The following is a 112,798-nucleotide window of genomic DNA, read 5'->3' as shown; positions in this document are numbered from 1 at the left end:
GGTGCGGCAGTCGGTCGTTCGGCTGGACGACGCGTGGCAGGGCGGTTCGGCCGACGGATTCGTCGCGTACATGGAGGGATTCGCCAAGAGCGGGAATTCCCTGACCGACGCGTTGACCGCGGCGGCCGGTGATCTGGAGGCCGCGGCAGCGGCGTTGGAATCGGCGAAAACGTCGGTCGAGCGCATTTGCGAGAACCTGCTCGGCCGGGTGCGGCAGTTGCGCCGGCAGGCTCAAGGCATGCCTCAGGAGGACGTCGACTCCGCCATCCGGGGCATGTGCCAGGAGGCGGCGGGCGACGCCCAGCCCGTGATCGACCAGGCCGAGCAGGCGTTGAGCGCGGCGCTGGCGGCGTTGAACGGCCGGGCCGGCGCGATCACGCCCGCGTTCTCGACCATGGCTGACCCGGACACGCAACCGTTCACGCCCGCTCCGGGCAAGGCGATCGAGTGGACGCCCTCGCCCGAGCCGCCGCCGTCAGACGGCCGGACCGCCCCGTCGTCCACCTCGCCGCAGCCCACCGACCAGTCGCAGCAGGGTTCCTCCTCAGGTTCGGGTTCGGGTTCCGGTGGTGGGAGTGGCGGAGGTGGCGGCGGCATGGGCGGTCTCGGGCCCAGTGGTGGCCCGCCGTCGAGCGGCCCGCCGCCCGGCAACGTCGAGGAGTGGATCCGCGAGGCGATCCGGATCCTGCAGGCCAACGGCATCCCGGTCACCGAGGACAACATCGACGAGATCTGGACGATCATCGAGAAGGAGTCCGGCGGCAACCCGCACGCCCTCAACGACTGGGACTCCAACGCCGCCAAGGGCACGCCCTCGAAGGGCCTGATGCAGTGCATCGACCCGACGTTCCAGGCGCACAAGCTGCCCGGCCACGACGACATCTGGAACCCGGTCGACAACATCATCGCCGGGGTCCGCTACACCTTCTCGCGCTACGGCGGCTTCGACGGCCACCCCGGCCTGAAGTCGATGGCGGGTGGAGGCGGCTACCAAGGCTACTGACGGCAGGGCTGCTGACGGCACGACGCCGACGCCAGGACTTGCGGACACTCGGCGCTACGAGTGGCCGGGCCTGGGGAAGGCGGCGGGGTTGGTGGGTGGCGGTGGCGGTGACCTGCGGGATCGTGCCGGGGGTCGATTAGCCTGGCCGGCATGCTTGGTGTTGCCGCGCGTGCCGATGTGCCTCCCTTCCACGTCATGGAGGTGCTGTCCGCCGCCGCACGGCGACAGCGGGTCGTAGGGGACGTCGTGTCGTTGGCGGCCGGACAGCCGTCCAGTCCGGCGCCCGCGCCCGTGCTGGAGGCCGCTCACCGGGCCCTGCGCGAGCAGACGCTGGGCTACACCGAGCAGCTCGGGATCGTGGAGCTGCGCGAAGCCCTCGCCGGCCACTACGCCCGGCAGTACGGGCTGGCGGTCTCGGCGGACGACGTCGTGGTCACCACCGGCTCGTCCGGCGGCTTCCTGCTGGCGTTCCTCGCCGCGTTCGAAGCAGGCGACCGGGTCGCGTTGGCCCGCCCCGGCTACCCCGCCTACCGCAACATCCTCACCGCGCTGGGGTGCGAGGTCGTCGAGCTGGCCTGCGGCCCGGAGACGCGGTTCCAGCCCACCGTGGAGATGCTGGCCGACGCCGGTCCGCTCGACGGGCTCGTGGTGGCCAGCCCGGCGAACCCGACCGGCACCGTGCTGTCCCCCGCCGAACTGGCCGCCCTGTCGGCCTGGTGCGCCGAGCAAGACGTGCGGCTCGTCAGCGACGAGATCTACCACGGCATCAGCTACGGCACGCCCCTCGCCTGCGCGTGGCAGACCTCCCGTGGCTCCATTGTGGTCAACTCCTTCTCCAAGGCGTTCGCCATGACCGGCTGGCGGTTGGGGTGGATGCTGCTGCCGCCCGACGTGCGCCGGGCGGTGGACCGGTTGACGGGCAACTTCACGCTCTGCCCGCCCGCGCTGGCCCAGCACGCGGCCGTCGCCGCGTTCGAGCCCGAGTCGTACGCGCAGACCGAGCGCCTGGTCGAGGGGTACCGCCTCAACCGGGACGTGCTGCTCAAGGGCCTGGCCGACCTCGGCATCGACAAGGTGGCCCCGGCCGACGGCGCCTTCTACGCCTACGCCGACGTCTCCCACCTCACCGACGACTCGATGGACTTCTGCCGCCGCCTGCTGGACGACACGGGGGTCGCGATCGTGCCGGGCGTCGACTTCGACCCCGTGCGCGGGCACGCGTTCATCCGCCTGTCCTTCGCCGGGGCCGCCCCCGACATCGAGGAGGCGTTGCGGCGGCTCGGCGCTTGGTTGTCATCACCATGACGACATTTCTACTCCTGATCGGGACCGGAGTGGGGAACTGATCGGGAGGTTCAGTCGTTCGGGTGGCATGGTCCGGATAATCCTGTGGCTGCTCGCGGCCTGGCTCGTGATCACCGTGCTCGGCGCCGTGATCGAGGGCGTCTTCTGGCTCGCGGTGATCGGTGGCGTGCTCTTCCTGGGCACCGCCGCGTACGGCGCCATCAAGAGCGGCAAGCGCCCGAAGGGCATCAAGGGGCCCTGAACGGCACCGAAACCTGCCCGATCGTCCCCACGAGCTGGAAAAACGCCGAGCCGGCCCGCACCATGGGTCGGTGTTCGAGACCGATGAACGACGCCTCGCCCAGTGGGAGCGCCGCGCCGAATGGCCGCTGACGGGCCTGGCCGTGCTCTTCGTGGTGGTCTACGCCTGGCAGGTCCTCGACGGCCGCTCGACCCCCGGCGTGCACGCCGTGCTGGAGGTCGTCCTCTGGCTGATCTGGCTGGTCTTCGCGGTGGACTACGCCGTGCGCCTCAAGCTCGCCGTCGACAAGCGCAGATTCGTCGTCACCCACCTGTTCGACCTGCTCGCGGTCCTGCTGCCGATGATCCGCCAGCTGCGCGTGCTCCGGCTGATCAGCGTCCTCAAGGTGCTCAACAAGCGGTTCGCGGGCAAGTTCCGGCAACGCGTCGGCGTCTACGCCGCGGGCGTCACCTTCCTGGTCGGCCTGTGCGCCTCGCTGGCGGTGCTGGACGCGGAACGCCACCACCCGGACGCCTCCATCACCACGTTCGGCGACGCCACGTGGTGGACGCTCACCACGATCTCCACCGTCGGCTACGGCGACCGCTACCCCGTCACCTGGGAGGGACGCCTGGTCGCCGCACTGCTGATGATCGGCGGCATCGCGCTGCTGGGTGTCATCACCGGCACGATCGCGTCCTGGCTGGTCGAACGGCTCAGCGGGGTCGAGGACTCGGTGGCCGAGGCCGAGCAGGCGACGGCGGCCGAACTCCGCCTGGTCCGCGAGGAGCTGGCCGAACTGCGCGCCGAACTGCGCGCGGCGAGGGCCGAAAGGACCCTGAGCCCGGAGAACGGCTAAGCCCCGAGCACCTGCCGCGCGTGCCCGGGCCCCTGCCACAGCACGCCCTGGAGCCCGGCCGCGACCGCGCCCTCCACGTTCGCCCGCCGGTCGTCGAAGAACACGCAGTCCTCGGGCCGCGCCCCGATCCGCTCCGCCAACGCGGCGAAGATCCGCGGGTCCGGCTTGGCCACGCCGAGGTCACCGGAGAACACCAGGTGCCGGAAGTGCCTGGTCCACGGCTCCCGCTCGGCGGTCCGCGCGAACGACACGGGCGCGTTCGACAGCAGCGCCAACGGCACGCCCGCCGACGCCAGCTCCGCCAGCAGCTCCACCACGCCGGGCTCGGCCCGCAGCCACCCGCGCACGTCCACCTCGGTCAGCCGACCGGCCAGCGCCTCGTCCACCGGCACGCCGACGGAGGCGCCGACCGCGCGCCAGTACTCCAGGTCGGGCTGACCGGCGTCGTAGGCGTGCCGCACGGCCCAGTACGCGCGCGAGAAGTCCTCGACGGACACCCCGAGCAGCTCTGCCAGCGCGGGCAGCTCCCGGGTCGGCTCGCTGATCACCTCGCCGTAGTCGAACACCGCCCAGCGCACGTCAGCTCGCCGACCCGATCCGGCGCAACGCCTCGGCCACGTCGTCCGCGTTCACGTCGCGGTGCAGCACGAACCGCACCTTGCCCGCCATCGGCCCGGCGAACACGCCCAAGTGCCGCAGTCCGGTCAACGTCACCTCCAGGTCCGGCACGCCCGCCAGCACGATGTTGGTCTCCGGCTCGTCGACCTGCCAGCCGAGCTCCACCAGTCCCTGCGCCAACGTGCGGGCGTTCGCGTGGTCGTGTGCGAGGTCGTCGACGCGCCCCAGCCCGACCAGCCCCGCGGCGGCCAGCACGCCACCCTGCCGCACACCGCCGCCGAGCATCTTGCGCACCCGCCGCGCCTCCGCGACGAACGACGTCGACCCGGCCACCACCGACCCGACCGGCGCGCCGAGCCCCTTCGACAGGCACACCTGCACCGTGTCCACCCCGACCGTCAACGCCGCGGGCGGCAGCCCCAGCGCCACGGCCGCGTTCCACAGCCGCGCGCCGTCCAGGTGCACGCGCAGGCCGGTCTCCCGCGCCGCCGACACCAGCAACGCGTGCTCGTCGGGCTGCGTCACGGTCCCGCCGGCGGCGTTGTGCGTGTTCTCCAGGCACAAGAGCGTCGTGCGCAGCGTGTAGTACGGCCCGGACGTGCCCGCCGCCGCACGTACCGCATCGGGTGACGCCCGACCGGGCCCCGCGTCGCACTCCAACGGGTGCGGCATCCCACCCGCGATCCACGCCGCCGTGCCCAGCTCGTTGTCGAGCACGTGCGCGCCGCGCGGCGCGAGGAACCGGTCGCCGGGCCGCAGGTGCACGGTCAGCGCGATCAGGTTGCCCATCGACCCCGACGGCACCCACAGCGCCGCCTCCACGCCCAGCAGCTCCGCGACCCGTTCTTCGAGCAGGCGCATGGTCGGGTCGTGGTCCAGCACGTCGTCGGCGACCTCGGCGCCGGACATCGCCAGTCTCATGGCCTCGTCCGGCTGGGTGACGGTGTCGGAGCGGAAGTCGAGCGGCGAGAGCTGGGTCACGAATGGATCACATCACACCGGGCAAGCCCTGACCCAGTCGTGTCGGCGGTACCACGATGGGGGGTGACGCAGTCTCGGTGAACCGGCGTGCAACCGTTGGCGGCACCGGTTCCGTCCGGTAAGTGCAAGCACGACGAGCGGAGAGAGTCCGCGTGGATCAGCGCGACGAGCAGGAGTTCGCGGAGTACTTCGTGGCTCGCCGGGAGGCCGTGCGCCGAACGGCGTTCCTGCTCTGTGGTGACTGGCACCGGGCGGACGACTTCGCGCAGACCGCGTTCGTCGCGTTGCACCGCAGGTGGCGCAAGGTCCGGGACAAGCAGGCCCTGGACGCCTACGTCCGCCGGTCCCTGGTGCGCGCGGTGATCGACGAGTCGCGCCGGCCGTGGCGGCGGGAGCGCTTCGTGGACGAGGTCCCGGAGACGCCCTCGGGCGACGGCGAGGTGGCCGACTCGGTGGCGACGCGCGAGGCGCTGGTCGCGGGCTTGCGGCGGGTGCCGCCGAGGCAGCGGGCGGTGCTCGTGCTCAGGTTCCTGGAGGGCCTGGACGTCGCGGCGGCGGCCGAGGCGCTGGGGTGCTCCGAGGGCACGGTGAAGAGCCAGACCTCCAGGGGGCTGGAAGCCCTTCGCGAGGCGTTGGGCGACACGATCGAAGACTTGCGGCCGGCGTCGTGAGCGGGAGGAGGAGGTAGGTGGACGAGCAGAAGCTCGCTGAGCTGTTCCGCGACGCGGCCCGGGAAGTGCCGCCACCGTCCTTCGACGTGGCCGCGGTGCGGTCGGCCTCGGCGCGGGCGACCGCCCGGCGCAGGTCAGCCATCGCCGTCGGGTCCGCCGTGGCGCTCGTGCTCGTGTTCGGCGGCCTGGCCGTCACCGCGAACCTCTTGGGGACCACGAGCAGCGATACGTCCGCCGCGGGTTCCGCTGAGCACGCTTCGTCCCCTAACGTCACACCTTTCACCGCGGGCGAGCCGGACATGGTGCCGAAGGACGCGTCACCGGACCGCAGCGGTGGAAATCCGCCCGAGAGCATCCCCGATGACCCGTCTACGCAGGGGGACGAGCCATTGGGGAGCGCCGGTCGCACCGCGGCCGGCAGCGCCCAACGCGGGTGCGTTGAGGTGGACCGGGAGCTCGCCGTCGCCCTCGCCGACGAGCTCTCGGTCGCCAACGCCGACCAGGCGTCGCCCGCCGCGGCGGACTGCCCGACCGACGCGCGGGGCGCGAGCTTCCTCGTGCGCGACGGTGACGCCTACGGCACGGTGTCCGTGGTGCTGGCGCGGCCGGGTTCCTCGATGATGGCGACGTCCAGTGCGCAGGTGTACGCGCGCGTGACGACGGCCGACGGCAAGGAGCTGACCGTGCTGAGCCGGCCGGAGGAGGGCTCGACCACGGCGCCGTTCGCGGACGACCTGGCGAACCTCGCGGAACGGCTCGCGGCCCGGCGCTGAGTGGCGGAGAGCGGGATCACCGCCCCATTCTTGTACTCACGTACCACAAATTTGGTACGCTTGTGCCAGATTGGGAGGTGGTCGTCATGGCGTGGGCCGTGCTCATCGTGTCCGGCTTCTTCGAGGCGGGCTGGGCGGTCGCGCTGAAGCTGTCCGACGGCTTCAGCAGGCTGTGGTGGACCGTGGCGTTCGCGGTGTTCGCGACGATCAGCTTCGCGGGGCTGGCGTGGGCCATGAAGCAGCTGCCCGCCGGACCGGCCTACGCGGTGTGGACCGGGATCGGCGCGGCGCTCACCGCCGTGATCGGCATGATCTGGCTCGGCGACGGCGTCAGCACGGTCAAGCTGGTCTCCCTCGGCCTCATCGTCAGCGGCGTCATCGGCCTCAACCTGGCCGGCGGCGGGCACTAGTACCTTCCCTGCAATGACAGCCGCAACGCCGAAGGGCGAACGCCGGCGCCAGGCGCTGGTCGAAGCCGCCGCCGGCCTCCTGGTCGACGGCGGCTTCGACGCGATCCGGCACCGCGCCGTCGCCGAGCGCGCCGGCCTGCCGCTGGCCTCCACCACGTACTACTTCGACTCGCTCGACGAGCTGGTGACCGCGGCCCTGGAGTTCCAGGGCAACGCCGAGCTGGCCTACGGCAAGGCCAGGCTGGACGAGCTGGACCCGGCCGAGTGCGGCGGCGACGCGTTCGTCGAGCTGGTGCTCGACCTGCTGCTCGGGCCGTCCGGCAACCGCGACGCCGAAGCCGTGCTGCTGCGCTACGAACGCCTGGTCGCCACGGGCAGGCGGCCCTACCTGCGGCCGTTGATGCGCAGGATGTCCGGCGAGCTGCACTCCCTGCTGTTCGACATCTTCGCCCGGGCCGGTCAGCCGGTCAGCCGGGAACGCGTCGAAGAACTGATCGCGCTGGTCGACGGGGCCGTGGTGAACGCGCTCATCGAGATCAGCCCGGACCCCAGGGCGGCCGCTCGGCGGATGCTCGGCAAGGCGATGCAACCCCGCTGAACCCCGCCGCGTGGAAGAGGGTGGAGCGCGGAAGGGGACCGGATCGCATGCGCAAGGCCGAAGAGCAGGGCTTCCGTGAGTTCGCGGTGAGCCACGCCGCTTCGCTGCGGCGCACCGCGTACCTGTTCTGCGGCGACTGGCACACGGCCGAGGACCTGATGCAGGCCAGCCTGCTCAAGCTGTACCAGGCGTGGCCCCGGATCGAGTGGCGGGACAACGCCTCCGGGTACGCCCGCAAGGTGCTGCTGCGCACGTGGCTGGACGAGAAGCGCAGACCGTGGCGGCGGGCCGAGCAGCGGGACGGCGAGGTGCCCGACGTCGCCGACGCCGCGGCCGACCCGGAACGGGCGGGGGAGCAGTTGTGGGCGCGCGACCTGGTGCAGGCGGGGTTGCTGCGGGTGCCGCCGCGTCAGCGGGCCGTGCTGGTGCTGAGGTACTTCGAGGACCTGCCGGTGAGCGAGGTCGCGGTGGCGATGGGGTGCACCGAGGGCACGGTCAAGAGCCAGACGGCACGTGGGCTCTCGGCGCTGCGCGCGGCCGTGGAGGAACTGGAGCGAGGGGCGGTGGTGGCGTCATGAGCGAGGCAGACCTGCGGGAGGGTTTGCGGGCCGCGGTCGGCGACGAGCCGCCGTTGGACTTCGACGCCGACGAGCTGATCCGACGCGCCCAGCACGTGCGCAGGCGCCGTCGCGCGCTGGTGGCCGTGGCGGTGGCGACGCTCGCCCTCACCGGCACGGTGCTGGCCCTGCCCGGCGTGGTGGACCAGCGGCGGGGCGTCGACGCGGCGAGCGGGTCCGTGCTGACGACCACGGCGTCGCCGCCGGCGAGCCAGACCCCGGCTCCGGCCACGACACCGTCGTCCACGATCGAGAAGCCGCCCGCCACCACGTCCATGGCGGGCGCCAAGGCCTACCTCTCGGCGTACCTGAGCAAGAGGTTCCCCGAGGTCGCGCCCGCCGCGAAGGTGGTGTCGGCCGAGGTGGTCGACATCGGCTCAGGACACCTCTACGCGTTGCTGAGCTTCCACGACGGCGTGGGCGCCAGCAGGGTGATGGTGCGGCTCGCCCCGCCCTCGTCGGGGATGACCCAGGAGAGGTTCTGCGACGAAGCCGGGTGCGAGGGCCCGATCCGGCAAGGGGACGGCAGCACGGTGACGTCGTCCTGGCGGACGACCACCCTCCCGGACCCGAAGGGCGTCATGCACACCGTGGCGCACTTCCGCCTCGACGGCTCGGTGGTGGAGGTCCGCGCCTTCGGCTACCAGCCGCCCGCGGAGGGCGTGCTGCCGGAGAAGGTCGCGCTGACGTACGACCAGTTGGCGGCGCTGGCCACCGACCCGAGGGTGGAGCTGCTCTGACGCTCCCCGGCGTCCGGCCGCCCGTCCGGGCGAAATAAGCTGGTCACGTGACGGTCAAGCCCCGCATCGCCAATGTCCTCGCCGGTCGCTACGCCTCCACCGAGCTGGCCACCCTGTGGTCCGCCGAGCACAAGATCGTGCTGGAGCGGCGGCTGTGGCTCGCCGTGCTGAAGGCGCAGGCCGAGCTCGGCATCGACGTGCCCGCCGAGGCCGTCGCGGACTACGAGCGGGTGGTCGAGCAGGTCGACCTGGCGTCCATCGCCGAGCGCGAGCGCGTCACCCGGCACGACGTGAAGGCGCGCATCGAGGAGTTCAACGCGCTGGCCGGGCACGAGCACGTGCACAAGGGCATGACCTCGCGCGACCTCACCGAGAACGTCGAGCAGCTGCAGGTGCTGCGGTCGCTCGAGCACGTGCGCGGCAAGGCGGCGGCCGTGCTGGCGCGCCTCGCCCGCCGTGCCGCCGAGCACACCGACCTGGTGATGGCGGGCCGTTCGCACAACGTCGCCGCCCAGGCCACCACGCTCGGCAAGCGCTTCGCCACCGCCGCGGACGAGCTGCTGGCCGCGTTCCGCCGGCTGGACGAGCTGATCGCGCGCTACCCGCTGCGCGGCGTCAAGGGCCCGGTCGGCACCGCGCAGGACATGCTCGACCTGCTCGGCGGCGACCGGGACAAGCTGGTCGAGCTGGAGCGGAGCGTCGCGGGCCACCTGGGCTTCACGACCGTGCTGACCAGCGTCGGCCAGGTCTACCCGCGGTCGCTGGACTTCGACGTGCTGTCCACCCTCGTGCAGCTGGCCGCGGGACCGTCGTCGCTGGCCAAGACGATCCGGCTGATGGCGGGCCACGAGCTGGTCACCGAGGGCTTCAAGGCGGGCCAGGTCGGCTCCAGCGCGATGCCGCACAAGATGAACACCCGGTCGTGCGAGCGGGTCAACGGCTTCGCGGTCATCCTGCGCGGCTACCTGTCCATGGTCGGCGAGCTGGCGGGCGACCAGTGGAACGAGGGCGACGTGTCGTGCTCGGTGGTGCGCCGGGTCGCGCTGCCGGACGCGTTCTTCGCCTTCGACGGGCTGCTGGAGACGTTCATCACGGTGCTGGACGAGTTCGGCGCGTACCCGGCGGTCGTCGCCCGCGAGCTGGACCGCTACCTGCCGTTCCTGGGGACCACGAAGGTGCTGATGGCGGCGATCCGCGCGGGCGTCGGCCGGGAGACCGCGCACGAGGTCATCAAGGAGCACTCGGTCGCGGTGGCGCTGGCCATGCGCGAGCAGGGCCTGGCCGAGAACGACCTGCTGGACCGGTTCGCCGCCGACGACCGCCTGCCGCTGGACCGCGCCGCCCTGGACGGCCTGCTGGCCGACCGCCTGTCGTTCACCGGCGTGGCCGAGTACCAGGTCGCGGACGTGGTGCGGCAGGTCGAGGACGTGGTGGCGAAGTACCCGGCCGCCGCCGGCTACGTGCCCGAGCCGATCCTCTGACCCGCTCGGTCCCCTGACCGCTCGTCGCGACCAGGACCACCGCGCGACCTCGCTGCCGTCTGCGGAGCAGCGGCATTCAGGCCTTATCCCAGACCAGGCGGCCTCGGCGGGTGCGTTCGCACACCAGGTCGCGACCGGCCGGGTCGACCGCGGTCGCGCCCTCCTCGTCGCACGGGAAGCCCTCCAGGGCCACCTGGTCGAACCGGGGCGGGGTCGTCGTCGGCTCGGCCGTCGGCTTCGGCGGGGGCTGGACCTGCACCGGAGGCGGCGGCGGAGGTTCGGTCGTCGCGGCGACCGTCGGTGGTGGCGGCGGCGTGGTGGTGGTGGCCGCCGGGCGGACCGAGATGTTCGCGACCGCCGGGATCGAGGTCACCGGCGCCGAGCTGGACATCGTCGGGAGCACCACCGGCTCCGGACTCGCCGACGGCTTCGCGCACGCGCCGGTGAACAGCAGCAGGAGCAGCCCGCCGCTCGCCGCGACGGGCGCTGCAAACGCCTTCCGATGGACCACGCCAAGCAGAGTAGGGGTCACTCGTCCGATACCCCAAGTGGAGTCTCCCGACCGGCCTAGAGGCGGCCCGCCTCGATGATCCGCCGGAGGAACTGCCGGGTGCGCGGGTGCACGGGCTCGCCGAGCACCTGCTCGGGCGGTCCGGACTCGACCAGCCTGCCGCCGTCGAGGAACACCACGCGGTCGGCGACCTGCCGGGCGAACCCCATCTCGTGGGTCGCCATCAAGATCGTCCGACCACTGACGGCCAGCTCCCTGACCAGCGCCAACACCTCGCCGACGAGTTCCGGGTCCAACGCGCTGGTGATCTCGTCGAGCAGCAGCAGCCGCGGCGAGTAGGCCAACGCCCGCGCGATCGCCACCCGCTGCTGCTGCCCGCCGGACAGCCGCTCCGGGTAGCTGCGGGCGCGGTCACCGAGACCGACCCGTTCGAGCAGGTCGAGGGCGTTGCGCTCGGCCTCGTCGCGCGGCACGCCGTGCACCACGCGCGGCGCGAGGGTGACGTTGTCCAGCACGCTCATGTGCGGGAACAGGTTGAACGCCTGGAACACGATGCCCATGCCGCGCCGCGCCACGTCGGCGTCCACCCTCGGGTCGGACACGTCCAGGCCGTCGAGCAGCACCTGGCCGTCGTCCAGCTCCTCCAGCAGGTTCACGCACCGCAGCAGGGTCGACTTGCCCGACCCCGACGACCCGATCACGGTGACGACCTCGTGCTCGTGCACGTCGAGGCTGACCCCGTCCAGCACGACGTGGTCGCCGTACCGCTTCACGACGCCGCGCACGCTGAGCACCGGTTCGGTCATCGTCCCCCCTGACGGCGTTCCAGCCGGCGGCCCAACGCGTCGGCGAACCGCGCCGTCGGCGCCGCGAGCAGCACGAACAGCAGCCCCGCCACCACGTACGGGGTGAAGTTGAACGCCCGGGCCTGCTCGATCTGCGCCGCGCGCACCGCGTCCACCGCGCCGAGCACGGAGATCAGCCCGCAGTCCTTCTGCAGCGCCACGAAGTCGTTCAGCAGCGCGGGCATCACCCGCCGCACCGCCTGCGGCAGCACGACCAGCCGCAACGTCTTGCCCGGCCCCAGCCCGAGCGACCGGGCCGCCGCGACCTGCGACGGGTGGACCGATTCGATGCCCGCGCGGAACACCTCCGCCACGTACGCGGTGTACGCGAGCACGAGCGCCGCGCCGCCCAGCACGACGAAGTCGTTCGGCACGCCGGTCAGCCGCAACGCGGGCAGGCCGAACCCGACCAGGTACAGCAGGATGATCAGCGGCAGGCCGCGGAACAGGTCCACGTACACCGTCGCCAGCGCGCGCAGCGGGAACCACACCGGGCCGCGCAGCGTGCGCATCGCCGCCACGACCAGCGCCAGCACCAGGATCAGCACCCCGCACACCGCCAGCACGCGCAGGTTCAGCCAGAGCCCTTCGAGGATCGACGGCAGCGAGCGCCACGCGATCTCCACGTTGAAGAACGACTGCCGCACGCGTGGCCAGCCGGGCGCGCGGGCGACGGTGACCCCGACCGCGACGGCGAACACGGCGGTCGACAGCAGGGCGACCAGCGTTGACCGCCGCGAACGGGAACGCTTGTACGCCAAGCGCTCCCGTTGCAGCTCGCTCGTCACTTCAGCTCGGGTGCGGTGCCCGCGGACGACAGCCACTCCTGCTCGATCTTGGCCAGCGTGCCGTCGGCGCGCAGGTTCTCGACGGCCGTCGAGACGCACGGGGTGAGCGCGCTGCCCTTGTCCAGCACGATGCCGAACTGCTCGGGCTTGCCGTCGCCCGCCGGGATCTGGCCGACGATCAGCCCGTCCTCCAGCTCCGCGGACGTGATGTAGAACGCGGTCGGCAGGTCCACCACCAGCGCGTCGATCTGCCCGGCGCGCAACGCGGCCTTGGCGTCGTCGTTGGTGTTGTAGACCGCGACGTCCTGCTCCGGCTGCAGGCGCTGGGCGGCGTCGAAGCTCGTCGTGCCGACCTGCGCGCCGATCTTGACCTGCTTCAGCTCGGCCTGCGTCTTGACCGACGCGGCCTTGGACGAGTTCAGCGTGATCACGGCCTGGTCCACGTCGTAGTACGGCGCGGAGAAGTCGACGGCCTGCTTGCGCTCCTCGGTGATCGAGAACTCGTTCAGGTCCATGTCGTAGGTCTTGCGGCCGGGCTGGATGGCCGCGTTGAACGGCACCCGCGTCCACACCACGTCGGTCTTCGCGTAGCCGAGCTCGTCGGCCAGCGCGTAGGCGATGGCGGACTCGAAGCCCTTGCCGTTGGTCGGGTCGTCGTCCACGAACCACGGCTCGTACGCCGGCTGGTCCGTGCCGAACGTGATCTTGCCCTGGGTGAGGGTCGGCAGCTTGTCCTTCGTGCAGGCCACGCCGTCCACCTGGTTGGTCGGCGTCGCGGTCTCGTCCGCGGGGGCGCAGGCGACCGCGAGGACGGTGGTCACGGCGAGTATCAGTCCGGGTGCGCGCATGGGAGGAATCTTGCCGCAGGTGGGAAGGGCCGCCCATGAGCTGGGACAAGTACGCTTCGGCCGTGCCCAAGCTCGCTGACTACCGCCAGGTCGCCGCAGGCAAGGTCCGTCAGATCCACGAGGTGGACGACGACCTGCTGCTGTTCGTGGCGTCCGACCGGATCTCCGCCTTCGACCACGTGCTGACCACCCCGATCCCCGACAAGGGACGGGTGCTCACCGCGATGAGCGTGTTCTGGTTCGAGCGGTTCGCCGACCTGGCGCCCAACCACCTGGTGGCGTGGGACGACCCGCGCATCCCCGCCGAGGTGCGCGGCCGGGCGCTGCTCGTGCGCCGGCTGGACATGGTCCAGGTGGAGTGCGTGGCCCGCGGCTACCTCACCGGGTCGGGCATGGCCGAGTACCGGCAGACCGGGTCGGTGTGCGGCGTCGACCTGCCGTCCGGGCTGGTGGAGGCGTCGGAGCTGACGCCGCCGATCTTCACGCCGGCGACCAAGGCGGAACTCGGCGCGCACGATGAGAACGTGTCGTTCGCGCACGTCGAGGCGGAGGTGGGCGCCTCGCTGGCCGCCCGGCTGCGTGACGTCACGCTGGAGGTGTACGGCGCGGCGCGTGAGTTCGCCCGGTCGCGCGGCGTGATCCTGGCGGACACGAAGTTCGAGTTCGGGCTGGACCGGTCGGGCGCGCTGGTGCTCGGCGACGAGGTGCTGACGCCGGACTCGTCGCGGTACTGGCCGCTGGAGGGGTACGAGCCGGGGCGCGTGCAGCCGTCGTTCGACAAGCAGTACGTGCGCGACTGGCTGACCTCGCCCGCCTCCGGCTGGGACCGGGCGTCCGACACCCCGCCGCCACCGCTGCCCGACGACGTGGTCGCCGCCACCCGTTCGCGGTACGTCGACGCGTACGAGCGGATCACCGGTCGTTCGTTCGCGGACTGGCCCGGCGCGGAATAGTTCGCCGGCTCCGCATCCTGCCGTCACCTCGTCTTAGAGCGGGCGACACGCCGGTGCGGCGCACTGGGTGGCATGGTCGCCGAACTCGTGGTTTCGCTGTCCGGCATCGGGCCGAGCACGCTCGCCCGGTGCGCCGACCTCGCCGCCGAGCTCGACCGGCGGCGGGTGCCGTTGTCGCTGCTCCTCGCGCCGCGCAAGGCCGTGCCCGGTGAGGCGCTGAGCTGGGTGCGGCGTCGCGTGGCCGGCGGTGACGCGCTGGTCCTGCACGGTTTCGACCACCAGCCGGACCCGACGCGCCGGGCCGTGTCGCTGCGCCGCCGTGCCGAGTTCTCCGCGCTGCCCGCGCACGAGGCGGGGTTGCGGCTGGTCGCCGCGCGTGCCGCGGTGGCGCGGTTGGGGCTCGCGACGAACCTGTTCGCGCCGCCTGGCTGGCTCGCGTCACCGGGCACGGTGGTCGCACTGCGCCGGCACCGGTTCGCGGTGTGCGCCGACATGGCGGGCGTGCGCGACCTGCGCACCGGCGACGTCCGGGTGGGCCGGGTGCGGATGGTCGGCGAGCACTGGAGCTACCTGCTCGGCGTCGGCCGGGCGGCGCGGCGCGGCGGGCTCGTGCGGATCGGCGTCGACGCGGCGGACCTCGACCGGCTGGGGCCGCGCGAGGCGCTGCTGGAGGCCGTCGACCTGGCCCTGCACCACGGCGCGTCGCCCACGACCTACAGCTCGACCGCCTCGCCCCGGGGCAGCACGACGACCTCGACGCCGTCGGGCGCGGTGCCGACCAGGACGCGGTAGAAGACCTCGGTCTGCGCCAGGATCGCCTCGTGGATCGGGACGGCCTTGCGCGGGCCGACCTTCGCCAGGAAGTCCGCCGCGTCGGAGACCTTCATCCAGGGCGCGGCCGTGGGCAGGCCGAGGACGTCGACGCGCTGCTCGGGCACGGTCAGCGAGTCGCCGGGGTGGTAGAACGCGCCGTGGTCGACCAGGTAGCCGACGTTCACCGGCAGCTCGATCTGGTCGTGGATCACCTCGTGCGGCGCGTCGAGGACGCTGACGACCGTGCCGCCGAACTCCAGGGCGTCACCGGGCTTGACGATCTCGGCGCCCTCCAGGTCGAACGGGGCGACCAGGCGCGCGTCGGGGTTGGCCGCGCGGACACCGGCCAGCTTGCCGGGGTCGACGTGGTCGCGGTGCTCGTGCGTGACCAGGATCGCGTCGAGGCCGTCGACCACCTCGAAACCGGACGAGTAAACGCCGGGGTCGAACAGCAGCCGTGCCGCGCCGGTGTCGACCAGCAGGCACGAGTGCCCGAAGTGGGCGATCAGCATGAGCGCTCCTCTCATCCGGTCCCCGAGGAGAAGTTCTACTCCGGTCCGCGGCCGGTCGCTCAGCCCACGTCGTGCAGCAGCGCGTCCTCCACGTCCGGCGGCAGGCCCGCGCGTCGGCCGCGGTCCAGGCCGAGGGTCCGCTCGTACGCCAACGCGTCCACCGCCGTCTCGGCCGTGGGCCGGACCCGCAGCCCGGCGGCCAGCGCGGGGCCCGCGTCGCGGAACATCATCGCCCGGTGCGTCGGCGGCAGCCACAGCGGCAACGACCTCGGCCCCGTCCACGGCTCGACCCCGTGCCGCTGGAGGACGGGCTGGGGCACGCGGACGAGCACCGTGCCCGGCGGCGCGACGGCCCCCGCGATCTCGCCCAGGACCAGCGACAACGGGTTGGCCGGCCCGATCGCGTCGTAGGTGCCGGTGGTGCGGTGCTCGGCGGCGTCCACGATCCAGGCGGCGAGGTCGCGCACGTCGACGTGCTGCGCGGGCTGGTCGGGCGCGTCGGGCACGGCGACCCGGCCGCCCTGGGACAACCGGCCCGGCCAGTACCCGAACCGGTCGCTCGGGTCGCCGGGGCCGGTGATGAGGCCGGCGCGGACGATGAAGGCGCGGTCGCCGACGGCGTCGCGGACGGCGTGCTCACCGGCGACCTTGATCGCGCCGTAGCGGTCCGACGACATCGGGGCGTCCGGGTCGTCCTCCAGCGGGTCCAGGGTGGCCGTCGTGCCGGGGACGGAGTGGTCGGCGTAGACGGAGCAGCTGGAGACGAACGTCCAGTGGTCGGCGGTCACGGATCTCAACGCCCGGCGGACCCAGGTGACCGACATCTTGGCCACGTCCACCACGGCGTCGAAGTGCGCGCCTTCGAGCGGCCCCAGGTCGACGTCCCGGTCGACCGGCACGAGCACCGCGCCGTCGGGCACCCGACCGGACTCCCCGCGTGCCGCGCAGACCACCTCGTGCCCCCGCCGCACCGCTTCGGCGGCCGTCGCCTTGCTGAGGAACACCGTTCCGCCGAGCACCAGGATGCGCATGATCCCCACCCTGCGGTGCCACGCCCGCGCCCGCCACCACGTCCGCCCATAGCGAACGCCTCGGACTTGGCCGGAAAGTGGCGAAGCACGGCCGCCCGACCGTCCGGAGGGGACCGTGCTCACTTCCTCGGCCTATCGGCCTCGGCTGTTCTGCCTTAGCGAAGGAATGCGTCGGAATTCCAACTTAGCGCCGAGTGAATCGGCCCTGGAACTGGAGTCGATCCTGTCCCGGCTGGTGGATGACCTTCTCCACATCGGTGCTCGGCGACTCGTGCTCGACAGTCGGCGCGGGTGTGACTGGACGCGTCGTGTCGCCCCGGTGATCCGGCTCGATTGGCCTGAGAAAGCGCGAAGCACGGCCGCCGACCGTCCGGACGGGTGCCGTGCTCACTTCCTCGGCCTACGGGGCCTTGGCGAGATCAGGTTAGCAGGAGCCGGTCCCGAAACGCCGCATCACGATCGGGTGATTCGAGGTGAACGTGTGCTGCCCGCCACGTGCGAAGTTGATGAACACACAGGTCAGGTAGGCTCCGCGAGTACCGCCAGCCCTCCTAGCTTGGAGCAGCCTGTCGTGGCCCGAGTCGTCGTCGACGTCATGCCGAAGCCCGAAATCCTCGACCCGCAAGGACAGGCGGTGGCCAACGCGCTGCCCCGTCTCGGGTTCGACGGAATCACCAGTGTCCGCCAGGGCAAGCACTTCGAGCTGGAGGTCGCCGACGACGTCGACGACGCCACGCTCGCCAAGATCGCCGAGACATTCCTCGCCAACCCCGTGATCGAGGACTGGGTCGTGAGGCGGGTAGAGGCATGAGGGTCGGGGTCATCACGTTCCCCGGCACGCTGGACGACGTCGACGCCGAGCGCGCGGTCCGGTATGCGGGCGGGGAGGCGGTCAAGCTCTGGCACGCCGACCACGACCTGAAGGACGTCGACGCGGTCATCGTGCCCGGTGGGTTCTCCTACGGCGACTACCTGCGCTGCGGTGCGATCGCCCGGTTCGCCCCGGTCATGCAGGAAGTGGTCGACGCGGCGAAGAAGGGCATGCCGGTCCTCGGCATCTGCAACGGCTTCCAGATCCTGTGCGAGGCCCACCTGCTGCCCGGCGCGCTCATCCGCAACCACAAGCTGCACTTCGTGTGCCGCGACCAGTGGCTGAAGGTCGAGAACAACTCGACCGCCTGGACGTCCCGCTACGACCAGGGCGCCGAGATCCTCGTCCCGCTCAAGTCCGGCGAGGGCGGCTACCAGGCCGACCGGTCCACTCTGGACGAGCTGGAGGGCGAGGGCCGGGTGGTGTTCCGCTACGTCGGCGAGAACCCGAACGGCTCGCGCAACGACATCGCGGGCATCACCAGCGCCAACGGCCGGGTCGTCGGTCTGATGCCGCACCCCGAGCACGCGATCGACGCGCTCACCGGGCCGACCGACGACGGCCTCGGCATGTTCCTGTCCCTCGTCGATTCGGTGGTGAAGGCCTGATGACCGTCGACACCGTCAAGAACGCCGAGAACACGCCCGACCAGGAGCAGCCCTACAAGGAGCTGGGCCTGAAGGACGACGAGTACGCCCGCATCAAGGACATCCTGGGCCGCCGCCCCACGGACGCCGAGCTGGCCATGTACTCGGTGATGTGGAGCGAGCACTGCTCCTACAAGTCGTCCAAGGTGCACCTGAAGTACTTCTCCGAGACGACCACCGACGAGATGCGCGAGAAGATGCTCGCGGGCATCGGCGAGAACGCGGGCGTGGTCGACATCGGCGACGGCTGGGCGATCACGTTCAAGGCGGAGAGCCACAACCACCCGTCCTACGTCGAGCCGTACCAGGGCGCGGCGACGGGCGTCGGCGGCATCGTGCGCGACATCCTCGCGATGGGCGCGCGTCCGCTGGCCGTGATGGACCCGCTGCGGTTCGGTCCGGCCGACGCGCCGGACACCCGCCGCGTGCTGCCTGGCATCGTGGCCGGCGTCGGCGGCTACGGCAACTGCCTCGGCCTGCCCAACATCGGCGGCGAGGTCGTGTTCGACGCGACCTACGCGGGCAACCCGCTGGTCAACGCCCTGTGCGTGGGTGCGATGCGGGTCGAGGACCTGCACCTGGCGCACGCCTCGGGCACCGGCAACAAGGTCATCCTGTTCGGCGCCCGCACGGGCCTGGACGGCATCGGCGGCGTGTCGGTGCTGGCGAGCGAGACGTTCGACGACTCGGCGGGCGCGGGCAAGCGCAAGAAGCTGCCCAGCGTGCAGGTCGGCGACCCGTTCACCGAGAAGGTGCTGATCGAGTGCTGCCTGGAGCTGTTCGCCGAGCGCATCGTCGTCGGCATCCAGGACTTGGGCGGCGCGGGCCTGGCGTGCGCGACGTCGGAGCTGGCCAGCGCCGGTGACGGTGGCATGCGCGTCCACCTGGAGCGGGTGCCGCTGCGGGCCACGGGCATGACGCCGGCGGAGATCCTGTCCAGCGAGTCGCAGGAGCGCATGTGCGCGGTCGTGCGGCCGGAGGACCTGGACGCGTTCATGGCGGTCTGCGCGAAGTGGGACGTCATCGCGACCGAGATCGGCGAGGTCACCGAGGGCGACCGGCTGGTGATCACGTGGCACGACGAGGTCGTGCTGGACGTGCCGCCGCGCACGGTGGCGCACGAGGGCCCGGTGTACGACCGGCCGATCGTGCGCCCGGCCGACCAGGACGCGCTGCAGGCCGACCTGCCGGACCGGCTGCCCCGTCCCGCGCGGGACGACCTGCTGCCGTTGATCAAGAGCATGGCGGCGTCGCCGAACCTGGCGTCGAAGCGGTGGGTGACCCAGCAGTACGACCGGTACGTGCGCGGCGGCACGGTGCTCGCGCAGCCCGCCGACTCGGGCATGATCCGGATCGACGAGTCGACGAACCGGGGCGTGGCGCTGTCCACGGACTGCAACGGCCGCTACACCAAGCTGGACCCGTACGCGGGCGCCCAGTTGGCGCTGGCCGAGGCGTACCGGAACGTGGCCACCACGGGCGCGACGCCGGTCGCGGTCACGAACTGCCTGAACTTCGGCTCGCCGGAGGACCCGGCGGTGATGTGGCAGTTCGAGCAGGCCGTGAAGGGTCTCGCGGACGGGTGCGTCGAGCTGGGCATCCCGGTGACCGGCGGCAACGTCAGCTTCTACAACCAGACCGGTTCGACGGCGATCCTGCCGACGCCGGTGGTGGGCGTGCTCGGCGTGATCGACGACGTCCGCCGCCGCATCCCGACCGGCATCGGCGCGGAGGCGGGCGAGACGCTGCTGCTGCTCGGCGAGACGCGCGAGGAGTTCGGCGGCTCGGAGTGGGCGCACGTCGTGCACGGGCACCTGGGCGGCCTGCCGCCGAAGGTGGACCTGGCGCGGGAGAAGCTGCTGGGCGAGGTGCTGGTGGCCGGTTCGCGCGACGGCATGCTGTCCGCCGCGCACGACCTGTCCGACGGCGGCCTGGCGCAGGCGCTGGTGGAGACGTGCCTGATCGGCGAGGTCGGCGCACGGGTGTTCCTCGAGGGCGACCTGTTCACCGAGCTGTTCAGCGAGTCGACGGCCCGCGTGCTGGTGGCCGTGCCGCGCACGGAGGAGCTGCGCTTCACCGACATGTGCACGGCGCGCGGCCTGCCGTGGCGGAAGGTCGGCGTGGTGGACCCGGAGTCCGACGCGCTGGAGATCCAGGAGCTGGGCTCGCTGCCGCTGGCCGAGCTGCGCGAAGCCTGGGAGGGCACCCTCCCGGCGCTGTTCGACTAGAACGCACGAGCGGTACCGAGGTCGGCCGGGTGCACAGCGCACTCGGCCGACTTCCGCTTTGTGCGGCGTGAGAGCTGTGGAAGACGCGATCCGGTCACGATCAGTGAACCGTTCCGCCATCCGGTTGCCTGTTCTTCGGCTGATGGTGAGAGTCGGGCCCCTCACCATCACGGACAGCTACCACGGCACGAGGGCTGTCCGACGCGACCACAGCGGAGGACTCGCATGACCGACGACGCGCCTGCCGACAGACCCGGTGCCACCGAGCCGGAGAAAACCGCCGTGCCCGCCAAGCCGAAGCGGCGATTAACCCGACTGAGGCACCAGTGGGTGACCGCCGTGGGCACCGCGCTCGGCGGGGCGGGCACGGTGGCCGGGTTGATCTTCGCGTTCGGGCCGGCGCAGGCGCTGTCAGGCGGGTCCGACCACACGCTGACTCAGACGGTCGTCAGCACGGTGACCGAGACCGACACGGTGCAGGCCACCGCGAGCACGTCGCCCGGCGCCACGACGTCCGGCGCGCCGTCCGGATCGGGCAGCCCCGCCACGTCGCCCGGCGCCCCCTCGGCCACACCGCGTCCGCCGGTCGACGTCCCGATCACGACCACCGCCGCCGTTCCCCGGCCGGGGACGCCCGCGGGCCCGGGTGACCACGCCGTCCGCTTCTCCGGTGAGCTGGCGTTCGGCGACTTCAATCTCGACTACCAGCAGCCGCGCAACCTGCCGGAGCACAACGTCTACCGGATCCAGGAGTCGCGCCTCTACGCCGACGACCCGATCCTGCTGGTGGAGTGGCCGTCCGACGCGACGCCCGGCTACGGGGAGTGCGCGGAGAAGGTCTCCGCGGCCGGTAAGAGCGACGCCACCGGGCTGGTCGCCGGCAGTCACGTCTGCGGTCGGACGCCGGAAGGCCGGGTGTTCCGGATCGAGGTGCTCGGCATCGACGCCAACGTGATCAGGGGGCGGGTCACCGTGTGGGAGAAGTGAGTGGTCGGCCGGGGTGCGGAGACCCCGGCCGACCACCCTCGTGATCAGCCGTTGGCCAGTGCCTGGAGCCGGTCGTAGGCGCCGTTGAACAGGTTCTGGTCGATCGGCGACGACGAGTACTGCCAGAACGTGTAGAACGGCCACGCGTAGGGCAGGGTGCCGACGGTGGACGAGTAGCGCGCGACCCACAGCGGGTTGGTGGAGCTGAAGTCGCCGCTCACGCACTGGTTCCACCAGCTCGTGGACGTGTAGATGACCGGCCAGCGGCCGGTGCGGGCCTGGTAGCGGTCGCTGAACGACTTGATCCACGACGTCATGCTCGCCTTGGACAGCCCGTAGCACGTCGATCCGTAGGGGTTGTACTCCATGTCCAGCGCGCCGGGCAGGGTCTTGCCGTCCCGGGACCAGCCGCCGCCGTTGTTGACGAAGTAGTCGGCCTGGGTGGCGCCGGCGGAGCGGTCCGGCAGCGCGAAGTGGTACGCGCCGCGGATCATGCCGACGTTGTAGGACCCGTTGTACTGCTGGGCGAAGTACGGGTTGCGGTAGGTCGTGCTCTCGGTGGCCTTGACGTAGGCGAACCGCTTGCCCTGGCCCCACCAGTAGTTCCAGTCGACGTTGCCCTGGTGCCCGCTGACGTCGATGCCGTACACGACGGCCTGGGCGCTCGGGTCGGTCGGGATGACGACGCGCCGGTCGCCGCGGCCTTCGTGCTTGGCGATCTGCGAACCCATGGCGTGGTCTTCGACGACGGGCGCGGCCTGGGCGGTGTGGGTCGACCCGGGCGCGGCTAAGCCGAGCACGGCGAGTCCGACGGCGGTCAGGAGAGCGGTGGTGGTGCGTGCGAGGTTGTTCATGGGGGACTCCTCGAGCCAGTGCAGGGAGTTGACTCGTTGGGCAGTGTGCTGCACGGCTAACCAATTCACCAAGGTTTGTGTTAATTAGTCACGAAAACGGAGCAACGCCGACTACCCCAGAGCCACCCTGAGCAACTGCTCGTCGTTGCCGTTGAACAGGTTCTGGTCGCCGGGGAACAGCCCGGCCGCCTGCCACTGCCAGATCGTCTCGTAGTCCCACCCGTGCGGCAGGGGCCCGAGCACGTCGGCGTAGTGCGCCACCCACAGCGGGCTCGTGTCGCCGAACGTGTCCGCCTCGCCGACGCACCGGTTCCACCAGCTCGTGGACGTGTAGATGGCCGGGTGCCTGCCGGTCCGCTGGACGAAGCGGTCGCTGAACGCGCGCACCCACGCGCCCATCTCGGCCTGGCTCAGGCCGTAGCACGTGTCGCCGTACGGGTTGTACTCCAAGTCGACCGCGCCCGGCAGGGTCTTGCCGTCACGCGACCAGCCGCCGCCGTTGGACGCGAAGAAGTCGGCCTGCGCCGCGCCGTCCGACCGGTCCGGCAGCGCGAAGTGGTACGCGCCGCGGATCATGCCGACGGCGTAGGAGCCGTTGTACTGCTGGGCGAACTTCGGGTTGCGGTACCCGGTGCCCTCGGTCGCCTTGACGTAGGCGAACCGCGCCCCGTCCGCCCACGCCTTGGGCCAGTCCACGTCACCCTGGTGGCTGCTGACGTCCATGCCGGGCACGGAGCCCTCGGACCGCGGCCGGTGTCGCGCGGCGTGGTCCCCCGCCTCGTGCTTCGCGATCTGCGAGCCCGCGAAGTGGTCCGCGGAACCCTCGGGCAGCGCTTCGGCGACGGGCGCCGGCACGATCGCCAACGTGATCGTGAGGACACCCAGTCGGGTGATCAAGGTGCGCAGCCGGGTGTGCGTCGCCATCAACGCCCCCATTCGGTCGGCAGTGCTGGTACGTCCGGCCTAGATCGTCAGGCCGGACGTCCGCCGCCGCATCTGCAGGCGTCACCCGTCCAGGCGCTTCAACTCCTCGTCCGACAGCCGCAGGTGCACCGCGTCGGCCGAGTCGGCGATGCTCTCCGGCCGCGACGAGCCCGGGATCGGCACGACCTGCGGCGCCTTGGCGAGCATCCACGCCAGGCACACCTGCTGCGGGCTCACCCCGTGCGCGCGGCCGACCTCGGCGAACACGGCGAACCGCTCCCCGAGCCGACCGGCCGAGCCGATGCCGCCCAGCGGGCTCCACGGCAGGAACGCGATGTCCAGCTCGGCGCACAGCTCCAGCTCCGGTTCGCTGGACCGGAACGCGGGCGAGAACTGGTTCTGCACGCTCGCCAGCCGGCCGCCCAGGATCTCGTCGGCCTCCCGGATCTGCGCCGGGTCGAAGTTGGACACGCCGGCGAGCTTGATCTTGCCCGCCTCCAGCAGCTCGGCCAGCGCGCCGACGGACTCGGCGGTCGGCACCGCCGGGTCGGGCCGGTGGAACTGGTAGAGGTCGATCGCGTCCACGCCGAGCCGGCGCAACGACGCGTCGCACGCCGCCTTCAGGTACTCCGGCCGCCCGTCGAGCGCCCAGCCGCCGCCGGGGGTGCGGGTGTGGCCGCCCTTGGTGGCGACCAGGACGCCGTCGACGCCCTTCAGCGCCTCGGCGATCAGCTCCTCGTTGTGCCCGAAGTCGCTGTGGTCGGCCGAGTACGCGTCGGCCGTGTCGATCAGCGTGACGCCCTTGTCCACGGCGGCGCGGATCGTCGCGATCGACCGGGCGCGGTCGGGGCGGCCTTCGAGCGACATCGGCATCGCGCCCAGGCCGATGGCGCTGACCTCGACTCCTCCGATTCGGCGAGTCAGCATGGTTGGCATACCTCCGTGTGTCGCGGTTGTGCGTCTCCAGCTTGGGCGGTAGGCATTAAGCTGTCCAACAGAAGAAGCTGATGCCATTCAGCAGTACGGGTGATGAATCGTGGAACTGCGCCAGCTCGAGTACTTCGTGGCCGTGGCCGAGGAGTGCCACTTCACCCGTGCCGCCCGGCGCATGCACGTCGCCCAATCGGGTCTATCCGCGTCGATCCGGGCGCTGGAGGTCGAGCTGGGCGCGCCGCTGTTCGTGCGCAGCACCCGCCAGGTCGAGCTGACCCAGGCCGGACGCGCGCTGCTGGTCGAGGCACGGCGCGTGCTCGGCACGATCGACGCCGCGCGGGACGCGGTGGCCGCCGTGCAGGGGCTGCTGCGCGGCTCGCTGGCCGTCGGCAGCATCCAGTGCCTGCACGCCGTGCACCTGCCCGCGGTGCTGGCCCGGTTCCACGAGCTGCACCCCGGCGTCGAGCTGCGGCTGCGCCAGGCCGGCTCGGGCGAGCTGGTCGACCTGGTCCGCGCCGGCCGGCTGGACCTCGCGTTCGTCACCTCCGGCGGGGTGGGCGACGACCTGTCGGTGTCCACCCTGTCCAGCGAGCCGCTGGTGCTGGCGTGCGCGCCGGAGCTGCCGTTCGCCGAACGGGGGTCGGTGCGGCTCGCCGAGCTGGCCGGTCAGCCGTTCGTGGACTTCAACCCCGGCTGGGGCACGCGCGACGACGTGGACCGCGCGCTGGCCACCGCCGGCGTGGACCGGAAGGTCGCGGTCGAGGTCAACGACGTGCACTCGCTGCTGGACTTCGTCGGCTTCGGCCTCGGCGTGGCGCTGGTGCCCGCGTCGTTCGCGGCGAAGCAGACCCGCGCGCGGTTCGTGGAGCTGGTCGACGCGCCGACCGCCGAGACCGCCGTGGTCACCGCGCCGACGGTGAGCGCCGCCGCGTCAGTCCTGCTGGACATGGTCCTGGAGGCGGGCCGGGGCCTGCCCGTCGCCGGTTAGCGCCCAGCCGGCCGGGTCGTTGCGGAACGCGGTGCCCGCCCGCACTTCGAGCGCGCCGACCTGCGGTTGCGGCGGTTCCGGCGACACGTGCAGGAACGTGCCGACCCTGGCCCCGGTGACGTTGACCTCGCCCTTGAACGTGGTGTCCTGGAACGAGATGCCGCCGTCGAACTTCCCGTCCCGGACGTCCACCCGGCCGTGGAAGGTGGCGCCGGAGAACAACGCGGGCTTGACCAGCTCGACCTCCCGGAACGCGGTGATCCCGTAGAACTGGGCGCGCCGGGCGACCAGCCGGCCGAACCGGCGGCCCTCCAGCCGGAAGTGCACGAGCTTCGCCCCGGTCAGGTCCAGCTGGTACGGCTTGTCGTCGGGGTCGTCGCCCCAGGGCAGCATGTCCGTGATGAGCCGTTGCGCCGTCATCCGGACCGTCATCTCGTGGTCCTCCTCCGGCGCCACCTTGCGCTTCTCACCGAAGAACGCCTGGTCGGGGTCCTCGGGCTTCTTCTCGATCGACGCGTGCTCGAACGGCCGCCGCAGGTACGCGCACAGCACGCTCAGCACGGTCTGCTTGTAGCGCGGCGTGGTGTGGGCCAGGCCCGCGAGCACGTGCATCGCACCCACCCTGACCTGGTCGGCCTCGTTGCCGAGCAGCTCGACGGCCCGCGCGAACCGCTCGTCGGCGACCTTCTCGTGCTCCAGGTTGTGCCGCGCCTCCTCGGTGCGCCGCCGCCGGTCGTTGAGCCACAGCGCGTACAGGGCGACGATCGCGCCGCCGGCCAGCCCGCCGGTCTTGATCGCCTCCGCCTTCGGCTGCCTCGGGTCGACCAGGATCAGCACGGCGGTCGTCGCGACCGTCACCACGACCGCGGCGAGCACGCTCGCCACCAACAACCCGCGTTCCCGCACGTTCAGCTCCTGACCAGTCCGAAGCCGCTGTCGTCGCGGCCCTCCACCACCAAGCCGGCCGGCAGGGCGTTCTCGTGCTCCGTCGACACGCGCATGCCCCGCGCGCGCACCTCGGCGGGCTCGGCGAGCCGCAGGTCCAGGCCGCCGGTGAACGTCGCGTCCTCGAAGTCGACCGGCTCGGCGAACCGGCAGCCCTCGAACGTCACCGGCCCGGTGAACGTCGAGTCGGCGAACTTGTTCGGGCCGAGGAACCCGGTGGCGCGGTAGTCGGCCGCGTTCGCACAGGTGAACTTGCTGAACCAGGCCCCGCGGTGGAAGACCACGTGGTGCAGGTGCAGCCGGCCGCTGCTGGTCGCGGCGGTGAAGTAGGCGGCGCCGTGGACCACCGCGTGGTGGAACGAGTTCGACTCCACCATGGTCGTCCCGCGCAGCGTGAGGTCGCCGACCTGGCGGTGGGACAGGTCGAAGTACTCCAGGTAAGCCCTGGTCAGGTCCAAGTCGTAGCGCGGCGCGTCCACCTCGTCGGCCGGCGGCAGGAGGCCGGCGATCAGCCGTTGCGCGGTGAGCCGCACCTCCAGCTCGCGCTCGTCGCGCACCACGCCCTCGTCCGTCCGCGTCACGTCGAACGGCCGCCGCAGGTACGCGCACAGCACGTCGAGCACGGTCTGGGTGTACTCGGCGCGCGACCGCGCCAGCCCGGCCAGGGCGTGCATCGCGCCGACCCGGACCTGCTCCGCGTCGTGACCCAGCAGTTCCACCGATCGGGCGAACCGCTCGTCGGCGACCCGCGACCGATCGTGTTCGGCCCGCTCGATCTCCAGCTCCTGCCGGCGGGACTCGAGCCACTGCCGGTCCTCGTCCGTGCGCCGCCGCCGGTCGTTCAGCCACAGCGCGTACAGGGCCACAATGGCACCCGCGGCCAGGCCGCCGGTCTTGATCGACTCCTGCTTCGACGCGTTCGGGTCCACGGCGAACAACCAGCCCGTGACCAGCAGGAACGCGCCGACGGCACCCAGCAGGACGGGCTTGACCAGAACACGCGTCCGGCGGTGCCTGACCAGGAGCCAGACCAGTGCCACCGCCGAGACGACCGCGCCCGCGATCCACAGGTACCTCACAAGGCCGTCATTCTTCCCGGTGATCAGTTCAGGGGTGGGTGATTGAAGAACTCGCGCAATCCGACGGTGTGCTAACTCACCGGATTGGCCCATGATGTGGGTGTCACCGCAACGGTGAGAACACGAGCACGTCAGAGGAGAATCTCGGGTGGACAGCGTGGAGCGGCCGAACTGGGCGCCGGGCGACATCGACCTGGCCCGCCCGAGCATCGCGCGGGTCTACGACTACTGGCTCGGGGGCGCGCACAACTTCGCCGTCGACCGGGCCGTGGCCGACAAGGTCCTCGCCGACGTGCCGGTGATCAAGCCCATCGTCCTCAACCACCGGGCGTTCCTGCGCCGCGCCGTGCGGTTCATGCTGTCGCGGGGCATCCGCCAGTTCCTCGACCTGGGCTCCGGCATCCCCACGGTCGGCAACGTGCACGAGATCGCCCAGGCCACCGACCCGTCCGCCCGCGTGGTGTACGTCGACATCGACGCCGTCGCGGTCGCGCACAGCCGGGCCATCCTCACCGGGAACGAACTGGTCAACGTGCTGCAGACCGACGTGCGGGACGCCAAGCAGGTGCTGGTGTCGCCCGAGGTGCAGGACATGCTGGACTTCGACGAGCCGATCGGCGTGCTGATGATCGCGCTGCTGCACTTCGTGCCCGACGCCGAGGACCCGCGCGGGATCGTCGCCGACTACCGCGACGCCCTCCCGGACGGCAGCTACCTGGCGATCTCGCACGCCGGGTTCGAGGAGGGCGAGTGGGATCCCGCGTGGGACGAGGCGAAGGGCGTCTACAACCGCGGCGTCAGCGAGATGTGCTTCCGGCCGAAACGCGAGGTCGAGGCCATGTTCGACGGTTTCGACCTGGTCGAGCCGGGTGTGGCGCGGCTGCCGCTGTGGCGGCCGGAGTCGCCCGACGACGTGGACGAGGGCGCCGCGCACTTCATCAGCTTCGGCGGCGTCGGGCGGAAGGCCTGATGAACGGCCACGACGCCGATCGCGCACCGGGCCGGGTTGTCGACCGCGCCACGCGACCGGCCGTATCCTCTGGGTTGTGGCGGTAGGCCGGCGGACATGACGGAACAGGTTGACCATCGGGTGGCAGCACCGGGCCGATCGAACCTCGACCCCGCCGTACTGGCCGGGGCGGAGTCCTTCGCCCGCACCTGGGCCACCGCCGTCATCGGCAGCAGCTACGTCCCCATGACGCGGGCCGAGGTCGCCGAGCACCTCCAGGCGTTGACCGAGATCCTGGTGCACGCGCTGCACGCCAGCCCGTTCCGCACCGCGCCCGGCTACGAGATCGGCGCACGGCTGGTCGAGGCGCACTTCACCGGCACCGACACGCTGGGCCGGACCGTGCAGCTGCTCGGCGACGACCTCCTCGGCGAGCTGGGCATCCAGCCGGACGAGCTGATGCGGTCCCGGCTGGCCGCGCTGCAGGGCGCGTTGGCCGCCGGGTACGCCCGAGCGCTGCGCGAGCGGACGCTGGCCGAGCAGGAGGCGATCCGCGCGGCCGTGCTGGACGCCCGCGACCAGGCCGAAGCCGCGTTGCGCGCGTCCGAGGCGCGGTTCCGGGCGATGTTCACCGAGGCCGCGATCGGCATCGGCATCGCCGACATCGAGGGCCGCATCCTGGACGTGAACCAGGCGTTGCAGGACATGCTCGGGTTCAGCGTCGAGGAGATGCGGCAGTACAACATCCGCGACCTGATGCACCCGGAGGACGGCGGCAGCGTCTGGCGGCTGTACGACCAGCTCACCGCGGGCGAGTGCGACCACTACCGGGCGGAGAAGCGGTTCCGCCGGGCCGACGGCGAGCAGGTGTGGACGCACCTGACGCTGTCGCTGGTGCGCGACGACCACGGCGACCCGCAGTACCAGGTGGCGATGATCGAGGACGTCACCGACCGCCACCTGCTGCAGAACCGGCTCCGCTACCAGGCGTTGCACGACCCGCTGACCGGCCTGCCGAACCGGGCGCTGTTCCTGGAGCGCCTCGGCCGCGTGTTCAACAACAAGGCGCGCCACCGCGCCGGCCTCTGCTACCTGGACCTCGACGGGTTCAAGGTGATCAACGACAGCCTCGGCCACGACATCGGCGACCAGCTGCTCGTCGAGGTCGGCCGCCGGCTGGACCACTCGGTGTCCGGCGAGGGCAAGCTGGTCGCCCGGATGGGTGGCGACGAGTTCGTCATCCTGGTCGAGGGCTCGCAGGACACCCAGGACATCGTCAACGTCGCCGACCGCGTGCTGCGCGAGCTGGAGTCGCCGATCCGGATCGGCGGGCACGAGCTGACCGTGTCGGCGTCGATCGGCATCGTGGAGCGCGCGCTGTCCGGCACCACGGCCGCCGACCTGATGCGTGACGCGGACATCACGCTGTACTGGGCGAAGGCGGACGGCAAGTCGCGGTGGGCGCTGTACAACCCGGAGCGCAACGCCAAGGAGGTCGCCCGGTTCACCCTGTCGGCGACGATGCCGGCGGCGTTGGAGCGCGACGAGTTCTACGTGGACTACCAGCCGCTGGTGCGGCTCGAGGACAGCACCGTGGTCGGGGTCGAGGCCCTGGTCCGCTGGCTGCACCCCGAGTTCGGCCGGCTGGCGCCGGACCGGTTCATCGAGCTGGCCGAGGAGACCGGGCTGATCGTCCCCCTCGGCCGGTGGGTGCTGCGGCGGGCGTGCGAGCAGGCACGGCGGTGGCTGGAGGAGTTCGGCGACTCCGCGCCGTTCGTGAGCGTCAACCTGGCCGTGCGCCAGTCCCGCGACCCGGAGCTGGTGCGGGACGTGAAGCGGATCCTGGACGAGTGCGCCCTGCCGCCGCACCACCTGCAGCTGGAGCTGACCGAGAGCGCGATCATGGGCACCGCCGACGAGCCGCTGGAGGCGCTGCGGGCGTTGTCGGACATGGGCGTGCGGATCGCGATCGACGACTTCGGCACGGGCTACTCGAACCTCGCCTACCTCAAGCACCTGCCCGTGCACGAGCTGAAGATCGCGGGCTCGTTCATGGAGGGCTTGCGCGCGGCGGACGAGGAGGACGCGGTGGACGCCCAGATCGTGTCCACGCTCGTGCAACTGGCGCACGCGTTGCAGCTGGGCGTCACGGCCGAGGGCGTCGAGACCCCGGCGCAGGCCAAGCGCCTGCACCGGATCGGCTGCGACACGGGCCAGGGCTGGTTCTTCGCCAAGCCGATGAAGCCCGAGGAGATCGACGAACTCCTCCGCCGCTAGGCCAGGTCAACGACCACCTTCACGTCGTCGGGCTCCCGGTCCAGCGCCTCGGTGAAGCGGTCCAGCGGCACGCGCCGGGTGATCAGGCCGTTCAGCCACGGGCGGCTGGCCTCGGCGAGGGCGTCGGCGGCGGCGAGGTAGTCCGGCAGGCCCGCGTTGACCGTGCCGAAGATCGTCTTGTTGCCCAGCACCATGCCGTCGAACACGCCGGGGTCGAGCGGCACGGGGTCGTGTTCGCCCGAGATGCCCGCCACGACGGTGACCGACGCGCGGCGGGCGCACTCCCAGATCAGGGACGCGACGCCGGTGCACTCGATCGCCACGTCGACGTCGGCGGTGACCTCGGCCAGGTCCCGGTGGTACGTGGCGCCCAGGGTGGTGACCAGGTCGGGCTTGCGGCCGGCGGTGACGCGGTCGACCACGTGCACCTCCAGCCCCCGCTGCACGCCGAGCAACGCGGCCAGCAGGCCGATCGGCCCCGCGCCGGTGATCAGCGCCGACCGGATCGGCAGGTGGGACCGCGCGGCCACCGCGGACGCCTGCGCCCACGCCTTGGCCACCACCGACGCGGGCTCCGTCAGCACGCCCGCGTCACCGAGCGTCGGGTCGAGCCGCACGGCGAACTTCGGCGGCACGGTCCAGCGCTGCATCCCGTACCCGTCGAGCTCCTTGATGCCGCGCTCGGTGTACTCGCCGTTGCGGCAGAAGTCCCACGCGTCCACCGCGCACGCCGGGCACGGCACGGGGTCGGGCCGGCGCACCACCCCGGCCACCAGATCGCCCGGCGCGAACGCCGGCGTCGGGCTGCTGATCACCCGGCCGAGCGACTCGTGGAACGGCACGATGTGCTCCCGGCCGGGCGGCAACCAGCCGAAACCGTCGCGGACGATCTCCACGTCGGTGCCGCACACGCCCGCCAGCAGCCCTTCGACCAGCAGCTCGCCGTCCACCGGGACGACCTCGCGCTCCACCACCCGTGACGCCGAGGGCTTGCCGGGCACGACCTCCGCCGCCCTCACGCCGCACCGCCGCGGTGGCGCTCGTCGCGGGTGTGGCCGCCGAACAGCACCGCCGCGCTGTTCACCAGCGCCAGGTGGCTGAACGCCTGCGGGAAGTTGCCGAGCATCCGCCCGGTGCCCGCGTCGTACTCCTCCGCCAGCAGCCCCACGTCGTTGCACAGGTCGACGAGCCGGTCGTACATCGCCACCGCCTCGTCGCGCCGCCCGGCCAGCGCCAGCGCGTCGACGTACCAGAACGAGCACGCCAGGAAGCTCCCCTCGACACCGACCAGCCCGTCCACTTCGGACTCGCCGTGCCCGGTCTCGTACCGGTCGACCAGGTCGCCGCGCTTGAGCACCCGCGAGATCGCGTCCAGGGTGCCGAGCACGCGCGGGTCGTCGCCGGGCAGGAAGCCGACCGCCGGGATCAGCAACGTCGCCGCGTCCAGCTCCGTGCCGCCGTAGTACTGGGTGAACGCGCCCGACGTCGCGTTCCAGCCCTTCGCCAGCACCTCGGCGTGCACGGCCTCGCGCAGCTCGCGCCACCGCTCCACCGGGCCGGGCAGGCCGAACTCCTCCACCGCGCGCACCGCCCGGTCGAACGCCACCCACAGCATCACCCGCGAGTGGGTGAAGTGCCGGTCCGGCCCGCGCACTTCCCACAGCCCCTTGTCCGGCTGCTCCCACACCTTCTCCAGGTGCCGCATCATGCCGCGCTGCATGGCCCACGAGTCGGGCGTCTCGCCGAGGCCGCGTTCCCGCGCCAGGTGCAGCGCGTCCATCACCTCGCCGTACACGTCCAGCTGCAACTGCCGGTAGGCCGCGTTCCCGACCCGCACCGGCCGCGCGCCCCGGTAGCCGGGCAGCCAGTCGACCTCCCACTCGACCAGGTGCCGCTCGCCGCCGATGCCGTACATGATCTGCAGGTCGGCCGGGTCGCCCGCGACGGCGCGCAGCAGCCACTTCCGCCACGCCGCCGCCTCGCTCGTGCAGCCGAAGTTGTCCAGCGCCAGCAACGTGAACGTGGCGTCGCGCAGCCAGCAGTACCGGTAGTCCCAGTTGCGCTCGCCGCCGAACGTCTCCGGCAGCGACGTGGTCGGCGCGGCCACGATCCCGCCGGTCGGCGCGTACGACAGGCCCTTCAACGTGATCAGCGACCGCCGCACGGCCTCCGCGTGCGGCCCGTCGTAGTCGATCCGGGACGACCAGGCCAGCCAGAACGCCTCGGACCGCGCCACTTCCGCCAGGGCGTCCACCGGCGCGGGCGGCTCGTCGGGCGAGTAGGCGAACTCCATCACCCACGACAGCCGCTCGCCCGCCGAGATGGTGAACTCGGCCTCGTGCGCGCGCTTGCCCTGCACCCGGTACGGCAGCCGGTCGCCGTACAGCGCCACCGCGGACGGGCCGGCGAGGGCGACGATGCACTCCTGGCCGTCCCGCTCGCCGCGCCGCACCCACGGCACCGAGTCGGCGTAGGCGAACCGCAGCACCCACCGCAACGACATCTCGACCTGCCCGGACACGCCTTCCAGCACGCGCACGACCCGCGTGTCGGCGTCCCAGTCGTCCTGCTCGGGCGGCATGGTGTCGATCAGCCGCACCACGCCGTCCACGGTCTCGAACTCGGTCTCCAGCACGAGGCTGCCGTCCCGGTAGGACCGTCGCACCGACACGACCTCGCCGGTCGGGGCGATCCGCCAGTGCCCGTCGTCCTCGGTGCCGAGCAGCCGGGAGAAGCAGGACGGCGAGTCGAACCGCGGCATGCACAGCCAGTCGATCGACCCGTCCCGTCCCACCAGGGCCGCCGTCCGCAGATCCGACAGCAGCGCGTAGTCCTCGATCCGTCCAGGTCCCGTGTCTCCCACCCCGCCGAGGCTACGGACCCGCGTTGGGCGGTGCGCGTTGTCCGCAAGTCGTCTTACGGGTGACGTTGATCCGATACGTTGGTGCTCATGCGCCGTGTCGTGCCGCTCATCGCCGCCCTGGCCCTGCTCGGGGGCTGCTCGCAATCGACGGACGGGTCCGCGACCCCCGGTGGTTCGACGCCGACGACCACCGCCGCCGGCCGGACGTCCGGGTCGGAGAAGCCGTCCTCGACGGCGAAGGAGCCGGCCAAGCGCCCGAAGACGATCAACATCGAGGGCATGGACCCGTGCACGCTGCTGACCGAGGCCCAGCGCGCCGAGTTCGGCCTGGACCGCCCGCCGCAGAAGGACGACGCGCCCGGCAAGCCCGGCTGCAGCATGAGCCGCGAGGACCGCAAGCACTCCGTCGCGATCTTCCTCGACAGCACCCAGGGCATCGGGACCTACACCGAACCTGCCCGCCCCGGATCGACGATGCTGCAGGTCGGCGGCTTCCCCGCGGTGATGACCGAGTCGAAGAACTCCCTGGGCTTCGCCTGCGCCATCCACGTCGACGTCTCGGACGGCCAGGTCGTCACCGTGCAGTCGCACAGCCTCGACACCGAGGCGCAGGCGTTGTGCCAGGTGGCCCAGCCGGCGGCCGGCGCGGTCGTGGCCAACCTCATGAGCAAGTGAAGAAACGAGTAGAAGTAGTCCTTTGCAGAGGGAACCGCTCACTCGCGTCACGCATCAGAGCTAAAGTCGTCACACATGCACACGCTGGGGTATGTGCAGCACTGAGGAGGGGTCTGCCGTGTACATCGCGGATGGTGGTGGCGGGGGAACGACGCCGACGCTGCCCGACTACGCCGGGGCACAGCGGAAGCTCAGCATCGAGCCCTCGGCGATCCCGGCCGCGCGCAAGGTGTTCTCCGACGCGCTGGACCAGCTGCAGGCCAAGCTGGACCGCGCCATGACCGAGCTCGAGGCGAGGCCTTGGGCGGGCGACCCGGTGAGCCGCGAGACGGCGGACCGGTTCAACCAGGACACCTTCGAGGCGGGCGACTCGGCGGGTCTGGTCGCGCTCAAGGCGTACCGCGACCAGCTCAAGGGCGTGGTCGACCAGCTCACCGCGATCGAGGCCGACTACCGGCGCGTCGAAGGCGACAACACCGCGTCCTGGGGACGCATCAACAACGGCTGACCTGCTGACCTACGCACCCGAGGGGGGCGAGCACGATGGGTGACCACCGCTGGCGCGGGTATGCCCACCCCGATCTCTACCAGATGATCAACGAGGGCCCGGGCGTCGCTGCGTCCCGGCCGCTCGAGGACTCCTGGAAGGCGCTGTCCGAGACCTTGGGCGAGATCGACGTCTCGATCAAGGACGGGCTCACCAAGCTCGGCGCGAGCTGGGAGGGCGACACCGCCGACACCACGACGGCCACGCTGTCGCCGCTCGCGGCTTGGGCGCAGGACGCCCAGCAGGGTTCGGGCACAATGGAGACCTCCGCCCAGTTGCAGGCGGACTACATCGCGAACGCCCGCAAGGAGATGCCCGAGCCGGTCCCGGTGACCACCGAGGCGCCGTCCCTGGGCGACAAGATCATCGGCGGGCTGACCGGTCCCGTCGGGATGATCCACGTCATCCAGCAGCAGCAGGACCACGAGCAGCAGGAAGCGGCGCAGGACAACGCCGAGGCCAAGGCTGTCGAGGTGATGAACAACTACCAGTCCAGCAGCGAGTGGAACGCCGACACGCTGGGCAAGTTCGTCCCGCCGCCGCAGGTCGTGATCGACACCCCGCCGCCCGCCGGCGCGGGCGAGTTCAACAACTCGCGCGCGAGCTACAACTCCACGCCGACGTGGACGCCCCCGGGCGACAACGGCGGCACCACGAACACGTCGTGGGCCCCGCCGTCGACCGGCACCGTCGTGCCGCAGCCCGGCCAGGTGCCCGGCACCGGCGGCAACACGAACACCTCGTGGGCGCCTCCGCCGACGAGCACGCCGCCTCCCGGCCCCACGCCGCCGCCGATCAACCCCCCGGTGAACACGCCGGTGAAGCCGCCCATCGGCCCGGTGCCCCCTCCCACGTGGACCCCGCCGAAGCCGCCGACCAACGGCCCGCAGGTCCCGCCGAGGGTGCCGACCGGTCCCGGCGGTCCGCGTCCCGGTCTGCCGACCAGCCGGGGACCCGGCATGCCGGGCATGCCCGGTGGTCCCGGCGGCCCGAACGGCCCGAACGGTCCCAACGGCATGCGTCCCGGTATGCCCGGCATGGGCGGTATGCCCGGTGCCGGCGCGCCCGGGGCGGGGATGCCCGGCGGTAGCAACCCGGCCGGCATGCCCGGTCGTGGTGGCGCCGCCGGCGGCTTCGGTCCCGGCGCGGGTGGCCCCGGCGCCGCGGGTCGTCCGGGTGCGGGCGGTCCCGGCATGGCCGGTGGCATGGCCGGCGCCCAGGGCGGCAACGGCGAGGACGACATCGAGCACAAGGTCGCCGACTACCTGGTCGAGACGAACGACGTGTTCGGCGACGACCGGCTCGTTGCGCCGCCGGTGATCGGGGAAATGCCGCAGTAGGGTTCGATCCTCCGGTGCACGGGCCCGCGTCGACACGGCGCGGGCCCGTGTCCGGTGTTCAGGGGACGGGGATGTCGGTGACGTATTTCGGGGGGCCCGCGGAGCGGGAGCCGATCGAGCTCTCGGCCGAGGAGTTCGACGTGCTGTGGGAACGCCTCGACCTGGGCCAGATGCCGTTGGTGATCAAGGTTCCCTCGCCGGGCAAGACCCACCAGGAGCGGGCCGAGCTGGAACGGCGCGTCTGGCAGGGCATCGGCGCGCGCGGCCTCGGCGGCCCGACCGGGCTGCACCCCGAGCTCGACTACCTCCTGCGGCTGTTCAACAGGCCGGAGCGCGAGGTCGACGGCCGGGTGTGGATCGGCAAGAGCGTCCGCGTGCTGGCCGTGGCCAACGGCGACGACGGCGCGGTGGCCACGTTGACCGAGAACCGGCTCACGTTCCGGCGCGCGGCGGGCAGCGGCCTGCCGTCCGCGGTGCTGGGCGCGCTGCCCTCGCACCCCGCCGGGACCGGGCACTCGGTCACCATGCCGAGCGCCGACCTGGAGGCCGCGGTCAAGAAGTCCGACGGCTCGCCCAAGAGCCTGGAGAACTCGCTGCGCCAGCACGGCGTGCGCCAGGAGGACGCCGTCACGCTGGTGAAGATGTTCACCGGGCTCGTGCACACCGGCAACTTCGGCGCGGCGGCCCGCGACCGGTACGGCAAGCGGTGCCGGCCGGACCGCGTGGTCGCGTTCTTCGACACCGAGGACGGCCGCTACCTGCAACAACGGCGGGCGTCGAACGGGACCCAGCCGTGGAGCACGTTCAGCCCGACCGACTCGCGCCGGCTCGCGCACCAGGTCGAGGAACTGCTCGCCGAAGCGGTGCGCACCGCCAAGGGCTGAAGCCCGGCCCGGCAACCGCGCGATCTTGCACCAGTCGCGACGACGGGCGCACGCGCGGCGATAACCTGGGCGGATGCCGTCCAAGCCCGTTGACCCCCACGAGGTTCGCGCCGCGGTCGAGGCCGTGCTGCCCTGGCTCGCCGGCGAGGCGGACAAGCCGGACCGCCCGGTGCTGGCCGCGGCCGTGCGGCTGAGCCTGCGCACGCTGGAGCAGGTCGCGCCCGGCCGCAGCGTGGAGGTGCGGGTGCCGCCGTTCGCCGCCGTGCAGTGCGTGGCGGGCCCCCGGCACACCCGCGGCACGCCGCCGAACGTGATCGAGACCGACCCGCGCACGTGGCTGGAACTGGCCGTCGGCAGGCTCGGGTGGGCGGAAGCGGTCGAGGACGCCAAGGTCACCGCGTCCGGGAGCCGGGCCGATCTCTCAACCCTGCTCCCGGTGCTCCGCTTCTAGCTAAGCTCGACCGCGTGAAGGCGCTCAAGGCGTGTCTCGCCATCCTCGCGGTCGGAACCCTCCTCGTCGGCTGCAGCGCCGACTGGGAGGAAGAGGTCCGGTTCAAGGTCACCCGGATCACCCCGGAGAGGCAAGTGACCCCCGGACACACGTCCCCGCCGCGCGCGGTGATGGAGTTGGACCAGGATGATCCCGGGGCCTTGGTGAAGCTGGACACCGCGTCGGCCGAACTCGATCAGTTTCCGGAAGGGATCAAGGCCGGCGACGTGGTGATCTGCAAGGTGCGCCAGGTCGAGAAGAACAACCTCGACGGCCTCGAACCGGAGTCCGAAGTGGGCCCTTGCCGCTTGGCCTAGAACCAGGACCCGACGGTCTTGTCCCAGGCCTTGCCGACGCCCTCCACCGCGTCGCGGCCCAGCTCGACCACGTCGCCGACACCGCCCACGACCACGTCCCCGGCGTCGTTGAGGATCTCCTTGCCCGTGTTGACCAGACCGGTGCCCGCCTCGGACCAGTTGCCGTTGACCGCGTCGCGACCGGCGTTCCAGAGCCCGGTGCCCGCGTCCTTCGCCAGGTCCGCCGCGCCGACGGCGGTGCCGCCGACGAAGTCCACCACCGGTCCGACGCCGGGGAGGTGCGAGCCGGGCAGCGACGGGCCGAGCGGGTTCTCGTCCCAGTCCTGCGAGGTCACCGAGCCGCCGTCGCCGGTCGCGATCCGGGCCAGGTTCTGCACCGACTCCGAACCCGTGGTGTAGTACTCGGAGTGCGCGCCGACCAGGGACGTGCCGTCGGTGGTGCCGAAGGTCTTGGCGCCGAACCGGTCGTCGTACGGGCCGATCGAAGAGCCGTCCTCGGTGAACCAGCTGGAACTCGTGCCCTGCACGACCGGGTCGTGCTCGGTCGCGCCGACGTAGACGTGACCGGGGCCCGCGGAGAGCTGGTCGACGTTCGACGCGCCGACGCCGGGCGAGCCGATGAACGCGATGTCGTCCGCGGCGAGGCCGTTCATGCCCGCGTAGCCGACGGTGGTGGAGCCGTAGGAGTGGCCGATCACGGTCACGTGCGGGTCGTGGCCGGCGGCCTCGGCGGCGGCGCGGTAGCCGTTGACGTCCGCGACGAGGTTCGCGCCGCCCTCGCGGGCCTGCGCGGGGTTGTCGACCTCGCCGGGCGCCCAGCCGGGCGCGTCGTAGCCGAGCCACTGGATGGTGGCGTTGCCGTCCGCGCCCATCTGCTCGCGCAGGTTCGCGGCCTGGCTGAGGCCGAAGCTGCCCATGTCCGAACCGGTGCCGGGCACGCACACCGCGAGGTTGTTCGCGGTGTCCGGGTCGCCGTACGCGATTGCCATGCCACCGTCGCCGCGTGGGCCGTACGGGTCGTAGGCGAGCACGCGCACATCGCTCTCGGCCCAGCCCTTGTCTCCAGCGAGGACCTCCGCGCGATCCAGGCTGCTCTGCGCCTTCTGCGCGTTCTCGGCCTTGGTGGCGGCTTCCTGGCGCTGCTCGCTGAGCGACGCGTACTGCTCGTCGTTCATGAGCTTGGTCATGTCGTCGGAGTTGTTCGGGTCGAGGCCCAACTCCTGCGCCCGCGCGGCCAGCTGCGCGTCGAGCTGGTCGCGCTGCGCGCCGAAGCGTTGGACGTCGTCTTCGATGCGCATCCGGTTGGCCTGGTCCAGCACGCCGGACGGGAGGCCGCGCAGCTGCCCCAGCTCCTGGAACTTGGTGCGCAGCAGCTCGTCCTGCTGCTCCTTGGTCAGCGACTTCCACCAGGCGGCGACCTGCTTGGGGTCGGTGCCGGGACCGGGCACGGTGGCGCTGGTGCGCATGGCCGCCACGGCAGAGGTCCAGCCGGGGTCCTTGCCCGCCGTCTCCTCGAAGCCCGGGCGGACCTTGGCGAGGGCGTCGGCGTACGAGTGGAGCACGCGCTCGTAGCCGGTCTTGACGTTGTTCAGCTGCTCGTTGACGCGGTTGGCCAGCTCACGGGTCTGCGCCTCGTCCAACGCGGGCGAGCGGCCGCGCCAGAAGTCGATCAGCTGGTCGGCGCTGCCGCGCATCTGGGTGTAGGCGCGGGACGCGGCCTGCACGATGTCCGCGCCGGCGCCGAGCCGTTCACCGGCCACGGTCGCGGACTTGGCGGACAGCTCGGAGCGTGCGCCGAAACTCGCCGCGGCGTCGCCGTTCCAGCTGGAGGTGGCCGTGCTGCCGCCCGACGAGACCGCCTGTCCGGCGCGGTCGACGGCGCTCATCGCGCCCGTGATGGGATCGGCGGCGGCCGCGACTCGGCCCGCGTCGCCCGCGGCCAGCTGCCCGTACAGGACCTCAGGGTCGGTGAAGCTCACGCCATGCCCCCTTCGATGCCGCGGAACGAGGTGTTCGAGTCGTCGTCCGCGCGCTGGTAGGCGTCGGCGTTCTCGGTGAGGCCGTCGCCGGCGTCGCGGTACCAGGCGCTGCCCCGGCGCAGGTCGTCGGACTGCTCGCCCGACCACTTGGCCAGCGCGTCGACGAACACCGCCGCCGCGGGCACCTGCCCGAGCGCGTCGGCGTCCAGCCTGAGCATGGAGATCATCTCCGCGCCGTCGCCGGTCGCGTCCGCGCCTTCGTGGAACTGCTTGGACGCCTCGCGCAACGTCTCTGGTCGCACCCCGAACACGATTGCCCACCCTTCGTGCCGCTAGCCGCTGGCAATGCGACGCGCGTTCACCCTTCCCGGTTCCCTCGCCCACCGGGTCAACGAAGCGGGGAAATCCGCCCGTTGGTGATCACTCGAAGGTGATCTTGTCAAGGTCGAACAGCAGTTCGACCATTGACACATGACACTTTTGCTCCCGATACCCCGTGCGGTGGCCTTCCACGCCCTCGGCGACGCGGCGGACCGGCTCCGCCTGCTCCTCTTCGCCTTCCTGGTCCGAACGCCCTCCAGGGCACGCCACCGCTTGCTCAGTCCTGGCCAAATCCGTTGGCGGCGTTGGAAATCCGAGCTCGCCGACTACGTCGCCACCGGCCTCGTCGACCTGCCGACGGGCTCCGTGCCGCGGCCGCGGCCGCCGGTGCGGGCCTACCGCGAGGCGTCGCGCACGCCGGCGTGGGGCGCGCTGGACCCCCCACCCCGAACGGCCCAGTGCCACGACCCCGTCCTGGCTCCTGTCCCGGCCGACGACCTCCGCCGGCCCGACGAGGCGCCGCCGACCGACTGCGCCTTGCCGACCGGCGGGGCGCACCACCGGTCGACGGCGGAGACCGAGGAGTGGATCGGGGTGTGGCCCGAGGCCTCGCCCGAACCGTGGGGCGAACCGCAGGCGGAGTCGTGGCCGGCGTCGTGGGCCGAGCCCCGGTCCGAGGCCTGTGCCGAACCGTGGTCCGAGCCGTGGTCCGGGGCGCGGTCGGAACCGTCGTCCGAGCCGTGGGTCGAGCACGCCGACACCTTCTTCGCCGGCCGCATCGACGAGACCGCCTACGCGAACCCCATGACCGGCCGACCGGAGGCCGGCCGCCACGCCAGGTGGCCGGGGGTCTCCGAGTCGCCCGACGCCTGGCCCGCGTTCACCGAGCGCGTGTTCGCCCACGCCGCCGTGCCCGATGAGGTCGCCGAACCCGCCGATGCCGAGCCCGCCCACGCCGAACCCGACGATGCCGAGACCACCGTCGTGGAACCTCTCTGGGAGTTCCAGGTCGGCGACCTGGCCCGGTGGTGGGACGAGTCCATGGCGCGGTTGGACGCGGTGGCCCGAGGCGAGGTCGGCGACCGGCCGTGGTGACCGGCACCGGTCCGCTCGCCCGCCCGTCTCGGGGGCAGGTGGTCGTGATCGGGCGGCACCGGCGGCCCGGTCGCTGCGTCGATTGGTGGGAAGGTCGGCCTTCCGCCGCCGGGACCGCACCCCGTGCGGCACGATGGCCGCGCAGCGATCGACTCAAGCGGGAGGCTGGACGTGCCTGGAGGTTGGACCACCCAGCGGTGGACCGAGGTCTTCACCGCGCAGGCGGAGATGTTCCGGGCGGCGGTCGGGAAGGCCGACCCCACCGCCAAGGTGCCCAGCTGCCCCGGCTGGACGTTCACCGACCTGACGCTGCACGTCGGCAGGTTCCTGGAGACGTCGCTGGAGTACCTGCGCACCGGCAGCCGCGTCCAGCTGCGCCTGCCGAGCCCGCCTGCCGAGGTGGAGCCGTTGGAGTACCTGGACGCCCAGCTGGCCAAGGCCGCCGAGCTGCTGCCGGCCGTCCCGGGCAACCGGGCGGCCTGGACGTTCTCGCCCGCCGCGCCGGACCTGGCCTGGGTCTGGCACCGGCGGATCGCGCACGAGCTGGACCTCCGCCGCTGGGACGCGCAGGCGGCGCTGCGCGAGCTGGTGGTGGGCGACGCGGACTTCGCCGTCGACGGCATCGACGAGGCGCTCACCACCCTCCTCGCCGCCAAGTACGCCACCGACGTGCCGCCGACCACCAAGGGCACCGCGCTCGTGCAGCTCACGGACGTGCCCGAGGCGTGGGTGGTGACGTTCGCGCCGGGCGTCGTGCCGGAGGTGCGGGCGGCCTGGCCGGGCGAGGAGACGGATCTCCAGATCGTCGCTGAGGCGCAGCTCGTGCACTACGGACTGTGGGGCCGCCTGCCGCTCAAGCACACCGGTGACGAGCAGGTCTGGTTCGCGCTGAAGCTCGACTGACGGCCGGGTGAGGGTGCGTTTCGTCACGTCGGAGGGGGGCTGATGGGGGTCGTACGCCCCCCATCAGCCTTACACTCGATGGTGCAGCCCACCCTCGTCGTTAGGGAGCAACCCGGTGGTCACCGACCAGTCAGCAACCGGCCGCATTGACCCCGACACCCAGGAAGAACGCGAACCCCGCGAGGAATGCGGCGTGTTCGGCGTGTGGGCGCCCGGCGAAGAGGTCGCCAAGCTCACCTACTTCGGCCTCTACGCCCTCCAGCACCGCGGCCAGGAAGCCGCCGGCATCTCGGTCGGCGACGGCAGCCAGGTGGTGGTCTTCAAGGACCTAGGCCTGGTCAGCCAGGTGTTCGACGAGCAGGTGCTCCAGTCGCTGCGCGGCCACGTCGCCGTCGGCCACTGCCGCTACTCCACCACCGGTTCCACCACGTGGGAGAACGCGCAGCCGACGTTCCGCACCACGGCCACCGGCTCGGGCCTGTCGCTCGGCCACAACGGCAACCTGGTCAATACCGCCGAACTGCTGGTGAGGGCGCGTGAGGTCGGCGTCGACACCAGCCACGGCGCGACCACCGACTCCGACCTGATCTGCGGCCTGCTGGCCGCGCAGGCCGCCGACATCGGCATCGAGCAGGCGGCGCTGCAGCTGCTGCCGACGCTGCGCGGCGCGTTCTGCCTCACGTTCTCCGACGAGTCCACCCTCTACGCGGCCCGCGACCCGCACGGCGTGCGCCCGCTGGTGCTCGGCAGGCTGGAGCGCGGCTGGGTCGTCGCGAGCGAGACGGCGGCGCTGGACATCGTCGGCGCGTCGTTCGTCCGCGAGGTCGAGCCGGGCGAGCTGATCGCGATCGACGAGAACGGCCTGCGGTCCAGCCGGTTCGCCACCCCCGAGCCCAAGGGCTGCATCTTCGAGTACGTCTACCTGGCCCGCCCGGACACCACGATCGCCGGCCGCTCGGTGCACGCGACGCGCGTCGAGATCGGCCGCCGGCTGGCCGTCGAGCACCCGGTCGAGGCCGACCTGGTCATCCCGGTGCCCGAGTCCGGCACGCCCGCCGCCATCGGGTACGCGCAGGCCAGCGGCATCCCGTACGGCTCGGGCCTGGTCAAGAACGCCTACGTCGGCCGCACGTTCATCCAGCCGTCGCAGACGATCCGCCAGCTGGGCATCCGGCTGAAGCTGAACCCGCTGCGCGACGTGATCCGGGGCAAGCGCCTGGTCGTGGTGGACGACTCGATCGTGCGCGGCAACACGCAGCGCGCACTGGTCCGGATGCTGCGCGAGGCGGGTGCGCTGGAGGTGCACGTGCGGATCGCGTCGCCGCCGGTCAAGTGGCCGTGCTTCTACGGCATCGACTTCGCGTCGCGGGCCGAGCTGATCGCCAACGGCCTCGACACCGACGGGATCCGCCGCTCGGTCGGCGCGGACTCGCTGGGCTACGTGTCGCTGGAGGAGCTGATCGCGGCCAGCGAGCAGCCCAAGTCGCGGCTGTGCACGGCGTGCTTCGACGGCGACTACCCGATCGCGCTGCCCGACGACGCGCTGATCGGGAAGCACCTGCTCGAAGGCATCCGGGGCGTCTCGGGCTCGGCGACCCCCGTCCTGACGAACGGGTACGGTGCCGAAGACGCCCTGCAACGCCCCTGATCGTCGGCAGCGCCGGGCTCGCGCCCGGATGTACCAGACGCCCCGAATGCGGATGCCCTGAAATGTGGAGCACAGAGACGTGACGGACAGCGCCAAGGCGACCTACGCCGCAGCTGGAGTAAGCATCGAAGCCGGTGACGAGGCGGTGGAGAAGCTCAAGCCGTGGGCGGCGAAGGCGCAGCGTCCCGAGGTGCTCGGCGGCATCGGCGGCTTCGCGGGGCTGTTCCAGCTCAAGCTCGACCGCTGGAAGGAGCCGGTGCTCGCGTCCTCGACCGACGGCGTCGGCACGAAGATCGCGGTCGCGCAGGCGTTGGACAAGCACGACACGGTCGGCATCGACCTGGTCGCGATGGTCGTCGACGACCTCGTGGTGTGCGGCGCGGAGCCGCTGTTCATGCAGGACTACATCGCGATCGGCCAGGTCGTGCCGGACAAGGTCGCGGCCCTGGTCAAGGGCATCTCCGAGGGCTGCGTGCTGGCGGGGTGCGCGCTGCTGGGCGGCGAGACCGCCGAGCACCCCGGCCTGATGGGCGCGAACGACTACGACATCTCCGGCACGGGCGTCGGCGTGGTCGAGGCGTCCGCGATGCTCGGCCCGGACCGGGTGCGCGCGGGTGACGTGGTGATCGCCATGGGGTCGTCCGGTCTGCACTCGAACGGGTACTCCTTGGCGCGGCACGTGCTGCTGGACATCGCCCGGATGCCGCTGGAGGGTCACGTCGAGGAGTTCGGCCGCACCCTCGGCGAGGAGATGCTGGAGCCGACCCGCATCTACGCCAAGGACTGCCTGGCGCTGGCCGCCGAGGCCGAGGTGCGCACGTTCGCCCACGTCACGGGCGGTGGCCTGGCCGCGAACCTGGCCCGCGTGCTGCCCGAGGGCCTGCGCGCCGAGCTGAACCGCGGCACCTGGACGCCCGCCCCCGTGTTCGCCCTGATCGCCCAGCGCGGCCGGGTGGAGCGCGAGGAGATGGAGAAGACGTTCAACATGGGCGTCGGCATGGTCGCCGTGGTGGCACCCGAGGACGTCGACCGCTCCCTGGCCGTGCTCACGGCCCGCCACGTGCCCGCGTGGGTGCTCGGCGACATCGTCCGCTCGGACGAGCCGGGCGCCGCCCTGGCCGGCGAGCACCCGCGTTTCTAGCTCCGGGCAGCAACCTCCGGCGGTCGCCGATCCGTACTAAGCGGCGACCGAGGAGGGGGCCCGAGTGGACCGCGACCGTGAGTTCGACGAGTACGTCGATGCCCGTGCGCTGGTGATGCGGAGAACCGCTTACCTGCTGTGCGGCGACTGGCACCGCGCCGAAGACCTGGTGCAGACGGCGTTGACCAAGCTGTACGTCGCCTGGCCGAGGGTGCGGCGCGACTCGCCGGACGCCTACGCCCGCAAGGTGCTGGTCCGCACGGCCATCGACGACTCGCGGCGGGCGTTCCGGCGGCGCGAGACGGTGGTCGACAAGGTGCCGGACACCCGCGTTCCCGACACCGCGTCCGACTTCGACGTGCGCCGCGCCCTGGCGTCGTTACCGGCGGGGCAGCGGGCGGCGGTGGTGCTGCGCTACTGGGAGGACCTGAGCGTCAAGGAGACCGCGCGCCTCCTCGGTCGAACCGAAGGGACCGTGAAGAGCCAGGCGGCCAAGGGCTTGGCCGCGCTGCGCGCCCTTCTCGGTCACGACGTCCTGGAGGAGCAGCGATGAGCGACATCAAGGAAGTCCTGGCCACCGCGTTCGTCGACGAGCCGCCGCTGGCCATCGACAAGCCCGCGTTGATCAAGGCGGGCAAGCGCGGGATCACCACCCGCTACGCGTTCGTCGGCTTGGCGGCGGTCGCGGCGGCGGTCGTGGTGATCGTGCCCGCGGTGACGATGCCCGGTGGAGGCGGTGGAGGTCCGGACGTGGGGCGGGTGAGCGTGACGCCGCCTTCGGTCGCCTACCGCATCCCCTCGTCGGACGTGAAGGTGCCCACCCCGGACCTGGGCCCCGCCACGGCGGAGCACGCGGCGAAGCTGACCGAGCTGCTGCGCACGTCCGGCGCGATCCCGGGTGACTTCACCCCGGTGCCGCCGCCGGCCACGTGGACGGCCGGCAACTGGGAGTTCGAGGCGGACGGTTCCGACTACCAGGCCAGGGCCGAGATGTTCGGCACCAGGGGGAGCGTCCAGGTGTGGATGAGGCTGTCCCGGTACGCCTACAAGGGTTGCGAGGAGTCGAGCTTCCCGACATCGGGCGCCGAGACGTGTGAGCAGCGGACCACGGACGACGGCCGTGAGTACAAGGTGGAGTCGGCCCCGGACTTCCCGGGCGTGCCGTTCTCGGTCATCCTGAAACTGCCGGACGGCAACACGCTGATGGCGTCCTCCACGGGGATCGAGGACCGCAGCAACGGGCCCTACACCCGGATGCCCGGTGCGGTCGGCGAGCAGCCGCTGACCATGGACGAGCTGGTAAAGCTGGCGACGGTGCCGGGGCTGGTCTTCTAACCTGTACGGGTGCCTGAGGACTTGACCGTGACGCGGACGCTGGTGGTGCCGGCGGCCGAGTTGAGCGAGCGGTTCTCCCGGTCCTCGGGCCCCGGTGGCCAGGGCGTGAACACGGCGGACAGCCGGGTCGAGCTGAGCTTCGACCTGGCTGCCTCGCCGTCCGTGCCCGAGTGGTTGCGCGCCCGGATGCTCGGCCGCCTGGAGAAACGCCTGGTGGACGGCGTGCTCACGGTGACCGCGAGCGAGCACCGGGCGCAGTTGCAGAACCGCCAGGCGGCCCGTGAGCGGCTGGCGCGCCTCTTGCGTGATGCCGCCGCCGCGCCGCCGCCGGTGCGCCGGGCGACCAAGCCGACCAAGGGCTCGAAGGAACGCCGCATCGCGGAGAAGAAGCGCCGCGCCCAGACGAAGCAGGGCCGCCGCGGCGGGGGCTGGGACTAGGGTCGTCGGGCGTGACCGAGCCGGAATTCCTCACCATGACCCGCACCGCTTACGACACCGTCGCCCACGACTACGCCAACGCCCTGCGCGATCACCTGGCCGAGACCCCGGCGGACCGGGCGGTGCTCGGCCTGTTCGCCGAGCTGGTCGACGGCCGGGTCGCGGACGTCGGCTGCGGACCCGGTCGGATCTCCGGCCACCTGCGCGGGCTCGGCGTGGACGTGTTCGGTGTCGACCTGTCGCCGGAGATGGTCGCCGTCGCCCGCCGAGACCACCCGGGGATCGGCTTCGAGGTCGGTTCGATGCTCGACCTGGACCTGCCGGACGCCTCGCTCGGCGGCGCGCTCGCCTGGTACTCGGTGATCCACGTGCCCTGGGACCTGCACCCGGCGGTGTTCGCCGAGTTCCACCGCGTCCTCGTGCCCGGCGGGCTGCTGCTCCTGGCGTTCCAGATCGGTGACGAGGTCCGCCGGATCGAGCACGCCTACGGGCACGACATCGAGGCGGACGCCTACCGTCTCAACCCGGACAAGCTGCTCGGGCAGCTCGTCGACGCGGGCTTCGAGCCGCACACCCGGCTGGAGCGCGAGGCGGCCGACCCGAGGTGGGAGAAGACGCCGCAGGGCTACCTGATCGTGCGCAAGAGCGGCCGGCCCGGTCAGGCTCAGCCCAGCCAGACGTAGAGGCGTTCGGGCCGCCCGGTGCCGCCGTACTTCAGCCGCACCTCGGCCTTGCCGGTGCTCACGAAGTGCTCCAGGTACCGGCGGGCGGACACCCGGGCCAGCTCGGTGGCGTCCGCGCACTCGCTGGCCGTCACCGGGCGTTCCCGCAGCACGCGTTCCACCAGCGCGGCGGTCTGCGCGGTCAACCCCTTCGGCAGCACGGGCGCGCTGCTCGGCCGTGCGCCGAACACCTGGTCCACGTCCGCCTGCCCGGCCGACGCGAGCTGGTCGAGCCGCCGGTCCAGCGCGGCGAAGTGGGCGAGCTGGTCGCGCAGCGCCGCGTACTCGAACGGCTTGATCAGGTAGTGCAGCACCCCGCCGCGCATGGCGCTGCGCACCGTCTCCACGTCCGTGGCCGCCGTGATGACGATGACGTCCACGTCGTCGGCGAGCCCGCGCAGCTCCCGCAGCACCGCCAACCCGTCCACGTCGGGCAGGTACACGTCCAGCAGGACCAGGTCCGGCCGCAGCTCGCGCACCAGCCGCAGCGCGTCCGCGCCGTTGTGCGCCACGCCGACGACCTCGAACCCGGGCGTCCGCGCCACGTATCCACTGTGGACCTTCGCGACCATGAAGTCGTCGTCCACCACCAGAACCCTGATCACACCGGCACCTCCACGGGCAGCCGGGCGGTGAACACCGCGCCGTCCTCGTTGTGCACGCGCACGGATCCGCCGCGCCGCAGGCAGGTCTGCCGGGTCAGCGCCAACCCGAGCCCGCGCCTGCCCTGCTCGGCGGCCTTGGTGGTGAACCCGTGCCGGAACACCTCCTCGGCCAGCCCGGCCGCCACGCCCGGCCCGGAATCCCGCACCACCACGACGACCTCGTCGGGCGCCGACCGCACCGACACCTCGATCCAGCCCCGTTCCGCCAGCGCGTCCAGCGCGTTGTCGACCAGGTTCCCGATCACCGTCACGAGGTCCGTGGACAACGCCTCGTCCACCGCGCCGAGCGAGCTGTCCGGCGCCATCCGCAGCCCGATGCCGCGCTCGGCGGCGAGGCTGGACTTGGCGATCAGCAACGCCGCCACGGCCGGGTCGGCGACCTTCGAGCCGACCTCCGCCCGCCACGCGCCCTGCGCGGTGTTGATGCGGCTGATGAACCCGCGCACCTCGTCGTACTCGCCCAGCTCCACCAGGCCCGCGATGGTGTGCAGGCGGTTGCTGAACTCGTGCGCCTGCGCCCGCAGGGTGTCGGTGGCGTGCCGGTTCGCGTCCAGCTCGTCGCGCAACGTGGTCAGCTCGGTGCGGTCGCGCAGGGTGACCACGGCGCCGTGCACGTCCAGCGGCATGTAGTTCAGGGTGAGCACCCGGCCGCCGGTGAGCGCGAGCTGGTCCACGCCGGTCGCCCGGCCGGTCAGCACGTCGCGCAGCCGTTCGTCCAAGTCGAGCTCGGACACCGACCGGCCCACCGCGTCCGGCGGCAGTGCCAGCAGGTCGCGGGCGTGGTCGTTGACCAGCGTGATCCGGTGCTGCGGGTCGAGCGCGACGACGCCTTCCTTGATGCCGTGCAGCAGCGCCTCCCGGTACTCGACCAGCGCGGTGATCTCGTGCGGCTCCAAGCCCAGCGTCTGGTTCTTCACGCGCCGCGCGAGCAGCAGCGATCCCGTGACGCCGATGACCAGCGCCACGCCGAGCAGCCGCAGCGCGTTGTCCGGTGAGTCCAGCACGCCGTCCCAGAACCCCGGCGCCTGCCGGCCGGCCGCGACCAGCCCGATCACCGCGCCGTCGTCGCCGATCACCGGCACGTGCGCCACGGTCGCGCCGCCCAGCTCGCCCACCCACGACCGGCCGCCCAACGCCGTGCTGCCGCCGAGGTCGAGCGGCTCGCCGACCTGGCTCGGGTCCGGCGAGGTCAGGACCTCGCGGCCGGGGTCGGTGATGATCACGTAGCTGGCGCCGGACAGGCTGCGGGCGCTCTCCGCGAACGGCGCCAGCGCGTAGTGCCGCAGCGGGTCGGCCAACGACGCCCGCACGCCCGCCGTCGCGGCCACGTCCTCGGCCACGGACAGCATCCGGCGTCCCTCGGTCGTGCGGAAGTTGTTCCCCGCTTGGACGACGGACAGCACTCCCACCGCGCACAGCAGCGCCACGACCACTACCAGTTGCCACACGAGCAGCTGACGGGCCAGCGATCCCCGAGCACCCATCAGCACCTCCCGATGACCACAAAGAACAAAAGAACCCTTAGGCGCGCAAGCGGGACTTCCCTGTTTACACGAGTGCAACATGTCCAACCACGCGGAAGAGAGGCGGGGATCACAGTGCGGATCAGGAACTGGGTCGCGGTCGTCGGCGCGTTGGCGGTCGTCGTCCTCGTGCCGCCGCTGCTGACGTCCGGCGCGGACACCACGGCGTCGTTGCGCAGCCTGCGCGTGCTGGTGCCGAACGCGCCGGGCGGCGGCTACGACATCACGGCGCGCACCGCCGCGAAGGCGATGGAGGACGCGGAGCTGATCCGCAACACCGAGGTGTTCAACCTGCCCGGCGCGGGCGGCACGGTCGGCCTCGGCCGCACGGTCAACGAGCGCGGCAACGGCAAGCTCGTGATGTCCATGGGCCTCGGCGTGGTCGGCAGCGTCTACACGAACAAGGCGCCGTCGTCGCTGCTGGACACCACGCCGATCGCGAAGCTCATCGAGGAGCCGGACATCGTCGTGGTCGGCCGCGACTCGCCGTACCGGACGCTGGACGAGCTGGTCAGGGCGTGGCGCGCGAACCCGGGCGAGGTCACGGTCGGCGGCGGCTCGTCGCCCGGCGGCCCGGACCACCTGGCGCCGATGCTGATCGCCAAGGCCGTCGGCCTCGACCCGCGCCGGGTCAACTACATCCCGTACGACGGCGGCGGCGAGCTGCTGGCGTCGGTGCTGGGCGGGAAGGTCGCGTTCGGCGTGTCCGGTGTGGGCGAGTACCGCGACCAGATCGAGGCCGGGCAGCTCCGGGTGCTCGCGGTGACCAGCGGCGCGCGGCTGCCCGGCGTGGACGCGCCGACGCTGCGCGAGTCCGGTGTGGACGTCGAGTTCAACAACTGGCGCGGCGTGGTCGCGCCGCCGGGCATCACCGACGCCGACCGGGCGCGGCTGGTGGACCTGTTCACCGACCTGCACGGCACGCCGCAGTGGCGGGAGGCGTTGACGCGCAACGGCTGGACGGACGCGTTCGCGCCGGGCGACGAGTTCGGCGCGTTCCTGCGCGAGGAGAACGACCGGGTGGCGGCCGTGCTCAAGGACCTGGGGTTGGCATGAGTGGAGGGTTGGGCGTGCACGAGGCGGTGAACAAGCCCCTGAGCCGGGCGTGGCTGCGGGAGCGGTCGGAGCTGGGCGTGTCCGCGGTGCTGGTCGCGTTGGGCGTGCTGGTCCTGGTCGACGCGATCCGGATCCACACCGACTTCGCGCAGCGCGGCCCGGTGGGGCCGAAGGCGGTGCCGATAGTGGTCGGCGTCGGGTTGATCGTGGTCGCCGCGCTGCTCGCGCGGGACGTGCTGCGCGGCGGGCGCGGTGAGGCGGAGGGCGGCGAGGACGTCGACCTCTCCGCGCCTGCCGACTGGCGGACCGTGCTGCTGCTGTGCGGCGCGTTCCTGGCCAACGCGGCGTTGATCGGGGTGGTCGGCTTCCCGATCTCCGGGGCGATCCTGTTCTGGGGCGCGGCCTACGCCCTGGGCAGCCGCGACTTCGTGCGCGACCCGTTGCTCGCGGCCGGGCTGTCGGTGGCGACGTTCGTGCTGTTCAACAACCTGCTGGGCGTGCCGCTGCCCGGCGGGCCGCTGGTGGGGATGTTCTGACGTGGACTCCTTCAACAACCTCCTCGAGGGCTTCGCGACCGCGTTGACGCCGACGCACCTGGCGCTGGCCGCGTTGGGTGTGCTGCTGGGCACGGCGATCGGCGTGCTGCCGGGCATCGGGCCGGCGATGGCGGTGGCGTTGCTGCTGCCCGTCACCTACGGCCTGGAGCCGACCGGCGCGTTCATCATGTTCGCCGGCATCTACTACGGCGGCATGTTCGGCGGCTCGACCACGTCCATCCTGCTGAACACGCCGGGTGAGAGCGCGTCGGTGGTCGCGGCGATCGACGGCAACCCGATGGCGCGCAAGGGACGCGGTTCGCAAGCGCTTGCGGCGGCCGCGATCGGGCACTTCGTCGGCGGCATCATCGGCACGGTCCTGCTGGTTCTGCTCGCGCCGACGGTGGCGAAGTTCGCCGTCGACATCGGCGCGCCGGACTTCTTCGCGATCATGGTGCTGGCGTTCATCGCGGTCACGTCCGTGCTCGGCGCGTCCCGCGTGCGCGGCTTCGCGTCCCTGCTCATCGGGCTGACCATCGGCCTGGTCGGGCTGGACGAGATGACGGGCCAGCAGCGGCTCACGTTCGGCTCGCTGCACCTGGCCGACGGCATCGACGTGGTGGTGGTCGCGGTGGCCCTGTTCGCGGTCGGCGAGTCGTTGTGGGTGGCCGCCCACCTGCGGCGCAAGCCCGGCAGGCCGATCCCGGTCGACCGCGCGTTCCTGGGCCGGGAGGACTGGCGGCGGTCGTGGAAGCCGTGGCTGCGCGGTCCGGTGATCGGGTTCCCGTTCGGTGCGATCCCGGCCGGCGGGGCGGAGATCCCGACGTTCCTGTCGTACGTGGCGGAGAAGCGGCTCTCGAAGCACCGCGAGGAGTTCGGCAAGGGCGCGATCGAGGGCGTGGCCGGTCCGGAGGCGACGGCCAGCGCGTCGGCGGCGGGCACGTTGGTGTCGATGCTGACGCTGGGCCTGCCGACCACCGCGGTGGCCGCGGTGATGCTGGCGGCGTTCCAGCAGTACGGCATCCAGCCCGGGCCGCTGCTGTTCGAACGGGAGTCCGCGCTGGTCTGGGGCCTGATCGCGTCGCTGTTCATCGGCCTGTGCCTGCTGCTGGTGCTCAACCTGCCGCTGGCGCCGGTGTGGGCGAAGCTGCTGCGCATCCCCCGGCCGTACCTGTACGCGGGAATCCTGTTCTTCGCCAGCGTCGGCGCGTACGCGGTGAACGCCGACGTGTTCGACCTGCTGGTGATGTTCGTGATCGGCGTGCTGGGCTTCGTGATGCGGCGCTACGGCCTGCCCGTGCTGCCGGCGATCATCGGCGTGATCCTCGGCCCGGCCGCCGAACAGCAGATGCGGCGTGCGCTGCAACTGTCGGACGGCTCCCTGACGGGCCTGGTCAACACCCCGTTCGCGCTGGTCGTCTACGGCATCGTGGTGGTCCTGCTGCTCTGGCCCCTGCTCCACCGCCTGTTCCGCAAGCCGACCCCGCCGACCGAGGCGTCACCGGAACCGGAACGGCCCAAGGTGGACGCCTAGCCCCCGGCCCGCCGGCCGGACTCCGTGCCAGGAGCCCGGCCGGCGGACTGCGGCCCTAGCGGGTGAGCAGGCCGGCCAGCAGGGTGTCCAGGCCGGTCTTGAGCTTGGCGGCCTCGACTCCGCGGTGGGAGATCAGGTTCGCCGCCAGCGGCGCGAGGAGGGCGTCGGCGGTGAACGCGGCGTCCACGTCCGGGCGGGCTTGGGCGATCAGCACGGTCAGGTGGCGGTGGTGGGCGTCGTACGCGCCGCCGAAGCGGGCGAACGGGCCGGTGGTCTCGGCCATCAGCAGCAGGTCCAGCTGGGCGAGCGTGCGGTCGACCAGCGCGTGCAGGAACGCCCGGATCCGGTCCGCGGCGGGCGCGCCCGGCCCGACGGGGGGCGGGCCGGTGAGGAACGCGGCCTGGAACTCCCGTTCCGAGGCGTCGATCAGCGCGTGGGCCAGGCCCGAGCGGTCGCCGAAGCGGCGGTAGAGGGTGCCGACGCCCACGCCCGACGCGGCGGCGACCTCGGCCATGGCGAGGCCCTCGATGCCCCGTTCGGCCACGATGTCGGCGGCGGCGGCCAGGATCTTCGCCCGGTTCTTGGCGGCGTCGGCCCGCTCGCGCGTCACCTCGGCAGCTTAACGACCTCGACAACCGGAACTGATTCCGCTTAAGCTCAAGCGGAATCAGTTCCGGTTAGTTGGGGGCAGTGATGCAGCAGCTCGAAGGCAGGTCCGCGCTCGTCACGGGCGGCAGCCGCGGGATCGGGGCGGCGATCGCCAAGCGACTGGCCCGCGACGGCGCGAACGTGGCGATCACGTACGCGCGGTCCGGCGACCGCGCCCGCGAGGTGGTCGAGGAGATCACCGCCATGGGCGTGCGGGCGCTCGCCGTCCAAGCCGAAGCGACCGACGTCGACGCCCTGCGTGACGCCGTCGCACGGACCGCGGCCGCGTTCGGCCGGCTGGACGTCCTGGTCAACAACGCGGGCATCGCCGCCTACGGCCCGTTCGAGGACGTCACCGTCGACGACGTCGACCGCATCCTCGCGATCCACGCCCGCGCGGCGTTCGTGCTGGTCCAGGCGGCCGTGCCGCACATGACGGCGGGCGGTCGGATCGTCGGCATCGGCAGCAGCCTCGCCGAACGGGTCCCGTACCCGGGCTGGGCGCTCTACGCGATGAGCAAGTCGGCGCTGATCGGCCTGACCAAGGGCCTGGCCCGCGACCTCGGCCCGCGCGGCATCACGGTCAACCTCGTCCACCCCGGCTCCACCGACACCGAGATGAACCCGGCCGACGGCCCGGACGCCGACGAGGAGCGCCGCTACACCGCCCTCGGCCGGTACTGCGACCCGGAGGACGTGGCCGCGACGGTCGCGCACCTCGCCGGCGACGGCGGGCGCAACACCACCGGTGCGGCGTTCGTCGTCGACGCGGGGGCGGTGGCGTAGCCGTGGCCTGGTTGCTGCTGCTCGGCGCGGCGGTGTTGGAGGTCGTGTGGGCCACCGCGGTGGGCCGGTCGGACGGGTTCACCCGGCCGTGGCCCACCGCGGTGGGCATCGCGGCGGCGGTGACGAGCTTCGTGATGCTCACGATCGCCATGCGAGACCTGCCCGTCGGCACGGCCTACGCGGTGTGGGTCGGGCTCGGCGCGGTCGGCGTGGCACTGGTGGGCATCACCGCCGGTGAGAGCGCGTCGCCGCTGCGGCTGGCGTGCCTGGCGTTGATCGTCCTCGGCGTGGTGGGGCTCAAGCTGGCCTGACCGGCGGCGCGGTGGTCGAGCGGACGACCAGCGACGGGTGCAGCAGGTGGCGCACGGGCTCGACCCGCTCGCCACGCACCCGTTGCAGCAGTGCCTCGGCGGCGAGCCGGCCGAACTCGTTGCGCGGCTGGTCGATCGTGGTCAGCGAGACGTGCCGCAGGGCGGCCAGCGAGGTGTTGTCGTACCCGACCACCGAGACGTCCCGCGGCACGCGGAGCCCGGCCTCCTCCAACGCCGAGATCGCGCCGACCGCGTTGAAGTCGTTGCACGACACGATCGCGGTGGGCATGTCACCCGCCAACCCCCGCACCGCCCGCGCGCCGCCCACGTCGGTGTACTCGCTGCGCACCACCCGGGGCGCGAGCCCGTGCGCCGCCATCGCGGCCAGGTAGCCGCGCCGCCGGGGCGCGGACTGCGAGCCCTCGCCGCCGTCGAGGTGCGCGATCCGCCGGTGCCCCAACGACACCAGGTGGTCGACGGCCAACCCGATGCCGCGCTCGCCGTCGTCGTTCACGGTGTCCACGGTGGCCAGTCGGGACGACCGCGCCACCAGCACCACCGGCGTCTGCTCCGCCGCCCGGCCGATGTCCGCCGTCGGCACCACGGGCGACAGCAGGGCCAGACCGGCCGGCCGGAACGACAGCAGGCTCCGCAACGCCCGCCGCTCCCGCGCCGGACTGCGCCCGCCGGTGTTGAGGATCAGGTCGAAGCCGTGCTCGGCGGCCACCGCGTCGAGCCCGTCGACGACCTCCGCGAAGAACGCGTTGTGCAGGTCGGACACCATCACGCCGAGCACGTGCGACGTGCGGCTGGCCAACGAGCGCGCCATCGCGTGCGGCGAGTACCCCAGTTCCTCGGCCGCCTGGAGCACGGCCGCCCGCCGCCGGTCGCTCACTTTCGGTGATCCCCGCATCACCAGCGACACCAGGGCCCGGGACACGCCGGCGCGTTTCCCGACGTCGTCCATCGTGGGTCTGGCCACCGGTGTCTCCCCTCCTGGCGCGTCGCGGACGTCACGAGCGGGCAACGCGCCCTTGACACCCGTGTGACGGACGCTACAGCCTTAGAGCGCTCCAACAAATAGAGCGCTCTAACCGGAGACCGCCTCTACCAGGACGGAGACAGCGGGATGCGCATCGGAGTTGCCGGCGTAGGCCGGATCGGCACCATGCACGCCGCCAACCTGGCCACCCTCGACGAGGTCGACGAAGTGCTCCTGTTCGACCCGGCGCCCGGCCGCGCGGCGCAGGCGTCGGCCCTGCTGCCCGGCACCAGGGGCGTGCCCGACCTCGACGCCTTGCTCACCGGGAGTGACGGCGTCCTGCTGGCCACGCCCACGACCACCCACCCGGCGTTGCTGCGTGCGGCGATCGCGGCGGGCGTGCCCACGCTGTGCGAGAAGCCGATCGCGAGCCACCTGGACGAGATGCGCGCGCTGGTCGACGACGTGGAGGCGTCCGGGGTGGAGGTGCTGGTCGGGTTCCAGCGCCGGTTCGACCCGGCGGTGTCCGAACTGCACCGGCGCGTCCGCGCGGGCGAGGTCGGCGACGTCTACCTGGTCCGCGCGCTCGGCAACGACGCCCAGCCGCCCGACTTCGGCTACCTGCCCCAGTCCGGCGGCATCTTCCGCGACCTGCTGATCCACGACCTGGACGCCGTGCCGTGGCTCGTCGGCGAACCGGTGGTGGAGGTGTACGCGTCGGGGTCCGTGCTGGTGGACCAGGCGTTCGCGGAGGCCGACGACGTGGACAACGCCGTGGTGCTGCTGAAGTTCGCGGGCGGCGCGCACGCCGTGCTGGCCGGCGGTCGGCACGACCCGCTCGGCTACGACCACCGCATCGAGGTGCTGGGCAGCCGGGACTCCCTGGCCGTGGGCCTCGACCCGCGCACGCCGCTGACGTCGCTGGAACCCGACGGGCCGAAGGCGGCGGGCGACGCCTACCCCGGCTTCGCGGACCGCTTCCACCGCGCCTACCTGGCCGAGATGGCCGTGTTCACGCAGGTCGTGGCGGGCACGGTGGCGAACCCGTCGCCCGCGCGGGAAAGTCTGATCAGCCTCCGGCTCGCCGAGGCGTGCGAGCGGTCGCGGCGATCGGGCGCCCCGGTTCGCGTGGAGACGGAGGTTGTCGCGTGAAGATCGCCGGTGCGCCGATCTCGTGGGGAGTCTCCGAAGTGCCCGGGTGGGGCCAAGTCCTTGACGCCGGCACCGTGCTCGCGGAGATGGCGTCGTTGGGCCTGCGAGCCACCGAACTCGGCCCGCCCGACTACCTGCCCGCCGAACCGTCAGCCTTGAAGTCCCTGCTGGACGAACACGGTCTCGCACTGGTGGGAGGTTTCCTCGCCGTCCCGCTCCACACCGGCGAGCAGTCCACAGTGGACGAAGCCGACCGGGTGGCCGCACTGTTGGCCGCCGCCGGCGCGGAAGTCCTCGTGCTGGCCGCCGCGACCGGCCTCGACGGCTACGACGAACGCCCCGCGCTCACCGACGACGAGTGGCGCACCCTCGTCGACACCGCCGCGCTCATCCGCGACCGCGCCACCGACCACGGCCTGCGCACCGCGCTGCACCCGCACGTCGGCACCCACGTCGAACGCGCCGCCGAGGTCGAACGGTTCCTCGCCGACTCCGACCTCGACCTCTGCCTGGACACCGGCCACCTCCTCATCGGCGGCACGGACCCGGTCGACCTCGCCCGCCGCCATCCCCGGCGCATCGGGCACGTGCACCTCAAGGACGTGCGGGCCGACATCGCCGCCACCGTCCGCGACGGGGACATCGGCTACACGGCCGCCGTGCGGCAGCGGATGTACGTGCCGCTCGGCGACGGCGACGTGGACGTGGCGGCACTGGTGGCGTTCCTCCGGGACGCCGGCTACACCGGCTGGTACGTCCTGGAGCAGGACACCGCGCTCGGCGACGACAGCCCGCTCGACACCCCCGTGCGGGACACCGCGCGCAGCCTCGCGCACCTCACCCGGATCACCGCCTGATTTCCACCCACCGAGGAGAGACGATGACGTCCACTCGAAAGGCCCTGCGTGCCGGCCTCGCCCTCACCGGGCTCGCGCTGCTGGCCGCGTGCAGCGGCCCCGGCGCGGAGAACACGACCACGAACACCGCCGCCGCCCCGGCCCCGAGCGGTGACCTGCGCGTCGCCGTCGTCACCCACGGCACGGCCGGCGACGCGTTCTGGAACGTGGTGAAGAACGGCGCCACCGCCGCGGGCGAGCAGCTCGGCGTCACCGTCGACTACCACTCCGACGGCGACCCGGGCCGGCAGTCGACCCTGATCGACAACGCGGTGTCGCAGCAGGTCGGCGGCATCGTGGTCTCCATGGCCAACCCCGACGCGGTGAAGACCTCGATCGAGAACGCGGTCAAGGCGGGCATCCCGGTCATCACCATCAACTCCGGCTCCGACAAGAGCGCGTCGTTCGGCGCGCTCGCGCACGTCGGCCAGGAGGAGAGCGTCGCGGGCGAGCAAGCCGGGCGCAAGCTCAAGGACGCGGGCAAGACCAAGCTGCTGTGCGTCATCCACGAAGCGGGCAACGTCGGCCTCAACCAGCGCTGCGACGGCGCCCGCACCGGGTTCGGCGGCACCGTCACCAACCTCCAGGTCGACATCAACAACCCCACCGACGTGGAGTCCCGGATCAAGGGCGCGCTGCAGACCGACCCGTCCGTCGACGCCGTGCTCACGCTGAACCCGCAGGTCGCGGGATCGTCGGTGAGCGCGGTCAAGGGCGCGTCCTCGAAGGCGGCCGTGGCCACGTTCGACCTCAACGCCGACGTCACCGCCGCGATCAAAGCCGGTGACGTGCTGTTCGCCGTCGACCAGCAGCAGTACGAGCAGGGCTACCTGCCGATCGTGATGCTCAAGCTCTACCGCGACAACGCCAACACCGTCGGCGGCGGCAAGCCGGTCCTCACCGGACCCGGCTTCGTCGACAAGTCCAACGTGGACAAGGTGGCCGAGTACGCCGAGCGCGGCACCCGCTGAGGGGGACGCCGGTGACTTCGCGATCGGACACCCCCGAGCTGTCCGCCTTGCCGGACGACAGGGTCGGCTCGGCGCGGCTGCTCGACCGGCTCGTGCTGCGGCCCGAGATCGGCGCGCTGCTCGGCGCGGTGCTGGTCTTCGCGTTCTTCTCGGTCGCGACCGAGCGGTTCCTCAGCACGGGCGGCGTCGCGACCTGGCTGGACGACGCGTCCACCCTCGGCATCATGGCGGTCGCCGTCGCCCTGCTCATGATCGGCGGCGAGTTCGACCTGTCCGCCGGCGTGATGACCGCGTCGACCGCGCTGGTCACCGCGATCCTGGCGACCAGGCTCGGCTGGAACGTGTGGCTCGCGCTGCTCGCCTCGCTGGCGTTCGCGCTGGCGGTCGGCGCGCTGAACGGGTGGCTGGTGCTGCGCACCGGGCTGCCCAGCTTCATCGTGACGCTGGGGACGTTCCTGGCGTTGCAGGGCCTCAACCTCGGCGTCACCCGCCTCGTCACGGGCAGCGTGCAGGTGTCCGGCATGCGTTCGGCCGACGGCTACTCGTCGGCCGGGTACCTGTTCGCCTCCACGTTCACCCTCGGCGGCACGGCGTTCTACGTGTCGATCCTGTGGTGGGTCCTCGTCACCGTCGTCGCGGCGACCGTGCTGCTGCGCACCCGGTTCGGCAACTGGATCTTCGCGGTCGGCGGGTCGCCGCTCTCGTCACGGGCGGTCGGCGTGCCCGTGCTGCGGACCAAGGTGCTGCTGTTCATGACCACCGCCGGCGCGGCGTGGCTGGTCGGGTCGATCAACATCCTGCGGTTCACCAGCGTGCAGGCCAACCAGGGCATCGGACTCGAGTTCCAGTACATCATCGCCGCCGTCATCGGCGGGTGCCTGCTCACCGGCGGGTTCGGCTCCGCCGTCGGCGCGGCCATCGGCGCACTGATCTTCGGCATGGCCCGGCAGGGCATCGTCTACGCGAACTGGAACTCCGACTGGTTCCAGCTGTTCCTCGGCGTGATGCTGCTGGCCGCCGTGCTGGTCAACAACGCCCTGCGGCGGCGGGCGGAGAGGGTGCGGCGATGAGTCCACTCCTGGAGGCGCGCGGGATCGGCAAGACCTACGGCAGCGTGATCGCGCTGCGGGACGTCTCGACCGTCGTGAACGCGGGCGAGGTGACGTGCGTGCTCGGCGACAACGGCGCGGGCAAGTCCACGCTCATCAAGGTGCTGGCGGGCGTGCACCGGCACGACTCCGGCGAACTCCTGGTCGGCGGCTCGGCGGTGACGTTCTCGTCGCCGCGCGAAGCCCTCGACCAGGGCATCGCCACCGTCTACCAGGACCTGGCCGTCGTGCCGCTGATGAGCGTGTGGCGCAACTTCTTCCTCGGGTCCGAGCCGACCGTGGGCTTCGGACCGTTCCGCTTCCTGGACCGGAAGCAGGGGCGGCGGGTGACGCGGACGGCGTTGGCCGACATGGGCATCGACCTGCGGGACGTGGAGCAGCCGGTGGGCACGCTGTCCGGCGGCGAGCGGCAGTGCGTGGCGATCGCGCGGGCCGTCCACTTCGGGGCGAAGGTGCTGATCCTGGACGAGCCGACGGCCGCGCTCGGCGTGAAGCAGGCCGGGGTGGTGCTGAAGTACGTGGCGCAGGCGCGAGATCGCGGGCTGGGGGTCGTCCTGATCACCCACAACCCGCACCACGCCTACCCCGTCGGCGACCGGTTCCTGCTGCTCAAGCGCGGGCGTGCGCTGGGGACGTACGAGAAGTCGCAGATCAGCCTGGAAGAGCTGACCAGGCAGATGGCGGGCGGGGCGGAGCTGGAGGCCCTGGCGCACGAGCTGCGCGGTGCGGACGAATGACGAACCCGATCGCTGTGCTGACCGTCGGCCGGGTGGGGGTGGACCTGTACCCGGAGCAGAGCGGCGTGCCGCTGGCGGAGGTGCGGACGTTCGCCAAGTCGCTCGGCGGGACGGCCACGAACGTGGCGGTGGCGGCGGCGCGCCTCGGCCGTGCGTCGGCGGTGCTGACGAAGGTGGGCCCGGACGGCTTCGGCCCCTACGTGCGTTCCGCGCTGGAGTCCTTCGGCGTGTCGTCGTCCTACGTGGGAACCGCCCCCGACCTGCAAACCCCGGTCGTCTTCTGCGCCCTGGACCCACCCGAGGACCCACCGCTCCTGTTCTACCGCGCGCCTCTCGCCCCCGACCTGTCCCTCACCCCGGAGGACGTGCCGTGGGACCTGGTGGCCGACGTCCCACTGCTGTGGTTGACCGGAACGGGTGTCTCCGCCTCACCCGCCCGTGAAACGCAACGGCAGATCCTGCGACACCGGTCCCGCCGCACCCACACCGTCCTGGACCTCGACTACCGACCGATGTTCTGGCCCGACCTCCCGACCGCGCGCCGTGAGATCGCCTGGATGCTCGACCACGTCACGGTGGCCGTCGGCAACCGGACCGAGGTCGAGGTGGCGGTGGGCACGTCGGACCCGGAGGAAGCCGCCGCCCGCCTCCTGTCACGCGGCGTCGACCTGGCGGTGGTGAAGAAGGGCAGCGAGGGCGTCCTCTTCGCGACACCGTCTGACTCGTGGACCGTCCCACCGCACCCGGTGGACGTCGTCTGCGGCCTGGGTGCGGGCGACGCGTTCGGCGGCGCCCTCGCCCACGGCCTCCTGTCGGACTGGCCGCCGGACCGGATCGCCCGCTACGCCAACGTCGCCGGCGCCCTGGTCGCGGCCCGCCTGGCCTGCGCCGACGCCATGCCGACCGCGCCGGAAATCGAGGCCCACCTGTGAAAACCCTTCGACAGGCGCCCACCGCGCCCCCGTGCCAAGATCAATCGACCCCCACCCACCCGCCAACACGATCGGATGAACATGGCCGGAAAATGTACGGAAACACCGTTACCGCTCCTCGGTTAAACGAGTACCGAGCGCCCGACAACCACCACCCGTACCCACCACCCCCAATCCGCCCCTCCACCACCACCTCAACACCCACCCCGACCACCTACCCGACCACCGCAACCACCTCGCCGACCGCAGCGCTTGGACCGCCCGCGGCGCTTGCGGCGACCACGGCGGGAGGCGCGAGGTGATCACCGACGAGCAGTGGACGGCGCTGCTGGACACGCGGGCAACCGACCCGGCCGCCATCCGCCGCGCCTACCAGACCCGCCGGCGGCGGACCCAGTTGCTGTCCGACCAGGGCACCCTGTTCCTGGTGGCGGCCGACCACCCGGCCCGCGGCGCGCTGGGCGTCGGCGGCGACCCGCTGGCCATGGCCGACCGCCGCTCACTGCTGGACCGCCTGCTCACGGCGCTGGCGAACCCGGCGGTGGACGGGGTGCTCGGCACGCCGGACGTGATCGAAGACCTGCTGCTGCTCGACGGCCTGCACGACAAGGTCGTCATCGGCTCCATGAACCGCGGCGGGCTGGCGGGTGCGGACTGGGAGATCGACGACCGGTTCACGGCGTACGACCCCACGTCGATCGCGGGCAACGGGTTGGACGGCGGGAAGATGTTGCTGCGGTTGGTCGACTCCGATCCCGGCACCGTGCCGACGCTGGAGAGCTGCGCGGCGGCGGTGTCGGCGTTGGCCGAGCGCAGCCTGATGGCGATGGTCGAGCCGCTGCCGTACGCGCGGAACGCGGCGGGGGATCTGGTGTTGCAGAAGGACTCGGCCGCGTTGGTGCGGGCCGGGAGTGTGGCGGCCGGGTTGGGGGTGACGTCGGCGTTCACCTGGTTGAAGCTGCCGCCGTCACCCGATGAGGTGCTCGGTGCGACGACGTTGCCCGCGCTGGTCCTCGGTGGCGTGCCGTCCGCGCGGCTGAGTGACGACCTGGCGTCGTGGGGACGGTCGCTGCGTCACCCGACCGTGCGTGGGCTGGTCATCGGGCGCGCCTTGCTCTACCCGCCGGGTGGTGACGTGGCGGCGGCGGTCGAGGCGGCGGCGACGGTGTTGCGCGCGGCGCGTGAGGTGGATCGGTCGGGGGTCGGCGGGGAGGGAGTGGAAGGTGGGGAGGGAGTGGAAGGTGGGGAGGGAGTGGAAGGCTGCGAGCGAGTAGGCGGGGGAAAGGGTGTGGGCGGCGGAGAGGGAGTGGTGGGATGAGTTTGCACCGGCCGTTGGGCACGTTGGCGAACGGGGAGAACGCGGTCGAGCTCACGGCCGACGTGGCCGGGTGGGATCACGCCGGGTTGCGCGTGTTGTTGTTGCACCCCGGTGGGATGACCACGTTCGAGACCGGTGACTACGAAGCGTTCGTGCTGCCGCTCTCCGGCGGCTGCGTGGTCGAGGTCGACGGCGAGCGGTTCGAGCTCAGGGGGCGGGATTCGGTCTTCACCCGCGTCACGGACTTCGCCTACCTGCCGCGGGACGCCACCGCAAAGCTGTCCACAAAGGACGGTGTCGAGATGGCGCTGCCGATGGCGCGGTGCGACCGCAGGCTAGACCCGAAGTACGGCCCGGCCGAGGAAGTCCCCGTCGAGGTCAGGGGCGCGGGCAACGCCACCCGCCAGGTCACCAACTTCGGCGTCCCCGGCACCTGGGACCACGCCGACAAGCTCATCGCCTGCGAGCTGATCACCCCCGACGGCAACTGGTCGTCCTACCCGCCGCACAAGCACGACCACACCTGCGACGTCGTCAACGAGGAGATCTACTACTTCCGCATCGCCGGCCGCGACAAGATCACCCCATCGCGTGAAGGCTTCGGCTTCCACCGCACCTACACCGACGACGGCGGCATCGACGAGGACGTGCTCGTCCGCGACGGCGACGTCTTCCTGATCCCCCGCGGCTACCACGGCCCGTGCGTCGCCGCGCCCGGCTACCCCATGTACTACCTGAACGTGCTGGCCGGCCCGAACCCCGAGCGGTCCATGGCGTTCTGCGACGACCCCGCGCACAGCTGGATCCGGGACACCTGGGCGAGCCAGGACCTCGACCCCCGCTGCCCCGTCACGACCGCGGAAGGACGGGTGGAATGAGGCTCACCACCGCACAGGCGCTGGTCCGCTGGCTCAAGGCCCAGCACACCGAACTGCCCGACGGCTCGCGCGCCCCGCTGTTCCCGGGCGTCTTCGCGATCTTCGGCCACGGCAACGTCCTCGCCCTCGGCAACGCCCTGGAGGAGGCCAAGGCCGACCTCCCCGTCTGGCGCGGCCACAACGAGCAGGGCATGGCGCTGGCCGCGGTCGGCATCGCGAAGGCCACCCACCGCCGCCAGGTCGGCGTCGCCACGTCCTCCATCGGCCCCGGCGCGCTCAACATGGTCACCGCCGCCGGCGTCGCCCACGCCAACCGCCTGCCCCTGCTCCTCCTGCCGGGTGACACGTTCACCAGCCGCGCGCCCGACCCGGTGCTCCAGCAGGTCGAGCACTTCGGCGACCCGACGACCACGGTCAACGACGCGTTCCGCGCGGTCAGCCGCTACTTCGACCGCATCACCCGCCCCGAGCAGCTGCTCAACACCCTGCCCCAAGCCGCACGCGTGCTCACCGACCCCGCCGACTGCGGCCCGGTCGTCCTCGCCCTCCCGCAGGACGTGCAGGCCGAGTCGTTCGACTTCCCGGACGCCCTGTTCACCACTGTCCTCCACCGCCCGCACCGCCCCCGCCCGGACGTCCGGGCCCTCGCCGACGCCGCCGCCACCCTCCGCGCCGCGCGGAAACCGCTGCTCGTCCTGGGCGGCGGCGTCCGCTACTCCCGCGCCGCCGGCCGCGCGATCCGCTTCGCCGAGCAGCACGCCCTCCCGATCGTCGAGACGACCGCCGGCCGCACCGAGGTCCCGCACGACCACCCCCTGCACGCCGGACCGCTCGGCATCACGGGCTCCACCTCGGCCAACGCCCTGGCCGCCGAGTCGGACGTCGTCCTCGCCGTCGGCACCCGCCTGCAGGACTTCACCACCGCGTCGTGGACGGTCTTCGCCCCGGACGTCCGGATCGTCTCCCTCAACACGGCCCGGTTCGACGCGGTGAAGCACGGGGCGCTGTCCCTGGTCGCCGACGCCGACGAGGGCCTGCGCGAACTCACCGACGACCTCGGGGACTGGCGGGCCGACCCGACCTGGGCCGCCCGCGCGGCCGAAGAACGCGGCAAGTGGGACGCGCACGTCGACGGCTTGCGCGCACCCGGTGGCACGCCGACGTACGCGCAGGTCGTCGGCGTGGTGAACGAGGAGTCGACGCCGGAGGACTACGTGATGACGGCGTCCGGCGGCCTGCCCGGCGAGCTGATCGGCGGCTGGCGCGCGGTCGGCGAGGCGACGATGGACGTCGAGTACGGCTTCTCCTGCATGGGTTACGAGCTGGCGGGGGCGTGGGGCGCGGCGATCGCCCGGCCGGACGGCGTGGTGACCACGCTCGTGGGTGACGGCTCCTACCTGATGCTCAACTCGGAGTTGTTCTCGGCGGCGTTCGCCGGGCACGGTTTCGTGGCCGTGGTGTGCGACAACGACGGCTACGCCGTGATCCACCGCCTCCAGACCGGCCAGGGCGGCGCGGGCTTCAACAACCTCTACGACGACGTGACCACACGGCACACGCACCCCCCACGCACGGATTTCGCCGCGCACGCCGCCTCGATGGGCTGCGCGACGTTCCCGGTGGACGACCTCGACGGCCTCCGTGCCGCCTACCGCGAAGCCCGGGAAGTCGCGAAGACCGAACACCGCCCGGCCGTGGTCGTGATTCGCACTCACCCGTCCGCGTGGACCGATGCGGGCGCGTGGTGGGAAGTCGGCGTGCCGGAAGTCGCGCACCGCCCGGAAATCACCGCGGCGCACGACGAAGTGGCCGCCGGAAAAGCGAAACAAATTCGCTACCTCTGACCGCTATCCGTGACCGCCGAGTTCCGCGAGCCACCGTTCGACGTGGCTCGCGGACTCCGAATCCCCGAACCCGCGGAACACGTCCCGCGCCTCGCCCCAGTATTCGCGCGCCTTCTCCACGAGCCGGACGCGCTCGTGCGCGATCCCGAGGTTCACCAGGACTTTCGCCGTGCCCAGGCGATCACCGACCGCGCGGAAGATCTCCAGCCCCTGCAACGACAGCGCCCGCGCGCCGGCGAGGTCACCGGTCTGCAGCGCCAGGTTGCCCAGGTTGGCGAGCACCCGCGCCTCCCCGTGGACGTCGCCGACCCGCCGGTACATCTGGCGCGCGGCCATGAAGTGCACCTGCGCCATGCCGAACTCGCGCTGCCAGCACCGCAGCGTGCCGAGGTGGTTGTAGACGATCGCCTGCCAGCGCCGGTCGCCCAGCTCGATGAACATGTGCGCCGCGCTGACGTAGAGCCGGCCCGCCAGGTCGAAGTCGCGCAGGTCGAGCGCGAGGTCGCCGAGGGTGTTGAGGGCGATCGCCTCGCCGTGCTTGTCCCGGAACCCGCGGTGCCGGGCCAGTGCCCGTTCGCACAGCTCACGAGCCTCGTCGAACCGCCGTTGCTCCAGCACGAGCATCGCGAGCCGGTTGAGCAGCACGCGTTCGTCGCGCCACCGGTTCCGGCGCTCGGCCGCGACCAGCGCGTGCCGGTAGGTGGACTCCCAGTCGTCCCACCGCGTCGTCGGCGCGGACGAGTCGCCGATCGCCACCGCGAGGTCGACGGCCCGGTCGTCGTCGGCCAGCTCGACGACCGCGACCAGGTTCGTGCGCTCCACCCCGATCCACGACGGCGAGGCGGCGCGGGCGGCCGACACGTAGTGGTCCAGCAGGCGTTCGAACGGGCTCCGGCGGTCGGGCTCGTCACGGGCGCAGCACTCCTCGGCGAAGATCCGCAGCAGGTCGTGGAACCGGACCCGCCCCGGACCGGCCGGCTCCACCATGTGCGCCCGCTTGAGGCCCGCCAGCAGGCGTTTCGCCTTGTCGACCGGCTCGCCGACCAGTGCCGCGGCCGCTTCCGCGCTCGTCTGCGCGCCGGGGTTGAGCGACAGCAGCCGGAACGCCCGCCGCTCCGGCTCGCGCAGCCGCTGGTAGGACAGCTCGAACGCGGCGCGCACGGCGTAGTTGCCCGCGTACTCCAGCTCGTCCAGGCGGTTCGTCGCGTTGGCCACCAGGTCGACGAGGTCGCGCACCGACAGGTCGACGTCCTCGGCGAGCAGCGCCGCCGCGATGCCCAGCGCCAGCGGCAGGTGCCCGCACAGCGCGGCCAGCTCGGCGACCGGGCCGTCCAGGACGCGCTCGGGGTCGCGGGTGCGGACGGCGGCCCTGATCAGCTCCTCCGCCTCGGCGGGCGGCAGCACGTCCACCCGGACCTGGTGAGCGCTCAGCTCGCCGAGCACCTCCCGGCTGGTCACCAGCACCCGGTGCTTCCCGCCACCGGGCAGCAAAGGGCGGACCTGGTCGGCGGACGAGGCGTTGTCCGCGACCACCAGCACCGGCTCGGCGCGGTCGGCCAGCACGGACCGGTAGAGGTTGGCGCGGGCCGCCGGGTCCGCGGGCACGTGCTCACCGGGGACGCCCAACGCGTGCAGGAACACCGAGAGCGCCTCGGCGGGCTGGACCGGGCTGTCCGAGTAGCCCCGCAGGTCGATGAACAGCACGCCGCCCGCGAACCGGCTCGCCGCCCGCACGGCGAGGGTCGTCTTGCCGACCCCGGCCAACCCGGCGACGGCCGTGACCAGCACCGGACGAGGCGAGGTCAACGCCTCCGCCAGCTTCGCCAGGTCCTGCGCACGTCCGGTGAACGCCGCCTCCGTCGGCGGCAGGCCGGCCAGCGCGAGGGGCGGGTCCGGGCGCACGTGGAGGTGCGCGACGTGCCCCGCCTGCACCACCGTCCCGGCGGTCACGGTGCCGCTGATGTCGTTGTTCACCACGTCGGCGGCGCTGACGTCGTGGTCGGCCACCGCCCGGTCACCGCCGGCTGGTGGCCCCGGCGGCGAAGTCCTCGGCCGCGCGCGGCAGGGCGGGGCTCACGTCGTGCAGCACCGCGCGCAGCGGCCCGGCGGCCTCCGGGCGTTCCCACAGCATGGTGTGGATCGAACCGCGCCACTCGGTGGTGAACTCGGCCCGCGCCAGCTCCAGCCGCACGCGCGGCGCGGCGACGAGCCGGCTGCGCGCCTCGTCCATCCGGGCGCTGACCAGGTCGACCAGGTCGGGCGCGAGGGCCGCCGCCACCCGCGCCCGCAGGTCGGGCCACTGCTCGGTGTCCGCCACGGTCGCCAGCGCGCCGGCCGCCGCGCCGGCGAGGAGTCTCAGCGGTTGCTCGCGCACCTCACGCCCTCTCGTCGGTGTCCCTGCGGTAGGAGGGGCCGAAGTGCGAGCCCCGCTGGTCGTTGCGGTCGAAGTGCTGGATCACGTCGGCCTTCTGGTTCGTCACGTACGCGTCGCGGGCCGCCTGGATCACCGTCGACGAGCCGGAGGCGACCGCGTGCTGGTTCACCGTGGACGGCGAGTCGACGACGGGCGACACCGGGTCGGCCGCCGACTCGGCACCGGGCTCGGCGCCGGGCGCCGCGTCCAGGACGAGGGAGTGCACGTCACCGCTCGGCAGCCACATCCAGCCGTGCCCCCGGAAGGTCTTCACCTGCACGTCCACGCGCCGGAAGTCCTCGGGCCGCAGCGTGGTGTACCGGGCCGCGACCAGCGAGGTGAACAGGGAGTCGGACAGCACCACGACGAGGTCGGAGTTCGGCGACTGCTCCAGCGCCGCGTGCGCCGGCTCGCTGTTGAGCAGCCTGCTGACCAGCACGGCGTCCTGCCCGGGGTAGCCGTTGGCGCCCTCGACCGTGGTGCCGAAGTGGATCGCCATCCGCATCCGCAGCTTGGCCTCCGGCACCCGGTAGCGGTTGGTGGCGGCCAGCTCGGCGTCCAGCGCGCGCACGTACCGGTCGACGACGTCGCCCTCCGGCGTCTCGGCGGGCAGCACGGCCCACTCCTCGTCGCCCTTGGCCTGCCGCCGCCACGCCGAGCGGTCGAGGCCCGCGGCCTCGCCCGCCCGGTCCAGGCTGCGCACCAGCAGCTCCTGGAGCTCGCGCTGGAGCAGGTCGTCGGCCGACCCGTAGCTCCTCAGGTCACAACACACCAGCAGACTGCGCTGGAAGCTCATCGGCCAAGCCTTTCGACGGGTGCTGACGCACTGCGGACACACGACTGCGCAGAGTCACTGTGGACTACTGCATCGGCGGGAATACCGCAGAAATGCGGTCTCGCGTCAGAAGCCCGCGAATTTCCTCAGCCCCGCCAGATCCGGCACCAGCACGTCACGCCTCAGGTGACTCACCACCACCCCCGCTTTTCGCAGATCGGAGAACGCCTTCTCGGCCGTGCGCGGCTTCATCCCGGCGATCGAGGCGAGTTCCACCTTCGTCAGCGGAATTCCCAACGTCCACCCGTGCGCCTCTTCGCGCCCGTAGGTCTGCACCAATTCGGCCAGCACCCGGGCCACCCGTTCGGCGGCCGGGTGGGACAGGAAATCCCGCCGGCGCTGGTTCGCCCAGCGCAGCCGGTCGTTGATCATCCCGATCAATTCGACGAACACGTCGTTGCGCCGGTGCAGGAAGCTCATCAGCTCACCGCTGGTGATCAGCTTCGCGACCACGTCGCCGCACGTGACGACGGTGGCCGAGCGCGGCTTCTGGTCCAACGCCGCCATCTCGCCCACCAAGTCGCCCGCGACCCTGATCGCGAGCAGCGCCGTGTCACCCGTCTCGTCGGTGGTCTGCACCTTGACCACGCCGTCGAGCAGCAGAAGGACATGAGTGTCCTTCGCGTCCTGCTCGATGACCTCGCGGTCGGCCGTGTACCGCACGACCGTGCCGATGTTCAACAGCTCTTGTCGGGTGTTGTCTCGGAGGCGACCCAGGAGGCTGTTGCTGGGCCACCCTGGATCCTGTGTCATCGTGGTCGGCATGGGCAGCATGTGGATCCTGTTACTGTCGTGACCGGCGGGAACTTCCAATGGGCCGACCTGCGTCGGGCGGCAAGTGATGGTCTCCCCGAACGTGATGCGGACAGTACACCCGAATGGGCGTAACTGGTGTCCTCTTGTTCGGCGTTTTGCCGGCCGACCCCCCTTTGAAGATCACGTGCGAATGCACGCGCAATACCGAATCGAATGGAATTGCGCAGCTCCCGCGAGGTGGGACGGGTGCCACACCGGGGAACAAGGGGCCGATCCGGTGAGCTTGGACGTGATGACGCGCCGCAAGGCCCGTTGTCGGACCGGAACGCTTCCAGGAGTCGCACGTGAGCCAGCTGTTCAGCCCGCTGACCCTCCGCACCGTCACGCTGCCCAACCGCATCGCGGTCAGTCCCATGTGCCAGTACTCGGCGCGGGACGGCCACCCGAACGAGTGGCACCTGGTGCACCTCGGCTCGCGCGCGGTCGGCGGCGCGGGTCTCGTGTTCACCGAGGCGACCGCGGTGCAGGCCGTCGGGCGCATCTCGCCCGAGGACACCGGGCTGTGGGACGACGCGCACGTCGAGTCGTGGCGGGGGATCGTGGACTTCATCCACGCGCACGGCGCCGTCGCGGGTGTGCAGCTCGCCCACGCCGGCCGCAAGGGCTCGACCTACGCGCCGTTCGCGCCGCAGCGGGGTGGGGTCGCGGACGCCGACGGCGGCTGGACGCCCGTCGCGCCGAGCCCCGTGCCGTTCCACGAGACCTACCGGACGCCGGCGGAGCTGGACGGCGAGGGCATCGCGCGGGTGGTCGCCGACTTCGCCGCGGCGGCGAAGCGCGCGCTGGCGGCAGGCTTCCGGGTGGTCGAGGTGCACGCCGCGCACGGCTACCTCCTGCACGAGTTCCTGTCGCCGCTCAGCAACCACCGCACCGACGCCTACGGCGGTTCCCCGGAGAACCGGACCCGGCTGGTGCGCGAGGTCACGGCCGCCGTCCGGGAAGCCGTCGGCGAGGACGTGCCGGTGTTCGTGCGCATCTCCGCCACCGACTGGGTCGAGGGCGGCTGGACCGCGGAGGACAGCGTCGAGCTGGCACGCGACCTCGCGGCCCTGGGCGCCGACGTGGTCGACGTGTCCACCGGTGGCAACACGCCCACGGCGGACATCCCGACCGGCCCCGGCTACCAGGTGCCGTTCGCCGAGGCCGTACGGCGGAAGGCCGACGTGCCCACCGGGGCCGTCGGCATGATCACCGACGCCCGGCAGGCCGAGCAGGTCCTCGCCGATGGCTCGGCCGACCTGGTGCTGCTCGGCCGGGAGTTCCTGCGCGACCCGTACTGGCCGCGGCACGCGGCTCAGCAGTTGGGGGTGCAGGTCAGCCCGCCGAGGCAGTACGCCAGGGCGTAATTGGGCCCGCCGCAAAGGTTGGGCTGCCGGTCTGGAGAACCGGCAGCCCAACCTCAGCAGCGGGTGTTGTGTGTGTCAGCGACGGTAGTCGTCGTATTCGTCGTCCGACGGCTCGTCGGAGCGTTCATCGCTCCGTCGGCCAGCAGCGATCTCGCCGCCGGACAGCTCGCGTTGCAAGGCGTCGACGTCGATGTTGTGAGAGCTGTATTTGAGCTCCCGCGCCACCTTGGTCTGCTTGGCCTTCGCTCGGCCGCGCCCCATGGCTCGACCCCCTCGCACAGGGACGGGGGCGGCCGGGGGAACGGCGGCCCCACTCGTCTCGACAACTGGTTCCTGGTAACTACCGTACCGTGTCGAAGGGGTTCCCCGCGACGCGGTAGGCGTGACACGTCCCGCCAAATCTCACCGTGGGAGGATGCGCGGGTGCCTCAACCGTTCGTCGCCTACCTCAGGGTGTACGAACCGCTGTCGGCTCTTGACGCACCGTTGGCCGATCAGGTGCGAAAAGCCCTGGAAGACGGGGCCTTGAGCCGTGCGGACGTCGGCGCGCGCGAACGGGAGCTGTGGTTGCGATCACAACTGACCCGGCCGCGTCGCCTCCTGCCCGGTGAGCGGTCGGACGGCCGCGTCTCGCCCGACGCGCCGTTCGACGTGATGACCATCAGCCCCGCCGAGGTCCCGGGAGAGGTCGGTCCCGGTCCCCTGGTCTGCCCCCTCGACCTGCGCGCCAGGTCGGCCGCCGCGCTGGTCGGCTTCCTGGCCACGGCCACCGGCCCGCTGCGGGACGAAGCCGTGGCGGTCGAGCCGGAGGAGATCCGGTCGCGGGCGTCGGCGGTGATGGCCGAGCTGACCGCCGGTGCGGTGCACGTCATCTCCACCACCTGGACGGTGCCGCTGCCCTGGTTCGCGCTGGTCGAGCCGGAGGCGCGGCGGGTCGTGCTGGCGCCGAAGGACGACCCGGAGCGCCAGGTGTCGTGGCGGGTGTCCATGCCGGACGCCCGCGCGCGGGTGGCCAGGGCGCACCGGGTGGTGTCGAGCTCGCTGGGCGAGGCGGGCCCGGCCAAGGTGCTCGCGGACACCGGGCGCTGGCTCGACCACTTCGCGCCCGACTCGGCCGTCGAGCTGGACTACGGCGGGCTGGTGCAGCTCATCGACGACCAGGACCTGCTCGAGGACAGCTCCGCGATCGACGTGAACGCGATCGTGGACGCCCTGGAGACCGGTGACGCCGAGGAGGTCGCCCTCCGGTACGAGCGGCTACGGGAGTTCTGGGGCGAGCTCGCGCGCCGCGAACGGCACGGCTAGCAGCACGCGGGCGCCCACGGCCGCCGCGGCGGCCATGAGCAGGGCGGCGGGCCAGCCGAAGCCCACCGCCACCAGCCCGGCCAGCGGGGGCGTGACGGTGGCGCTCAGGTAGTTGGCGGTGTTCTGCATGCCGAGGGCGATGCCGGTCCGGCCGGGAGGCGCCAGCTCGCCCGCGGCGGTGATCGCGACGCCGTTCCAGCACAGGGCCAGCGCGGCGGTGGGCACGAGGACCGACGCCAGCACCCAGACCGGCGCCCGGTCGAGGGCCGCGCACAGCGCGAACCCGATCGCGATCAGCACGCTCAGCACCTTCAGCGGCTGGACCCTGGTCGCCGACCGGTCCGACCACACGCCCACGACCAGCCGGCCGACACCGCCGCTGACCTGGGCGGCGGCGAACAACCCGGCCGCCAGCCCCACGGCCACGCCCCGGTGGTCGTGCAGGAGCTCGACCATGAGGGCGGCGGCGGTGAACTGCGGCACGACCAGCAGGCCGCTCGCCGCGCTGAGCCGGATCAGGGCCGGGTCCTTGAGCACCACGCCGTGCCGCCCCTGGCCGGACCGCACCGCCCACGGCGGCTCCCGGATCCAGAGCGCCACCGCGATCGCGACGAACCCGGTGAAGCCCGCCAGCACCAGGAACGCGACCGGCACGCCGGCCCGGAGCGCGACCACGGGCAGCACCGCGGCGGCCAGGGCCGCGCCGAGCGGGGTGGCGGTCTGCCGGATGCCCATGGCGAGCCCGCGCCGCCGCGCGGGGAACCAGGTGAGCACCGCCCGGCCGCTGGCCGCGTTCACGCTCGCGCCGAACAACCCCACGCCGACCAGCGCCAACCCGGCCACCACCGGCCCGTCGAACGCCGCGAGCGCCAGGCACCCGGCCGCGCCGAAGCCGCCGATGGCCATGACCAGCCGCTCACCGCGCCGGTCGGCCGCCGCGCCCCACAGCACGAGGGTGAGCATGGTGCCCAGGTTGACCGCGCCGAGCAGCATCCCGACCTGCGGCAACGACAGCCCGAAGTGCGCGCGCAGCTGCGGTGTGATCGCGGGCAGGCCGAGGAACACCGCGGCGTTCGTGCCCTGGGCGACCGCGCCGACCGCGAGCACTACCCACCGGTAACCGGGCGCGGCGGAGCGTTGTTGTGCCATCAACCGGCCACGTTAGGCGGCCGGTCCACCCAGTGGGAGTGTGATCCTATTCCTTGGTACGGCCGGGGTTGGCCGGCCAGCCGCGCTCGGCGGCCAGCAGCTCGTCCACCGAGGCGCTGCCGCTCTGGTACCGCCCGGCGATCTCGGCGTTGAGGAAGTCGACCACGGCCTGCACCTCGCGCCGCCGTGACGAGACCGAGGCCTCTTCGCCGATGAACACCCGCAGCGCCAGGATCAGCTTGTCGTCCGTGAGCGCGCTCACGTCCGACAGGTCGACGTCCGAGACCAGTGCCTCGACGTGCCGCCGGTGCGCCTCCGCCCGTGACGGCTCCTGCGTCTGGTACCGCCCGAGGCCCGTGGCGGGCCCGACGGCGTTCGACGCGAGGATGGTCGCCAGCTGGTCGACCACCGCCGAACCGCCCGACGTCCGCCGCTCCTGCTCGGCCCGCACGATGTCGATCCGCGCGTGCAGCAGTCGCCGCAGGTACGACAGGTCGGTCTCCTCCTGCGCCGCTTCGTCGCGCAACGCGCGCACCTCGGCGAGCGGGAGCCGCTCGACCCCCTCGGTGTAGTCGGGGGCGAGCACCCGGTCGATACGGCGGCGCCCGCCAGGACGCACCTCGATCACGTACTCATCCTGAGGTAGTTCGTGTCCACCCGCCAACACAAACCTGCTTCCAAAGTTGTCTCAAACCTGTACCGGACTGCGCACGCCCAGGAGCGCACGTGCCTCCGCGGGCGGCAGCGGCGGTCGCTGGGCGATCTTCGCCAGTCCCGCCGCGCGGGCGACCAGTTGCGCGTTGTCCCGGACCGGCTGGCCCTTGGCGTACGAAACGGTGTCCTCCATGCCCACCCGGAGGTGACCGCCGGCGGCCAACGCCGTCAGCATCACCGGCAGGGTGGTCCGCCCGATGCCCGTCGCCGAGAACGACGCGCCCTCCGGCAGCAGCCGCAACGCCGCCACCAGCGTTTCCGCGTCGCCCGGCATGCCGCCCGGCACGCCCATCACCAGGTCGACGTGCACCTTGCCGCCCGCGGGCAGCCCGTGCTGGTCCAGCAGCCGCCGCAGGGACGCCAGCTGGCCGATGTCGAAGATCTCGTACTCGGGGACGATGCCCCGCTCCTGCATTCCCTTGTGCAAAGCGACCACGAACTCCCAGCGGTTCAGGAAGACGTCGTCGCCGAAGTTCACCGTGCCCATGGTGCAGGACGCCGAGTCGGGCAGGGCGTCGAGCACCTTGATCCGGTCGGCCTCCGGGTCCGTCACCGCGCCGCCCGTGGACAGCTGCACGATCAGGTCCGTCTGCTCGCGCAGGGCCGCGACCGTCTCCTTGAGCCGCCCGAGGTCCAGCGTCGGCCTGGTGTCCGCGCCGCGGATGTGCACGTGCACCATCGCGGCGCCGACCTGCTCGCACGCCCGTGCGGTGGCGACCAGCTCCTCCAGCGTGACCGGCAGCTGGGGGACGTCGGCCTTCGCGTGCTCGGCCCCGGTGGGGGCGACGGTGAGCAGCGTGCCGTGGGATCCGGGTCGGGACATGTCGTGATCCTGGCACAGAACCCGTTCGGGCTAGCGCCTCAGCGGTGCCCACCGGACCCGGAACCGCAGGCAGACGAGGTCGCCGGTTTTCCGGTCCGGATGATCAGCGGCCCAGGTTGCGCGCCGCCTCGCGCCCGAGGCCGGGGGTGTCCGGCGGCACCGAGTCCGGGTCGACGCTCGCCTGCACGCGGCGGTCCTCCGCGCCGACCAGCAGCTCCGTCTCCGGCGAGACCGACCGCTTGACCAGCGCCAACACGATCGTGCCCAGCTCGTGGTGCAGGGCGACGCTGCCGACGCGGCCGACCACGCGGTCGTCCACCAGCACCGGGTCGCCGGTCTCCGGCTGCACCTCGCGTGACCCGTCCAGGTGGAGCAGCAGCATCCGGCGCGGCGGCCGGCCGACGTTGTGCACCTTCGAAACCGTCTCCTGGCCCCGGTAGCAGCCCTTGTCGAGGTGCACGGCCTCGCCGATCCAGTTCACCTCGTGCGGGATGGTCTTCTCGTCGGTGTCCACGCCGAGCCGGGCGTGCAGGGACTCCACCCGCAGCGCCTCGAACGCCCAGCTGCCTGCCGGGCGGGCGCCCGCGTCGGTGAGCCTGCCCCACCAGTCGGCGATCTCACCGCGTGGGACGACCAGGTCGACCGCGTCCTGGCCGGGCCACGTCATGCGGCGGGCGAAGCCGCGCTCCAGGGCGACCACGCCGTGCGGGCCGGCGGGCAGCGGCACGTCCAGCTTGTCGAACAACCCGGCGACCTCCGGGCCGACGACGGTCAGCACCGCCAGCTCGGCCGTCGCGTCCCGCGGCTCGACCTTCGACCAGAAGACCATCTTGGTCAGGTACGCGAGCAGCTCGGCCGCCCGCGACGCCTCCGTGTCGAGGTAGACGACACCGCCGACGTTCGCCACCACGACGTGGTGCTCGACCCGGCCCTGCACGTCCAGGATCAGCGCCTCGGTGCCCGAGTCCTCGCCGAGCGCGGTGAAGTGCTGGCTGGTCAGCGAGTGCAGCCAGGTCAGCCGGTCGTCGCCGGGCACCGCGAGCACGGCCCGGTTCGACCGGTCGAACACCGCGACCGACCGCGCCGCCGAGCGCTGCTCCGCGAACGGGTCGCCGAAGTGCCACGGCACGCCCTGGTCGGGAGCACCCTCGAACGGGGCGACGGCGCCGGGGGCGGTCAACAGCGGTGAATTCACTCGGACTCCTTCGGTGCGCTCAGGCACTCGCGGCACGTGCCGGACAGCGCGAGGTGGCTCGCATCAAGTTCGAACCCGTACTCGTCCCGCAGTGTTCCCCCGAGGGGGGAGAGCAACTCGCACGGCACCTCGTCCACCCGGCCGCACCGGTGGCACACCAGGTGCACGTGCTCGTGCGCGTGGACCGAGTAGCTCGGCGCGCCGTGCCCGAGGTGGGTGTGCCGGACCAGGCCGAGCCGCTCCAGCAGGTCGAGCGTGCGGTAGACCGTGGTGATGTTGACCGTCGGCGCCGTGTCCTGGACGCGCTGGCAGATCTGCTCGGGCGTGGCGTGCCCCAGTTCGCGCACGGCGTCGAGCACGAGCTGGCGCTGGGGCGTCATCCGCAGGCCGCGTTCGTGCAGCGTCTTGCGCAGGGCTTTCGGAGCGCTGGCGGTGTCCACGAATCCGATGGTAGGCCGTGAGTAGTCTCACGGTATGCGCGTGCTCGCTCTACTGGACGGAACCCTGGCCGACCCCGACGCCCCGCTGATCCGGGTCGACGACTTCGGCCTGATGCGTGGCGACGGTGTCTTCGAGACCATCCTGGTGGTCGACGGCAAGCCGCGGGAACTCGCTCCCCACCTGGACCGGCTGGCCCGCTCGGCGGCCATGCTCGACCTGCCCGAGCCCGACCGCGCGGCGTTCGAACGCGCCGTCGACCTCGTGCTCGACAACTGGACGGGCGGCCCGGAGGTCGCGCTCAAGCTCGTCTACACGCGGGGTGTCGAGGGCGGTGACGGCACGCCGACCGGCTTCGCGCTGGGCATGGACATCTCGCCGAAGGTGATGGCGCAGCGGGCCGAGGGCATCGCCGCGGTCACCCTCGACCGGGGCATCGAGCCGGGGCTGATGGACCGCGCGCCGTGGCTGCTGCTGGGCGCCAAGTCCCTGTCGTACGCGGTGAACATGGCGGCGATCCGCGAGGCGGAACGGCGTGGCGCGGCCGAGGTCGTGTTCACCACGTCGTCCGGCTCGGTGCTGGAGGGCCCCACGTCCACCCTGATCATGGCCCGCGGCCGGACCCTGACCACGCCGCCCGCCGAGCTGGGCATCCTGCCCGGCACCACGCAGGCCGCGCTGTTCCGGGCCGCCGGGCGCGAGGGCTGGGCGGTCGAGGTGCGGCCGGTCGAGGTCGAGGAGCTGTACTCGGCGGACGGCGTGTTCCTGGTGTCGAGCGTCCGCAAGATCACCCGCGTGCACACGTTGGACGGCAAGACGCTCCCGGACGCCGCCGAACTGCACGCGACGTTGGCCGACCTGTACGAGTCGGAGTACTGAGTTGGATTGCCGCTGCTCCGCAGACGGCGGCTCGGTCGCCTGGAAGTCGACCGTTCGCGCCTGATTTCCCGACGATCGAAAGGCGTGATCGCCGGAAAATGAGTCGCGAACGGTCGACGCGACCTCGCGGGCAGTGGTGGCCCTGGACATCGCGCCCAGGGCCACACGCTCACCTCAGGCCGGCGTCCACGGCGTTGATCAGGGTGCCGGAGGCGGTGTCGCCGGACATCTCCCAGATCATCGCGCCGAGCAGGCCGCGCTGCTTGAGCCACGCGGTCTTCCGCTGGATCGCCCACACGTCGTCGAACGTCCACCACTGCCCGCCGTCGCCGGTGAAGCAGGACGTCGCCACGGCGGCCTCGTCGTGGTGCACCGCGCAGCCCGGCACGCTCGCCAGCAGGCTCGAGTACCCGCGCGTGCCCGCCTCCTCGGCGAACTGACCGGGCGCCGCCCCGGTCGCCGACTGCCACTCGCCGTTCTTCCCACCGGCCCGGACGCCCTGCCAGCCGCGGCCGTAGAACGCCAGCCCGATGGTGATCTTGCGCGGGTGCACGCCGACCGAGGTGTAGGCGTTCACCGCGTTCTCCACGCTGAAGTGGAACGGATACGGGTCGTCCACGTCGGCGTGGAGGTTGCCCTGGTGGCCGGTGCGGTTGGGCTCCCACGAGTTGTCGCTGCCCGCGCCGTGGAAGTCGTAGCCCTGCACGTTGAAGACGTCCAGGGACTTCGCCACCGCCGGCAGGTCCCAGCCGGCCTCGATCTTCGCCGGGTCGGCCGGGGTGAACGCGGTCAGGTCGTACCGCCTGCCCGTCTGCGCGCCCAGCTCGTCCAGCTGCCGGCGGAACTCGTCGATCAGCAGCGTGTTGTTCCGCTTGTCGTCCGGGCCGATGTGGTTGCCCGCGTGGCCCTCCGCGCCCGGCCACTCCCAGTCCAGGTCGATGCCGTCGAAGATGCCCGCCGCCGTGCCCGGCCCGCCCGCCGCGTTGTAGACGGGCAGGTTGCCCTTGATGTAGACGTCCAGGCAGGACTTGACGAACTTCTTGCGCGCCGCGTCCGTGGCCGCGACGTCGGAGAAGTACTTGGAGTACGTCCAACCGCCCAGCGAGATCAGGACCTTCAGGTGCGGGTGCTTGGCCTTGAGCTTGCGGAGCTGGTTGTAGTTGCCGCGCAACGGCTCCCAGCCGGTGTCGCCGACGCCGTCCACGGACTGCGCCGCGCTGAACGGCCTGCTGTAGTCGGCTTCCGCGTCACCCGCGCCGTCACCCTGGTTCGGGTCCTGAGGGTCGGGCGAGGTGCCCTTGGTGACGCCGTGCAGGCACGTGAGGTTGACCGGGTCGATGTTGCCGAACGCGTAGTTCAGGTGGGTCAGCTTCGCCGCCGTGCCGCTGGTGTCCAGGTTCCGCACGAAGTACTGGCGGCCGTAGATGCCCCACTGCACGAAGTACCCGACCCGCGCGTACCCGTCGACGATGTCCGAAGTGGACACCGTGACGGCGTTGCTCGCGGTGGACAGGTTGTCGTGCAGGTCGCGGGCGCGGACGGTGAACGTGTAGGCGGTGGACGGTGACAGGCCGTCGACGCGCGCCGTCGTGCCGATGACGGTCGCCTTCACCGCGGCGCCCTGGTAGACGTCGTAGTTGGCCACGCCGCGGTTGTCGGTGGCCGCGTCCCAGCTCAACGTGACGCTGCCGGCGTCCTTCGCGGTGCTCCGCAGGTTCGTCGGCGCGGTCGGCGGCTGGGTGTCGTCGGCCGGGTTGTTCGTGGTCACGGCCAGGGCGTTGGACGCGGGTGACAGCGTGCCCTTGGTGTCCTTGGCCTTCACCGTGAAGGTGTAGGCGGTGTTCGGGGTGAGGCCGGTGACGGTGGCGCCGGTCGACGTGACCGTGGTGGCGAGGGCGCCGCCGTTGTACACCTCGTACCCGGCGATCGGCAGTGAGCCGGGTGTCGAGGCGGTCCACGCCAGGGACACGGTCTTGGTGGTCTTCACCGGCGAGTGCAGGGTGCCCGGCGGGGTGGGCGGTGTGTCGGGCGTGCCGTCGCAGTTGGCGTTGTTGACCCGGCAGGTGACGGGTTCGGCGGCCCGGCTGAGCGTGAACGTCGGGCTGTACGGCTCGGTCGAACGCCGTGCGCCCACGCTGCGGTTGTAGTGCACCGGGTTGAGCGTGACGGCGTTGCCGGTCTGGCTGATCGTGGCGTGCTGCGCGCCGCTCGCCGTGACGCCGGCGGGCAGGGTGAAGGTGATCGACCAGTCGGCGAGCACGGCGTCGGTGTTGTTGTTGACCACGAACTTGCCGGTCGAGCCGGTGAGGCTGAAGTCGGCCGTGGTCGGCGCGGGCGGAGGTGGCGGTGGGCCGCTGCCGTCGCAGTTCGCGCCGTTGATCGCGCAGGTCGTCGGGTCGACGGCCTGGCTGAGGGTGAACGTCGGGCTGTACGGGTCGGTGGTGCGGCCGGCCTGGATGGTGGCGATGTAGAACGCGGGCGTCAGGGTGACCCGCGTGCCGGTCTGGGTGGTCGTGGCGTGCTGCGCGCCGCTGACCGTGACGCCGGCGGGCAGGTCGAACTTGATCGACCAGCCGGAGATGGCGGCGGTCGTCGGGTTGGCGACCACGAACGTGCCGGTGGTGCCGGTCCGGCCGAACGTGGCGGTCAAGCCGGTCGCGGCGGCGGCCGGTGCGGACAGCGCTGCGGTGGCCAGGAGGAAGGCCAGGAGCGCGATGGCTGGTCGGCGCATCAGGGTGTGCCTCTCGAGTACAGGGACAGTCGAGAACCACGGCGGCCTGGTCGTGCCGGTCTTTTCCGAGAACGCTGCTGAACGTAGGACGTGCGGCGGTCGTTGACAATGGGTCTAGACCAATTGCGTCCGTTCAGCCCTGCGGGGTCGGGTTCGGGGGGTCAGGTTCGGGGGTCGAAGCGCAGGCGGGTGCCGGGGCCGGCCTGGCCGAGCAGCGGGAGGACGTGCGCGGCGACCACGCCGATCACCGGGTAGCCGCCGGTCGTCGGGTGGTCGGCGAGGAACACGACGGGCCGTCCATCGGTCGGGACCTGCACCGCGCCGGTGACCAGGCCTTCGCTCGGCAGCTCCTGCCCGACCCGGCACGCGGTGCGGTCCAGCGCCGTGCCGGCGAGGCGGATCCCGACGCGGTTGCTGCGGTCGGACACCGTCCAGCGGCCGTCCCGGAGCTGGCGTGCCGGGTCGTCGAACCAGTCGTCACGGGGGCCGAGGACGACGGGGACGCGGAGTTCGTCCGGGACCTGCGTCGGGACCAGCACGTCCACGCCCACGGGCACGCCGGTCGGGTCGCCGAGGGGCAGCTCGTCGTCCGGTCGGAGCGGTGCGGGGCCGAGGCCGGAGAGCAGGTCGGTGGACCGGCTGCCCAGGTCGGCCGGGACCGTGATGCCGCCGGACACCGCGACGTACGACCGGAGGCCGCCGGTGGGCGTGCCGAGGGTGAGGGTGTCGCCGGGCGCCAGGTGCAGCGGCGAGTCGCGCGGGACGCCGTTGACCAGGGCGGGTGTCGCCGGGCCGGTCACGGCGACCGTGCAGGACGCGTTGGCGCGCAGGGACAGGCCGCCGAGCAGCACTTCGAGGCAGGCGGCGTCCTCGGGGTTGCCGACCAGGCGGTTGGCGAGCGTGGCCGAGCGCGTGTCGAGTGCTCCGGACGGCGGGACGCCCAGGTGCGCGTGGCCGGGCCGGCCCAGGTCCTGGACGAGGGTCTGCGGGCCGGTGCGCAGGACGGTCAGCGAGCGTTGAACTCGGGGGTCCTGGGCGTAGGACTCACGAGACGTGGGCGTAGGACTCACGCGGTGGGTCATCGGACGGCCTCGAAGCGGACGCGGTCGCCGGGGGTGAGCAGGGCCGGGGTGGGTCGGCGCGGGTCGAACAGCGGCGCGTCGGTCCGGCCGATGAGTCGCCAGCCGCCGGGCGTGGCGCGGGGGTAGGCGGCGGTGAACTCGCCCGCCACGCCCACCGAGCCCGCCGGGACCTTGGTGCGCGGCGAGTCGAGGCGTGGTTGGCGCAGGGGCTCGGGCAGCCCGGTCAGGTAGGCGAAGCCGGGCGCGAAACCGCAGAAGGCGACCCGGTAGTCCGCGCCGGCGTGCAGCTCGACCACCTCGGCCGTCGTCAGGCCCGCCGTCTCGGCGACCAGGTCCAGGTCCGGGCCGTCGTAGCGGACCTCGATGACCACCTCGGCGCCGACGGCCTCGGGGCGGTGGACCAGGTCCGCCGTGGTCAGGAGCTTGCGCACGGCGGCCACCCCGCCCGGTCGGGTGACGATCAGGACGGTGCGCGCGGCCGGCACCAGCTCGACCACGTCCGGGAACCCGGCCGCGACCGCCCGCACGGCTTCCACCTCGCCGAGCGAGTCCACCTCGACGAGCACCGCATCCGTGCCGCAACGCCGCAGCTGCATGGCGTAGAGATTATCTGAGGATTGTTGAACAATCCAACCGCACGCGCACTCGCGAGGTCGCGTCGGTCGTTCGCGACTCATTTCCCGGCGATCATGCTTTTCGATCGTCGGGAAATCAGGCGCGAGCGGCCGACTTCCAGGCGACCGAGCCGCCGCCTGCGGAGCAGCGGCAATCCAACTCAGCCGACGATGCGCTGCAGGTGTGCGGAGGTGTGCGGCTGGAGCGGCTGGCCCACCATGGCCCGCTCCTCGACGTAAGCCAGGTCGCCGTTGTTGACGATGCCGTACAGCCGCTGCGCGCCCGTGACGTCCTTGGCGGTCGCCGTGCGCACCACCGCGTCCGTGGTGATCTCCCACGACGTCTGGTTGCGCGGCTTGCCGTAGTACAGCTCCACGATCCCGGTGTTGTGCGTGATCAGCACCTCGATCGTGTCGTCCGCCTGCGGGCGCCAGAAGCCCGTCTCCCGCGCCGCCTGGCGGATCACGCCGCCGTTCTCGTCCAGCAGCCAGGCCCGCGCCTCGTAGTACAGGAACGGCCTGCCGTCGTGCGCGAACGTGATCTGCTGCCCGTACCGGAACGGGCCGTCGATCGTCGGGTACACGACCTCGCCCTCGCCGCGCCACACGCCGACGAGCGGCAGCAGCGCGAGGCACGCGTCGTGCAGCGAGGGACCGGAGCGCAGGTTCGCCGTGTCCGCCGGGATCGGCAGGTCGTCGAACTGCGGCAGGTTGCGCGCGCCGGTCACCGACGCGCGCGAAGCGGCGGCCTGCACGGCCGCGTCACCACTGCCCGGAACGGGCTCGTTGTCGCTCACCGCTGGTCGGAGAACAGGCGGTACACCACGTACCCGGCGAACCACACGATCAGCAGGGACACGAGGACCAGCAGTCCTGTGAAGAAGTGTTCCACCCGTCCAGTTTAGGCACCCGCCCCGGACAGCCGCCGACCCCGGTGGCGAACGCCACCGGGGTCGGCGAGGGGGTAGCGCCGGGGGCAGCCCGTGCACTCCCCGTGTCACGCGGGTGTCAGGCCACCGCGACCTCGACCGGGTGCACGCCCGGCCCTTCCGCGTTGACCGACGCCTGCCCGTTGCCCGACCGGTGCAGCGCGCGGATGGTCCACGTGCCCGGCGCGGCGAAGAACCGGAAGTCGCCGTCGGCCGAGGACACGACCTCGGCGGTGAACTCGCCCGAGGCGTCCAGCAGGCGCACGAACGCGCCGCCGACCGGAGCGCCGTCGGACCGGACCTTGCCGGACAGCACGACCTCGTTCGCACCGACCGTGATGTCGACGCCCTGCTCGGGCGCGCCGCAACCGTCCAGACTCATGATCAGGCCTCCTTGCCGCTGCCGAGCTCGACCGGCACGCCGACGAGCGAGCCGTACTCGGTCCAGGAACCGTCGTAGTTCTTCACGTCCTCGTGGCCGAGCAGCTCGTGCAGCGCGAACCACGTGTGCGACGAGCGCTCGCCGATGCGGCAGTAGGCGATCGTCTTGCGGGAGCCGTCGAAACCGGCCTCGCCGTAGATCTCGGCCAGCTCCTCGTTCGACTTGAACGTGCCGTCCTCGTTGGCCGCCTTGCTCCACGGCACGTTGATCGCGCTCGGGATGTGGCCGGCGCGCTGCGCCTGCTCCTGCGGCAGGTGGGCGGGCGCGAGCAGCTTGCCGGAGAACTCGTCGGGCGAGCGCACGTCGACCAGGTTCTTGTTGCCGATCGCGTCGACGACCTCGTCGCGGAACGCGCGGATCGCCAGGTCCTGCTCCTGGGCGGTGTAGGTCGTCTCGGCGCGCTCGACCTGCTCCTTGTCCAGCGGGCGGCCGTCGAGCTCCCACTTCTTGCGGCCGCCGTCGAGCAGCTTCACGGCGTCGTGGCCGTACAGCTTGAAGTACCAGTAGGCGTAGGCGGCGAACCAGTTGTTGTTGCCGCCGTAGAGGATGACCGTGTCGTCGTTGGAGATGCCCTTGGCGGACAGCAGCTTCTCGAAGCCCGCGCGGTCCACGAAGTCGCGCCGCACCGGGTCCTGGAGCTCGTTCCTCCAGTCGATCTTCACCGCGCCCGGGATGTGGCCCCCGTCGTAGGCGCTGGTGTCCTCGTCGACCTCCACGAACACCACGCCGGGCGCGTTGAGGTTCTCCTCCGACCAAGCGGCCGAGACCAGGACGTCTTCACGGCTCATCGAGCTGCTCCAATTTCTTCGTTCTTACTGCGACGGTGTCACTGGGGTCGGGGTCACCGGGGTCGGGCGAGCGCGGGTGCGTAGCGGCGCAGGAGCAGGAACATCTCGCAGCCCAGGCACAGGCCGACCGCGGCGTTGAGCAGCGCGGCGACCAGTGCGGCGGACGTCGCGACGACTCCGAGCGCGGTGAGGCCGGTGACGTAGCCGATCGTGCCGACGAACGCGAAGACGAACCCGACGCCCTGCGCGAACCGCAGCGGGGCGGCCTCCTCGCGCTCGGTCGTCGGCTTGATCCTCGGCTGCACGGCGAACCGGTAGACGTGGCCCCACGGGTTGAGCTTGAGCGAGATGAACGCGCACATCCCGAAGAGCAGGGTCTGGGCGGCGAGCAGACGCCACGAGCCGGTCAGCAGGACCACCGCCAGGATGGCGGTCGTGATCCAGGCGCTGAACCGAGGGCCGCGCGGGTCGACCGGCGCGTCCTTGGTGGCGGTGGCTCCTACGGGCACGGCGACCTCCTGACGGTGGACAAGACTGGTAGTCCGTCTCAGGCGGTGTTAGGGGCAAGCGCACACGGCCGTCAAGGGCGTGCGGGCCGCCGGCAACCGCCCGGTCAGCGCGCCGCGCGACACAGGCTGCTGCGCACGCGGCACAGGTCCACCGCGAGTCGCTTGGTCAGCAGCGTGGTCATGGGATCGAGACTAGCCGCTCGTCCCTGCTGTCGGGAGTGGCGTCCAAACCGTGGGAATGCCCAGGTTCACCCGATCGGTCCAGGCAGGTGTGGGCGCAAAGCCGCAATGAGGCGGTCCGGCTTCGGGACCCCGCCGACCCGCAGGAGTTCCGCGCCGGCCGGGTCCAGCGCCACCGTCGTCGGCGCGCGCAGCACCCCGAGGTCGGCGGCGACCCCGGGCAGGTCGGTCACGTCGAGTTCGACGTGCCGCAGCCCCTCGGTGCGGGCGGCGAGGTCTTCGAGCACGGTGCGGGTCTGCCGGCAGTTCGCGCAGAACGTGGTGGAGAGCTGCACCAACGTCACCGGGGTGTGCCGGTCGAGCAGGTCGCGGACGGCCGCGGGCAGGTGCTCGCCGGGCTCGGCCGCGGGGCTCCCGCCCGGTTCCGCCACGCGCACGCGGCCGTCACGGGCGCGCAGCACCACGGCGATCACGGCGACGACCGCGACCGCGCCGAGCAGCGCCCACACACCGGTCATTCAGTTGCCGCCCTGGTCCAGGAGGATGTCGTTGATGGCGCCTTCCACGGTGAACGCGCCGCTCTCCACCTTGACGGCGGTCGGCGTCACCGTGAAGGGCAGCGCGCCCGGGTCGATCGTCACGCTCAACGCCTCGCGCACCACGCCGAGCACGGCGTCCAGGCCGTCCAGCGCCATGTCGTCCAGCTCGACGTCGTTCACCGCGATCATCACCTGGCCGTTGACCAGCGACACCGTGCCGTACGCGGTGATGCGGATGTCGCGGCCGGCGACGTTGGTCTTGCCCGACAGCTTCACCGCGGCGACCGTCGGGTCCGGCGCCTGCCCGTCGGTCACCTTGGTGCGCTTGTCCGGCTCGATCGCCAGGTCGGTGAACGGCGTGATCTGGTTGACCAGCCGGCTCAGGTCGTTGACCTTGATCTTGACGCTGCCCCTGACCTGGTCGATCCGCGCGTCGCGGGTGTTGCCGGCCAGCAGGTCCGACAGGCCGATCCGGGTGTGCTTGAGGTTCGCCCGGATCTCCAGGTCGCGCAGCTGGTCGCGCACGGGCACGCCGGTGGCGCTGATCTCGATGTCGCGGTAGTCGCCGCCGATCGCCTGCGTGATGAACGGGAAGCCGTTGATCCGGACCGACGGGTCCTCGCTCAGCCCGAACTTCTCCCGCATCTTCTGCGCGACCTGGTACTCGCCGACCGCGGCCAACCCGAAGTCGGCCGCGACCAGCAGCCCGCCGACGACGAGCGCGGCGATGATCAGCTTGCGCCCGCGCGTGGCACGGCGGCGGTTCGTGTCGGTCGCGGTCATCGCCTGCCCTTTGTCCGGTCCGGGTGGTGCTGCGGGGTGTGCTCGTCCAGCGGCGTGGTGCGTTCGTCCAGCCAGGTCGCGATCCGGTCTACCAGAGCGGGCGTCATCGACGACTCGGCGTGCCGCACGCCGGGCTCCAGCCACAGCTCGGCGCCACCGCCCGCGGCCCGGTGCAGCGCGACGGCGTGCCCGGTGCCGAAGTAGTGGTCCTGCTCACCGTGCACGATGAGCAGTGGGGTCGGGGTGATGCGGTGCACGACTTCCAGCGGGCTTTCCGGCGTGGTCAGCCACGGCGGGCCGAGGCGCACGCCGAGCGCGCGGGCGGCGAGCCTGCCGTGGGGCTGCTCCAGCAGCCAGTGCACGCGGCGCATGGCCACCGTGTCGCGGACCCACCAGCGCGACGGCGCGCTGACCGCCGCCACGGCGTCCGGCCGGTCGTCGTGCAGGCCTGCGTGGCGCAGCGCGATGGACGCGCCCATGGAGAAGCCGACGGTCACCACCCGTCGGTACCCGAGATCGCGGGCGAGGGCGACACCGGCCGCGAGGTCGTGGATTTCGTCACCGCCGACGGTGGACCGCCCACCGGAGCGACCGTGGCCCCGGAAGTCCAGCGCGACGACCCCGCCGTGCCGTGCGAACCGGTGCAACACGCGTGACACGAACGGTTTGCGAACGTGATTCGTGAAGCCGTGACCCACCACGAATGCGAGATCCGTCACGGACGGTGTTGATCTCACATGCACACCGTGCAGATGGACAGCGTCATGTGACATGGATGTAACAGGCGTGACGCTTGTGGAAACAACTGTGACTCTGACCTGCTGACCTGGGTCTTTCGTGGTGTGCACCGGTATTGTCTCCGTCATCCGCAGGCAACGGGGCCCGGTCACCGTACTTCGCCTGTGCCTGGTCGGTGACCAAGCACCGGCCGAACGAGAGGGCGCCGCGATGAGTATCGATGTGTTGCTGCTGACCACCGACGCCGACCCCGAGGCGGTTCTCCCCGCGCTGTCGCTCCTCCCGCACGAGGTGCGGCCGCTGCGCCCGGAGGTCTCGGCGCTGCTGGAAGCCGGTCCGCACGACATCGTCCTGGTCGACGCCAGGACGGACCTGGTCGCCGCGCGCAGCCTGTGCCGGCTGCTCGACTCCAGCGGCGTGGACGTGCCCGTGGTGGCGGTCGTCACCGAGGGCGGCCTGGTCGCGGTCAACTCCGACTGGAGCGTGGACGAGATCCTGCTCCCGACCTCCGGCCCGGCCGAGGTCGACGCCCGCCTGCGCCTGGTGCGCTCCCGGCGCGGCACCACGCAGCCCGGCGGCGACGGCTCGATCCAGCTCGGCGAGCTGGTCATCGACGAGGCCACCTACACGGCCCGCCTGCGCGGCCGTCCGCTCGACCTCACCTACAAGGAGTTCGAGCTCCTCAAGTACCTGGCGCAGCACGCGGGCCGCGTGTTCACCCGCGCGCAGCTGCTGCAGGAGGTCTGGGGCTACGACTTCTTCGGCGGCACGCGGACGGTGGACGTGCACGTCCGGCGCCTGCGCGCCAAGCTGGGCCCCGAGCACGAGTCCCTCATCGGCACCGTGCGCAACGTGGGCTACAAGTTCGTGCGCCCCCCGCGCCCGGGCAGCACCCGTCGCGTGGACCACGCGATCGACGCGCCCGAGACGACGATCGACGAAGCCGAGCTCATCTACCGTGCTTGATCGCCGCTGCTCCGCAGACGGTGGCGAGGTCGCCTCGAAGTCGGCCGCTCGCGCCTGATTTTCCGACGATCGACAAGCGTGATCGCCGGAAAATGAGTCGCGAACGACCGACGCGACCTCGCGGGGCAGTCGAGTAGGTTTTCCCGCGTGGAATTGACCTGGTTCGAGGTGTTGTCCCCCGAGCAGGCCGGCGAGGTGTCCGGTCTGCTCGGGGCTGCCGAAGCCGCCGACGGCGTCGCCCCCGTCGGCGAAGCCGTGATCCTGCGCCTTCGTCCCGACGCGCGCGGCAGCCGTCACCTGCTGGCCCGTGATGCCGACGAGCTGGTCGGCTACCTGCACTTGGACGTCTTCGGCGACTCCGACGGCAACGAGGTCGCCGAGCTGGCCGTCCACCCCGGGCACCGGCGCCGCGGGCACGGCACGGCGCTCGTCGAAGCCGTGGCCGACCGCGCCAAGCCCCTGCGGATCTGGTCGCACGGCGGCCACCCCGGCGCGGAAGCGCTCGCCGCCAAGCTCGGCTACCGCAAGGTCCGCGAGCTGCTGCGCCTGCGCCGCCCGCTGGACGCCGACCTGCCCGAGCCCGTGCTGCCTGCCGGCGTCACGCTGCGCTCCTTCGTGCCCGGCCGGGACGAGGCCGCCGTGGTCTACGTCAACCACCGGGCGTTCGCGTGGCACCCCGAGCAGAGCGCGATGAGCATCGAGGACGTGCGGCAGAAGGAAGAGCAGCCGTGGTTCGACCCGGCCGGCTTCCTCCTCGCGGTCGACGACGACGGGCGGCTGCTCGGCTTCCACTGGACCAAGGCGCACACCGCCGAACTAGGCGAGGTGTACGTGGTCGGCGTCGACCCGGACGCGCAGGGCGGCGGCCTCGGCAAGGCGATCACCCTGGCCGGTCTGGCGCACCTGCGCGACGCCGGGCTCACCGACGTGATGCTGTACGTCGAGTCAGACAACGCGGCGGCGTTGGCCGTGTACAACCGGTTGGGCTTCACCCGCTGGGACGCGGACGTCCAATACGCCCGGTAGTGACAAACCCATCACGCCATGCAAACGTGCAGGTCACGGGACACCCAAAAGGCGGTGTACTCCGTCACTTCCCGTGTGGTGTTCACCCGTCGTTCACCTTCTCCTGGGCACCTGTCCACCCTCGCTACCTACCGTCCGTGTCGAGCGGCGGAGCTTCGCCGCGAAATCCGCTTCCGTAGCTGGAGGACTCCCAGGTGAAGACCAAGCGACACGGCGCCGTACTCGGCCTGATCGCGGCCGGTGCGCTTCTGCTCACCGCGTGTGGCAGCGACAACAACGCCCCCGGCACCGGCGGTTCGACGTCCGCGGCCGGCGACTCCTCCGTCCCGGTCGAGTGCGGTGGCAAGTCGAAGCTGAGCGCGGAGGGCTCCTCGGCTCAGCAGAACGCGATCGCCACGTTCATCCAGGCGTACCAGGCGAAGTGCGCCGGCTCTGACCTCGCGTACAACGCCACCGGCTCCGGTGCGGGCGTCAAGCAGTTCAACGCGGGCCAGGTCGACTTCGGCGGGTCCGACTCGCCGCTGTCCGAGAGCAAGGGCGAGGTCGCCGCGGCGGCCGAGCGCTGCAAGGGCAACCCGGCGTGGAACCTGCCGCTGGTCTTCGGCCCCGTCGCGCTGGGCTACAAGCTGGAGGGCGTGACCAACCTGGTGCTGAGCGGCGAGGTCGCCGCCAAGATCTTCAACGGTGGCATCAAGAAGTGGAACGACCCGGCCATCGCGGCTCTGAACAGCGGCGCGTCCCTGCCGGACAAGGACATCAAGGTCGTCTACCGCTCGGACGAGTCCGGCACCACGGACAACTTCCAGAAGTACCTGACCGCCGCCTCGAAGGGCGCGTGGACCCAGGGTGAGGGCAAGCAGTTCAAGGGCGGTGTCGGCGAGGCCAAGGAGAAGTCCGCCGGTGTCGCGCAGGCCGCGGGCTCGATCGACGGCGCCATCACCTACGTCGAGCTGTCGTTCGCGCAGGACAACAAGCTGTCCGTCGCCAAGATCGACAACGGCTCCGGCCCGGTCGAGCTGACCAACGAGACCGTGGGCAAGGCCATCGACGGCGCCAAGATCAAGGGCACGGGCAACGACCTGGTCCTCGACCTGGACTCGATCTACGGCTCCACCACCGCGGGCGCCTACCCGCTGCTGCTGGCGACCTACGAGATCGTCTGCTCGGCCGGCTACGATGCCGACACCGCGAAGGCCGTCAAGGCGTTCCTCACGGTCGCGGCCACGACTGGCCAGGACGGTCTGGCGGACGCGGGCTACGCTCCGCTGCCGAAGGCCTTCCAGGAGAAGCTGCTGACCGCCATCAAGGCCATCGCCTGACCAGGCCGGCACACTTCCCGGGAACACCATTGCGATGAACGACCGCACAGTGGCCCCCCGCCCCTCGGGCACCGGTTCGACCGGTGCCCGTGCGGGCGTTCCGGCTGCTCGACCCGACTCGGAGGCTCCGATTCCCCCGACCACGGAAGCCGATCGGAAGACTGTCGTCCGGCCGGGTGACCGGATCTTCGCCGGCCTGGCCACCGGCTCGGGCCTCTTCATCGTGGTCCTGATCGCGGCGATCGGCATCTTCCTGCTGCTCCAGGCCATCCCGTCACTCGGGCTCGACAAGGTCAACTTCCTGACCAGCCGCGAGTGGTCGACCAGCGACGTCAACAACATGCGCTACGGCATCTTCGACCTGCTCCTGGTCACCGTGGTGTCGTCCGCGTTCGCGCTGATCATCGCGATGCCGATCGCACTGGGCATCGCCCTGTTCCTCACCCAGTACGCGCCGCGCCGGCTCGCCCGGCCGTTCGCCTACGTCATCGACCTGCTGGCCGCCGTGCCGTCGATCATCTTCGGCCTCTGGGGGCTGCTCGTGCTCGGCCCGGTGCTCACGCCGATCGGCGAGTGGCTGACCGCGACCCTCGGCTGGTTCCCGCTGTTCGCCGAGGGCAACGTCAGCATCGAGCTCGGCGGCACGATCTTCACCGCCGGCATCGTGCTGGCCGTCATGGTCCTGCCGATCATCACCGCGGTCAGCCGCGAGGTGTTCGACCGCACCCCGGTCACCCACATCGAGGGCGCCATCGCGCTGGGCGCGACCAAGTGGGAGGTCGTGCGGACCACCGTGCTGCCGTTCGGCAAGGCCGGTTACGTCAGCGCCTCGATGCTCGGCCTCGGCCGCGCCCTCGGTGAGACGATCGCGTTGACGATCATCCTCAGCGGCACGGGCGCGGCGTTCGCGTGGAGCCTGTTCGACGGTGGCGCCACGTTCGCGTCCAAGATCGCGCTGGCCGCGCCCGAGTTCAACGACCCGCGCACGGCGGGCGCCTACATCGCCGCCGGCCTGGTGCTGTTCGTGCTCACCTTCGGCGTCAACGCCATCGCCCGGTCCATCGTCGCCGGTCACAAGGAGTACGAATGACGACCGACACGGCGGACCTGAACCGCCTCGCCACGCCGCCGACGTTCCAGAGCGTCAGCGGCGCGCGCAAGCTCAAGAACGGCATCGCCACCGCGCTGGTGTACGGGGCGTTCCTCATCGCGATCGTGCCGCTGATCTGGGTGCTGTGGGTGGTGATCCAGCGGGGGTTCCCGGTCGTGCTCGACGCCGACTGGTGGCAGAAGTCGCTGTCCGGCCTGCTGGGCCGCCAGAGCGGCGGCGGTGTCTACCACGCGATCTACGGCACGTTGGTGCAGGGCCTGGTGTGCGGCCTGCTGTCCGTGCCGCTCGGCCTGTTCGTCGGCGTCTACCTGGTGGAGTACGGCGGCCGGTCCAAGCTGTCCAAGGCCACCACGTTCATGGTCGACATCCTGACCGGTGTGCCGTCCATCGTGGCCGCGCTGTTCATCTACACGCTGTGGATCACGTACTTCGGCTTCGGTCGCAGCGGTTTCGCGGTGTCGCTGGCGCTGGTGCTGCTGATGGTGCCGGTGATCGTGCGGACCACCGAGGAAATGCTGAAGATCGTGCCGGACGAGCTGCGCGAGGCGTCCTACGCGCTCGGCATCCCCAAGTGGAAGACGATCGTGAAGGTCGTCATCCCCACGGCGCTGTCCGGCATCATCACCGGCATCATGCTGGCGCTGGCCCGCGTCATGGGCGAGACCGCGCCGGTGCTCGTGCTGGCCGCGTACGCGCCGTACATCAACTACAACCTGTTCGACGGCCCGATGGCGTCGCTGCCGCTGCTCATGACGTCGGAGCGGAACAACCCGACGCAGGCCGGTTTCGAGCGGATCTGGGGTGCGGCGATCACCCTGGTCATCATCATCACGCTGTTCAACCTGCTGGCTACCGTGATCTCGCGGTGGCTGGCTCCGAAGACGAAGTGAGCGGGCGGTCATGGCCAAGCGCATCGACGTGAAAGACCTGAACCTCTACTACGGCAAGTTCCACGCCGTGCAGGAGGTTTCGCTCGCCGTGCCGCCGAAGAACGTGACGGCGTTCATCGGCCCGTCCGGTTGCGGGAAGTCCACCGTGCTGCGGTCGTTGAACCGCATGCACGAGGTGGCGCCCGGGGCCCGGGTGGAGGGCACCGTGCTGCTGGACGGCGAGGACATCTACGCGTCCTCCGTCGACCCGGTGCAGGTGCGCCGGACCATCGGCATGGTGTTCCAGCGCCCCAACCCGTTCCCCACGATGTCCATCCGGGACAACGTGGTGGCGGGCCTGAAGCTGGCCGGCGAGCGGAACAAGAAGAAGCTCGACGAGGTGGCCGAGCGGTCGTTGCGCGGGGCCAACCTGTGGAACGAGGTCAAGGACCGCCTCGACCGGCCCGGCGGCGGCCTGTCCGGTGGTCAGCAGCAGCGGCTGTGCATCGCGCGGGCGATCGCCGTGCAGCCCGACGTGCTGCTGATGGACGAGCCGTGCTCGGCGCTGGACCCCATCTCCACTCTCGCGATCGAGGACCTGATCACGGAGTTGAAGAAGGAGTACACGATCGTCATCGTGACCCACAACATGCAGCAGGCGGCGCGGGTCAGCGACCAGACCGCGTTCTTCAACCTGCTGGGTGTCGGCCAGCCGGGTCGGCTGATCGAGGTGGACGACACGGAGAAGATCTTCTCCAACCCGAGCCAGAAGGCCACGGAAGACTACATCTCCGGCCGTTTCGGCTGATCGACCTGCTTGTCCGTGAAGCCCTCCCACCAGCAGTGGGAGGGCTTCCGCGCGTTCGGGTGACGGGGGAACCGAGGGCTCGCCCCTGCCGTCAAAATCGAGACACGGTCCTCCGTTCGGGGGTACCGTGACCGTTGGGATCGGCAGACTCGCAGGGGGTAACCGTGGCGGCGGAAGGTGCGTTGAGCGCACAGTCCATGCAAGCTATGACGGCCAGCATGGTGGGGCTGAAGCAGGCCGCCGAGTCGGGCTCGTTCGCCATCAGCCAGGAAGGCGCCGAGGCCTACCTGAAGGCCATCGCAAGTGCCCAGCAGGACCTACAGAAGATGGACGTCGCCCTGCAGATCCTCCGTCAGGAGACGAAGCTGGGCACCAGTCCGGATGGCACGGCCATGGCGCGCTACAACCAGGAGAGCGTCGAAGGCGGTGCCGGGACGGCTGGCATAGTCCCGGCGGTCGAGCAGTTGAGGGTCGCGTTGGAAGAGGCCCGCTTGGCGCTGCAGAAGGCGATCGAGAACTACCGCGAGGTCGATAGCTCGAACGCAGGCACCTACAACCGCTACTGAGGTGGAGACAGTTGATCAAGGGATTGCCGGCTCGCGTCGTCCTGACGATGGTCGTGCTGGGCACGATCGCCGCCGGGTGCTCCACCAAGGAGCCAGGTGACGCGTCGGCTGGGACCACCACGTCGACCACCACCGATCAAGCCTCGCCGACCACGAGCACCAAGCCGTCGGGCAGTGGGGATTCGCTCGCCGACTTCGACGAGTGCGAAGTGTTGAACTCCATCGCCCCGCAGCTGAACCTCACCGACATCGAAGTTGTGATCGGCGAGACGTGTGGTGCCAGCGTCTCCACCACGGCATCTGTCGCGGTGAAGGGCCACCCTGATCTCGGCTTGGACGACGTCGTGCCGGGCGGTCAGCAGTCGGACATCACCATCGGCTCGCGCAAGGCCAAGATGGTCAAGCAGTCGACCACGCAGACTTCCTGTCTGATCGCGGTGGAGGCCACTCCCACCTCGAGGGTAGATGTCGCGGGTTCCGCGAACGCGTCGTTGGACGAAGCCTGCGCCGCCGCCACCGCAGTCGCCACCGCCATCGAACCGAAGCTGCCGAAGTAACCCAGAGGGGAAGAACGTCGTGACGCCGCCGAACTCGCAGCCGCCGTACGGGCCGCCGTCCAACTCGCAGCAGCCGAACAGCCAGGCGACTCAGGTCACCTACGCCGGGCAGAACGAGGAGCAGCTGCGGGCCGAGTACGCGCGTTCTCAGCAGGAGAACCCCGGCCTCTTCCCTTCTTTCATGGACTTCGTCCGGGACATCCAGGTCAGGGCGCAGTCCGCGCAGTACCAGCAAACGCAGGAGCGCGACCTCCAGCAGGTGGTGGAGGACTACCGGCCGCCGCTGTCGCCGCCCGGCTCCCACTACATGGGCTACGACCACAAGGCCCTCAAGGACATGGTCACCACGAACATGGCCCCCAGCACGGCGAACGAGCAGGGCGAGGCCTGGACGAAGCTCGGCAACACGCTCGCCGAGTTGCAGACCAACCTGAGCAGTGCCACGGCCGCCAGCAAGGGCGCCTGGCAGGGTGCGGCGGCCGAGTCGGCGCAGAGCTACTTCACCAACGTCGCCACCTGGTCAGGCAACGCGGCGCAGGGCGCGCAGCTCACCGGCAACAAGCTGTACGCCCAGAGCACGGCGGCCGAGCAGGCGAAGAACGCGATGCCCGAGCCGGTCGACTTCAGCACCGCCGACGCCTACAAGATGTTCTTCGCCGAGCCCAACCCGTTCAAGTGGGCCGCGACGATCGACCAGATCGAGCAGAAGTTCGAGGAGAAGCAGCAGGCCCACGAACGTGCGGCCGAGGTCATGACGACCATGTCCACGAGCTTCCAGGAGTCGGGCTCGACGATGCCCGCCTTCTCGGCGCCGCCGCCCATGGACGGTGGCGGTGGCGGCGACCCGGGCCAGAACGGCACGGGGCAGATCGGTGGCCGGCAGACCGTGCCGAGCGGCACGGGGACGGGCACCGGCACCGGCAGCGGGATGGGTGACCTCGGCGTGCCCGGCGGTGGCGGGACCGGCACTGGCGGCACCGGTGGCGGCAACACCAACCAGTCCGGCTGGACCCCCGGCGGCGGTGGCAACACGAACCTCCCCGGCCCGGGCGGCGGTGGCAACAACCACCTGCCCGGCCCCGGCGGCGGTCCCTACCCGCCCGGCATCTACCCGCCCGGCCCCGGACCCCACAACCGGCCCCCGATGCCCCCCAACGGACGTCCCAACCCGAACGGGCCCGGTGGCGGCGGCGGCAACCGCGGGCCCGGCGGTGGCGGCATGGGCCGCATGCCCGGCGGCGGTCCCGGCGGTCCCGGTGGCATGGCCGCGGCCGGTCGAGGCGGCATGGGCGGCTTCGGTCCCGGCGGCAGCGCGGGCACGCTCGGCGAGGCCGGTCGGTCCGGCGCGGGCGGTTTCGGCCCCGGCGGCGCCGGTGGTCCCGGTGGCGCGGGCGCGGCGGGCCGCGGTGGCGCGGCCGGCATGGGCGCCGGCGGCATGGGCGCCGGCGGCGCGCGCGGCCAGGGAGACGAGGACAAGGAGCACAAGGCCGCGTCCTACCTGGTGGAGACCGAGGACGTCTTCGGTGACGGCACCATGGTCGCTCCGCCGGTCATCGGCGGGTGAACGTGTTCTCGTTCGCCCTGTCCCACGCGGCGGCCGACATGCTCTGGGAAGACCTGAGACTCGGCAGCCGTCCCTACCCGTTCGAATTCCCCTACCTCGGGCAGACGATCGACGAGCGGCGCGGCATCCGCAACGCCGTCCACCGCGACCTGGAGTCGCGCGGCCTGGCCCAGCGCGGCCGGGTCGCGCCCGAGGTGGAGGAAGCGCTGACCCTGCTGGTCCGCTTCGACTACAGCCTCAACGCGGTCGCGTCGCTCGACGCGCGCAACGTCGAGCGCCAGCTGCTCGCGCGTGGTGGCGCGGCGGGCGAGACGGCGGCGCTCGCGGTGATGGACGACCGGCAGATCAAGGTCGACCTGATGCGGGCGCCCGGGTTGCTGCGCGCGATCGTGGACCTCGTCCCGCCGTCGCGGCCCGGCCCCGGCCAGTCGATCACCGTGCCGATGCCGACGTCCGCGCCGCCGCCACCGCCGCGGCGGGACGACGACTTCGGCAACGCCACGTTCACCCAGACCATGGCGCCGCGCTCGACGGCGTCCGCGCAGGTCCGCGCGTTGGAAGCGGTGTTCGAACGGCCGCGGCTGCGCGCCGGCCAGTTCGGCGTCACGGTGCGCGGCAGGCACGGCCGGGAGCAGCGCGCGCCGCAGGTCGCGTGGTTCGACAACGACCAGGGCCGCTACATGTCGCAGACGCGGCAGGGGCAGGACGGCCAGAAGTGGCTCACCCACGCCCCCGCCGACAACGCGCGCATCGCCGCCCAGCTCGCGCAGGAGCTGAACGGCCTACTGGGCTGACGCTCAGGAACCGTCGCCGGTGTCGCCGTGGTAGCCGGGCATCCGGCCGGTGACCACGAAGACGGTGCGCTTGGCCACCGACACCGCGTGGTCGGCGAAGCGCTCGTAGAACCGGCCGAGCAGCGTGGTGTCCACCGCGGACGGCACGCCGTGCGCCCAGTCCTTGTCCATGATCACCGTGAACAGGTGGCGGTGCAGGTCGTCCATCGCGTCGTCGGCGTCCTCCAACGACCGCGCCCGCTTCACGTCCTGCGTGCGGATGATGTCGGTCGCCTCACGCGCCAGCTCGACCGCGATGCGGCCCATCTCGGCGAAGTACGGCCGCACGGTGTCCGGCAGCACCGGGTTCGGGTGCCTGCGCCGCGCCGCCTTGGCCACGTGCAGCGCCAGGTCGCCCATCCGCTCCACGCTCTCGGCCGCGTGGATCACCGCGAGCACGATGCGCAGGTCGGTGGCGACCGGCGCCTGCAGCGCCAGCAGCGCGTACGCCTGCTCCTCGATGTCGGCGCGCACGTCGTCGATCTTGGCGTCGTCGCCGATCACCTGCTCGGCGAGGGCTAGGTCCGCCCCGAGCAGGGAAGCGGTCGCGCGCTCCATCGCGTCACCGGCCATCCCGCACATGTCGGCGAGCTGGTCGGCGAGTTGTCCGAGCTGATCGTGGTAGGCCTCACGCATGGCCGTCAGCCTACGGCGAGGTCATCGCGGTAGCGACCCGCCCCGGTGAACCGGGGGTGAACCCGAAACGTCCAGTCCTCTTAAGCGCAGGGGTCCTTCCCCGCGTTGACCACGGCCAGGTCCTCGGGCGGCGTCGCCTTGCCCGGATCGGTGCCCGCCGCCTGCGGCGCCCGGACCTCCTCGTCCCAGCCGGGCCCGATCAGCAGCTGCACCGCGCCGGTCATGTTCGCCTGGAACTGCAAGGTCGCGCCGGGCACCGAGGACAGCAGCGTCGCCGCCGCGTCCTCCGCGCCGAGGCCGTACAGGATCACGGTCTTCGCGGCGGGCGGCGCGTCACCGGCGATGACCACGTCGTAGCCGAGTTCCCGCAACGCCAGGGTGGTCCGGCGGGAAGCGCCGTCGTTGTCCGGGTCCCCGTTGCGCACCTGGACCTTCAGGCCCTTGTGGTCGACGACCTTGCCCTGCTTGGGGCCGGGCGGCGGGGCGGCGGCCGACGTCTGGCCCTGGGCCGGGTCGGTCGCGGTGTTGTCCGGGGTCTCCTCCGGCAGCGGCGTGCCGTCGATGATGGCCTGGAACAACGCCTTGGTGTCGGCTTCCTTCAACAACTCCAGGTTGTCGTCGTGGGCCAGCGTCGCGCCTTCGGACCGCTCGTGCGGGATGGTGACGAAGGTGACGCGGCCCGCTTCGAGGCTCTGCAACGACTGCGCCAGCGTCAGCATGTCGTTCACGCCGATGTTCTGGCCGACGGTCGACGCGGCGAACGCGTTGAGGAACCCGTTGAGCTTCCCCGGGTTCAGCAGGATCTCCGAGGACAACGCCTTGCGCAGCAACGAGGACAGGAACTGCTGCTGCCGGTTGACGCGGTCGAAGTCGGTCTTCTCCTCGCCGGCGACCTTGCGGGCGCGCACGTAGTCCAGCGCCTTGGTGCCGTCGATCTCGAACCGCCCGGGCTCCTCGAAGATCACGCCGAGCTCGTCGTCCTTCATCGGCTTCGGCACGCACACCGGGACGGTGCCGATGGCGTCGACCATGCCCTTGAAGCCGTTGAAGTCGACGCTGATGAAGTGGTTGATCTCCAGGCCGGTCAGCTCGGTCATGAACTTGCTGACGCACTTGGGCCCGCCGACCGCGTACGGCTCGTTGGCCTTCACGTCCTGCGCGGAGTCGAGCTGGTTGCCGGTGTACTGGCCGGTGGAGGGGTCCCACTCCTCGCACTGCGGCCGGGTGATGAGCAGGTCGCGCGGCACGGAGACGACGACCATGCGCTTCCGGTCGGCCGGGATGTGCGCGAGCATCAGCACGTCCGAGCGCGCACCCGGCTCGGCGTCCGCGTCGCCGACGCCGTCCTGCGGCTTCGCGCCCGCGCGGCTGTCCGAGCCGACGATGAGGAAGTTCTCGTCACCGAGCTGCTTCTCCGCCTCGTGCACCGCGGCGGAGTTGGTGTTCAGCGCGTCGATCTCGGTGATCTTGCTGTCGATGTAGAACATCGCGCCCCAGCCGAGGCCGGTGGACACGAACACGAGCACGGCGGCGGCCAGCGCGACGACCTTGACCGCGCGCACGATCTTGCTGTGCTTGGCCGTGCGGCCGCGGCGGCGCGGGCCCTCGTCGTCGGGGTCGTCGACCGGCGAGGCGTACTCGGTGGCGTCCTCGTCGTGCTCGGCCTTCCACGGCATGAGCTTCTGGCGGCGTTCCTTGCGCAGGCGCTCCTGCTCGGCCAGCTCGTCGTGGACGGCGGAGAAGCGGGCCAGCGTGTGGTCGACCTCGCGACGCTTCTTGACGTCGTCGCTGATGGCCTCCATCTCCGTGGTGAGGCTGGCCGGGTCGATGGCCTCGCGCGGCTCCGGGCCCGCGTTGAGGCGGGCGGCGATGACGGGCGGCGCCTGGTCGGGCGCGGCGGGGCCGTCGTCGGCGAACCTCCGGCCGGGCACGTCGCCGACCGGGCGCGGTCCGCTGCCGTCCACCGGGCCGTCCGCGAGGCGGCGCGGTGCCGCGCCGTCGACCGGCACGACCGGTGGGCCGTCGGCGAGGCGGCGCGGTCCGCTGCCCTCGGGACGACGGCCGGTCGGGTCTTCGCCGGGCAGGCCGGGCGCGGGGCGGCGCGGGTCGGGTCGGCGGCCGGTCTGCGGCCCGCCGGTCAGGTCGTGCGGTCCGCTGCCGTCCGCGAGGCGACGGGGAGCGTCGCCCATCGGGACGTCCGGGCGCGGTCCGCTGCCGTCCGGGAGGCGACGAGGGCTGTCGGTCGGGATGCCGGGACGGGGGCGTTGGCCGGTGTTCTCGCCGGGGCGCGGCCCGTCGCCGAGCCGCCTGGCGATGCCCTCGGCCGGCGCGCCCTCGGCGACGCGGCGTCCGGGCGGTCCTGCTTCGTCCGGCCGTCGGCGCGGGCCGTCGGCCAGGTCTTCGGGGCGCTGACGCGGCCCGCTGCCGTCGGGGTGGCGGCGGGGTGTGTCGGGCGCGAGGCCGTCGGGGTGCTGGCGTGGCGCGCCGTCCGCCGCACGCCGTGGCGCCAGGTCTTCGGGACGCGGGCGTGGTCCGCTGCCGTCGGGGTGGCGGCGGGGTGTGTCCGGTGCCAGGTCTTCGGGGCGCGGTCCGCTGCCGTCCGCCGGCCGCCTGGGTGTGTCGGGGGCGAGACCTTCGGGCCGCTGCCGCGGTCCGCTGCCGTCCGGGAGCCGTCGACCCGGCGCGGCGCCGGGGAGCTCGGGGCGCGGGCGTTGGCCGGTGCCCTCGGCGGAGCGTCGCGGCCCGGCCGGGTCCTGCGGGCGGCCGTTGGCCGGGAAGCGCGTGCCCGGGTCGACGGGAGGCGCCGGGCGCGGCGCGGCGGGACGCCCGGGGCCGACGTCGTCCGGTCGGCCCGCGTAGCCGTTCGCGTGGCCGTTCACCGGCGGTGGCGCCGGGCGGCCGGGACGTGCGCCGGGCTCGTCGGGACGGCGGCGGGCGCCGGTGTCCTCCGGCACGGGCCGCGGCGTCCGGGTGCCCGTGCCCTCGCCCGCGGCGAAGAAGTCGTTCGGGGGCGGAGCGGTGGGGCGGCGGCCCGCGGGCGGTGCGCCGTTCGTCGGCCTGGGGCGGGCGCCGGTGTCCTCGGGTGACGGTGGCGCGTAGTCCGGTGGTGGCGCCTGCCTGCGCGGCGGTTCCGGCGCGGCACGGCGGCCGGTGCCCTCGGGGGCGTGCCTGCCGTTCTGGGGCGGCGCGGGTCTGCGGGGCGGCTCTGGCTCGGGCGCGGCGCGCCTGCCGGTGTCCGACGGACCGGACGGGACCGGGCGTGGGATGTTCGTGCGGCTGTGCTGTTCCAGCAGGTCGGACACGCTCAGCCCGCCATCGTCCAGCGACCTGCGGCGACGGCCGGTCGGCTGGTCTTCCTGGGGGGCCTGGTCACCTCCGGGTCCGGGGCCGCCACGGCGGGGCTCGTCGGGCACCCGGTCTCCCTTCAGCTTCGGTCATTAGTCGCTCGTCATCACGAGTTGACGACGGCAAGGACACATTGGTTGCACCAACGGCGTGTCACTTGCCTTGGCGATACTACGGATGACGGCCAGTCCTGACGACCACTCCCGGTGATACAGGGGTCGGCAGTACTCGGTTGCGCGCAGCAGACTACGTCCGAAAGGGTGAGTGGACGGTAGGTGTCAGTAACCGGCGACCCGGGATTCGGCTATACCTCGTCGCCCGGAAGCGGCACCCGCCAGGAGGACGCGGCCGTTCTCGCGGTAGGCGACGGCGTTCCGTCCTGACTGCTTGGCGGTGTAGAGCAGGCTGTCCGCGCGCAGGAGTTGCTGCTCCGGGGCGACCGGCGGACGGGTCGGCGCCCCGGCGGGCGGCGGCTCATAGGCCAATCCAATGCTGACGGTCACTCGCAACCCGGGCGCGAGGGAAGCCCAAGCGTGACGCTCGACACGCAACCGGGCCGACTCGGCGATCTCCACGGCGGGCGTCGGCTCGACGTCGGGCAGCACGAGGACGAACTCCTCGCCGCCGTAGCGGGCGCAGAACCCGCCCTCCGGCAGCTCCTCCTGCAACAGCTCGACCACGCGCTGCAACACCCGGTCACCCAAGAGGTGCCCGAACGTGTCATTCACCTGCTTGAACCAGTCCAGGTCGATCAACGCGATGGCGAGGCCCGCCGCGGTGGAGCCGCGCTCGGCGACCATGTCGAGCAGCCGCTCGTCCAGGTATCTGCGGTTGTAGCTGTCGGTGAGGCTGTCGCGCAGGCTCTGCTCACGCGCCTCGGCGTGCTCGCGGCGCAGCCGGTCGACCTCGCGCCGCAGCTGCTCGGGCACCTGCGGCGGGTCGTCCTGGTCGGCGTAGACCAGGTCGAACGCGGACCGCAGGTGCTGGTAGGCCTGCCGCCACTGGCCGCGGGAGGCGAGCAGCGCGGCGATCGACTCGTGCAGCTGCACCAGTCCGGTGCCCTCGTGCTCGGACGTGGGCATGCCCCCTCCGGGCCGGCCGTCGCGGTCGGACTCCGCGACTTCGGGTCGCAGTGCGGTCATCGCGCTCACCTCCCTCCTTGCCAAGGTGTCGTCTGATCCGAGGCGACGCTTGAGCGGGCGGGACGCGTCATAGAGGGATTTCCCTCGACTGGTTGACCGTGCACTGCTCCGAACTAGTGACATTCGGTGATCGAAGTGCCGAAAAGCTTGCCGAGCGTGTTCAACGGGCTCGGCGTCACCTCAATTGACGCAAGGGGCGAAGCCGTAGGCCTTGCCGTTGAGCAGCACGACGTGCTGCGAGCCGATCTGGCTGCCGATCTCGGAGCCCTCCTGCACGACGGTCAGCGTGACCGCGACGACCAGCACCACACCGCGCGGGTGCTCGTCCTCGCCGGGCGGCGCCCACGCCGGGTCGAGGCGCAGCGTCGACATGGTCGGCTGCACCTTGATCGTGCCGGACGGCAGTTGGCAGTCCTCGTCGCGGAAGTCCGGGTGCTGGGTGTCCTTGAGCAGGTCGCGCTGCTCGGTCGTGCCCTGCCCGCCCGCCTCGTTGAGGTCGGCGAAGTAGCCGGACACCAGCTCGCGCTCCACGTCGGTGACCTGGAGCGGACGGGCGACACCGGTGATCGCCGAACCGCAGCCGGCCAGCAGGAGGGCACACGCCAGCGCCGTCGCGGCGCGCAGCACGTCAGCCACCCGAGTGCAGCTCGTCGGCCCCGACGGGCACGGTGGCGTCCTCGGGGTCGTCCAGCCAGCCCTCGGGCAGCACGACCTTGCCGGGCGAGCCCTGCCTGCCGCGCGGCTCGTCGGCGTTGTCCGGGAACTCCAGCGTCGGGTCGAGCCTGCCGACCAGGTCGTCCAGCTCGGCGAGGGTGGAGACCATGGCGAGGCTGCGCCGCAGCTCCGCGCCCACCGGGAAGCCCTTCAGGTACCAGGCCATGTGCTTGCGCAGGTCACGCAGGCCCTTGTCCTCGCCGAGGAAGTCCGCGAGCAGCACGCCGTGGCGGCGCAGGATCTCCGCGACCTGGCCGAGCCGCGGCCCCGGCGGGATCGGTTCGCCCCGGAACGCGGCCTGCAACTCGCCGAACAGCCAGGGCCGGCCGAGGCAGCCGCGCCCGACGACGACGCCGTCGCAACCGGTCCGGGCGACCATGTCCAGGGCGTCCCGCGCGCTGAAGATGTCGCCGTTGCCGAGCACGGGGACGCTGGTCACGGCCTCCTTCAGCCGGGCGATGGCGGACCAGTCGGCCTGGCCGGAGTAGCGCTGGGCCGCGGTGCGCGCGTGCAGGGCGACCGCTTGGGCGCCCTCGTCCTCGGCGATGCGGCCCGCGTCGAGGTAGGTGAGGTGGTCGTCGTCGATGCCGATGCGGAACTTGACCGTCACCGGCACGCCGGCGGGCTCGGCGGCGCGCACCGCGGCACGCACGATCTGCCGGAACAGCTGCCGCTTGTACGGCAGCGCGGCCCCGCCGCCCTTGCGGGTCACCTTGGGCACCGGGCAGCCGAAGTTCATGTCGATGTGGTCGGCCCGGTCCTCGTCGACGATGATCTTCGCGGCTTCGGACATCGACTTCGGGTCGACGCCGTAGAGCTGCATCGACCGGGGGCTCTCGCCCGCGCCGAACGTGATCATCTGCATCGTCTTGGCGTCGCGCTCGACGATCGCCCGAGCGGTGATCATCTCGCAGACGTACAGCGACGTGGGGCTGCCGAACTCGCGGCAGAGCTGCCGGAAGGCCACGTTGGTGATGCCCGCCATGGGTGCGAGCACGACGGCGGGATCGACCAGGTACCGGCCGATCTTCAGGGGCTGGGTGGCGTGCAAGGCGGTGGACATCGCCGTCCATTGTCACCCAGCGCTGGTAGTGGTGGGTGCCACATCACCGAACCGCCCGCACCCGCCACGCCGGCTCCAGCGGCAGCACGTGCCCGGTCATCCCGGTGACGTCGGCGTCCACGTCGGCGCGGGCCCGCAGCCGGGGCACCTCCCCGGCGTACCGGCGGTGGGTGTCCTCGTCGGGCCAGAACGTGGCGACGAGCACGCGGTCCGGGGCCAAGCGGGCGACGACACCACCGAGCACGCCCGCGGCGGCCATCGCCGGCGCCCACACGTGACGCTGCACGTCCTCGAAGTGCTCGTGCGCGCCCTCGGCGAGCCGGCAGTCCGCGACCCGCAGCACCTGCCCCTGCATCGCCTCGGCCACGGTCGCCGCCGTGCCGGGCAGGGTGAGGACGGTCTCCCCGAGCGCGACCTCGATCCCGTGGTAGCCGCTCGCGTCGGCCACCGCGTCGTGCCGATCGCGCAGGAACAGCCGGTGGCTGTCGGCGTCCGCCCAGAGGGCCAGCACGTGCGCGCGCCCGGACCGCCGGTCCCAGCCGCCGACCTGCCCGACCAGGCCGGGTTGGTCGGCGATGACCGTCCACCTCGCCTGGGCCGCGGCGAACGCGTCACGCGTCTCCGCCGGCACGTCACAGGTGATCCACTTCGCGAGCACCGGCGCCCCCCGTTCGTCGAGGCCCCGATCGTGCGACCTCGTCCGCGCTGGAGGTCAAGCCCCGCGAACCCGCTCGACCCCGCGCTGGTCCGCGCGGTCCTGCGCCACAAGTCCGGCGCGCGGGTCAGAACGGGACGGTGAGACAGCCGAGCCGGGCGCCGGCCGTGCCCGCCTGACCGGGTTCGGTGTGCGTGTGCTCCTCGTGCAGCACAATCGAGCCCGGGCGCCGTTCGTCGAACTGCCACTCGACCCGCGTCATCACCTCGCCGCGACCGTGCCCGTCGGTGGTGAAGTCGAGCCAGATCTCGTTGTGCGGGTTGGCGAACGCGGGATCCGTCGCACCGCCCTGGACGTGCTGGTAGTGCGGCCCGGCGTCGTCCGGCGCGAGTCCGCAGGGGTTCACGTGCGCGTGCGCGCCGTAGTCGCGGTCGGGCAGCAGGCCGCTGGTGCGCAGCAGCACGACCGTGCCGCCGTCCCGGGGCGCGGCCACGACCTCCGCCCGCGCTCCGGCGGGCACGGCCGGGTCGTAGCTGATCAGTTCTCCGGAGACGACCGTGAACGAGGCCGTGAGGGCGAGTGCCACAGCGAGGTGCATGGCACCTGCTTATCGCCCACCCACGACCACCGCCAGCGCGGTCACCCGTTCCGGTGGCGTTCGTGCCGACTTCCGCTTTCCGCCCAGCAGGTCCCGGCCCGGCCGCGCTGTTCGGAACCGCGGCGGACCCTCGATCCCGCGACCAATCAAGGGCCCGCCGCAGGGTGTGGCGCTGTTTACCGCCAGCCGTCCGGCTCATCCCCTGCGGGGTTCGTCAACCGATCATCTCCAATTCCACGCCAGGCCGACGAACTCGCGATCGATCTCGCGGAAGTCGCAGTGGTAGAACCCGTGACCATTGCACGAGAGCAGTTGTTCGTCGGTCGGGTCGCGCAGCGCGGCGGCGGCGTCGTTCGAGCGGATGTGCCAGATCCGCTGCGGGCCGGCGGAGGGCTCGAACTGCACCCGGTAGGCGGTGCGGTCCCGGAAGTGCGGGACGAATTCGCTCAGGTGCGGTTCCGCGGTCGAGTCGGATCGCACGTCGAAGCGGTGCACGACGTCGAAGAACGGTGTCTCGGCCTGCTTCACCGGTCGCGCCAACTCGACGACGACGTCGAGCGCTCCCTTCTCGCTCTCGGCGCTCCGCGCAATCGACCAGTCGCCACTCTTGGCGACCGTCAGCACCCCGCGCCGTTGATCCGCGGCGTAGTTGCCGCTGAACGCGAAGTACTTCACGGTGGGCGATGCGCAGCGGATGCGGGTCACGGTCGTCCAGTGCTTCAGCACGCCCCGCTCCCCGTAGGTGACGATGTGCTCGACGCTGTCTATCGAATAGCACCCCCGGATCTCGTCGATGGAGGCGTCCGCGGTCAACTCGGCCTCCGGCGCCCGGGTGAGCCGTTCCGTCTTTCTCGTGGCCGCTTTCCCGTCCAGTGCGGCGTCGCGAAGCCGGACCAATCCTGCCCGATTGGCCCCGATGGCGACGTAACCCTCGACGAGTTGCTCCGAGGCGACCACCTTCCCCGTTTCCGCTTGGGAAACCTGCGTGTCGCTGTAGAACTCTCCCGGAGTGTGGACCTTCGGTATCTGACTACCCGTTCTTCCCGCACGTTCGCGAACGCGCTTCAACTCCGCGCCGAGTTGAAGTGCGCGTCTATCTCTCGCTTCGTCCGCCATTCCTGATTGCCCCTTGTCAACGTGTGCAACCTTGCTCCGCCACCTTGCCCCTTGCTTCCCTGGTAGCAAGAAACCTTGGCGGTCTTGCCGCTGGCCAAGATCATGAGCGGTCGGTTACAAACCTTTCCGACAGACCGACCGCCCCCAGCAGCTCGTCAAAACGTCGTCAGAGTACGTCGGGGCATCTGCTTCGTCAGGCGGGATCCGTCGTTCTAACGGGTGATCTCTTTGGGGTTACTGCCATCAGGAAGGTATTGCCGAATGTCCTGGATCGAGCATTGGCGCCCGAGCCGAGTGGCCGTCTTCGTGCCGGTGGATCCCCTGATCGCGGACGAGTGCGCCGACGTGGGCCTTTGCCTCCGCTTGACGGCACTCGTCGGTTGCGCGGTCTTCGCCCTCGGTTTCCTGCTCGGGGCGCAGGTATCCGATCGGGTGGTCCGCGGACGTGAGCAGCGGATCAGGAAGGAGCGGCGTGCTCTGCACGAGATCCGCCGCTACCTGCTCGAGCGTCACGGCATCGAGCTACCGGCCTGGATCTCCGAGGTCGCCGACGAGGAGCACAGCGGCCGTCGCCTCACTGAGTGGTGGGCCGCCAGGGACTCGAACCCTGAACCCGAAGGTTGTGGATCTTGCGAGTCTGTCGCCGAACGGTGTCTTCCATCACCTACGGTCACCTGCACAGTTCGCAAGCGTAAATGTCCATTGCGGACGGACTAGTTCTGTTGCCTGTTGTCGTTTGTCGGGGGTAACCAAGGGCTTTGCTCTTGCTGGTCAGGCGTGTCGACGAGTTGCAAGCGCGGTCTAGCTCCCGTGTAGTGCCTTGCAGTGACCTTCGGCTACTGCTCACCAACTCTTGTCTTGATGGCCTCTTCACTCGTTGTGCCCGTGCGCGGGATGGTTGCACCTTTGATGAACGCGGCAAGGCTCACAAGAAAGTGATCAAGATCGTCTTTCCGCAGCCAGGCGCATACGTAGTCGTCGCTGATCCCTGCGAGGTGCTTGGCCGTCGACGCAGACGATGACTCGGACAGTCGTACCTGGAAGCCGATAACGAGGGCTTCGAGTCCTGGGGAGGAAGCTCTTCGGGATGCGGTCCTTGCGCTGGGGAAGGTCGAGTTCTACGCACACCTGCTTGCGATCCGGGCTGATACCGAGCAGTCCGGGCAAGCCGTGGCTCGCTGCCAGTTCAGCCGAGACGTTCTGTCGCGCCATGGCTCTCAGACTGCCAGAAGGCAGTTGACGGGTGTGGAGACCGGATGGGGGGATCAAGTGTCATCGTGTTGACCTTGATCACTGAGACTGTCAGGCGACCTGCCGACGCACAGCGGCAGGTCCTCCACGCTGTTCATGCCTGCAATCAACCATGGGTACCGCAAGGTAAACGCGAATCAAGCTCGCAAATGGCGAGTAAGTTGTCGGTGAAGTGTCACTCTTGGTCATCAATTACGGCCGCTAGAGTAACAAGCCCATGAGGTCATACGTCCTTTAGAGTGAATGGAGCTAACGCTCAGCAACGGCACCCGATGAAGCCGAAGCCATACCTGCAAACCGTCTCGGTTGCTGCTGAGGAGCCATACGCCCATGATCACCGCCCGACGCCGTCCTACCGCAGCCGCCGCCGGCGTCATCGCACTCGCCTTGGCTCTGTGTGCCTGCACCGGCCCGACCGCAGCCAATCCCGCCCCTGCGCCCACGCCGAGCAGCGGCAGCACTACGACCACTGTTGCGACCACGCCGAAGCAGGAACTGACGGCTCAGGGCTTCCTGCCGAAGAAGGTCGGTCAGGTCGGTGGCTTGGACTGCACCAACGACATCGAGTCCTGTGCCATCAAGTTCACGGTAGACAAGATCGAAGTTTCGCCGCAGTGTGACCAGTACGGCACCAAGGCAGCGTCCGGCCGGAAGACCCTCGTACTGCACGTGTCACTCACGACCGGCGCACTCAGCCCGGATGGAGAAGCCGCAGCACCGATGATCTTCAACCCGTACTCGCTCAAGGGCCTCGGAGCAGACGGCTTCGTTCACGACGCCCAACCGGGGATGTGCACGTCCTACGAGACGAGGCTCTCCAACACCATCCTCCCCAACTCCCGCTACACCGGCACGGTCGAGGTCGAAGTGCCGGAGTCCGTGTCTTCCATCGCGGCGGCCTACAGCACTGGTGGCCCGAACCGCGGCTGGGTCTGGGAGATCGGCGGCTGAGTCGGGTCGGTTGCAGTCGCATCACTACAGAGGCGGTGAGGATCAGCTCCGCCAACTCGCCTCCTCAGGGTCGGAAGGTTCTGAAGGTCGCCACGTCAGCACCTTTTATCGCACACGTCGACTTGCCGCTCTGCGCTTCGGACTACCCGTCGTTCACTGGATGTCCGCAGCCGCCCAAGCGCCGCTAGGCTTCCTATGCTTGAACTGACATAGCAACCCGTCCTGGTGGTAGCGGCACTAGAGCTGACCGGAGAGGCGCAGGATCATCGCAAAACATACCTAAGACTGGTATGTTCTGTCGACTGAGCTGACCCAGTCGCGAGGAACAACATGACAATGTTCGTGGGAGAAGATCAACTCTCGCTGTTTGAGGAGCGGGCGGAGAACCTCACTCAGGAAGAGTTCGAGGCTTGGACCGCCCCCACTCCTCACGATGAACAGATCCTCCGTCAGCTTCAAACGCAGGGACCGAAGTTGCTGTCCGGGCCACGAGGGTGCGGGAAGACGACGCTTCTTCTTCGAGCGGCAGCGGAGATTCGCAAACGCGGGTCAGCGCTTCCGGTCTACGTCAATTACGGACGTTCGATGTTTACGGAACCCGCATTTAATCAACGCTCCGACGCGGACGGGTTCTTTCAGGACTGGCTAGTCGCCAAAGTGATCGTTGCGGTTCATGACACTTTTGAAAAGCTGGGTGTCGAGGAGCCGGAACTCGACAGGCAAAGCGAAATCGCCCGGTTTTTTATCGACTCAGCAGAGCGTAATCCCCACGCGGCCCGCCCTGACCTACCAGGTCCTACAGCGCTAACCCATGCACTTGAGGCATGGGCTGAAAGAATCAATGCTAAGCGAGTGGTGCTACTTCTCGATGATGCTGCCCATGCGTTCGTCCCGGAACAGCAGCGGGTATTTTTTGAGTACCTTCGCAACCTTCGGACACCTGCAGTCACCTATAAAGCTGCAATCTATCCAGGCGTAACAGAATTCAGTCCAAACTTTCACGTAGGCCATGATGCGAAGCTCGTTCATGCATGGGTTCCAGTTGAAGGCTCAGAGTATCTCAGTTTTATGAGGTTGATCTACGAAAGAAGGCTGCCGCCCGAGATTAGGGACAAGATATCGTCCGGTGTGGTGTCACTCTTCGCTGCCGCTTCCTTTGGAGTGCCTAGAACGTTCTTTGCGCTAATTGAAACTTATCTTGAGAACTGGAATTCCCGCCCTGAGCGTTCTGCACAGGTGGCCAACAATACGATTGCTCAAAACGCCGATCAACTTCGTGATTTGCATCGCTCGCTCTCAAGAAAGTTGCCTCGCTATCGACATTACGTCGAAGCGGGCGAAGGGGTGCTAAACAAGCTTCTCGTTCTAATCAGAGAGCTAAACGAGACACGACATAGGGTTTCTCCTCACGCACAGGTTCTTGATATTGCCATCCGTCAGCCCATCGATGCGCGACTTGTAACAGTCCTGGGTCTCCTTGAGTATGCTGGCCTCGTTCGCAGTACGAACGAGGCCGTAAGTCATGGAACCGACCGCTACAGCAAGTACTCAATACATGGATGCCTGCTTACCGCTGCGGGTGCGCTGAGGTTCGGCCAAAACCCCACGCTCGAGCAGCGGGCAAGCGCCCTCGTGAAAAAATCTCGAACAGGGACCTACAAGCGAGTTGGCAGCGAGGGGATCTTCACTACCAAGCAGGCGGAGGAATGTCAGCTTGTCGTAGCAAACTGTGCAGCTTGCGGAACACCCCGAGTGATGGAGAACGCTCGATTCTGCAGTTTTTGCGGTGCCGAACTGGTTGATGCTAGTCGATTTGAAGAACTTATGGCTACGCCTATCGAAGAACTTGCTCTACCGAAGAAGAAGCTCCACGCACTTAATGCTCAGGGAATGCACAAGATCGAAGATCTAATCCGCGACCGTGGTCTAGCTGAGATCAGCAAGGCGCAGCGTGTCGGCCCAGTATGGGCAAGGCGAATCTACTCGCTTGCGGAGGAGTTCGTCAGTGTCTAGACATACAGCGATCGAGGCACTGAATCTGTGCGCGCAACCAGCGTCGATAACCGCCGATTGGTCGGTGTTCGTATCAAGCCTGAGCCGCACCTCCTCCGAGTCGCCGATAGACACCTTCTACGACGCACATCAGGGTTTGAATAAGCTGGCCTCCCTGGTGCAGAGTGGGCATGTTGACGTTGAACTTCAGAATCTCCTTGGTGGACAACTTCTTCTTGGCTACGTAAGTGCGACAGAACTCTATTTCCGCCAGATGATCTCACGGTGCGTCGCACTATGTCCAATAATCCGACAAGCAAATAATCAGCAAATGATTCCATTTGGAGCTCTTGACTACTACCACAAAGACTCCCTGGAAAGTGCCCTTACCGAGCGAGTTTCTTTCAGTGAGCCAGGTACGATCAAAAGCCAGCTCGATGGTCGACTGCAGGTTAAAGTGCCATCGAAATCCTCGCTTGAGCGATCGATTGAAGACTACGAGAAGTTGTGCCAACTCCGGCATTCCCTCATACATTCCCATGGTGTAATCAACTCCTCCAATGCGGCGAAGCTCGGGATTGGCACCACAAAGTCATTGGAAGCTAATATAGATCTACACTGCCTTCAGGTCGTTGCTTCCATTACCTTGAACCTTGTGCGCGACTCAAACAATGAGATTGTTCGAAGTATTGTTTGGAGTTGGATACAGGGTGGTTTGCTAACGGGGAACGGACGTAATGACAGGCCGCGCTTGAATCGTTTGGTGAGGCAGCTTGGAAGTTCGACAGATTTGACTTCCGGGCGTGCAGACGGCAATTTGAAAAGGCTTTCAGCCAGTGTCAAGGCTGCGGTTCTAGCGATTTCCACGAAAGCTGGCAAGAGGCGATGAAGCAGCCTTCCAACTTGCGCCGACCCTTGCTTGGCCTCAATGGCCTATTGCATTGCTCGTTGGCAAGCCTGTGGTCTGGTCGATGCCGTCAGGCATCGAGCTGTCCACGGGCGCGGCAGTCGAGCGCCATGCCCAGCCTAATCAGGCCGACCACACGGCGCTCGTCCCGAGCCCAGGAGCCGGTAGCAATCCCAACCTAGCGGCATGGAGTCGGAATTCTGCGGTTCCCTGCGGGGGCCGCTGGCCGTGGCCTCCGGCTGTTGTGGACAGGCTCCGGTGCCTCGTGTGTCGCGCCCGTGGGCCGCCAGGCCCACGTTGGCGTGACCAAGGACATCGCCGGAGCCTGCCCACAACAGCCTGAGAAGGCGCGAACGGCCAGCGGCCCCCGGAGGGGGCCGCCTTGAAGAAGAAAAGAAACTTTGAACACGCTGGCCAGCACCGTCTGGGCACAGTGCAGGTCGATATTGAGTTCGCAGCAGCCTGGAGTCATGGGCACCGATGGTTCGTGGCTGTCGAGTAGCGTCTGTGACGCGCTCTGCGGTATGAGAGTGCGTCGCCAGCCCTCGGCTAAGGCAGCGAACGTCTATGGCTAGTGGTCGGATCAAGCTTGAAGTTCCCTAATGCTGCGGTTCCATGCCGTTTCGCCAGGAAGACAATAAGGGCAGCGTAAGTGATTGATGCTCGGATCTGGTGTCACTGGGATGCAGTGAGTGCTGTGGGCGGGCGTGGTTCCGTAGCGGTTTGCGGGTGAGGTGCGATCATCGGCTATCGGTTCGGGGGTGTTTCCGCCTACGGAGAGGGATGGTCGTGACGATCAGTCGAAGTCGTGCCTGGTGGTTGGCGGGTGTCGCTGTGTTCGCTGGGGCGGTATGGGCGCTGTTGCGGTTCGGCGTGCCGGTTGTCCTGACCAATGAGAAGCACTCCGCTCGACCGGTGTTGGAGGCGTTGAGCTGGTTCGCCGGCATTGGCGGGCTCCTGGTGGCCGTGGCGGCGCTGGTGGTGGCGGTGCGTCAAAGACCGCAAGACCCATCCACCGCTGCGGGCGCATCCTCGTCCGCTCCGGGGGTGCCTCAGACGGCCACCGGTGGCGGAGTGGTGTTCAACGGGAACGTGATCGGAGGTCCTGGAGCTGGGTCGACCGCCGGGGTGCACATCGGTCAGGTGGGAGGGCCGCCGGACCCTTCATCGCCGGCGCGGCCGTAGGCCCGGCCACGTCGGCAACGGCATCGCAGGCCGCGGGGGCTGCCTCGGTCACCGGGAACGTTACCGGTGGTGCGGGGCCCACGATCGGTGCCATGCAGGGCGGCACCCTGGTGCAGGGTGACCTGATCGTCGGCGGATCGGCCGTGCCAGCCATGGAGTCGGTCCCCGCCGCACCGAAGCTGAGCCGGCTTCCCGCCGGATCGGAGCTCTTCGTCGGTCGGGCGGGGGAGCTGGAGCGTCTGGACCGGGTGGCGGCGGATTCGGGCCGGGCGGTGGTGGTCGCGGTGCACGGGTTGGGCGGAGTGGGCAAGAGCGCCCTAGCCGGTCGCTTCGCCCACCTGCATGCCGACCGCTTTACGCTGGTGTGGTGGATCACCGCGGATACCGTGTCCGCGCTCGACGCCGGCCTGGCCGACCTGGCGGGCACCTTGGCACCGCACGTGGCCGCTCTGCCGTCGGAGCAGCGCACCGACCTGGGTGTGCAATGGCTGGCAACCCACGAGGGATGGCTGCTGGTGCTGGACAACCTCACCGGTCCCGGTGACGCGGCGAGATTGTTGGAGCGGGTTCGGACCGGCACGGTGGTGATCACCTCACGTCAAGGTGGCGGTTGGCGCGGCGTGGAAGCGATCCAGCTCGACGTGCTCTCCCCTGCGGAAGCAGCGGAGCTGCTGACCCGTGTCGTGCGGGGAGAATGGCCCGAGGCGGACCTCGCCGACGCTGACCGGCTGTGCGAGGAGCTGGGATGGCTGCCGCTGGCGGTGGAACAGGTGGGCGCCTACCTCGCCCAAACCCGCATTACCCCCGTCGCCTACCTCGACCTGCTGGCACGGTTTCCGGCGCAGATGTTTACCGCCACCGCCGAGGGCGGCGACGCCCAACGCACCATGGCTCGGGTCTGGCACCTCACCCTCGACCGCCTCGCCGACACTCCCCTTGCCGGACACCTACTGCGCCAACTGGCGTGGTACGCCTCCGACGCGATTCCCCGCGCCCTGGTCGCCGCCGGCGTCAACGCGCCGGAGCCCGACGTAGTCCAGGCGCTGGGCAGGCTGGCGGCCTACAGCATGATTACCCTCGACGCGGACACGATTAGCGTGCACCGACTGGTCCAGGCCGTCACCCGCATCGACGACCTCTCCGACCCCTACCGCCGCCCCGACGACATCGCCCACGCCCGCGACACCACCACCGCCATCCTGGTCCGTACCCTTACCGAGGTCGATCCGGGGCTCCCGGCGGCCTGGCCCGTCTTCCGGACGCTGCTGCCCCACGCTCGCGCACTGCTGGAACACACCCACCCCGACACCGATACCGCCCTGCTCTGCGCCCTCGCCGACCACCTCGGTCGCTACCTCGAAAACCAGGGCGATCCTGCCACTGCCATCACCCTGCACACCCGCGCCGCACAAGGCCACGAACGCCTCCACAGCCCCGACCATCCGAACACGCTGGCCTCCCGTAACAACCTCGCCGGCGCCTACGAGACGGCGGGTGATCTGGGGCGTGCGATCCCGTTGTATGAGGCGAGTCTGGTTGAC

116 protein-coding genes (1 of these 116 cut by a window edge) are annotated in these 112,798 nt (G+C 71.1%); 65 read left to right on the top strand and 51 right to left on the bottom strand.

Translation table 11 applies throughout. The features are described 5' to 3' along the window. From ADK67_RS00560 to ADK67_RS00550, 4 genes are all read left to right on the top strand, one after another. Window positions 1-1,003, top strand: partial view of a transglycosylase SLT domain-containing protein gene (locus ADK67_RS00560; RefSeq protein WP_053714339.1) — the 3' portion only. It extends 152 nt beyond the left edge of the window; 1,003 of the gene's 1,155 nt are visible here — the last part of the coding sequence; the start codon falls outside the window, past its left edge; the stop codon is at window positions 1,001-1,003. 150 nt (window positions 1,004-1,153) lie between these two features. Then, on the top strand, window positions 1,154-2,308 hold the full coding sequence (locus ADK67_RS00555; RefSeq protein WP_053714338.1) for a pyridoxal phosphate-dependent aminotransferase: 1,155 nt from the start codon (window positions 1,154-1,156) through the stop codon (window positions 2,306-2,308). A gap of 67 nt (window positions 2,309-2,375) precedes the next feature. Continuing rightward, complete coding sequence (locus ADK67_RS52020) at window positions 2,376-2,549, top strand: hypothetical protein (RefSeq protein ID WP_197289217.1); 174 nt, start codon at window positions 2,376-2,378, stop codon at window positions 2,547-2,549. Window positions 2,550-2,619: 70 nt separating this feature from the next. Further along, window positions 2,620-3,387: a potassium channel family protein gene (locus tag ADK67_RS00550; protein WP_053714337.1), complete on the top strand. Its 768-nt coding sequence runs from the start codon at window positions 2,620-2,622 to the stop codon at window positions 3,385-3,387. On the opposite strand, the gene ADK67_RS00545 is transcribed toward ADK67_RS00550, so the two are convergent. Together ADK67_RS00545 and ADK67_RS00540 are read right to left on the bottom strand one after the other, a co-directional pair. After that, complete coding sequence (locus ADK67_RS00545; RefSeq protein WP_053714336.1) at window positions 3,384-3,965, bottom strand: HAD family hydrolase; 582 nt, start codon at window positions 3,963-3,965, stop codon at window positions 3,384-3,386. The two genes, ADK67_RS00550 and ADK67_RS00545, sit on opposite strands and share 4 nt — an antisense overlap. Window position 3,966: 1 nt before the next feature. Next, complete coding sequence (locus tag ADK67_RS00540; protein WP_053714335.1) at window positions 3,967-4,986, bottom strand: threonine aldolase family protein; 1,020 nt, start codon at window positions 4,984-4,986, stop codon at window positions 3,967-3,969. A 152-nt stretch (window positions 4,987-5,138) separates the two neighbouring features. Between ADK67_RS00540 and ADK67_RS00535 the strand changes: the two genes are divergently transcribed. From ADK67_RS00535 to purB, 7 genes are all read left to right on the top strand, one after another. Further along, window positions 5,139-5,657 carry a SigE family RNA polymerase sigma factor gene (locus tag ADK67_RS00535; protein WP_053714334.1) on the top strand — a complete coding sequence of 173 codons (519 nt, stop codon included), beginning with the start codon at window positions 5,139-5,141 and terminating at the stop codon, window positions 5,655-5,657. Between the two features lie 17 nt (window positions 5,658-5,674). Then, the gene (locus ADK67_RS00530; RefSeq protein ID WP_053714333.1) at window positions 5,675-6,430 is read left to right on the top strand and encodes a hypothetical protein; all 756 of its coding nucleotides are present in this window, start codon (window positions 5,675-5,677) and stop codon (window positions 6,428-6,430) included. An 86-nt stretch (window positions 6,431-6,516) separates the two neighbouring features. After that, window positions 6,517-6,840, top strand: a complete 324-nt coding sequence (locus ADK67_RS00525) for a DMT family transporter (RefSeq protein ID WP_053714332.1) — start codon at window positions 6,517-6,519, stop codon at window positions 6,838-6,840. 13 nt (window positions 6,841-6,853) lie between these two features. Then, complete coding sequence (locus ADK67_RS00520) at window positions 6,854-7,438, top strand: TetR/AcrR family transcriptional regulator (protein ID WP_053714331.1); 585 nt, start codon at window positions 6,854-6,856, stop codon at window positions 7,436-7,438. Window positions 7,439-7,485: 47 nt separating this feature from the next. Further along, complete coding sequence (locus ADK67_RS00515) at window positions 7,486-8,016, top strand: RNA polymerase sigma factor (RefSeq protein WP_053714330.1); 531 nt, start codon at window positions 7,486-7,488, stop codon at window positions 8,014-8,016. After that, window positions 8,013-8,795, top strand: coding sequence for a hypothetical protein (locus ADK67_RS00510; protein WP_053714329.1), 783 nt, complete (start codon window positions 8,013-8,015; stop codon window positions 8,793-8,795). The genes ADK67_RS00515 and ADK67_RS00510 overlap by 4 nt, the downstream gene beginning before the upstream one ends. Window positions 8,796-8,842: 47 nt before the next feature. Beyond that, complete coding sequence (gene purB / locus ADK67_RS00505) at window positions 8,843-10,276, top strand: adenylosuccinate lyase (protein WP_053714328.1); 1,434 nt, start codon at window positions 8,843-8,845, stop codon at window positions 10,274-10,276. 76 nt (window positions 10,277-10,352) lie between these two features. Here purB and ADK67_RS00500 read toward each other — a convergent pair whose 3' ends face one another. From ADK67_RS00500 to ADK67_RS00485, 4 genes are read right to left on the bottom strand one after another with little or no spacing between them, the layout of a single operon-like run. Next, window positions 10,353-10,787 carry a hypothetical protein gene (locus tag ADK67_RS00500; protein ID WP_053714327.1) on the bottom strand — a complete coding sequence of 145 codons (435 nt, stop codon included), beginning with the start codon at window positions 10,785-10,787 and terminating at the stop codon, window positions 10,353-10,355. Between the two features lie 56 nt (window positions 10,788-10,843). After that, entirely contained in the window at window positions 10,844-11,593 is a 750-nt protein-coding gene (locus ADK67_RS00495; protein WP_053714326.1) for an amino acid ABC transporter ATP-binding protein, read from the bottom strand. Further along, window positions 11,590-12,420 carry an amino acid ABC transporter permease gene (locus tag ADK67_RS00490; RefSeq protein WP_231647954.1) on the bottom strand — a complete coding sequence of 277 codons (831 nt, stop codon included), beginning with the start codon at window positions 12,418-12,420 and terminating at the stop codon, window positions 11,590-11,592. The genes ADK67_RS00495 and ADK67_RS00490 overlap by 4 nt, the downstream gene beginning before the upstream one ends. Continuing rightward, window positions 12,417-13,268, bottom strand: coding sequence for an ABC transporter substrate-binding protein (locus tag ADK67_RS00485; RefSeq protein WP_053714324.1), 852 nt, complete (start codon window positions 13,266-13,268; stop codon window positions 12,417-12,419). The genes ADK67_RS00490 and ADK67_RS00485 overlap by 4 nt, the downstream gene beginning before the upstream one ends. Before the next feature lie 62 nt (window positions 13,269-13,330). Between ADK67_RS00485 and ADK67_RS00480 the strand changes: the two genes are divergently transcribed. After that, window positions 13,331-14,221 (top strand): phosphoribosylaminoimidazolesuccinocarboxamide synthase, encoded by an 891-nt coding sequence (locus ADK67_RS00480; RefSeq protein ID WP_157619831.1) that lies wholly within the window; start codon window positions 13,331-13,333, stop codon window positions 14,219-14,221. 72 nt (window positions 14,222-14,293) lie between these two features. Next, window positions 14,294-15,013, top strand: coding sequence for a DUF2334 domain-containing protein (locus ADK67_RS00475; protein ID WP_053714322.1), 720 nt, complete (start codon window positions 14,294-14,296; stop codon window positions 15,011-15,013). On the opposite strand, the gene ADK67_RS00470 is transcribed toward ADK67_RS00475, so the two are convergent. Both ADK67_RS00470 and ADK67_RS00465 read right to left on the bottom strand, forming a co-directional pair. After that, window positions 14,935-15,546, bottom strand: a complete 612-nt coding sequence (locus tag ADK67_RS00470) for an MBL fold metallo-hydrolase (RefSeq protein WP_053714321.1) — start codon at window positions 15,544-15,546, stop codon at window positions 14,935-14,937. The two genes, ADK67_RS00475 and ADK67_RS00470, sit on opposite strands and share 79 nt — an antisense overlap. Window positions 15,547-15,605: 59 nt before the next feature. Next, complete coding sequence (locus ADK67_RS00465) at window positions 15,606-16,577, bottom strand: NAD-dependent epimerase/dehydratase family protein (RefSeq protein WP_053714661.1); 972 nt, start codon at window positions 16,575-16,577, stop codon at window positions 15,606-15,608. 571 nt (window positions 16,578-17,148) lie between these two features. Here ADK67_RS00465 and purS point away from each other — a divergent pair. From purS to ADK67_RS00445, 4 genes are all read left to right on the top strand, one after another. Further along, the gene (purS, locus tag ADK67_RS00460) at window positions 17,149-17,388 is read left to right on the top strand and encodes a phosphoribosylformylglycinamidine synthase subunit PurS (protein ID WP_033428368.1); all 240 of its coding nucleotides are present in this window, start codon (window positions 17,149-17,151) and stop codon (window positions 17,386-17,388) included. Further along, a complete protein-coding gene (gene purQ / locus ADK67_RS00455) occupies window positions 17,385-18,056 on the top strand; it encodes a phosphoribosylformylglycinamidine synthase subunit PurQ (protein WP_053714320.1) in 672 nt (223 codons plus the stop codon). Before purS ends, purQ begins: the two co-directional genes overlap by 4 nt. Beyond that, complete coding sequence (gene purL / locus ADK67_RS00450; RefSeq protein WP_053714319.1) at window positions 18,056-20,323, top strand: phosphoribosylformylglycinamidine synthase subunit PurL; 2,268 nt, start codon at window positions 18,056-18,058, stop codon at window positions 20,321-20,323. Before purQ ends, purL begins: the two co-directional genes overlap by 1 nt. Window positions 20,324-20,548: 225 nt before the next feature. Next, a complete protein-coding gene (locus tag ADK67_RS00445; RefSeq protein ID WP_053714318.1) occupies window positions 20,549-21,310 on the top strand; it encodes a hypothetical protein in 762 nt (253 codons plus the stop codon). Between the two features lie 44 nt (window positions 21,311-21,354). On the opposite strand, the gene ADK67_RS00440 is transcribed toward ADK67_RS00445, so the two are convergent. The 3 genes from ADK67_RS00440 to ADK67_RS00430 form a co-directional block, all read right to left on the bottom strand. After that, window positions 21,355-22,164, bottom strand: a complete 810-nt coding sequence (locus tag ADK67_RS00440) for a lysozyme (RefSeq protein ID WP_082403119.1) — start codon at window positions 22,162-22,164, stop codon at window positions 21,355-21,357. A 111-nt stretch (window positions 22,165-22,275) separates the two neighbouring features. Then, entirely contained in the window at window positions 22,276-23,088 is an 813-nt protein-coding gene (locus ADK67_RS00435) for a lysozyme (RefSeq protein ID WP_053714659.1), read from the bottom strand. An 81-nt stretch (window positions 23,089-23,169) separates the two neighbouring features. Further along, window positions 23,170-24,015 (bottom strand): aldo/keto reductase, encoded by an 846-nt coding sequence (locus ADK67_RS00430; protein ID WP_053714317.1) that lies wholly within the window; start codon window positions 24,013-24,015, stop codon window positions 23,170-23,172. Between the two features lie 109 nt (window positions 24,016-24,124). On the opposite strand from ADK67_RS00430, the gene ADK67_RS00425 reads away from it, so the two are divergent. After that, on the top strand, window positions 24,125-25,009 hold the full coding sequence (locus ADK67_RS00425) for a LysR family transcriptional regulator (RefSeq protein WP_053714316.1): 885 nt from the start codon (window positions 24,125-24,127) through the stop codon (window positions 25,007-25,009). Here the strand turns inward: ADK67_RS00425 and ADK67_RS00420 are convergent. Then, complete coding sequence (locus ADK67_RS00420) at window positions 24,953-25,915, bottom strand: pentapeptide repeat-containing protein (RefSeq protein WP_053714315.1); 963 nt, start codon at window positions 25,913-25,915, stop codon at window positions 24,953-24,955. The two genes, ADK67_RS00425 and ADK67_RS00420, sit on opposite strands and share 57 nt — an antisense overlap. A gap of 2 nt (window positions 25,916-25,917) precedes the next feature. After that, a complete protein-coding gene (locus ADK67_RS00415; RefSeq protein WP_231647953.1) occupies window positions 25,918-27,033 on the bottom strand; it encodes a pentapeptide repeat-containing protein in 1,116 nt (371 codons plus the stop codon). A gap of 148 nt (window positions 27,034-27,181) precedes the next feature. Between ADK67_RS00415 and ADK67_RS00410 the strand changes: the two genes are divergently transcribed. Further along, a complete protein-coding gene (locus tag ADK67_RS00410; protein WP_157619829.1) occupies window positions 27,182-28,003 on the top strand; it encodes an SAM-dependent methyltransferase in 822 nt (273 codons plus the stop codon). A 96-nt stretch (window positions 28,004-28,099) separates the two neighbouring features. Next, complete coding sequence (locus tag ADK67_RS00405) at window positions 28,100-30,259, top strand: putative bifunctional diguanylate cyclase/phosphodiesterase (protein WP_197289216.1); 2,160 nt, start codon at window positions 28,100-28,102, stop codon at window positions 30,257-30,259. Here the strand turns inward: ADK67_RS00405 and ADK67_RS00400 are convergent. Both ADK67_RS00400 and ADK67_RS00395 read right to left on the bottom strand, forming a co-directional pair. Beyond that, on the bottom strand, window positions 30,256-31,278 hold the full coding sequence (locus ADK67_RS00400; protein ID WP_053714313.1) for an alcohol dehydrogenase catalytic domain-containing protein: 1,023 nt from the start codon (window positions 31,276-31,278) through the stop codon (window positions 30,256-30,258). The two genes, ADK67_RS00405 and ADK67_RS00400, sit on opposite strands and share 4 nt — an antisense overlap. After that, window positions 31,275-33,122 (bottom strand): glycoside hydrolase family 15 protein, encoded by a 1,848-nt coding sequence (locus ADK67_RS00395; RefSeq protein WP_053714312.1) that lies wholly within the window; start codon window positions 33,120-33,122, stop codon window positions 31,275-31,277. The genes ADK67_RS00400 and ADK67_RS00395 overlap by 4 nt, the downstream gene beginning before the upstream one ends. An 87-nt stretch (window positions 33,123-33,209) precedes the next feature. Here ADK67_RS00395 and ADK67_RS00390 point away from each other — a divergent pair, with 87 nt between their 5' ends. The 6 genes from ADK67_RS00390 (at window position 33,210) to ADK67_RS00365 (ending at window position 37,375) form a co-directional block, all read left to right on the top strand. Continuing rightward, on the top strand, window positions 33,210-33,797 hold the full coding sequence (locus ADK67_RS00390; protein WP_082403143.1) for a DUF3558 domain-containing protein: 588 nt from the start codon (window positions 33,210-33,212) through the stop codon (window positions 33,795-33,797). Between the two features lie 118 nt (window positions 33,798-33,915). Then, window positions 33,916-34,305 (top strand): hypothetical protein, encoded by a 390-nt coding sequence (locus tag ADK67_RS00385; RefSeq protein WP_053714310.1) that lies wholly within the window; start codon window positions 33,916-33,918, stop codon window positions 34,303-34,305. A 35-nt stretch (window positions 34,306-34,340) separates the two neighbouring features. Beyond that, window positions 34,341-35,684 carry a PPE domain-containing protein gene (locus ADK67_RS00380; protein ID WP_082403117.1) on the top strand — a complete coding sequence of 448 codons (1,344 nt, stop codon included), beginning with the start codon at window positions 34,341-34,343 and terminating at the stop codon, window positions 35,682-35,684. A gap of 77 nt (window positions 35,685-35,761) precedes the next feature. Beyond that, window positions 35,762-36,568, top strand: a complete 807-nt coding sequence (locus ADK67_RS00375) for an ESX secretion-associated protein EspG (RefSeq protein ID WP_082403142.1) — start codon at window positions 35,762-35,764, stop codon at window positions 36,566-36,568. A gap of 73 nt (window positions 36,569-36,641) precedes the next feature. Continuing rightward, window positions 36,642-37,019, top strand: a complete 378-nt coding sequence (locus ADK67_RS00370) for a sterol carrier family protein (protein ID WP_053714307.1) — start codon at window positions 36,642-36,644, stop codon at window positions 37,017-37,019. A 14-nt stretch (window positions 37,020-37,033) separates the two neighbouring features. Further along, window positions 37,034-37,375, top strand: a complete 342-nt coding sequence (locus ADK67_RS00365) for a hypothetical protein (RefSeq protein ID WP_053714306.1) — start codon at window positions 37,034-37,036, stop codon at window positions 37,373-37,375. Here the strand turns inward: ADK67_RS00365 and ADK67_RS00360 are convergent. Together ADK67_RS00360 and ADK67_RS00355 are read right to left on the bottom strand one after the other, a co-directional pair. Then, window positions 37,372-39,354 (bottom strand): alpha/beta hydrolase, encoded by a 1,983-nt coding sequence (locus ADK67_RS00360; protein WP_053714305.1) that lies wholly within the window; start codon window positions 39,352-39,354, stop codon window positions 37,372-37,374. The two genes, ADK67_RS00365 and ADK67_RS00360, sit on opposite strands and share 4 nt — an antisense overlap. Next, entirely contained in the window at window positions 39,351-39,656 is a 306-nt protein-coding gene (locus ADK67_RS00355; protein WP_157619828.1) for a hypothetical protein, read from the bottom strand. The genes ADK67_RS00360 and ADK67_RS00355 overlap by 4 nt, the downstream gene beginning before the upstream one ends. Before the next feature lie 169 nt (window positions 39,657-39,825). Here ADK67_RS00355 and ADK67_RS00350 point away from each other — a divergent pair, with 169 nt between their 5' ends. The 8 genes from ADK67_RS00350 to ADK67_RS00315 all read left to right on the top strand — a co-directional run bounded on the left by ADK67_RS00350 (window position 39,826) and on the right by ADK67_RS00315 (window position 46,918). Then, window positions 39,826-40,770, top strand: a complete 945-nt coding sequence (locus ADK67_RS00350; protein WP_157619827.1) for a hypothetical protein — start codon at window positions 39,826-39,828, stop codon at window positions 40,768-40,770. A 171-nt stretch (window positions 40,771-40,941) separates the two neighbouring features. Further along, on the top strand, window positions 40,942-41,673 hold the full coding sequence (locus ADK67_RS00345) for a maleylpyruvate isomerase N-terminal domain-containing protein (protein ID WP_053714302.1): 732 nt from the start codon (window positions 40,942-40,944) through the stop codon (window positions 41,671-41,673). Between the two features lie 115 nt (window positions 41,674-41,788). Next, on the top strand, window positions 41,789-43,321 hold the full coding sequence (purF, locus tag ADK67_RS00340) for an amidophosphoribosyltransferase (protein ID WP_053714301.1): 1,533 nt from the start codon (window positions 41,789-41,791) through the stop codon (window positions 43,319-43,321). A 79-nt stretch (window positions 43,322-43,400) separates the two neighbouring features. Then, complete coding sequence (purM, locus tag ADK67_RS00335; RefSeq protein ID WP_053714300.1) at window positions 43,401-44,462, top strand: phosphoribosylformylglycinamidine cyclo-ligase; 1,062 nt, start codon at window positions 43,401-43,403, stop codon at window positions 44,460-44,462. Between the two features lie 64 nt (window positions 44,463-44,526). Then, on the top strand, window positions 44,527-45,015 hold the full coding sequence (locus ADK67_RS00330) for a SigE family RNA polymerase sigma factor (protein WP_082403116.1): 489 nt from the start codon (window positions 44,527-44,529) through the stop codon (window positions 45,013-45,015). Then, window positions 45,012-45,797 carry a hypothetical protein gene (locus ADK67_RS00325; protein ID WP_053714299.1) on the top strand — a complete coding sequence of 262 codons (786 nt, stop codon included), beginning with the start codon at window positions 45,012-45,014 and terminating at the stop codon, window positions 45,795-45,797. Before ADK67_RS00330 ends, ADK67_RS00325 begins: the two co-directional genes overlap by 4 nt. Before the next feature lie 9 nt (window positions 45,798-45,806). Continuing rightward, window positions 45,807-46,235: an alternative ribosome rescue aminoacyl-tRNA hydrolase ArfB gene (arfB, locus tag ADK67_RS00320; protein WP_053714298.1), complete on the top strand. Its 429-nt coding sequence runs from the start codon at window positions 45,807-45,809 to the stop codon at window positions 46,233-46,235. Window positions 46,236-46,270: 35 nt separating this feature from the next. Further along, window positions 46,271-46,918, top strand: coding sequence for a class I SAM-dependent methyltransferase (locus ADK67_RS00315; protein ID WP_082403141.1), 648 nt, complete (start codon window positions 46,271-46,273; stop codon window positions 46,916-46,918). Here ADK67_RS00315 and ADK67_RS00310 read toward each other — a convergent pair. Together ADK67_RS00310 and ADK67_RS00305 are read right to left on the bottom strand one after the other, a co-directional pair. Then, on the bottom strand, window positions 46,900-47,562 hold the full coding sequence (locus tag ADK67_RS00310) for a response regulator (RefSeq protein WP_053714296.1): 663 nt from the start codon (window positions 47,560-47,562) through the stop codon (window positions 46,900-46,902). The two genes, ADK67_RS00315 and ADK67_RS00310, sit on opposite strands and share 19 nt — an antisense overlap. Continuing rightward, entirely contained in the window at window positions 47,559-49,106 is a 1,548-nt protein-coding gene (locus tag ADK67_RS00305; RefSeq protein ID WP_053714655.1) for a sensor histidine kinase, read from the bottom strand. Before ADK67_RS00305 ends, ADK67_RS00310 begins: the two co-directional genes overlap by 4 nt. Before the next feature lie 114 nt (window positions 49,107-49,220). Here ADK67_RS00305 and ADK67_RS00300 point away from each other — a divergent pair, with 114 nt between their 5' ends. Genes ADK67_RS00300 through ADK67_RS00290 form a run of 3 tightly spaced genes read left to right on the top strand, consistent with a single transcriptional unit; the run spans window position 49,221 to window position 52,271 of the window. After that, complete coding sequence (locus tag ADK67_RS00300; protein WP_053714295.1) at window positions 49,221-50,201, top strand: Bug family tripartite tricarboxylate transporter substrate binding protein; 981 nt, start codon at window positions 49,221-49,223, stop codon at window positions 50,199-50,201. Then, a complete protein-coding gene (locus tag ADK67_RS00295) occupies window positions 50,198-50,737 on the top strand; it encodes a tripartite tricarboxylate transporter TctB family protein (protein ID WP_053714294.1) in 540 nt (179 codons plus the stop codon). The genes ADK67_RS00300 and ADK67_RS00295 overlap by 4 nt, the downstream gene beginning before the upstream one ends. Window position 50,738: 1 nt before the next feature. After that, window positions 50,739-52,271 carry a tripartite tricarboxylate transporter permease gene (locus ADK67_RS00290; protein WP_053714293.1) on the top strand — a complete coding sequence of 511 codons (1,533 nt, stop codon included), beginning with the start codon at window positions 50,739-50,741 and terminating at the stop codon, window positions 52,269-52,271. Between the two features lie 55 nt (window positions 52,272-52,326). On the opposite strand, the gene ADK67_RS00285 is transcribed toward ADK67_RS00290, so the two are convergent. After that, window positions 52,327-52,881, bottom strand: a complete 555-nt coding sequence (locus ADK67_RS00285) for a TetR/AcrR family transcriptional regulator (protein WP_053714292.1) — start codon at window positions 52,879-52,881, stop codon at window positions 52,327-52,329. Between the two features lie 83 nt (window positions 52,882-52,964). Between ADK67_RS00285 and ADK67_RS00280 the strand changes: the two genes are divergently transcribed. Both ADK67_RS00280 and ADK67_RS00275 read left to right on the top strand, forming a co-directional pair. Next, on the top strand, window positions 52,965-53,705 hold the full coding sequence (locus ADK67_RS00280; protein WP_053714291.1) for an SDR family NAD(P)-dependent oxidoreductase: 741 nt from the start codon (window positions 52,965-52,967) through the stop codon (window positions 53,703-53,705). 2 nt (window positions 53,706-53,707) lie between these two features. After that, a complete protein-coding gene (locus tag ADK67_RS00275; protein ID WP_053714290.1) occupies window positions 53,708-54,016 on the top strand; it encodes a DMT family transporter in 309 nt (102 codons plus the stop codon). Here ADK67_RS00275 and ADK67_RS00270 read toward each other — a convergent pair. Next, on the bottom strand, window positions 54,003-54,998 hold the full coding sequence (locus ADK67_RS00270; RefSeq protein WP_053714289.1) for a LacI family DNA-binding transcriptional regulator: 996 nt from the start codon (window positions 54,996-54,998) through the stop codon (window positions 54,003-54,005). The genes ADK67_RS00275 and ADK67_RS00270 overlap by 14 nt on opposite strands. 147 nt (window positions 54,999-55,145) lie before the next feature. Between ADK67_RS00270 and ADK67_RS00265 the strand changes: the two genes are divergently transcribed. From ADK67_RS00265 to iolD, 9 genes are all read left to right on the top strand, one after another. Further along, window positions 55,146-56,150: a Gfo/Idh/MocA family protein gene (locus tag ADK67_RS00265; protein ID WP_053714288.1), complete on the top strand. Its 1,005-nt coding sequence runs from the start codon at window positions 55,146-55,148 to the stop codon at window positions 56,148-56,150. Further along, window positions 56,147-57,007, top strand: a complete 861-nt coding sequence (locus tag ADK67_RS00260) for a TIM barrel protein (protein ID WP_053714287.1) — start codon at window positions 56,147-56,149, stop codon at window positions 57,005-57,007. The genes ADK67_RS00265 and ADK67_RS00260 overlap by 4 nt, the downstream gene beginning before the upstream one ends. Before the next feature lie 23 nt (window positions 57,008-57,030). Continuing rightward, a complete protein-coding gene (locus tag ADK67_RS00255) occupies window positions 57,031-58,017 on the top strand; it encodes a sugar ABC transporter substrate-binding protein (RefSeq protein ID WP_053714286.1) in 987 nt (328 codons plus the stop codon). 38 nt (window positions 58,018-58,055) lie between these two features. Then, entirely contained in the window at window positions 58,056-59,087 is a 1,032-nt protein-coding gene (locus tag ADK67_RS00250) for an ABC transporter permease (protein ID WP_053714654.1), read from the top strand. Continuing rightward, window positions 59,084-59,863: an ATP-binding cassette domain-containing protein gene (locus ADK67_RS00245; protein WP_053714285.1), complete on the top strand. Its 780-nt coding sequence runs from the start codon at window positions 59,084-59,086 to the stop codon at window positions 59,861-59,863. Before ADK67_RS00250 ends, ADK67_RS00245 begins: the two co-directional genes overlap by 4 nt. Next, window positions 59,860-60,795, top strand: coding sequence for a 5-dehydro-2-deoxygluconokinase (gene iolC / locus ADK67_RS00240; protein WP_053714284.1), 936 nt, complete (start codon window positions 59,860-59,862; stop codon window positions 60,793-60,795). Before ADK67_RS00245 ends, iolC begins: the two co-directional genes overlap by 4 nt. A 298-nt stretch (window positions 60,796-61,093) precedes the next feature. Further along, window positions 61,094-62,113 carry a Cgl0159 family (beta/alpha)8-fold protein gene (locus tag ADK67_RS00235; protein ID WP_231647977.1) on the top strand — a complete coding sequence of 340 codons (1,020 nt, stop codon included), beginning with the start codon at window positions 61,094-61,096 and terminating at the stop codon, window positions 62,111-62,113. Next, a complete protein-coding gene (iolB, locus tag ADK67_RS00230; RefSeq protein ID WP_053714283.1) occupies window positions 62,110-62,991 on the top strand; it encodes a 5-deoxy-glucuronate isomerase in 882 nt (293 codons plus the stop codon). The genes ADK67_RS00235 and iolB overlap by 4 nt, the downstream gene beginning before the upstream one ends. Then, window positions 62,988-64,835: a 3D-(3,5/4)-trihydroxycyclohexane-1,2-dione acylhydrolase (decyclizing) gene (gene iolD, locus ADK67_RS00225; RefSeq protein ID WP_053714282.1), complete on the top strand. Its 1,848-nt coding sequence runs from the start codon at window positions 62,988-62,990 to the stop codon at window positions 64,833-64,835. The genes iolB and iolD overlap by 4 nt, the downstream gene beginning before the upstream one ends. A gap of 3 nt (window positions 64,836-64,838) precedes the next feature. Here the strand turns inward: iolD and ADK67_RS00220 are convergent, their stop codons facing one another. From ADK67_RS00220 to ADK67_RS00205, 4 genes are all read right to left on the bottom strand, one after another. Further along, window positions 64,839-66,842, bottom strand: a complete 2,004-nt coding sequence (locus ADK67_RS00220; protein WP_053714281.1) for a tetratricopeptide repeat protein — start codon at window positions 66,840-66,842, stop codon at window positions 64,839-64,841. Window positions 66,843-66,849: 7 nt separating this feature from the next. Beyond that, window positions 66,850-67,209, bottom strand: a complete 360-nt coding sequence (locus ADK67_RS00215; RefSeq protein ID WP_053714280.1) for a hypothetical protein — start codon at window positions 67,207-67,209, stop codon at window positions 66,850-66,852. 1 nt (window position 67,210) lies between these two features. Further along, window positions 67,211-68,044 (bottom strand): hypothetical protein, encoded by an 834-nt coding sequence (locus ADK67_RS00210; protein WP_053714279.1) that lies wholly within the window; start codon window positions 68,042-68,044, stop codon window positions 67,211-67,213. 105 nt (window positions 68,045-68,149) lie between these two features. Further along, window positions 68,150-68,764, bottom strand: a complete 615-nt coding sequence (locus ADK67_RS00205; protein ID WP_231647952.1) for a Crp/Fnr family transcriptional regulator — start codon at window positions 68,762-68,764, stop codon at window positions 68,150-68,152. A gap of 419 nt (window positions 68,765-69,183) precedes the next feature. Here ADK67_RS00205 and ADK67_RS00200 point away from each other — a divergent pair, with 419 nt between their 5' ends. Beyond that, the gene (locus ADK67_RS00200; RefSeq protein WP_053714277.1) at window positions 69,184-70,245 is read left to right on the top strand and encodes an NADH:flavin oxidoreductase/NADH oxidase; all 1,062 of its coding nucleotides are present in this window, start codon (window positions 69,184-69,186) and stop codon (window positions 70,243-70,245) included. A 75-nt stretch (window positions 70,246-70,320) separates the two neighbouring features. Here ADK67_RS00200 and ADK67_RS00195 read toward each other — a convergent pair whose 3' ends face one another. Beyond that, window positions 70,321-70,506, bottom strand: coding sequence for a DUF3073 domain-containing protein (locus ADK67_RS00195; protein WP_053714276.1), 186 nt, complete (start codon window positions 70,504-70,506; stop codon window positions 70,321-70,323). 162 nt (window positions 70,507-70,668) lie between these two features. On the opposite strand from ADK67_RS00195, the gene ADK67_RS00190 reads away from it, so the two are divergent. Beyond that, the gene (locus ADK67_RS00190; RefSeq protein ID WP_053714275.1) at window positions 70,669-71,550 is read left to right on the top strand and encodes a hypothetical protein; all 882 of its coding nucleotides are present in this window, start codon (window positions 70,669-70,671) and stop codon (window positions 71,548-71,550) included. On the opposite strand, the gene ADK67_RS00185 is transcribed toward ADK67_RS00190, so the two are convergent. The 5 genes from ADK67_RS00185 to ADK67_RS00165 form a co-directional block, all read right to left on the bottom strand. Beyond that, window positions 71,503-72,699, bottom strand: coding sequence for an MFS transporter (locus ADK67_RS00185; protein ID WP_053714274.1), 1,197 nt, complete (start codon window positions 72,697-72,699; stop codon window positions 71,503-71,505). The two genes, ADK67_RS00190 and ADK67_RS00185, sit on opposite strands and share 48 nt — an antisense overlap. 46 nt (window positions 72,700-72,745) lie before the next feature. Continuing rightward, entirely contained in the window at window positions 72,746-73,327 is a 582-nt protein-coding gene (locus tag ADK67_RS00180; RefSeq protein ID WP_053714273.1) for an RsiG family protein, read from the bottom strand. A 60-nt stretch (window positions 73,328-73,387) separates the two neighbouring features. Continuing rightward, entirely contained in the window at window positions 73,388-74,236 is an 849-nt protein-coding gene (locus tag ADK67_RS00175) for a 3-keto-5-aminohexanoate cleavage protein (protein ID WP_053714272.1), read from the bottom strand. 103 nt (window positions 74,237-74,339) lie between these two features. Next, the gene (gene ygfZ, locus ADK67_RS00170; RefSeq protein WP_053714271.1) at window positions 74,340-75,431 is read right to left on the bottom strand and encodes a CAF17-like 4Fe-4S cluster assembly/insertion protein YgfZ; all 1,092 of its coding nucleotides are present in this window, start codon (window positions 75,429-75,431) and stop codon (window positions 74,340-74,342) included. Beyond that, entirely contained in the window at window positions 75,428-75,871 is a 444-nt protein-coding gene (locus tag ADK67_RS00165) for a Fur family transcriptional regulator (protein ID WP_269435967.1), read from the bottom strand. The genes ygfZ and ADK67_RS00165 overlap by 4 nt, the downstream gene beginning before the upstream one ends. Before the next feature lie 34 nt (window positions 75,872-75,905). On the opposite strand from ADK67_RS00165, the gene ADK67_RS00160 reads away from it, so the two are divergent. After that, a complete protein-coding gene (locus ADK67_RS00160) occupies window positions 75,906-76,748 on the top strand; it encodes an aminodeoxychorismate lyase (RefSeq protein ID WP_053714270.1) in 843 nt (280 codons plus the stop codon). Between the two features lie 169 nt (window positions 76,749-76,917). On the opposite strand, the gene ADK67_RS00155 is transcribed toward ADK67_RS00160, so the two are convergent. The 11 genes from ADK67_RS00155 to ADK67_RS00110 form a co-directional block, all read right to left on the bottom strand. Then, complete coding sequence (locus ADK67_RS00155) at window positions 76,918-79,479, bottom strand: glycosyl hydrolase family 18 protein (RefSeq protein ID WP_082403114.1); 2,562 nt, start codon at window positions 79,477-79,479, stop codon at window positions 76,918-76,920. A 161-nt stretch (window positions 79,480-79,640) separates the two neighbouring features. After that, on the bottom strand, window positions 79,641-80,549 hold the full coding sequence (locus tag ADK67_RS00150; protein WP_231647951.1) for a biotin-dependent carboxyltransferase family protein: 909 nt from the start codon (window positions 80,547-80,549) through the stop codon (window positions 79,641-79,643). An 8-nt stretch (window positions 80,550-80,557) separates the two neighbouring features. Continuing rightward, window positions 80,558-81,157: a 5-oxoprolinase subunit B family protein gene (locus ADK67_RS00145; RefSeq protein ID WP_053714269.1), complete on the bottom strand. Its 600-nt coding sequence runs from the start codon at window positions 81,155-81,157 to the stop codon at window positions 80,558-80,560. 179 nt (window positions 81,158-81,336) lie between these two features. Continuing rightward, window positions 81,337-81,972, bottom strand: coding sequence for an FABP family protein (locus ADK67_RS00140; protein ID WP_053714268.1), 636 nt, complete (start codon window positions 81,970-81,972; stop codon window positions 81,337-81,339). A 211-nt stretch (window positions 81,973-82,183) separates the two neighbouring features. Beyond that, window positions 82,184-82,486 (bottom strand): DUF1416 domain-containing protein, encoded by a 303-nt coding sequence (locus ADK67_RS00135; protein WP_053714267.1) that lies wholly within the window; start codon window positions 82,484-82,486, stop codon window positions 82,184-82,186. Window positions 82,487-82,488: 2 nt separating this feature from the next. Next, a complete protein-coding gene (locus ADK67_RS00130) occupies window positions 82,489-83,334 on the bottom strand; it encodes a sulfurtransferase (RefSeq protein ID WP_053714266.1) in 846 nt (281 codons plus the stop codon). A gap of 53 nt (window positions 83,335-83,387) precedes the next feature. Then, window positions 83,388-83,843, bottom strand: coding sequence for a DUF4395 domain-containing protein (locus tag ADK67_RS00125; RefSeq protein WP_053714265.1), 456 nt, complete (start codon window positions 83,841-83,843; stop codon window positions 83,388-83,390). 104 nt (window positions 83,844-83,947) lie between these two features. Then, complete coding sequence (locus tag ADK67_RS55235) at window positions 83,948-84,025, bottom strand: putative leader peptide (RefSeq protein WP_360462167.1); 78 nt, start codon at window positions 84,023-84,025, stop codon at window positions 83,948-83,950. 66 nt (window positions 84,026-84,091) lie between these two features. Continuing rightward, window positions 84,092-84,541: a TlpA family protein disulfide reductase gene (locus ADK67_RS00120; RefSeq protein ID WP_053714264.1), complete on the bottom strand. Its 450-nt coding sequence runs from the start codon at window positions 84,539-84,541 to the stop codon at window positions 84,092-84,094. After that, entirely contained in the window at window positions 84,542-85,345 is an 804-nt protein-coding gene (locus ADK67_RS00115) for an LmeA family phospholipid-binding protein (protein WP_053714263.1), read from the bottom strand. It lies immediately after the preceding gene. After that, window positions 85,342-86,118: an alpha/beta hydrolase family protein gene (locus ADK67_RS00110; RefSeq protein WP_442974059.1), complete on the bottom strand. Its 777-nt coding sequence runs from the start codon at window positions 86,116-86,118 to the stop codon at window positions 85,342-85,344. Before ADK67_RS00110 ends, ADK67_RS00115 begins: the two co-directional genes overlap by 4 nt. Window positions 86,119-86,293: 175 nt before the next feature. Here ADK67_RS00110 and ADK67_RS00105 point away from each other — a divergent pair, with 175 nt between their 5' ends. From ADK67_RS00105 to ADK67_RS00060, 10 genes are all read left to right on the top strand, one after another. Beyond that, window positions 86,294-87,049, top strand: a complete 756-nt coding sequence (locus ADK67_RS00105) for a response regulator transcription factor (protein WP_053714261.1) — start codon at window positions 86,294-86,296, stop codon at window positions 87,047-87,049. Window positions 87,050-87,196: 147 nt separating this feature from the next. Further along, a complete protein-coding gene (mshD, locus tag ADK67_RS00100) occupies window positions 87,197-88,075 on the top strand; it encodes a mycothiol synthase (RefSeq protein WP_053714260.1) in 879 nt (292 codons plus the stop codon). A gap of 194 nt (window positions 88,076-88,269) precedes the next feature. After that, window positions 88,270-89,394 carry a phosphate ABC transporter substrate-binding protein PstS gene (pstS, locus tag ADK67_RS00095; RefSeq protein ID WP_053714259.1) on the top strand — a complete coding sequence of 375 codons (1,125 nt, stop codon included), beginning with the start codon at window positions 88,270-88,272 and terminating at the stop codon, window positions 89,392-89,394. Between the two features lie 34 nt (window positions 89,395-89,428). After that, on the top strand, window positions 89,429-90,484 hold the full coding sequence (gene pstC / locus ADK67_RS00090) for a phosphate ABC transporter permease subunit PstC (protein WP_053714258.1): 1,056 nt from the start codon (window positions 89,429-89,431) through the stop codon (window positions 90,482-90,484). Then, window positions 90,481-91,395 carry a phosphate ABC transporter permease PstA gene (pstA, locus tag ADK67_RS00085; RefSeq protein WP_053714257.1) on the top strand — a complete coding sequence of 305 codons (915 nt, stop codon included), beginning with the start codon at window positions 90,481-90,483 and terminating at the stop codon, window positions 91,393-91,395. The genes pstC and pstA overlap by 4 nt, the downstream gene beginning before the upstream one ends. 10 nt (window positions 91,396-91,405) lie before the next feature. Beyond that, complete coding sequence (gene pstB, locus ADK67_RS00080; protein ID WP_053714256.1) at window positions 91,406-92,182, top strand: phosphate ABC transporter ATP-binding protein PstB; 777 nt, start codon at window positions 91,406-91,408, stop codon at window positions 92,180-92,182. A gap of 206 nt (window positions 92,183-92,388) precedes the next feature. Further along, window positions 92,389-92,748: a hypothetical protein gene (locus ADK67_RS00075; protein WP_231647949.1), complete on the top strand. Its 360-nt coding sequence runs from the start codon at window positions 92,389-92,391 to the stop codon at window positions 92,746-92,748. Window positions 92,749-92,795: 47 nt separating this feature from the next. Next, entirely contained in the window at window positions 92,796-93,305 is a 510-nt protein-coding gene (locus ADK67_RS00070) for a hypothetical protein (RefSeq protein WP_157619825.1), read from the top strand. A gap of 19 nt (window positions 93,306-93,324) precedes the next feature. Further along, a complete protein-coding gene (locus tag ADK67_RS00065) occupies window positions 93,325-94,869 on the top strand; it encodes a PPE domain-containing protein (RefSeq protein ID WP_053714253.1) in 1,545 nt (514 codons plus the stop codon). Next, complete coding sequence (locus ADK67_RS00060) at window positions 94,866-95,663, top strand: ESX secretion-associated protein EspG (RefSeq protein WP_053714252.1); 798 nt, start codon at window positions 94,866-94,868, stop codon at window positions 95,661-95,663. The genes ADK67_RS00065 and ADK67_RS00060 overlap by 4 nt, the downstream gene beginning before the upstream one ends. Before the next feature lie 3 nt (window positions 95,664-95,666). On the opposite strand, the gene phoU is transcribed toward ADK67_RS00060, so the two are convergent. From phoU to ADK67_RS50375, 9 genes are all read right to left on the bottom strand, one after another. After that, window positions 95,667-96,338, bottom strand: a complete 672-nt coding sequence (phoU, locus tag ADK67_RS00055) for a phosphate signaling complex protein PhoU (RefSeq protein WP_053714251.1) — start codon at window positions 96,336-96,338, stop codon at window positions 95,667-95,669. Window positions 96,339-96,418: 80 nt separating this feature from the next. Further along, the gene (locus ADK67_RS00050; RefSeq protein WP_157619823.1) at window positions 96,419-99,751 is read right to left on the bottom strand and encodes an LCP family protein; all 3,333 of its coding nucleotides are present in this window, start codon (window positions 99,749-99,751) and stop codon (window positions 96,419-96,421) included. A 210-nt stretch (window positions 99,752-99,961) separates the two neighbouring features. Then, complete coding sequence (locus tag ADK67_RS00045; protein WP_063797459.1) at window positions 99,962-100,825, bottom strand: GGDEF domain-containing protein; 864 nt, start codon at window positions 100,823-100,825, stop codon at window positions 99,962-99,964. 180 nt (window positions 100,826-101,005) lie between these two features. Further along, window positions 101,006-101,461 carry a hypothetical protein gene (locus ADK67_RS00040; RefSeq protein ID WP_053714249.1) on the bottom strand — a complete coding sequence of 152 codons (456 nt, stop codon included), beginning with the start codon at window positions 101,459-101,461 and terminating at the stop codon, window positions 101,006-101,008. Next, entirely contained in the window at window positions 101,454-102,602 is a 1,149-nt protein-coding gene (gene dusB, locus ADK67_RS00035; protein ID WP_053714248.1) for a tRNA dihydrouridine synthase DusB, read from the bottom strand. The genes ADK67_RS00040 and dusB overlap by 8 nt, the downstream gene beginning before the upstream one ends. 43 nt (window positions 102,603-102,645) lie before the next feature. Next, window positions 102,646-103,260, bottom strand: coding sequence for a DUF4937 domain-containing protein (locus tag ADK67_RS00030; protein WP_053714247.1), 615 nt, complete (start codon window positions 103,258-103,260; stop codon window positions 102,646-102,648). Between the two features lie 124 nt (window positions 103,261-103,384). After that, window positions 103,385-103,855 (bottom strand): hypothetical protein, encoded by a 471-nt coding sequence (locus ADK67_RS00025; protein ID WP_053714246.1) that lies wholly within the window; start codon window positions 103,853-103,855, stop codon window positions 103,385-103,387. A gap of 222 nt (window positions 103,856-104,077) precedes the next feature. Further along, entirely contained in the window at window positions 104,078-104,971 is an 894-nt protein-coding gene (locus tag ADK67_RS00020) for a hypothetical protein (protein WP_157619822.1), read from the bottom strand. Between the two features lie 243 nt (window positions 104,972-105,214). Further along, window positions 105,215-105,484, bottom strand: coding sequence for a hypothetical protein (locus ADK67_RS50375; RefSeq protein ID WP_157619821.1), 270 nt, complete (start codon window positions 105,482-105,484; stop codon window positions 105,215-105,217). Between the two features lie 1,068 nt (window positions 105,485-106,552). On the opposite strand from ADK67_RS50375, the gene ADK67_RS00010 reads away from it, so the two are divergent. From ADK67_RS00010 to ADK67_RS00005, 4 genes are all read left to right on the top strand, one after another. Then, window positions 106,553-107,173 (top strand): hypothetical protein, encoded by a 621-nt coding sequence (locus tag ADK67_RS00010; RefSeq protein WP_157619820.1) that lies wholly within the window; start codon window positions 106,553-106,555, stop codon window positions 107,171-107,173. Between the two features lie 330 nt (window positions 107,174-107,503). Next, window positions 107,504-109,186, top strand: a complete 1,683-nt coding sequence (locus ADK67_RS50370; protein WP_157619819.1) for a hypothetical protein — start codon at window positions 107,504-107,506, stop codon at window positions 109,184-109,186. After that, complete coding sequence (locus tag ADK67_RS50365) at window positions 109,179-110,054, top strand: hypothetical protein (protein WP_157619818.1); 876 nt, start codon at window positions 109,179-109,181, stop codon at window positions 110,052-110,054. The genes ADK67_RS50370 and ADK67_RS50365 overlap by 8 nt, the downstream gene beginning before the upstream one ends. 1,295 nt (window positions 110,055-111,349) lie before the next feature. Beyond that, the coding region (locus ADK67_RS00005) for a tetratricopeptide repeat protein (protein WP_157619817.1) at window positions 111,350-112,798 on the top strand (1,449 nt) is incomplete at its 3' end.

The organism is Saccharothrix sp. NRRL B-16348 (genome assembly GCF_001280085.1).
In the GTDB taxonomy this organism is placed as follows: Bacteria; Actinomycetota; Actinomycetes; order Mycobacteriales; family Pseudonocardiaceae; genus Actinosynnema.
The sequence above is the reverse complement of the archived record's forward strand: the minus strand, read 5'-3'. Positions and strand labels throughout refer to the sequence as shown.

Bases quoted from the DNA above. Each gene is read 5' to 3' on its own strand.
- ADK67_RS00555 (WP_053714338.1), top strand. From the start codon at position 1,154: ATGCTTGGTGTTGCCGCGCGTGCCGATGTGCCTCCCTTCCACGTCATG.
- ADK67_RS52020 (WP_197289217.1), top strand. From the start codon at position 2,376: ATGGTCCGGATAATCCTGTGGCTGCTCGCGGCCTGGCTCGTGATCACC.
- ADK67_RS00525 (WP_053714332.1), top strand. From the start codon at position 6,517: ATGGCGTGGGCCGTGCTCATCGTGTCCGGCTTCTTCGAGGCGGGCTGG.
- ADK67_RS00520 (WP_053714331.1), top strand. From the start codon at position 6,854: ATGACAGCCGCAACGCCGAAGGGCGAACGCCGGCGCCAGGCGCTGGTC.
- ADK67_RS00515 (WP_053714330.1), top strand. From the start codon at position 7,486: ATGCGCAAGGCCGAAGAGCAGGGCTTCCGTGAGTTCGCGGTGAGCCAC.
- ADK67_RS00510 (WP_053714329.1), top strand. From the start codon at position 8,013: ATGAGCGAGGCAGACCTGCGGGAGGGTTTGCGGGCCGCGGTCGGCGAC.
- ADK67_RS00495 (WP_053714326.1), bottom strand. From the start codon at position 11,593: ATGACCGAACCGGTGCTCAGCGTGCGCGGCGTCGTGAAGCGGTACGGC.
- ADK67_RS00485 (WP_053714324.1), bottom strand. From the start codon at position 13,268: ATGCGCGCACCCGGACTGATACTCGCCGTGACCACCGTCCTCGCGGTC.
- ADK67_RS00475 (WP_053714322.1), top strand. From the start codon at position 14,294: ATGGTCGCCGAACTCGTGGTTTCGCTGTCCGGCATCGGGCCGAGCACG.
- ADK67_RS00470 (WP_053714321.1), bottom strand. From the start codon at position 15,546: ATGCTGATCGCCCACTTCGGGCACTCGTGCCTGCTGGTCGACACCGGC.
- ADK67_RS00465 (WP_053714661.1), bottom strand. From the start codon at position 16,577: ATGCGCATCCTGGTGCTCGGCGGAACGGTGTTCCTCAGCAAGGCGACG.
- purQ (WP_053714320.1), top strand. From the start codon at position 17,385: ATGAGGGTCGGGGTCATCACGTTCCCCGGCACGCTGGACGACGTCGAC.
- purL (WP_053714319.1), top strand. From the start codon at position 18,056: ATGACCGTCGACACCGTCAAGAACGCCGAGAACACGCCCGACCAGGAG.
- ADK67_RS00445 (WP_053714318.1), top strand. From the start codon at position 20,549: ATGACCGACGACGCGCCTGCCGACAGACCCGGTGCCACCGAGCCGGAG.
- ADK67_RS00440 (WP_082403119.1), bottom strand. From the start codon at position 22,164: ATGAACAACCTCGCACGCACCACCACCGCTCTCCTGACCGCCGTCGGA.
- ADK67_RS00435 (WP_053714659.1), bottom strand. From the start codon at position 23,088: ATGGCGACGCACACCCGGCTGCGCACCTTGATCACCCGACTGGGTGTC.
- ADK67_RS00430 (WP_053714317.1), bottom strand. From the start codon at position 24,015: ATGCTGACTCGCCGAATCGGAGGAGTCGAGGTCAGCGCCATCGGCCTG.
- ADK67_RS00405 (WP_197289216.1), top strand. From the start codon at position 28,100: ATGACGGAACAGGTTGACCATCGGGTGGCAGCACCGGGCCGATCGAAC.
- ADK67_RS00390 (WP_082403143.1), top strand. From the start codon at position 33,210: ATGCGCCGTGTCGTGCCGCTCATCGCCGCCCTGGCCCTGCTCGGGGGC.
- ADK67_RS00380 (WP_082403117.1), top strand. From the start codon at position 34,341: ATGGGTGACCACCGCTGGCGCGGGTATGCCCACCCCGATCTCTACCAG.
- ADK67_RS00370 (WP_053714307.1), top strand. From the start codon at position 36,642: ATGCCGTCCAAGCCCGTTGACCCCCACGAGGTTCGCGCCGCGGTCGAG.
- ADK67_RS00350 (WP_157619827.1), top strand. From the start codon at position 39,826: ATGACACTTTTGCTCCCGATACCCCGTGCGGTGGCCTTCCACGCCCTC.
- ADK67_RS00325 (WP_053714299.1), top strand. From the start codon at position 45,012: ATGAGCGACATCAAGGAAGTCCTGGCCACCGCGTTCGTCGACGAGCCG.
- ADK67_RS00315 (WP_082403141.1), top strand. From the start codon at position 46,271: ATGACCCGCACCGCTTACGACACCGTCGCCCACGACTACGCCAACGCC.
- ADK67_RS00305 (WP_053714655.1), bottom strand. From the start codon at position 49,106: ATGGGTGCTCGGGGATCGCTGGCCCGTCAGCTGCTCGTGTGGCAACTG.
- ADK67_RS00295 (WP_053714294.1), top strand. From the start codon at position 50,198: ATGAGTGGAGGGTTGGGCGTGCACGAGGCGGTGAACAAGCCCCTGAGC.
- ADK67_RS00280 (WP_053714291.1), top strand. From the start codon at position 52,965: ATGCAGCAGCTCGAAGGCAGGTCCGCGCTCGTCACGGGCGGCAGCCGC.
- ADK67_RS00265 (WP_053714288.1), top strand. From the start codon at position 55,146: ATGCGCATCGGAGTTGCCGGCGTAGGCCGGATCGGCACCATGCACGCC.
- ADK67_RS00255 (WP_053714286.1), top strand. From the start codon at position 57,031: ATGACGTCCACTCGAAAGGCCCTGCGTGCCGGCCTCGCCCTCACCGGG.
- ADK67_RS00245 (WP_053714285.1), top strand. From the start codon at position 59,084: ATGAGTCCACTCCTGGAGGCGCGCGGGATCGGCAAGACCTACGGCAGC.
- iolC (WP_053714284.1), top strand. From the start codon at position 59,860: ATGACGAACCCGATCGCTGTGCTGACCGTCGGCCGGGTGGGGGTGGAC.
- iolB (WP_053714283.1), top strand. From the start codon at position 62,110: ATGAGTTTGCACCGGCCGTTGGGCACGTTGGCGAACGGGGAGAACGCG.
- iolD (WP_053714282.1), top strand. From the start codon at position 62,988: ATGAGGCTCACCACCGCACAGGCGCTGGTCCGCTGGCTCAAGGCCCAG.
- ADK67_RS00210 (WP_053714279.1), bottom strand. From the start codon at position 68,044: ATGAGCTTCCAGCGCAGTCTGCTGGTGTGTTGTGACCTGAGGAGCTAC.
- ADK67_RS00195 (WP_053714276.1), bottom strand. From the start codon at position 70,506: ATGGGGCGCGGCCGAGCGAAGGCCAAGCAGACCAAGGTGGCGCGGGAG.
- ADK67_RS00185 (WP_053714274.1), bottom strand. From the start codon at position 72,699: ATGGCACAACAACGCTCCGCCGCGCCCGGTTACCGGTGGGTAGTGCTC.
- ADK67_RS00175 (WP_053714272.1), bottom strand. From the start codon at position 74,236: ATGTCCCGACCCGGATCCCACGGCACGCTGCTCACCGTCGCCCCCACC.
- ADK67_RS00160 (WP_053714270.1), top strand. From the start codon at position 75,906: ATGCGCGTGCTCGCTCTACTGGACGGAACCCTGGCCGACCCCGACGCC.
- ADK67_RS00155 (WP_082403114.1), bottom strand. From the start codon at position 79,479: ATGCGCCGACCAGCCATCGCGCTCCTGGCCTTCCTCCTGGCCACCGCA.
- ADK67_RS00145 (WP_053714269.1), bottom strand. From the start codon at position 81,157: ATGCAGCTGCGGCGTTGCGGCACGGATGCGGTGCTCGTCGAGGTGGAC.
- ADK67_RS00135 (WP_053714267.1), bottom strand. From the start codon at position 82,486: ATGAGTCTGGACGGTTGCGGCGCGCCCGAGCAGGGCGTCGACATCACG.
- ADK67_RS00130 (WP_053714266.1), bottom strand. From the start codon at position 83,334: ATGAGCCGTGAAGACGTCCTGGTCTCGGCCGCTTGGTCGGAGGAGAAC.
- ADK67_RS55235 (WP_360462167.1), bottom strand. From the start codon at position 84,025: ATGACCACGCTGCTGACCAAGCGACTCGCGGTGGACCTGTGCCGCGTG.
- ADK67_RS00120 (WP_053714264.1), bottom strand. From the start codon at position 84,541: ATGACCGGTGTGTGGGCGCTGCTCGGCGCGGTCGCGGTCGTCGCCGTG.
- ADK67_RS00115 (WP_053714263.1), bottom strand. From the start codon at position 85,345: ATGACCGCGACCGACACGAACCGCCGCCGTGCCACGCGCGGGCGCAAG.
- ADK67_RS00110 (WP_442974059.1), bottom strand. From the start codon at position 86,118: ATGTCACATGACGCTGTCCATCTGCACGGTGTGCATGTGAGATCAACA.
- ADK67_RS00105 (WP_053714261.1), top strand. From the start codon at position 86,294: ATGAGTATCGATGTGTTGCTGCTGACCACCGACGCCGACCCCGAGGCG.
- pstC (WP_053714258.1), top strand. From the start codon at position 89,429: ATGAACGACCGCACAGTGGCCCCCCGCCCCTCGGGCACCGGTTCGACC.
- pstA (WP_053714257.1), top strand. From the start codon at position 90,481: ATGACGACCGACACGGCGGACCTGAACCGCCTCGCCACGCCGCCGACG.
- pstB (WP_053714256.1), top strand. From the start codon at position 91,406: ATGGCCAAGCGCATCGACGTGAAAGACCTGAACCTCTACTACGGCAAG.
- ADK67_RS00075 (WP_231647949.1), top strand. From the start codon at position 92,389: ATGACGGCCAGCATGGTGGGGCTGAAGCAGGCCGCCGAGTCGGGCTCG.
- ADK67_RS00070 (WP_157619825.1), top strand. From the start codon at position 92,796: ATGGTCGTGCTGGGCACGATCGCCGCCGGGTGCTCCACCAAGGAGCCA.
- phoU (WP_053714251.1), bottom strand. From the start codon at position 96,338: ATGCGTGAGGCCTACCACGATCAGCTCGGACAACTCGCCGACCAGCTC.
- ADK67_RS00045 (WP_063797459.1), bottom strand. From the start codon at position 100,825: ATGACCGCACTGCGACCCGAAGTCGCGGAGTCCGACCGCGACGGCCGG.
- dusB (WP_053714248.1), bottom strand. From the start codon at position 102,602: ATGTCCACCGCCTTGCACGCCACCCAGCCCCTGAAGATCGGCCGGTAC.
- ADK67_RS00025 (WP_053714246.1), bottom strand. From the start codon at position 103,855: ATGCACCTCGCTGTGGCACTCGCCCTCACGGCCTCGTTCACGGTCGTC.
- ADK67_RS00020 (WP_157619822.1), bottom strand. From the start codon at position 104,971: ATGGCGGACGAAGCGAGAGATAGACGCGCACTTCAACTCGGCGCGGAG.
- ADK67_RS00010 (WP_157619820.1), top strand. From the start codon at position 106,553: ATGATCACCGCCCGACGCCGTCCTACCGCAGCCGCCGCCGGCGTCATC.
- ADK67_RS50370 (WP_157619819.1), top strand. From the start codon at position 107,504: ATGACAATGTTCGTGGGAGAAGATCAACTCTCGCTGTTTGAGGAGCGG.